This is a genomic window from Streptomyces sp. NPDC030296 (genome assembly GCF_055572815.1).
The window spans coordinates 318,014-433,356 of sequence record NZ_JBVICQ010000001.1; the positions used below are offsets into that span (position 1 = coordinate 318,014).

Here is a 115,343-nt window from a genome sequence, read left to right on the forward strand (position 1 = left end):
ACGCCCGCTGCACAGCCCGTCAGCTACCCGAGCGATGTCACCGACGTTCTCTCCGCGCTGGGGGAACTCGCCGACGAGCGAGCCGAGGCACCTGCTAGCGATGCCCTACCCGTCGCGGATGCAGATCTCACTTCAGCCGTCCTGTCGTGGATGATCGGGCGCCCCGACGGCGTCCAGGCCGACAGACCCGGTCACCAACGCGTCGGAATGCGCGACGTACGCGCGATCAGAGATGCAGCGGGCATGTTCATGCAGCTCGACTTCAAGTACGGCGGAGGCCACGGCCACAAGGCCTTGCGCCACTACTTCCGCCACGAAGTCCTGCCCCTGCTGGACGCCAGCTACAGCGAGAAGGTGGGCACCGCGTTGTTCGGTGCCGCCGCCGAGGTGTCCCAGTTGCTCGCGTGGACGGCGTACGACACCGGAAATCACCGACTCGCCCACCGTTATCTCACGTCCACACTGCGCCTGTCGCAGGTCATCGACGACCGCGTGTTCGGCGCCCGCATACTCGGCAACCTCAGCCACCAGGCCAACTACCTCGGCAACCACGCCCAAGCCATCCAGCTTGCCCGCGCAGCGGTCGAGGGCGCCAAGGGCCGGGCAACCCCACGAGCCATGGCGCTCAACTCAGCGATGGAGGCCCGCGCACTGTCGAACGCAGGCGACCCAGTCGCGGCCGGCCGCGCGATGAACGAAGCAGAGCGCTACTTCGAGCGTGCCGACGGAGCCGAGGACCCGCTATGGCTCGGATACTTCGACTCCGCCGAACTCATGGGAGAGATCTCCCACTGCTTCCGCGATCTCAAGATGCGCCGCGAGTCGGTCCAGGCCGCACAGCGCGCGGTCGACGACACCGACCCGAAGTACGCCCGCACCCTCGGGTTCTGCCGCATGGTGCTCGCCCAGAGCCACCTACTCAACGGAGAACTGGAAGCCGCCGTCACAACCGCCAGCCTGGCCGTGGACGGCGGAGACAGCATCCAGTCCTCACGCTTCCAGCGCTACGTCACCGACTTCCAGGCCGAGGTGAGCATCCACGCGGCGAACCCAGTCGTGGCCGCCTTCAACGACCAGGTGCAAGACGCACTCGCCCGCCTGGAAGACGACGACGAGTAGCGCCTACCAGGGCCGCCAGTCCCGAGGCGCATCGTCATTGCGCAGACCAGCGATGCGCCGGCGATACTCAGCCGCCGTCTTCTCATCCTCCTGCACGTTTTGCATGAGCCACGTCGTCATCCCGAACTCTTGCAAGCCGCGTAGCGTCTCGTAGCCGTGCCAGTCGTACAGGTCTCGCCCGTACGCAGCCACGAAGTCGGCGTACTGTGCGTCGGTCTGCCACCCAAGGCTGTGGTGCTCAACAGCCGTGACCATCAGATCCCACTCAGGGTGATCGAAGCAGAAGGCCTCGAAGTCGATCAGGATCACGTGCCCCTGGTCGTCCACCATAAGGTTCTGTACGTGAGCGTCCCCATGCACCGGGCCCTTGGTCGTCTCGAACCGCAGCCCGGCGTACTTGTCCCGCAGCTCCCGCCAACGCTTCCGGAGAAAGACCTTGTCGTCCGCCGGGATCACGGCCCGGTCCAACCGAAGCTCCTGCTTGTCGAAGGGGTCGAACGCGGGCAGCTCAAGCCCCTCGGGCACCGTCAAGGAGTGCAGATCCCGAAGGATGCCCCCCAGCTCCCCGTAGGTCGCCTTCCGATCACCCTCAACGATCAGATGCCAGAACGTCACGGGGTGACCGTCGATCACAAGCGGCTGCTCAAGATCCTCGACGATGCGCGCCGCGGGGAACCCCTCTTCCGCCAGCCACCGAGAAACGGCCACCTCTACACGCGCCTTGGGCAGCCACTCCCGCCCACGAGCCACACGCACAATCACTGGCGCTGACGCCAGCCGGAACAACGCGTTCTCCCCGAGCCTGATCAACTCCGCGTCTCTGTCATCGAGCCCCGCCGCCCGGCACGCGGCGATCATCACCCGCGAAGCCCCCGCTGACGTGAACCCCTCTTCCGATCGAGCAGCGTCAACCGCCATGCCCGTACCAGCTCCCCTAGTCGCGCGCGATCAACCAGCGCACGCAATCGGGTGACCAACCCGCGCACGCCGGACACGAGTCGACCGTACCCAGCCGCAGACGATCGAGGCACCGAGGCCTCCAGAAGCCGACCGTCTTGTCTGGCTGGGGGTAGCAGACGATCAGCCTGGCCGGTTGGAGAGTTGGTGACCGGCCTCAGGATCGCGGCTGGGGAACGGGTCAGCTTCTATGCCACGAGGTCAGCCTCGGTAAGAACATGCCCTTGCGGGAGAGTCATTGACGTCTCAATCGCAGTTTTGGCCGCCGAAACATCCGTCGTAAACACGACTACGGCGAGAGAATCAACCGCCCGCGACACGCAGACATACAGAAGGCGTCTCGTTCGCTCAAGGACAGATTCCTTACCAGCCGACAAGTTTCGCTTGTCGGTTTCCGAAAGGCCTCTAATCCCAAAAAGTTTCTCGTAAGAGTAAAGATTATACCTTCCCTCTTCGTCATCCAAAACCACTACCACCTTGGAGAATTCTGCACCCTTCGTGCCGTGCTGGGTAGAGTAGGGAGACTGCTGCCGAATATACTTAAAGTAGGACGGAAGTTCGCGCACATCACACGCCATGAACGAATCCAAGGCATCTGTGATCTTCGAACTCAACACGACTTCTGCATGATCACCTTCCGGTTCCAAGTATGCAGATAGGCGTGGATCTGGAGAAACAAGCCCCGCTGTCACAGCCAACCTGAGGGCAGTTCCCACAGATCCTGGGCCACCCTTTTCCACAGTCGCCCGCAGAAGTGTTACGGCCTCACGAGCAAGAACCAGACTCTTCTTGACGTCGTGATCCGGAATTTCCGACCTGAGCACCTCACCTCTCTCGCGGAGCACTGCGATAACGGACGAAGAATCTACATTGTCCGCCGCGCACACTGGCAGGATGACTTCTTCGAACGGGCGAAGGGGCCATGCCTCCCCCTCATCAAACGCCTCCTTTAAGCTCTTGGAATCGCTGTCATGAAATGCAGCATAAAGGTGCTCAAACCCCATACGCTTGGCAACCATCCGGTGGACGATCATTAGAATCTTCGCACCTTCACCCTGCTCGGGCGAGTCGTCAACCCAGCTACCACTATTGCTATGCCGCCCCAGCCAGACCCTCAACTGATCCAAGCGCTCACTTCGTCGGTCATCCGCAGGGAGGATGAAGAAAAAACACTCTCCCTCTGCCTGCTCGTTCGCCGGGCGACCAGGTACTTGTACCAATCCATCGGCTTCCGATCGCACTTGATTAATAACGCTCAGCACGTTTTTTGAGCTACGGAAATTTTGTGGTTTTTCGATTCGCTTCCAGTCGACCTCGACGGAAATGTCACCCGCACCGCGCTGATATATTTGCTGCATAGGATCGCCGAAGAATCCCAGGCAAACAGTTCCTTTGGCTGCCGCCCCAACATGCTTCAGTGCCGCGACCACGTTGGGAAATGTATCCTGGCTCTCATCGACGAATATATAGGGATGCTTGTTGGCAACGATTCGACCGAGCAGCCTGCTCTCAAGAATCAAGTCGGGAACCATGGTGACGATATCCTCGTGCCCAAGTTTCCCTTTCGCATAGTCACTTCCCGTGCCATAAGAATAATGCGTGACTTCTTTAAGCAAGTTAAGTTGAGTAGCGAACTTCTCAAGATCAGCAGCATCCTTCGCGATAGTCGTGTCTCGAGTGCGTTTCGAGTAGTTCGCCTGCTTTTGCTTGATCTCCTGAATTTCCTCTTCAATGTGGCGACGAACCCATTTGGAGATGTCCCTCTGAAAGGGTTTAATCAGGGACCACAGGAAGCTATGAATAGTAGAGACCGCGACAAGAGGGCTGTTACCGACGTCTGCGTGAATCTCTCTAGCTGCAACTTCGGTGTACGTGATGCAGGCGACCTGTTGAGTCCGAGCTCTCAGGTGGGCGCCATGTTTGGTAACCACGTGGTCTAGCGCTTTCACCAATGAAGTCGTTTTCCCCGAGCCGGCGCCGGCAACCACGACGAAGCAACTGCGTGGTTCTCTGTCTAAAAGATGACGCAGTTCGATATCGGCCGAAGTATCCGGCGCCGAAAGTCGTGAACCCACTACTCCGTCTCCATCTCTGGTGGAAGAATCGAGGGCGGGACCAGCAGGCGATCACTGAGCCAGGCCAAGCCATCGGTGATGTACTTCGGTGCCACCCAACTGGCGTCTCGCTCTGCGATGAGACCCAGGGCAAACCTCGTTTTTTCGAGATTACGAACTCTCTTAAAGATCGCCTCATGCAGCTCATGAAGGGTCAGCTGATCCGCCTTAGAAATATGCAGGCCAAGAGCTTTCCGCATTGGGTCCTGAGTCCAGCTCAGGTTCTCCAAAGCAAATGCCTCTTCTAGAGTTCTCCCAGCGATTTCATCTACAGATTCCCCCCACTGAGCAGGCCTACGGGTCTGATAAGCTACCCTGATGTTACCTTTCTCCCCATCACCGTTCTGCACGATCTTATCGCTGTCTGATAGACCGAGCAGGTCTTCAATCGAAGACTTTGAGAACCAAGCCTTGAGAGTTTCGTTGGACGTGATTGCTCCGGGGACGGTTGTCTTACAAGCTTGACCCCGGTCCGAGTCCTTCTGTTGAGGGCTCTTGTTTTCAGACGGTTCAATGCTGTCTAGATCAGTGATGGCCAGAGTCGTAATCTCCAGAAACTCAAGCAGTTCCCGAAACTTGTGAGCGAATGCTCCTCCTACTTCAAGGATGGTCAGGTGACAAGCCTTGAGCTGAGGGAATCGACGCTCAATGATGAGGGGCAGCAATAGGCGTTCAACATTCCCTTCCACCAGCACAGCACCATCGGCGAAAAAGAGGTCGCAATGCGTGAGCTTCAAGTATTGTTGAAGGAAATCGCGCGTCGCCTCCTCTTCTCCGTTATAGAAGACAGAAAGATTCTTAACCTCGCTACGGTGCAGTGCAGCGGTTCCCTTATCGCGACAGAAATAACGGATCGGCTGAAAGCTGCTTTCGTACAAGATGTGTGACGAATGCGTGGTGACAACCATCTGCGTGTGGAACCCTGGTTTTGCATCAGGTAGGAGTTCGAAAACCCGTCGAATGAATACCTGCTGGAGTTGAGCATGCAGGTGAGCTTCCGGCTCCTCAATCATGATGAGGTGCACAGGCGGGCGTTGGCCGTCTACATCTTCCCAGGCATGGTGGAAGTCGAGGATCTCAACGGCCATATAGATAAGGTTTTTGAATCCCAGGCCATTGTATTGATCTGGCAGCGCTTGCGTCGGTTCCCGGGTGCGTCCGCCGGTGGCAGAAGGAAGAACATAGTGAACACGAGCGCTGGTACTGAGCACATTCTGTACATTGAACGACGCTTTGACTACTAGGCCAGCATTTGATGCGCCTGGATAGCCTAGGTGTTCAATACTTTTCAGAATTGACCCGAAAGCTTGCGCGAAGTGCTCATTGAGCGCGGATTCGGAATTAGCGATCGCCGTGAGAGCTTCGAGGTCGGTCTCAAACTTCTGCAAGTTGCGCTGATAGTATCGGCTGAGCCTCCTGGACAAGTCCTCGGCTCGGCCATGTGATTCTGCATCCGTGAGATGCCGCTGGGCGTTGAGAAAATCGACCCTAATGAGTGCGCTAACCATTGCGCCAGCCCCGGAAGCATTCGTCCCTACGTAGAACGGCTCGTATCCGGGGTTAGGATTGAGCTCCTCGTCACACTCCCGTCTATCCAGTACGTAGTACTTAATCTCATATTCGGTCGTGAGGCGCTTACGTAGGTAGTCCGTTAGATCCAAGGGCCAAGGCTTATAGGTAGCATCCGCATTCTGCTGGGGCAGTTTCCTGTCCATGCGAGCTTGCTGGTAGTTGGCCACCAACGATGTCGGCGCTTGGGGCGCATAGACCATGCGTAACCCCACCGGTTCGCCGTTCCAATCGAGGCCCGGGAGAAGATCGAGCACACGATGTACGTTGTCATCATCGACCTCGAACCAGAGATCAAAGTAAATCTTAGGCAACTCCAGTTCTGCATTTCCAGTTGCAGGGTCGAAACTGTTGAACGCCTCCCAGCAGTCAGCCGTGAAATCGTAAATCTGGAACCTAACCTTGGGGTCCAGAAAGCGCTGGAAGACATGAGTTGCGGATGTCTTTCCGCTATTATTCGCCCCGACAAAGATTGTCGTCTTTTCATCGAGGTCCACTCGGACGTTCTTCAGGCGGCGGAAGTTCTGTACTCGAAATGACTTAATGTGCACTGGAACCCTCAACCTCTTCTTGATCTTGCAAATGTCTTCCTGCCGCGCACGCACACCAGCGGTGCACAGTGATGACTCCTGAAGCGGCTGGCACCCTCCCATCCCGGTTCGCTCAAGCGTTCGATAATCGGCCCTGCTGATGCAGCCGGATCTTGTCGCTTGTGTCCGTCCTCCCCCAAACGGAAGCCGTCAGGCTATCTGACCGACACCATAGGGACGGCTGATTCTTGAGTAAACCCTCCCGTCGCAGGCGCGGGCAGTTACTGAGGGGCCGCACGGGAACTCGCGGCTGCGGCAGAGTCTGAAAACTTCGCCCAAGAAGCAGTCGCCCCTGGCCCCTCGGCCACCCGTACGAACGCTTGGACCGGTGGCAGCTTCTTCCACTGCTACTCAGAGGGCAGTATGCGACTGCGAGCCGCCCGCCGCCAGCTGGCCCTCGATCTCGCCGCACCGCAGCACTGGCATGTGCGCGGCCCCCGCGCGTTGGCGACCTTCGGCCTATCGACGGCCTCAGCATGCTGGAGGTACACAACCGACGGGCTTCGACGGTCCGTCTCACGGGGACTCCGGAGCCTGCGAGAGTTCCTACGCCGGGTCTACTCAATCAACCTGCAGCTACGTCGCGTTCCTTGATTGCTGCCCCTCGCGGATCAGCCGGTCCGCTGCCTGCAACTTGTGCTTGACATCCGTGAGTTCCCCTCGAAGTCGAGCAGCTTCGGCTTCCGCGCGCGCCCTTCGGTCTTCTTCGTAGCGGGCCCAATCGAAGTTCAACATGGCCCGCCGGTCATTGAGTTCGCTTTCATCCTCGAAGAGGACTGCCTTATCCGAATCAATTTCAGCGAGTTGTTCACGCAGATCCTCCAATTGCCGGCCCAGCTCGCGGCGCAGCTGTTCGAGTTCCTCGATCTGCCGCTCCAGTTGTTCGTTGTGATTTCGCTCCTTTTCAAGTAGTTCTGCAAGGCGACTCAGCTCAGCCGTGACCCTGGACTGTTCGCCAAGGACTTGGCGAAATTCGTTGCGCACATGAGTCGCATGCTCTTCGAGATTAGAGAGGATCTCCCGCAGATCCGATTTCGCGGAGTCCAGCTCCTGGAGGGTCGCGTCACCCGACGGGGGCACGAAGTCAATTTGTACTGGTGCGGGCTTGTCAGGGGGACTGCCGTGCTGAACCTCGAGTGGCGTGGATTGCTTGGCCCGGTCATGCAGCTGCACCAAGCGTTTCCAGCGGTGGTCCCACTGCTGCAGGCGGCTGTCACCGAGCTCCACCAGGCACCCGTCCTGCTGGATCAGTAGGACGCGGACCAAGGCGAGTAGAAAGTCTCTGCTTGGCCAGCGCTTCCCGCTCATCACCTCGCTGACCCCGGAAGCCGACAGAGGTACGGAGAGTGAGTGCTTCTTTGAGAGCTTCTCGAAGTCGCGGTAGCGCATGCCGTTCACCAACTTGAGATCCTTCAGATCTCTTGCGAAGACCGCCCGTTCCCTCTGGTACTCGTTCTTCGGCGACTGCTCCGGTCCGCTGCTCCGAGTGATCACATGCCCCCCTGACGACGCGTGGCAATCATGGTAGGGCGACAGCAGCGGGGATGCGGCTAACATCGGCGAACAACGCCGTACAAACGCGTTGTTCGCCGGAACAGCCAGCTTGTTCTGCGGCGTACAGCCCGTGTCCCGTCTTCTGACGCGCATGTTCGCGTTCCTCGCGCATCCGCATGACGAGCTGCTGCACTTGTCGGCATGGATGAGAACAAGAACAACGAGCCCGCCCATGCACGAGGTCGACTGCTCGAACTCGCCGCGCTGTTCGCCCTGATCGGCCTGTCTCTGGTCGTGTACGCCATGGGCGGCCCCACTGCCCTCTCCGCGGTAGGCGGTACGGGGGTGGGCCTGTTCAGCACATGGCGATACCAGAACCGCCCGCCGGAAGGCTGAGTCGTCTTGACCGCCCCGGCAGAACGCGGCCCTGCGCCAATTCGTTGACGGATGCACCGCCATGCGGCACATGACCAGAACGGCGTTGACCAGCAGGCTCCCCGTTATGTTTTTCGCGGTCCTGCAAGAGGGCCGCTGGCCTCCGGGCCCGGCATGACTGTTGCCCCCTGTCGATGGGATGACCTGGGGGGTGGTGTCACCGGGTCCGAGGGGTGCCGTCGGAGACACTGATCAGAGGTCCGGCCACCGCCCGGCCGGGCGCAATGCCTGGCCGCTTGCGGGCGGCAGGTCTGCATAACGTGGATGTGTGAGAACGGCTCCCGACCTTGAGGCCGGCACGCATCGACACATGTGGGGGCACGGTGACCAGCATCCACGGGGTGGGCGTCTTCCTGGGCCTGGACGTCGGCAAGCAGACGCATCACGGTCACGGCCTGACCCCGGCCGGGAAGAAGGTGTTCGACAAGCAACTGCCGAACAGCGAAGCGAAGCTGCGGGCCAGATATCTTGATCAACAGCCCGGGGGCCTCGCTCGTTGCGATTTGAGGGCCGTCACCTGATCGGAGGCCAGCTCGAAGAAGCTCACTGGCCGGCATGTCTGCCTCCTCCGTAGCGGATATCGCCACGCTAGGAAGCCAGGGAGCCCCTCGCGAACGCAGTGCATCCAGTCAGGCGACAGTGGCCGAGCACGGCCCTCTCCCAGGCCATCGGGCCCTCAGACCCACTCCACCTCGGAATGCACAGCCAGCGAGCCTCCAGGAGGCGGCAAGGGCGTTATCGGCGTCTCCCGCACGGCTCCCTGCCGTTTGGACTGCGCGCCGAGCGCCCGGAGGACAGCAGCTGCCTCTTCCTCGCCGCCGTCCCCCAGCACCTCTACGATGCGCCGCAGCGCCTCACTCACCTCAGTGCCCGTGCCCGTGTCCGCTGGTCGCAGCGTCCTTCTTGACCGTAAGCGGAAGTAGCTTCTTCCCGGTCGGGCCCGTTTGTGGCCATGTGTCGAACTGCGGACACACACCGCAGTCGAAGCACGGCGTCCAGCGGCAGTCCTCGACCTCGGTCTCGTCGAGGGCGTCCTGCCAGTCCTCCCACAGCCAGTCCTTGTCGAGACCGGAGTCGAGGTGGTCCCAGGGCAGGACCTCCTCGTAGGTGCGCTCGCGGGTGGTGTACCAGTCGACGTCCACGCCGAAGTCGGCGAGGGCCTTGTCGGCGCAGCTCATCCAGCGGTCGTAGGAGAAGTGCTCGCGCCAGCCGTCGAAGCGGCCGCCGTCCTCGTAGACGGCACGGATGACGGCGCCGATACGGCGGTCGCCCCGCGAGAGCAGGCCCTCGACGATGCCCGGCTTGCCGTCGTGGTAGCGGAAGCCGATGGAGCGGCCGTACTTCTTGTCACCGCGGATCTTGTCGCGGAGCTTCTCCAGACGCGCGTCCGTCTCCTCGGCGGACAGCTGCGGCGCCCACTGGAAGGGGGTGTGGGGCTTGGGCACGAAGCCGCCGATCGAGACCGTGCAGCGGATGTCGTTCGACCGCGAGACCTCACGGCCCTTCGCGATCACGTTCATCGCCATGTCGGCGATCTGCAGGACGTCGTCGTCGGTCTCCGTCGGCAGGCCGCACATGAAGTACAGCTTCACCTGGCGCCAGCCGTTGCCGTAGGCCGTGGCGACGGTCCTGATCAGGTCCTCTTCCGAGACCATCTTGTTGATGACCTTGCGCATGCGCTCGGAGCCGCCCTCGGGCGCGAACGTCAGACCGGACCGGCGGCCGTTGCGCGTCAGCTCGTTCGCCAGGTCGACGTTGAAGGCGTCCACACGGGTCGAGGGGAGCGACAGACCGATCTTGTCCTCCTCGTACCGGTCCGCCAGACCCTTCGCGATGTCGCCGATCTCGCTGTGGTCCGCCGACGACAGGGACAGCAGACCGACCTCTTCGAAGCCCGTCGCCTTCAGGCCCTTCTCGACCATCTCGCCGATGCCCGTGATGGACCGCTCACGCACCGGGCGGGTGATCATGCCCGCCTGGCAGAAGCGGCAGCCGCGGGTGCAGCCGCGGAAGATCTCCACCGACATGCGCTCATGGACCGTCTCGGCCAGCGGCACGAGCGGCTGCTTCGGGTACGGCCACTCGTCCAGGTCCATGACCGTGTGCTTGGACACGCGCCACGGCACACCCGACCGGTTCGGCACCACGCGGGCGATACGGCCGTCGGGGAGGTACTCGACGTCGTAGAACGCCGGGATGTACACCGAGCCCGTCCTCGCGAGGCGGAACAGGACCTCCTCGCGGCCGCCGGGGCGGCCCTCCGCCTTCCAGGCGCGGATGATCTCGGTCATGTCGAGGACGGCCTGCTCGCCGTCGCCGATGATCGCGGCGTCGATGAAGTCCGCGATCGGCTCCGGGTTGAAGGCCGCGTGGCCGCCGGCCAGGACGATCGGGTCGTCGAGCGTGCGGTCCTTGGACTCCAGCGGGATACCGGCCAGGTCCAGGGCGGTCAGCATGTTCGTGTAGCCCAGCTCCGTGGAGAAGGACAGACCGAACACGTCGAACGCCTTCACCGGGCGGTGGCTGTCCACCGTGAACTGCGGCACCCCGTGGTCACGCATCAGCTGTTCGAGGTCGGGCCACACGCTGTAGGTGCGCTCGGCCATCACGCCCTCGCGCTCGTTGAGGACCTCGTAAAGGATCATGACGCCCTGGTTGGGCAGACCGACCTCGTACGCGTCCGGGTACATGAGCGCCCAGCGCACGTCGCAGGCGTCCCACTCCTTGACGGTGGAATTGAGCTCACCGCCCACGTACTGGATCGGCTTCTGCACATGCGGGAGCAGGGCCTCTAGCTGTGGGAAGACCGACTCGACAGACATCGCGGGGATTACCTTCGTGAGCTGACAGGGGTGACCATCTAGCGTAACGCCCCGGGAGCCACCCCTCGCACGCCGGCGTTCACCGCACCCGGCCCCCTCAGAAGGCGCTGTCGGCCTTGATCGTGCGCCACGCCTCCGGCAACGCCGCCTCCGCCAGCTCCGCCCTGCGCTCCTCCCTGCCGTACAGCACCCCGTACGTGAAGGAGCTCTCGCCCGCCTGGCCGGCCTGGAACGCCAGGTCCCGCAGGGCCTCGCGGGCCATCACGCTGTCCTGGTGGTCGCCGAGGAGCGACTGCAGGGCCTTCATGTCCCGCACGAGCTCTTTGGCGGGGGCGCCGAGCAGCCCGGTCGCCGCCTCGGCCGCGTACCGGGCGCGCTTGCCCTTCTTGCGGGCCTCGTGCATGGCGAGGTCCCGCTCGGCGCCGGCCGGCTGGGCCAGGGCCTCCTCCACCAGGTCCGACACCTTGCCGAAGGCCCGTGAGACCGCCTTGCCGATCACCTTCTCCGGATCGCCCCCGGCCCCCTTCAGCAGCGGCGGCTCGGCGATCACGGCGTCCAGGGTCCGCAGGAGCGCCAGATACCGCTCGCCGTCCAGCGCGGCGATCAGAGCGCGCCGGGACCCACTGCGCCCCGCCTCCACCCACGTCCGCACCCGGGTGCGGACCGAGCCGACGACCAGGCTCTCGGGCATCTGGGCGAGCGCCTCGGTCACCCGCTCGGCCAGCACCTCGTGGTCCCGGCCGACGCCCAGCTCCCCCGCCAGCCACTTCAGTTCCCCGCCGATGGGGTCGGTGACGGTCCGGTCCAGTACCTTCCCGTACGACTTGAAGGTGCTCCGCAGCCGGCGGGTGGCCACCCGCATGCTGTGCACGGAGTCGAAGAGGTCCCGGCGGACGGCCGGGTCGAGCTCGACGATGGCGTCCCGCTGGACGCGGATGTACGCGAGGACGTGCTCGGCGGCGCCGCCGGGCTTCCCCGCGCCACCCCCACCCTTCTTGCCCTTCTTGCCCTTCTTCCCTTGCTCGCCCTTCGTGACCTTGGCCTTGTTGGCCTTGTCGTTCTTGCTCCTGTCCTGCCCGGCCTTGCCCTTCTCGGCGGCAGCCGTCTCCCGCAGGGCCCTCGCCAGCTTCGACGGTGACGCGGACGGCCGTACGCCCGCCTTGCGCAGCTTCTTCTCGACCTTGTCGAGGAACGCCGGGTCGCCGTCGTCGGCGAGCTCCACCTCGATCTCGGACCACTGGGCGGTACGGCCGCCGCCGGTGAGCCGCTCGGCGTGCACCGCGTCCACGCTGACCTCGGCGAGGAGGGCGCCGTCCGCGTCGAGCAGGTCCCTGACGTCACGGGTGGACCGGAGACGGACCAGCGGCACCAGCTCCGCCTCCCGGACCCGGGAACGCACGAGCCCCGCGAGATCGCGGGGCAGTGTCTCGGACAGCGGGGCGCGGATCTCGTCCCGCACCCCCGAGGAGACGGGCAACTTCAGATGCCAGCCGGCGTCGTCTCCCCCGGTGCGGCGGCGCAGGGTGATCGAGGCGGCGGCGAGACGTTCGTCGGGGGTGTCGTAGTAGACGGCGTCCAGCTCCGCCACGCCCTTGTCGATGACCGACGCGACCCCGGCCACACCGGAGAGATCGGGCAGGCCGCTCTCGTCGGACTCGTACTTCCGCTCGATCTCGCGCTTCGTGTCCGCCATGAACCGAATCTAGTCGGACCCGCGGCAAAAGGGCAGCCCACGCGCACGCTGAAGGAGCACGTGGGCCGTCGTCCACAAGGGCCTTCGCGGCGTGCGCGGCTACGCCGACATCGGCCGCTCCACTCTGATCGACTGCAGCAGCCCCACCGCCACCCAGACCGCGAACATCGACGAACCGCCGTACGACACGAACGGCAGAGGCAGACCGGCGACCGGCATGATGCCGAGGGTCATCCCGATGTTCTCGAAGGCCTGGAAGGCGAACCACGCGATGATGCCGCCGGCGACGATCGTGCCGTACAGCTCGGTGGTCTCGCGGGCGATCCGGCAGGCACGCCACAGGACGACGCCCAGCAGCAGGATGATCAGCCCGGCTCCGACGAAGCCCAGCTCCTCCCCCGCCACCGTGAAGACGAAGTCGGTCTGCTGCTCCGGCACGAACTGCCCGGTGGTCTGCGACCCCTTGAACAGCCCGGTGCCGAGCAGTCCGCCGGAGCCGATGGCGATCCGAGCCTGGTTGGTGTTGTAGCCGACACCCGCCGGGTCCAGCTCGGGGTTGGCGAACGCCGCGAAACGGTTGATCTGGTACTCGTCGAGCACCCCGAGCTGCCAGACGGCGATCGCGCCGATCGCGCCCGCGCCGATGAGACCGAAGATCCACCGGTTGGAGGCGCCGGAGGTGAGCAGCACCCCCAGCACGATGACCACCATGACCATGACCGAGCCGAGGTCGGGCATGAGCATCACGATCAGTATCGGCACGGCGGCGAGCCCGAGGGCCTGGACGACCGTGCGATGGTCCGGGTGTGGTTTGTCGCCCGCGTCGACCCGCGCCGCCAGCAGCATCGCCATTCCCAGGATGATCGTGATCTTCACGAACTCGGAGGGCTGGAGCGAGAAGCCGCCGCCGATGACGATCCACGCGTGGGCGCCGTTGATGGTCGCGCCGAGCGGGGTCAGCACCAGCAGGATCAGCACGACCGAGATGCCGTAGAGGATCGGTACGGCCGTGCGCAGGGTGCGGTGGCCGAGCCAGACCGTGCCGATCATCAGGGCGAAGCCGATGCCGGTGTTGAGCAGGTGCCGGAGGAGGAAGTAGTACGGGTCGCCCTGGTTGAGCTCGGTGCGGTTGCGGGTCGCCGAGTAGACGAGGGCCGCGCCGATCAGGGAGAGCGCGATGGCCGAGAACAGTATCGGCCAGTCGAGCCGGCGGGCGAGCGAGTCACGGGCGAACAGCCGGGTCCAGCCGGAGCGTTCGGGCCCGTACCCGGAGACGGAGAAGCTGTTGCCGGTCATCGGGACCTCCTCCGTGTGAGCGCTCCGCCGGGGGCGCCGGCGCCCGTACGCCGTCGCGCCGCCCGGTTGCCGCCACCGCCTCGGGTGCTGGCGATCGCCGCCGGTTCGTCGGGCACCGCCGGCCGGGCGCCGGGTTCGGTGACGACGGCCGCCGTGAACGCCGCGGTGGCGACGGGCCCGGTCACCGGTGCGGTGACCGCGCCGTCCGTCCCGGGCGCGTAGGACACCGGCAGGGCGCCCGGCCCCGCGGCGAGGGTCTGGGCGTCCTCGGCGGCCTGCTCCTCCTTGGTCTTCTTCGGCGGGTACGTGTCCAGCTTCGGGGCGTCGATCGAACCGTCGGACTCGATCTTCGGCAGCTTCTTCTGCGGGGTGGGCAGCAGCGCCTTCCGCTTGTCGATCTTGCCGTCCTCGGAGACGCCGTAGAGCGCGTTGTACAGCTTGCGCACGGCGGGCGCCGAGGCGCCGGAGCCCGTACCACCCTGGGAGATCGTCATGACGATCGCGTAGTCCTTGGTGTACGTCGTGAACCACGAGGTCGTCTGCTTGCCGTAGACCTCGGCGGTACCGGTCTTGGCGTGCATCGGGATCTGGTCCTGCGGCCAGCCCTGGAAACGCCAGGCTGCCGTACCGCGGGTGGCGACTCCCTCGAGGGCTTGGTCTATCTCGTCGCGGGTCTGCTTCGTCATGGGGAGCTTGCCGTGCGACTTGGGCGCGATCTCCCGTACATGCTTGCCGTCGGCACTGATGACGGCCTTGCCGACGGTGGGGTCGTACAAGGTGCCGCCGTTGGAGATGGCGGCGTAGATGGTGGCCATCTGGATGGGGGTGACGAGGGTGTCGCCCTGGCCGATGGAGTAGTTGACGGAGTCACCGGCGCGCATGCGGTTGCCTTCGAGGCAGTTCTCGTACGCGATCTGCTCGGCGTACGTGCCGCCCTTCTTGCCGTACTTGCACCAGGCGTCCTTGTTGGCCTTCCAGTAGTCCTGCTTCCACTTGCGGTCCGGGATGCGGCCGGTGACCTCGTTGGGCAGGTCGATGCCGGTCTCGGCGCCGAGGCCGAACTGGTGGGCCGTCTTGTAGAACCAGTCCTTGGGGTTCTTCTTCGGCTTGGTGCCGCCGTCGCGCTTCCATTCCTCGTGGGAGAGGCGGTAGAAGACGGTGTCGCAGGAGACCTCCAGGGCGCGGCCGAGGCTGATCGCGCCGTATCCCTTGGACTCGAAGTTCTTGAAGACCTGGCCGCCGATGGAGTACGAACTGGAGCACTCGTAGGGGCCGTCGAAGGGGTAGCCCGCGTTCACCGCGGCGGCGGTCGGGACGACCTTGAAGACGGAGCCGGGGGCGGACTGGCCCTGGATCGCGCGGTTCAGCAGCGGGTAGTTGGACTTCTTGCCGGTGAGCTTGGCGTAGTCCTTGGCGGAGATGCCGCCGACCCAGGCGTTCGGGTCGTAGTCCGGGTTGGAGGCCATGGCGACGACGCGGCCGGTCTTGGCCTCCATGACGACGACGGCTCCGGAGTCGGCCTTGTAGTGGGTGCCGGTGTTCCGGTCCATCTGCTTGCGGGCCTCCTTCATCGCCTCGTTGAGTTCGTACTCGGCGATGCGCTGGACCCGGGCGTCGATGCTGGTGACGAGGTTGGCGCCGGGCCGCGCGGGGTCGGCCTCGGCCTCGCCGATGACGCGGCCGAGGTTGTCCACCTCGTAGCGGGTGACGCCGGCCTTGCCGCGCAGCTCCTTGTCGTACTGCCGTTCCAGGCCGGAGCGGCCGACCATGTCGGAGCGCAGATACGGCGAGTCGGTGTCCTGCGCCTTGGTGATCTCCTCGTCGGTGACCGGCGAGAGATAGCCGAGGACCTGCGCGGTGTTGGCGCCGCCGGGGCTGGCGTACCGCCGGACGGCCTGGGGTTCGGCGGTGATGCCGGGGAAGTCCTCGGAACGCTCGCGGATCTGGAGGGCCTGCTTGGCGGTGGCCTCGTCGGTGATGGGGATCGGCTGGTAGGGCGAGCCGTTCCAGCAGGGCTGGGGGGTCTTGGAGTCGCACAGCCGGACCTTGTCCATGACCTCCCGGGGCTTCATGCCCAGGACGCCGGCGAGCTTGGTGAGGACGCCCTTGCCGTCGTCGTCCATCTTCAGCAGGTCGGTGCGGGAGGCGGAGACGACGAGTCGGGTCTCGTTGTCCGCGATGGGCACTCCGCGCGCGTCCAGGATCGAGCCGCGCACGGCGGGCTGGACGACCTGCTGGACGTGGTTGCCGGAGGCCTCCTTGGCGTAGGCGTCGCCCTCGCGGATCTGGAGGTACCAGAGGCGGCCGCCGAGGGTGCCGAGGAGGGAGAAGACGAGGATCTGGATGATGACGAGCCGGATCTGGACCCGTGGCGTCCGCCCGGTCTCCGGGATGTTGGTCACTGTCTCCCCCTCTCAGTGCGTGGAACGGTGATGCCGGTACATGGAGTACACCGCTCGCCGGTGATCGGTTCCCGATGGGTGCGCGAGGCGGTGGTCGACCACCGCGGCGGCGGTTCGGCGAGCTTGCTGACGTCCCCTCACAGCCGCTTGACCCCCTTGATGCGGCCCGCGCGGGCCACCCGTGAGCGTGCCGCCCTCATGCGCAGGCCGCCGCGCTGGCCGCCGATGCGCAGGCCGGTGCCCGAGGAGAGCCAGCCGGCGGAGACGTCGGCGGCCTTGGCCGCGTTGTTGGTCTCGGCGAGCGGGTCGTTCTCGGCGCGCCGGGCGAGCGCCATGATGCCGGGGACGACGAACGGCGCGAGCAGCAGGTCGTAGAGCGCGGCGGTGAACAGCAGGCTGGGCAGGCCGACGTGGCGGGCGGCGTCGTCGCCGACGAGGGCGCCGACCCCGGCGTACAGCAGGGTGGCGCCGAGCGCGGCGACGACGACCACGACCATCGGCCCGGTGGCGGACTTCAGGCGGCCCGTCTCGGGCTTGGCGAGGCCCGCGAGGTAGCCGATGACGCAGAGGACGAGGGCGTACCGTCCGGCGGCGTGGTCGGCGGGCGGGGCGAGGTCGGACAGCAGTCCGGCGCCGAACCCGATGAGGGCGCCGCCGACGGGGCCGTACACCAGGGCGAGGCCGAGGACGGTGAGGAGCACCAGGTCGGGTACGGCGCCCGGCAGATGGAGTCTGGCGAGGACGCTCACCTGGATCACCAGGGCGACGATCACCAGGGTGGTGGAGAGCAGCATCCGGTTGAAACGCATGAAGGGGTCAGCTCCTACTGTCCTACGTCTACTGCTCTTGCTGCCCGTCGGCACCGTCGCCGGGTTCGTTCGCGCCCGGGGTGACGGTGACCGTCACGGTGGGCCGCGGGGTGGGCTTCGGTTTGTCGGGGAGCACCGTGTCGCGCGGGTCCTTGCGGGGCGGCTGGACGACGACGCCGACGATGTCGAGCTGGGTGAAGGCGACGTACGGCTTGACGTAGACGGTGCGGGTGAGGTCGCCGCCGGAGGGGTCGACGCGGGAGACGACGCCGACGGGGACGCCGGGCACGAACGGCTTGTCGGCCTGGGAGCCGAAGGTGACCAGGCGGTCGCCCGCCCTCACCTTGGCCTTGCCGTTGAGGAGTTCGACGCGCAGCGGGCGGTCGCCCTGGCCGGAGGCGAAGCCGAGTTCGTCGGTGGCCTCCATCCGGGTGCCGACGGTGAAGTCGGGGTCGTTGGCGAGGAGGACCGTCGCGGTGTTCGGGCCGACGGTGGTGACGCGGCCGACGAGTCCGTCGCCGTTGAGGACGGTCATGTCTCGGGTGATGCCGTCGTTGGTGCCGATGTCGATGGTGACGGTCCAGGAGAAGCCCTGGGCCGCTCCTATGGCGATGACCTCGGCGCCCTTGATGCCGTACTGGCCGTTGGCGGCGCTCTTCAGCATCTTGTCGAGCTGGCGCACCCTGCTGCGGTTGCGGTCGTCGCTGCCGAGCGACGCCTTCAGCTCCGCGTTCTCCTTCTCCAGGGCGGCGAGGCGGTCGTGGCGGGACCCGGACGCGCGGACCGCGCTTATGGCGTTGCCGATCGGGTCGACGGCGGTCGACACCCCGTCCTCGATCGGGCCGAAGACGGTGGCCGCGGCACGTCGGGCACCGTCGACCGGTGAGTCCTCCCCGCCGCGGATGTCCACCGTGATCAGCGCGAACGCTACGGCGATCAGCAGCACCAGGAGCAGCCGGCTCTCTCGTGTGTCCCTCACGTGCGGCGGCCGTGCCTTCCTCATAGGAATTCAACAGGAATTGGGGAATTCGGGTAGCCCCTGGGATTCCCTGGGACGGGAACCGGAGGGGCCCTTTGTGGAGCTTATGCCTCAATATCAACGATCCGCCGCACGAGAGGAGATCGTCTCGTACGGCGGAATCGAAGTGTTACGTCATCTGCGGGGCTGGGCGTCGAGCACCTGCTGCAACGCCTCGAACTCCTCGACGCACTTGCCGGAACCGAGCGCCACGCTGTCCAGCGGGTCCTCGGCGATATGGATCGGCATACCGGTCTCACGGCGCAGCCGCTCGTCCAGTCCGCGGAGCAGGGCGCCACCGCCGGTGAGGACGATGCCGCGGTCCATGATGTCGCCGGAGAGTTCCGGCGGGCATTTGTCGAGGGTCGTCTTCACGGCGTCCACGATGGCGTTGACGGGTTCTTCGATCGCCTTCCGCACTTCCGCGGCGGAGATGACGACGGTCTTGGGCAGCCCGGACACCAGGTCCCGGCCGCGGATTTCGGTGTGCTCGTCAGCGTCGAGGTCGTACGCCGAACCGATCGTGATCTTGATCTGTTCGGCTGTCCGCTCACCGAGGAGGAGGCTGTACTCCTTCTTGATGTGCTGGATGATCGCGTTGTCCAACTCGTCGCCCGCGACGCGGATGGACTGGGCGGTGACGATGCCGCCGAGGGAGATGACCGCGACCTCCGTGGTGCCGCCGCCGATGTCCACCACCATGTTGCCCGTGGCCTCGTGGACCGGCAGGCCGGAGCCGATGGCCGCGGCCATGGGCTCCTCGATGATGTGCACCTGACGCGCGCCGGCCTGGGAGGACGCCTCGATGACGGCGCGCCGCTCGACACCGGTGATGCCGGAGGGCACGCAGACGACGACCCGGGGCCGGGCGAGATAGCGCCGCTTGTGGATCTTCAGGATGAAGTAGCGGAGCATGCGCTCGGTGATCTCGAAGTCGGCGATCACACCGTCCTTCAGCGGACGTACGGCAACGATGTTGCCGGGCGTCCGGCCGATCATCTTCTTCGCTTCCGCGCCGACCGCGAGGATGCCACCGGTGTTGGTGTTGATCGCGACGACTGACGGCTCGTTCAGTACGATCCCGCGACCCCTGACGTACACCAGCGTGTTGGCGGTCCCGAGGTCGACAGCCATGTCACGGCCGATGAACGACATTGAGTTCCCCATCAGGATTCGTCTGGCCTTCCCTGGTAGAGCGCTGAGGGCTTTTGAGGGCGTTTCAGGGCTTTTCCGGGTCGGCGAAGTGGGTGCTGTGACGTGAAGGCTTACATCGTAGTCTCGCCCGCACGAACACTGCGCGAGGGTCTTCGCCATTGTGGGCACGCGATGCGCCGCCTCGCCTCTGGAGACGAGCCATCGGGGGTGCGCGTTCCCCCGATCGCCACGCATATGCCGTTGAACCGCCGGGTTTTCGGCGGTCCGGCGGTTCGGCAGGTCGGGCGGGGAGTGGGCCGTGTGGGTGGTGGCCGGATACCGCGGTGGGACAAGGACGGTGGGGGCGAGCGGACGTCACCGCCCCCGCCGCCGCGAAGAGTACTACGCCCGACCGGGGAAGAAGATCTTGACCTCGCGCTCGGCCGACTCTTCGGAGTCGGAGGCGTGAATGAGGTTCTCGCGGACGATCACGCCGTAGTCACCACGGATGGACCCGGGCGCCGCGGCGATCGGGTCGGTCGGACCGGCCAGCGCCCGCACGCCGTCGATGACGCGCTCGCCCTCGACGATCAGCGCCACGACCGGACCGGAGGACATGAACTCCACCAGCGGCTCGTAGAACGGCTTGCCCTTGTGCTCGCCGTAGTGCTGCTCCAGGGTCTCCTGGTCCAGTGTCCGCAGTTCCAGCGCGGTGATGCGCCAGCCGGCCTTCCGCTCGATTCGGCTGATGATCTCGCCGGTCAGGCCACGCCGGACGGCGTCGGGCTTGAGGAGGACGAGGGTGCGCTGGCTCACGGTGGTGACTCCTTCATTTCACAGGCGTGCGGAGCTCAGAGGCTACAGGGCGGGCCCGACCGGGCGTTACGCAGCGTCAGGAGGCTCCCGCGCCGGCGTCGGCGGAGGCGGCCTGGGCCGCGAACCGGGCCTTCGCCTCGTCGATCTTGCGGCCGTAGTGGACGGACGCCCACCACAGGGCCGCGAACACCGCGCCCAGGAAGAACATGGTCGGCACGAAGAAGCCGGACAGGATCAGCGCGATCTGCAGCGCCCAGCCCAGCTGGACTCCGCCGGGCCGGGTGACCAGCCCGCACAGCACGACGCACAGGAACATGGCGACACCGCTGACCGTCCAGACCGTCGACATGGCCAGGTCCGGGTCCTTCATGGCGACCAGCCCGGCGAAGCCGATCACGAAGAACTCCCCGATCAGGGTGGAAGCACACAGGGTACGCATGGATGAGATCAGCCCTTCCCCAGCAGCAGCCGGGCCTCGCCGACAGTGATGACGGAACCGGTGACGAGAACACCGGCGCCCGCGAACTCGCCCTCCTCCTCGGCGAGCGTGATCGCCGCCTCCAGGGCGTCCGGCAGCCGCGGCTCGACCTGCACGCGCTCGTCGCCGAAGACCTCCACCGCGACCGCCGCCAGCTCGTCGGCGTCCATCGCGCGGTGGCTGGAGTTCTGGGTGATCACGACCTCGGCGAAGATCGGTTCGAAGGCCTCCAGGACACCCCGTACGTTCTTGTCGTCGCTCGCGCCCACGACCCCGATGAGCCGGCTGAAGTCGAACGCCTCACCGACCGCCTCGGCCGTGGCCAGCGCGCCCGCCGGATTGTGCGCCGCGTCCAGCACGACCGTCGGGGACCGCCGTACGACCTCCAGCCGGCCCGGCGACGACACCGACGCGAACGCCTTGCGGACCGTCTCCGCGTCCAGCGGTTCCGGCCGCTGCGACCCGACGCCGAAGAACGCCTCGACGGCGGCCAGGGCGACCGCCGCGTTGTGCGCCTGGTACGGGCCGTGCAGCGGGAGGTACACCTCGGGGTACTCGCCGCCGAGGCCGCGCAGGGTGAGCATCTGCCCGCCGACGGCGACCTGCCGCGAGACGACCCCGAACTCCAGACCCTCACGGGCCACGGTCGCGTCGACCTCCACGGCCTTCTTCAGCATCACCTGCGCCGCGTCGACCGGCTGCTGCGCGAGGATCACGGTCGCGTCCTGCTTGATGATCCCGGACTTCTCCACGGCGATCTCGGCGGGCGTCGAGCCCAGCCGGTCCGTGTGGTCCAGGGCGATGGGGGTGATGACCGCGACGTCCCCGTCGATGACGTTGGTGGCGTCCCAGGAACCGCCCATCCCGACCTCGACGACGGCCACGTCGACCGGGGCGTCGGCGAAGGCGGCGTACGCCATGCCGGTGAGCACCTCGAAGAAGGAGAGCCGGTACTCCTGGGAGCCGTCCACCATCTCGACGTACGGCTTGATGTCCTGGTACGTCTCGACGAACCGCTCGGCGGAGATCGGGGCGCCGTCCAGGCTGATGCGCTCGGTGATCGACTGGACGTGCGGGGAGGTGTAGCGGCCGGTGCGCAGTTCGAAGGCGCCGAGCAGGGCCTCGACCATGCGGGCGGTGGAGGTCTTGCCGTTGGTGCCGGTGATGTGGATCGAGGGGTACGACCGCTGCGGCTCGCCGAGCACGTCCATCAGCGCGGCGATCCGCTGGACCGACGGCTCCAGCTTGGTCTCGCCCCAGCGGGTCGCGAGGTCGGCCTCGACCTCGCGCAGCGCCTTGTCGACCTCCGGGTCGGCCGGCCGGGACGGCACGTCGGACTGGGGGGCGCCGCCCTGCGCACGCAGGGTGCGGCTGCCGGCCTCGATCACCGCGAGGTCCGGGTCACGGTCCGTCTCGGCGGCGATGATCTCCTCGAAGGGGTCGATCGGGTCGGGCTGCTGGTCACTGCGTTCGCTCACGGGGCCAGTCTACGGAGGACCGACCGCCGGGTGCCCCATGGCTCGGGGGTACGCGTTGGAGGGCGCGTGCGGGTGGTGTTTGGTCGGCCGCGCAGATCCCCGCGCCCCTGTGTCCGGCGGTCACAAGTCACCTCGTTCGGCTGCGGGCAGTCGTGCCGCGAGGGCGGCACGGGTGGGCGCAGGCGGACGCCTCGTGAGCGCCGAGTGGCGCGGCCCGCCCCGGCAAGCGGAAACCCCCGGTGCCCAGGAGCACCGGGGGTCTTGGCTGCCTACCAGCGGCTACGCCTGCGGGAGACGGTCCAGCTGGGCGGTGATGCGTGCGATGTCCTCGTCCGCCTTGGCGAGGCGGCCGCGGATCTTGTCGACCACCTGGTCCGGGGCCTTCGCGAGGAACGCCTCGTTGCCCAGCTTGGCCGTGGCCTGGGCCTTCTCCTTCTCGGCGGCGGCGAGGTCCTTCGCCAGCCGCTTGCGCTCGGCGGCGACGTCGATCACACCGGAGAGGTCCAGCGCGACCTCGGCCCCGGCGACCGGCAGGGTCGCCGTCGCCGAGAAGCCCTCGCCCTCGGGCTGGAGGCGGAGCAGCTGGCGGATCGCCGCCTCGTGCGGGGCGAGCGCCGTGCCGTCGAGGGTGAGGCGGGCCGGGACGCGCTGGCCGGGCTGGAGACCCTGGTCGGCGCGGAAGCGGCGGACCTCGGTGACGACCTGCTGGACCAGCTCGATCTCGCGCTCGGCGGCGTCGTCGCGGAAACCGCCCGGAGTGTCGGCGCCCGGAACGGACACCGCCTTCGGCCAGTCGGCGACGACCAGGGACTCACCGCCGGTCAGCGTCGTCCACAGCGTGTCCGTGACGAACGGGACGATCGGGTGCAGCAGCTTCAGGGTGACGTCGAGGACCTCGCCCAGGACCCGCTTGCTGACCTCGGCCGGCTCGCCGCCCGCCTGGAAGGTGGTCTTGGACAGCTCCACGTACCAGTCGAAGACCTCGTCCCACGCGAAGTGGTAGAGCGCCTCGCTGAGCTTGGCGAACTGGAAGTCCTCGTAGTACGCGTCGACCTGCTCGATCGTCTCGTCGAGGCGGGTGAGGATCCAGCGGTCGGTCGCCGACAGCTTCGACGCGTCCGGCAGCGGGCCCTCGACCGTCGCGCCGTTCATCAGCGCGAAGCGCGTGGCGTTCCAGATCTTGTTGGCGAAGTTGCGCGACGCCTGGACCCAGTCCTCGCCGATCGGGACGTCGGTGCCCGGGTTGGCGCCGCGCGCGAGGGTGAAGCGGAGCGCGTCGGAGCCGTACTTGTCCATCCAGTCGAGCGGGTCGACGACGTTGCCGAAGGACTTCGACATCTTCTTGCCGCGCTCGTCGCGGACCAGGCCGGTCAGCGCGATGGTCTTGAAGGGGACCTCGCCGTCCATCGCGTAGAGGCCGAACATCATCATCCGGGCGACCCAGAAGAAGATGATGTCGTGGCCGGTGAGCAGGACGTCGGTGGAGTAGAACTTCCGCAGGTCCTCGGTCTGCTCGGGCCAGCCGAGCGTGGAGAACGGCCACAGGCCGGAGGAGAACCAGGTGTCGAGGACGTCGGTGTCCTGGGTCCAGCCCTCGCCGGTGGGCGGCTCCTCGTCGGGGCCGACGCAGACCGTCTCGCCGTTCGGGCCGTACCAGACCGGGATGCGGTGGCCCCACCAGAGCTGGCGGGAGATGCACCAGTCGAACATGTTGTCCACCCAGTCGAAGTAGCGCTTCGACATGTCCTCGGGGTGGATCCTGACCCGGCCGTCGCGGACCGCGTCGCCCGCGGCCTTGGCCAGGGGCGCGACCTTGACCCACCACTGCATCGACAGCCGCGGCTCGACGGTGGTCTTGCAGCGGGAGCAGTGGCCGACGGAGTGGACGTAGGGGCGCTTCTCGGCGACGATCCGGCCCTGCGAGCGCAGCGCGCCGACGACGGCGGAGCGGGCCTCGAAGCGGTCCTGGCCGAGGAACGGGCCGTGGACGGTGATGACGCCGTGCTCGTCCATGATCGTCATGGACGGCAGGTCGTGGCGCTGGCCGATCGCGAAGTCGTTCGGGTCGTGGGCCGGGGTGACCTTGACGGCGCCGGTGCCGAACTCCGGGTCGACGTGGGTGTCGGCCACGACCGGGATGGAGCGGTCGGTCAGCGGCAGCTTGATCAGCTTGCCGATGAGGTGCTTGTAGCGCTCGTCGTCCGGGTGGACGGCGACGGCGGTGTCACCGAGCATCGTCTCCGCGCGCGTGGTGGCGACGACCAGGCTGTCCTCGCCCTCGCCGTAGCGGATGGAGACCAGCTCGCCGGCGTCCTCCTGGTGCTCGACCTCGATGTCGGAGATGGCCGTCAGACAGCGCGGGCACCAGTTGATGATGCGCTCGGCGCGGTAGATCAGCTCGTCGTCGTAGAGCCGCTTGAAGATGGTCTGGACGGCCTTGGACAGGCCCTCGTCCATCGTGAACCGCTCACGGTCCCAGTCGACCCCGTCCCCGAGCCGGCGCATCTGGCCGAGGATCTTGCCGCCGTACTCCTCCTTCCACTGCCAGACGCGCTCGACGAACTCCTCGCGGCCCAAGTCGTGGCGGGACTTGCCCTCTTCGGCGAGCTGCTGCTCGACCTTGTTCTGCGTGGCGATCCCGGCGTGGTCCATGCCGGGGAGCCACAACGCCTCGTAGCCCTGCATGCGCTTGCGGCGGGTCAGAGCGTCCATGAGGGTGTGCTGGAAGGCGTGGCCGAGGTGCAGGCTGCCGGTGACGTTCGGCGGGGGGATGACGATGGTGTACGCGGGCTTGTCGCTCTTGGCGTCGGCCGCGAAGTACCCCTCCTCTACCCAGCGCTCGTACAGCGTCCCCTCTACCTCGGCCGGCGCGTACTGGGTCGGCAGATCGGTGGCGGGCGCTGGAGGCTGCTGCTGAGCGTTCTCGGTCACCCGGTCAGTTTAGGGGTGTCACGGGGTCGTCCCGAAACCGGATTCTTCCGTAACGGTGTGACCCCCGGTGCGTGGGACCCATCGCGTTTGCGCCAGGATGTCAGGAACACATAAGCATCTGGAGGGGAACCCAGAACATGAGTCACAACCAGCCGGGCCCGTACGGCGGGCAGCCCCAGCAGCCCGGGCCGTACGGTCAGCCGGGCCCCTACGGCCAGCAGCAGCCGCAGGCCGCCCCCCAGCCCGGCTACGGCTACCCGCAGCAGGCGCCCCCGCAGCAGCCGGGCTACGGGTACCCGCAGCAGGCCCCCCAGGGTGTTCCGCCCCAGACCCCGCCCTACGGCCAGCCGCAGGCCCCGTACGGCGGCCAGCCGGGTTACCCGACCGTGCCCCAGCCGCCGGTGGCTCCCGGCGGTGGCGGCAAGAAGGTCGGCATCATCCTGGGCGCGGTCGCCGTGGTCGCGGCGGTCGCGGTCGGCGCGTACTTCGTCTTCGGCGGAAGCGGCAGCGCGGACATCGCGGACGACGGCCCGCACAAGCTGACGACGCCGGCGACGGTGCTCAGTGAGTACAAGAAGAAGGAGAGCGGCGGCGGCGCGCTGTCCGACAGCGACGTCAAGGACGCCGAGAAGTGGGGTGTGAAGAACCCCAAGGACGTCAGCGCGTCGTACGTGGCCGGCAACGAGAACAACCCGATGGCGCAGAAGCAGCTGCACTTCAGCGGCGTCTACGGGGAGATCGAGGACCCGGAGGCGGTCGTCGACGCCATGCTGGACCACATGCAGTCCGAATCCGGGAAGGACGACGACGACGTCAAGGTCACCATGGTCGGTGACCCCAAGTCGTACGACTCCGCCGAGGGCGCCGTCCTCAAGTGCCAGGACGCAAAGATGGAGCCCATCGACGGCAACTCGAGCGGCGGGCCGAGCGAGATGAACCTCTCGTTCTGTGTGTGGGGCGACTACAGCACGGTCGGCATGGTGATGCCGATGGACCTCGCGAGCATCATGGCCGAGAAGGCCACGGACCAGTCCACCGCCGCGGACACCACCGCGAAGCTCCGCGACGAGGTACGCGTCAAGGCCTGACGGGTGTTCACGGAGGGGCGTTCCGCAAGCATGCGGGGCGCCCCTCCGCCGTCTTCTTCAGGCCCGAGTGCAAGCTTGCGTAGCGTGCCGAACCGTCACACCAACACCTCGGAGATCGGCTATGCAGGCAGGGCTGGGGCCAAAGATCAGATCCTTACCGCACGCCTCCGTCACAACCGGGCCAACTCTGTACCCCTTGCTCTTGAGGTACTCGACGCAATCGAACGCGTCAGCATGCGCCGTACCCGCCGTGACCACGGGCATGACCCCCGCCGCCGCGACCACGCTGAGCGCTGCCAGGAAACGCCTTGCCTTCAACGTCAGAATCCTTCCGTTCACGTTCTCGGGGTGGTCGGCCCCGAGGCGGACAGAAGATCACTTGAGGTGCTCATGGCGCCAGCGGATACATGGCGCCTGGCCGGATCCCGTCGCAGATCAACGCAAGAGGGCACCCAAGGCAATGCCTCGGGTGCCCTCTTCGTGCAAGTGAGCGGCGGTTACGCCGTCTTCTGCTCGCCCGATCCCCGGCCCCGCGCGTCCCTCGGGATGAGGGTCGGGTTGACGTTGGAGTGGACGACGTCGGCGGTGATGACCACGCGGGCCACGTCCTTGCGGGACGGGACCTCGTACATGACCGACATCAGGACCTCCTCCATGATGGCGCGCAGGCCGCGCGCGCCGGTCTGGCGGAGGATGGCCTGGTCGGCGATGGCCTCCAGGGCCTCGCGCTCGAAGTCCAGCTCCACGCCGTCGAGTTCGAAGAGGCGCTGGTACTGCTTCACCAGGGCGTTGCGGGGCTCCACCAGGATCTGGAGGAGGGCTTCCCGGTCCAGGTTGTGGACCGAGGTGATGACCGGGAGGCGGCCGATGAACTCGGGGATCATGCCGAACTTGACCAGGTCCTCGGGCATGACGTCCTCGAACTGGTCCTTGGACTCCAGCTCCCGCTTCGAGCGGATCGTCGCACCGAAGCCGATGCCCTTGGCACCCGCCCGCGACTCGATGATCTTCTCCAGGCCGGCGAACGCGCCGCCCACGATGAACAGGACGTTCGTCGTGTCGATCTGGATGAACTCCTGGTGGGGGTGCTTGCGGCCGCCCTGCGGCGGGACCGAGGCCGTGGTGCCCTCGAGGATCTTGAGCAGGGCCTGCTGCACACCCTCGCCGCTCACGTCCCGTGTGATCGACGGGTTTTCACTCTTCCGCGCGACCTTGTCGATCTCATCGATGTAGATGATCCCGGTCTCGGCCTTCTTGACGTCGTAGTCGGCCGCCTGGATGAGCTTCAGGAGGATGTTCTCGACGTCCTCGCCCACATAGCCGGCCTCCGTCAGCGCCGTCGCGTCCGCGATGGCGAACGGGACGTTCAGCATGCGGGCCAGCGTCTGGGCGAGCAGGGTCTTGCCGGAGCCGGTGGGGCCGAGCAGCAGGATGTTGGACTTGGCCAACTCGATCGCGTCGTCACGGCCTTGGCCGCCGCCGTTCTCTCCGGCCTGGACGCGCTTGTAGTGGTTGTACACCGCGACCGACAGGGCCTTCTTGGCGGCCTCCTGGCCGACCACGTACCCCTCGAGGAACTCGTAGATCTCACGCGGCTTCGGGAGTTCCTCCCAGCGGACCTCACTGGTCTCCGCGAGTTCTTCCTCGATGATCTCGTTGCAGAGGTCGATGCACTCGTCGCAGATGTACACACCGGGCCCTGCGATGAGCTTCTTGACCTGCTTCTGGCTCTTGCCGCAGAACGAGCACTTGAGCAGATCGCCGCCGTCACCGATGCGTGCCACGGTGTGCTTCCCCTTCGCCTGGGAGACGCCTGGACGATTGGAATCCAGCGGCTCCTGGTGCTGCCTTATGTCGACGGTACCTTGCCGGGCCCCCCGTTCGGGCCCCCCTTGGCACGGTTCGCTTTGACGTGCACCTTGTCGTGCACTGGGTCAAACGGTGCCAACCATGCCAAGGGGCGGCGAACAATACAGGCTTTCCGCCGTCAGCGGACGTCCGCGTTGTTCATCTTCCGCGTCGAGATGATCTGGTCGATCAGACCGTACGAGAGCGCGTCCTCCGCCGTGAGGATCTTGTCGCGCTCGATGTCCTCGCGGATCTTCTCGATCGGCGTGGTGGAGTGCTTGGCCAGCATCTCCTCCAGCTGCGCACGCATCCGGAGGATCTCGTTGGCGGCGATCTCCAGGTCGGAGACCTGACCGCGGCCGGTCTCGCTGTACGGCTGGTGGATCAGCACGCGCGCGTTCGGCAGCGCCATGCGCTTGCCGGGCGTACCGGCGGCCAGCAGGATCGCCGCGGCGGAGGCCGCCTGGCCCATGCAGACCGTCTGGATGTCCGGCTTCACGAACTGCATCGTGTCGTAGATCGCGGTGAGCGCCGTGAAGGAGCCGCCGGGGCTGTTGATGTAGACCGAGATGTCACGGTCGGGGTCCATCGACTCCAGGCACAGCAGCTGCGCCATCACGTCGTTGGCGGAGGCGTCGTCGATCTGTACGCCGAGGAAGATCACCCGCTCCTCGAAGAGCTTCGCGTAGGGGTCGTACTCGCGGATGCCCTGCGAGGTGCGCTCGACGAAGCGCGGGATCACATACCGGGACTCGGCCGTGGGGCCGGTGTACTGGGAGCTCGCACGGTCGTAGAGGCCGTGGCCGGGGAAGTCGTTCACTGTGGGTCTCCTGGGAGCCTGAGAGGGGCTGAGGCGGTCGGCTGGGGCTTTCGGGGGTGCGGGTCGGCTGCCGCCGGGCTGCGCGCCGTCGTACGTCCGTGACGGCCGTCGTACGGCCGCCGGGCGCCCCGTACGGCGCCCGGAGCCGGTCCTTCCGCCGCGGGCCCTCCTACGGGCTCCTGCGGCGTCCGGACGCGGCCGGGCTCGCGTACGGCGACGCGCGGCGCGGCGGGTGCCGTTACGCCTGCCCGGCCCCGGTGCCGCCGCCGCCCGGCATGCCGGCGGCCGTGGCGATGACGTCGTCGATGAGGCCGTACTCCTTGGCCTCGAAGGCGTCGAACCAGCGGTCGCGGTCCGAGTCGCGGGTGATCTGCTCGACCGACTGACCGGTGTGCTGCGACGTGAGCTCGGCCATGCGCTTCTTGGTGTGCAGCAGCCGCTCGGCGTGGATCTTGATGTCCGAGGCCGAGCCGGCGAGGCCGGCGGAGGGCTGGTGGATCAGGATCTCGGCGTTCGGCAGCGCGAAGCGCTTGCCGGGGGTGCCCGCGCTGAGGAGGAACTGACCCATCGAGGCCGCGAGGCCCATGGCGATGGTCACCACGTCGTTCTTGATGTACTGCATGGTGTCGTAGATCGCCATGCCGGCCGTGATCGAACCGCCCGGGCTGTTGATGTACAGGTAAATGTCCTTGTCCGGGTCGGCGGCAAGGAGCAGCAGCTGTGCGGTGATCTTGTTCGCGATGTCGTCGTCGACCGGCTGGCCGAGGAAGATGATCCGCTCGTTGAGCAGCCGGTTGTAGACATGGTCGCCGAGGCCACCGCCGATGGAAGGTTCGCCGGCGGCGGAGGGCATCAGATTCGTCACGTATCCACCTGCTCGTCTTACGACGGCGCCGGGCCGTCTCACGTTTCCCTGCGGGGGCCTCCGGCGGTTTCGCCGAGTGCTCCGGCCCCGTATTCATGGACCCTAACGCGGAGGCTCCGCCGGGGAATCCCGCAAAGGGAACTGTTCGCTGTCAGCGCATGCGCTCCGCTGCGGGAACAGGGGCGTCGTGTCACCCCCCCGGCCCCGCCCGGGGCAGCGCGTCACGCACTGCCCCGCCCAGGGGCGCGGGCGCGAAGAGGCCCCGGAGCTCGCGCTCCGGGGCCTCTTCGTGCGGATCAGAGGTGGTACGAGGCTCAGGCCTCGTTCTTCTCCTCGGCGGCGGCCCCGGGGGCCTCCTCGGCGGCCTCGGCGGCGGCCGGGGTCTCCTCGGCGGAGCCCTCCGTGGTCTCGTCCTCGTCCTCGTCGTCGAGGTCGACGAGCTCGCCGTTGGTGTCCTTGACCGTGGACGCCTCGACGACCAGGGCCAGGGCCTTGCCGCGGGCGACCTCGCCGACCAGGAGCTGGACCTGGTTGTTCTGGACGACGGCCTGGGCGAACTGGTCGGGGGACATGCCGGAGGAGGCCGCACGCCGCATGAGGTGCTCGGTGAGCTCCTCCTGGTTGACGTTCAGCTTCTCCTTGGCGACCAGCTCGTCGAGGACGAACTGGGTCTTGATGCCCTTGACGGCCGCTTCCTTGGTCTCGGCGTCGAACTCCTCGACCGTCTTGCCCTGGATCTCGAGGTACTTCTCGAGGTCGAGGCCCATCTGGCCGAGCTGGTGGTGCTCCAGGTTGTGCTTGCGGGTGTTGATCTCGTCCTCGAGCAGCTTCTCGGGGACGGGCACCTCGACGAGCTCCAGCAGCTTCTCCAGGACGCGCTCCTGGGCCTGCGTGGCCTGGTCGTACTGCTTCATGTTCTCCAGGCGCTTGCGGCTGTCCGCGCGCAGCTCCTCGAGGGTGTCGAACTCGGAGGCGAGCTGAGCGAACTCGTCGTCCAGCTCCGGCAGCTCACGGGCGGCGACCTGGGTGACCTTGACGGTGACCTCGGCCTCCTTGCCCGCCGCCGAGCCGCCCTTCAGCTCGGAGGTGAAGGTGGCCTCGGCGCCGGCCTCCAGGCCCTTCACGGCGTCGTCGATGCCGTCGAGCAGCTCGCCCGAGCCGATCGTGTAGGAGACGCCCTCGGCGACACCGTCCTCCAGGACCTCGCCGTCGACCTTGGCCTGCAGGTCGATCGTGACGACGTCGCCGTCCTCGGCGGCCCGCTCGACCGGGGAGGTCGAGGCGAAGCGCTCACGGAGCTGCTCGACCGCCTTGTCGATGTCCTCGTCGGTGACCTCGACGGCGTCGACCTCGACCTCGATGCCGGAGAAGTCCGGGATCTCGATGGTCGGGCGGACGTCGACCTCGGCGGTGAAGTTCAGCGTCTCGCCGTCCTTCAGCTCCGTGATGTCGACCTCGGGCTGGCCGAGGACGTTGAGCTCGGCCTCGTTGACCGCCTCGGTGTAGAGCTTCGGAAGCGCGTCGTTGACAGCCTCCTCCAGCACGGCGCCGCGACCGAACCGCTGGTCGATGATCCGGGCCGGGATCTTGCCCTTGCGGAAGCCCTTCACCGTGACCTGCTGGTTGATCTTCTTGTACGCCGCGTCGAGGCTGTCCTTGAGCTCCTCGAAGGGCACCTCGACAGTGAGCCGAACCCGAGTCGGGTTCAGGGTCTCCACGGCGCTCTTCACGGTTCGGTCTCCTTGTGGCTGACTTCTTGGGGTTCTGCTGGGCCCCCTGCCGGATCCGGCAGAGCCTCAGCGGATTCGCGGCCCTTGAGAGACGTGAGAGTGCAGACACACGGGCGCGCAGCTTGCATAGTAACCGCAGGCGGTACACGCCCCAAAAGGTGATCTTGAGACACCGGGTGCCCCGCGGGTCGTGCCCCGGCAGGCCCCGGCCGGTCGGCCCGGCGGGTCCCGGCTGGTGGTCGGGGTGGCGGGATTTGAACCCACGGCCTTCCGCTCCCAAAGCGGACGCGCTACCAAGCTGCGCCACACCCCGTCTGGTGCGACACGTAGGGTACATGTCCCGGGCCAGGGGAGCCGCCGTATTTGCCGAGTGCGCGGGCGCGTGCGCGGGCGGGCGGGCGGGGCGGCCGGAAGGGGTGTGCGGCGAGGGCGCCCGACCCGCTACGATGCCTTCAGTGCCGCGGTCTCCCGACCTGCGGCGCGACCTGTGCGGGCGTAGCTCAATGGTAGAGCCCTAGTCTTCCAAACTAGCTACGCGGGTTCGATTCCCGTCGCCCGCTCCACCGGCCTCCGGCCCGGTTCCGAGGGACTCCCTCGGAACCGGGCCGGAGGTCTTTTCGCGCGTCATGCGTGGCGCGGCGCCTTCGCGGCGCGTGTCGCGGCGCCTCCGCTAGAACTGGATCGAGTTGATCGTTTCCGCTATCGAGTTCAGGAAGCGTTGGATGTCGTCGGCCATGCCGGTGGAGGCGAGGAAGAAGCCGAAGAGGATGGCGACGACGGCCGGGCCGGCTTTGATCGTCCCGCCCCTCATCAGGACGATGAGGATGATCCCCAGCAACAGAACCACTGACAGCGAAATGGCCACACAGATCACACCCTCGGTCGGTCCGCACTCCCGGCCCGGGGCGCCGACCCCACGCGCACCCCGCCAGAACCATCGTGCCACCAACCTGGCCGTCCTATGCGGCAGGTGAGGCATCGTCGGCCACAGTGACGCGGATCCGCGGGCGCGCCCGCGACCGGCGAGAGGGCGCCGGGAGTGAATTCACGGTGATCGTTTCCGTGCACACACATCCCGTTCGCAGGTAATTCGAATTGTTGCTACAGACACATCAAGGGTCGTACGTAGAAGGGTAATTAACCGGACATTCCGCCGGAGTCGCCCGAGCATGTTATGCACCGTTTAGTCCGGATGTATACGGACAGAAGGGTTCCGCGGCATGCCGCTTCGGTGCACGGACGGTGACGCTCTGACTGGTGCTCACATCGCCGAATCCCGGGTACCCGGAGAGGACACGTACTCACCAATACGGGATTAACGTCGATGGTTTTACTGACTCGCACAGACAACGCTAGGGTGCCTCAGATGTTCACCGCTGCCTCGTCCCCCCCTTGCGCAGCGAGTGCTCGGACCGGCCCGCCTCGTTCACGGCGGGAGGGTCTGTGACGAACTCGCTGCGACCGCATGGCCACACCAGCGCGCCGCTCCCCCCGGCCCAGTCGTCGGCGGACGGAGTGCCGAGTCCGCGCTCGCTGAAGTCCTCGTCCCCCCACCCGGCCACGAGCGCCGCGTCCCCGGACACCAGACCGGCCAGACAACGCGACGCGTTCTTCGACAACGCCAAGTACCTGGCCATCGTGCTCGTCGCGATGGGGCACGCCTGGGAGCCGCTGACCGACCACAGTCGCGCCGCCGAGGCGCTGTACATGGTCGTCTACACCTTCCACATGCCGGCGTTCATCATCATCTCCGGCTATTTCTCCCGCAGTTTCGACATGCGTCCCGACCGGCTGCGGCGGCTGGTCACCGGCATAGCGGTGCCGTACGTGCTGTTCGAGATCGCGTACTCGGTCTTCAAGCGGTACGCCGACGACGACCCGTCGCACCCGATCAGCCTGCTGGACCCCTGGTACCTCACCTGGTTCCTGATCGCGCTGTTCGTCTGGCGGCTGACGACGCCGCTGTGGAAGGTCGTGCGCTGGCCGGTGCCGCTCGCGCTCGCCATCGCGGCGCTCGCCTCCGTGTCGCCGGACATCGGTGACGACCTCGACCTCCAGCGCGTCCTGCAGTTCCTGCCGTTCTTCGTGGTGGGTCTGTTCATGAAGCCGGCGCACTTCCAGTTCATGCGCCGCCGTGAGGTGCGGATCCTGTCCGTGCCGGTGCTGGCGAGCGCGCTGGCGATGGCGTACTGGCTGGGCCCTGACATGAACTCGGCCTGGTTCTACCACCGGGACAGCGCCCAGGAGCTGGGGGCGCCGTGGTGGGCCGGTGTCGTGATGACCTTCGCGCTGTTCGGCTGCTCCATGGTGCTGACCACGTGCTTCTTCGCCTGGGTCCCTCGGCGGAAGATGTGGTTCACCGTGCTCGGCGCGGGCACCCTGTACGGCTATCTGCTGCACGGGTTCCTCGCGAAGGGCTCGCGCTTCTGGGACTGGTACGACATCAACACGTGGATCTACCAGCCGCTCGGCGAGCTGTTCGTGACCTTCTTCGCGGCCGCCGTCATCACCGTGCTGTGCACGCCGCCGGTGCAGCGGATGTTCCGGTTCGCGATGGAGCCGAAGATGGAGTGGGCCTTCAAGCGGGACGCCACCGAGCTGGCCCGCGAGCGCGGGAAGGCCGGCACGAGGACCTGACTCTCAGCCGTCCTGCTCGTCCCTGACCTCCTCGGTCGCCGGTTCGTCCGGCAGGCCGAGGAGGTTTCTCATGCGGGCGTACTTGTGGGTCAGCCGGGCCCGGGTGAACTCGTCGAGGACGGCCAGGCGGGCGGGGTTCGCGTTGTGGGCGAGGTCGGACTGCTTGACGAGGACGGCGCCCGGGGTGGCGAGGATGCGCGCGGCGTACGCCTCCGGGGCCTCTCCGGGGCGCTTGGTGAGGGCCAGCACGATGTTCTTCGTACGGGCGGTCAGGGGGGCCTCGGCGAGCCAGTCCTCGGTGAGGGCCTCGTCCTCGATGGCGTCGTGCAGCCAGGCCGCGGCGATCTGGTCCTCGTCCCCGCCGCGGGCGGCCACACCGTGGGCGACCGCCTGGAGGTGCTCGGCGTAGGGGCGGCCCGCCTTGTCGGTCTGGGCGGCGTGGGCGCCGCGGGCGATGGCTTCGATGTCGGCGAGGGAGAGGGGCATGCGATGGGCTCCTGTGGTGTGTCGGGCGGGCGGGATCCCGGTGGCCGGTTCGCCCGGTCCCGGCGGCCGCTGATGGCTGGTACGGCCGGTCCCCGCGGCCCCTGGTGGCCGGTTCGCCCAGGTCCCCTCGGCCTCCGGTGGCCGATTCGCCCGGTCCCCGCGCCTCTCGGGGGGCGCCCTGTCACTTCGGGGCCGTGGGGCCCTCTCGGCAGATCAGGAGCAGGGCCCGGTCGTCGTTGACGTCCTTGGCGACGGCTTCGATGAGGTGCCAGGCGGCTCCGTGGAAGCCGCCGGGGACGTAGCGGTCGGCCTCGCCGGTGAGGCGGTCGATGCCCTCGACTATGTCGCGGTCGGCGGTCTCGACGAGGCCGTCGGTGAACAGCATGAGGACGTCGCCAGGGCGCAGCGAGCCCTTCACGGGGTCGAACTGGGCGCCGTCGTAGACGCCGAGGAGCGGGCCCTCGGCGGCCTTCTCCTCCCAGCGGCCGGTGCCGGCGCTGAGCTGGAGGCCGGGCGGGTGTCCCGCGGAGAAGAGTTCGTAGTCGCCGGAGTCGAGATCGAGGACGAGGTGGATGGAGGTCGCGAAGCCCTCGTCCCAGTCCTGGCGGAGGAGGTAGCCGTTCGCCGCCGGGAGGAACGCGTGCGGTGGGAGCGATCCCAGCAGGCCGCCGAAGGCACCGGAGAGGAGGAGGGCGCGGGAGCCGGCGTCCATGCCCTTGCCGGAGACGTCGGTGAGGACGACTTCGAGGGTGCGGCCGCCGTTGGTGCGGGCCGCGACGACGAAGTCACCGGAGAACGACTGGCCGCCGGCGGGGCGCAGCGCCATCTCGCGGTGCCAGCCGGCGGGCAGCTGCGGCAACTTGCTCTGCACCCGGATGCGTTCACGGAGGTCGAAGAGCATGGTGCCGCCGCGCCGCCAGGGGACGCCGACGCGGCTGCGGAACTGGGCGATGAGCAGGCCGAAGAAACCGCAGGCGGCGACCACGAGCACGATGCCGGGTGTCACTCTCGCCGGGCCCTCGGTGTAGGGGCCGAGCTTCACGGACTCGATGATCAGCGCGGTCGCGGCGGCGGCGTACAGGCCGAGCAGGCTGGCGGGACGCAGCAGCAGGCCGCCCGCGACGATGGGCAGGACGAGCGCGGCGGGCGAGAACCACACCGGGTCGACCATGGTGAGCATCGCGATGAGCGGGATCATCAGCAGCAGGCCGGCCAGGGCGACCCAGTCGGAGCCGTCGCCCCGGAAGTAGTCGACGGCGGATTTGCGCACGCCGGTGCGGACCCGGTGAACCAGCTTCTTCATCCGGGCCGTGAACGTATCGGCCGCCGCGCGCCGCTCTCGTCCTGCTGCCATTGTTCGGGACCTTATCCATCGGACCAGCCCCTGTGCACGGGAGGTCCTACTTGTCCCCCTTCCGAGGGCGGGTTCACGACGAATCTCACACAGATCTCACACGGGAGCCGTCCTGCGGCCCTCGCGCGGCACCTGTGAAGGATCCCACGCTGCCCCGTGCGGCATGGGGAAATTAACTCGCTCGTGACGAAGGGCGTTGCTACGCACGGCACATGACGACTGAGCTGCGGGTGTTGGCGAAGGACGACTGGAATGTCTGGTACGCGAACCTTCTGCGGGCCTTCGGGGGGATGCGGGCTCCGGCCGAGGAGCGCGACCTCGACGCGTCGCTCCTCGACCACGGCCGTGCGCCCGGCGCCTGGGACGGCGGCCAACGCGTGGGGACGGCCGGGGCGTTCGACTTCCGGGTCACGGTTCCCGGTGGCGCGGCCGTCGCCGCGGCGGGCGTGACGATGGTGGGTGTCGCCGCCACACATCGGCGGCGTGGAGTGCTGACCTCCATGATGCGGCGGCAGTTGGCGGACGTCCGCTCCTGGGGCGAGCCGCTGGCGTGCTGGTCGCGTCGGAGCCGGCGATCTACGGCCGGTTCGGGTACGGCGTCGCCACGCACCGGCTCGGTGTCAAGGTCGACAGTGGTGGCGGAGCGGGACGGGGACGAGGGGCTCGTCGGGTACGCGCGGTTCCGCGTCTCAAACCGGACTGGGGGCCGGGCGGGGCCGCGGGGGTCGTCCGGCTGAGCGCCCTGGAGGCGGTGGATCCGGCCGCCCACGCCGCGTTGTGGCGGTTCCTCTTCGACATCGATCTGACGTCGTCGGTCGTCGCGTACCGGCGGCCCGTGGACGAGCCGTGGCTGCACATGGTGTCGGACGTCCGGCGGTGCGGGCTACGGGTGCAGGACGATCTGCATGTACGGCTCGTGGATGTCGGGGCGGCGTTGGGGGCGCGGACCTATCAGGCGCCGGTGGACCTGGTGTTGGAGGTGGAGGACGCCTTCTGTCCCTGGAACGAGGGGCGTTGGCGGATCGTCGCAGACGCGCGGGGGGCGAGCTGCGAGCGGACCGAGCGGGCCGCCGATCTCGCCCTCCGTGCGGGAGTTGGCGTCGGCCTATCTGGGTGGGGTGAGCCTCGCGTCGCTGGGTGCGGCCGGGCGGGTGCGGGAGCTGCGGCCGGGGGCGCTCGCTGAGGCGTCCGTCGGGTTCTGCTCGTCGACCGTGGCGCCCTGGGTGCCGCACTCGTTCTGAGGCCGGGTGCCCTCCCGGGACGTCAGCGCTGCTGACAGGTGGGGCACCAGAAGAGGTTGCGGGCGGCGAGATCTGCGGTGCGGATCTCGCCACCACAGATGTGGCAGGGCAGGTGGGCCCTGCGGTACACGTACACCTCGCCGCCGTGGTCGTCGACGCGGGGCGGGCGGCCCATGGCTTCCGGGGTGTGGTCCGGGCGGACGGTGTCGATGCGGTTGTTGCGAACGCCCTCGCGCATGAGGGCGACGAGGTCGGCCCAGATCGCGTCCCACTCCGCCGCGCTGATGTCCCGGCCGGCACGGTACGGGTCGATGGCGTGCCGGAACAGGACCTCGGCGCGGTAGACGTTGCCGACGCCCGCGATGATCTTCTGGTCCATGAGGAGCGCGGCGATCGTCGTACGGCTGCGGGAGATCCGGGCGTACGCGAGGGCCGGGTCGGCGTCCGGGCGCAGCGGGTCCGGGCCGAGGCGGGCGTGGACGGCCTGCTTCTCGGCGTCCGTGATCAACGCGCAGGTCGTGGGGCCGCGGAGGTCCACGTACGACGTGTCGTTGCGCAGGCGGAGGCGGACGGTGTCGGTCGGCGGGGGCGCCGGCGTGGGGCCGAGGTCGACCTTGCCGAAGAGGCCGAGGTGGATGTGGACCCAGTCCTCCGCGTCGGGAGCGCCGAAGTGGAGGAAGAGGTGCTTGCCGTGGGCCTCGGCGGCGGTGAGGGGGGTGCCGTCGAGGAGGGCGGCGGCGTCGGCGAACTTGCCCTGGGGGCTGGTGACGTGGATGGCCGTGCCGTCGCCGAAGTGGGAGAGGTAGTCCTCGGCCAGGCGATGAATCGTGTGGCCTTCCGGCACGGGGCCCTCCGGGGGTTGGGCGGGGCGCCTAGGGGGTGGGGGCGCGGGGGGCGTATGGCGGGTGCGGGTGGGTGGGGGCTTGTCGCGCAGTTCCCCGCGCCCCTGAAGCATGGGCCTGCGGCCCGCCTTCATTCCGAAAAGCACGGGGCGTAGCCCCGGTCGCTTTTCAGGGGCGCGGGGAACTGCGCGAGGAACCACGAACCACCCGCACGCGCCGACGCGCCCGCAACCCCCGAGTTGTCAGGCGTCCTACGGCTGGGGGTGGTGCGCCGGGATCGGGGGGAGGTCGCCCGTCGTCTCGTACGCCGCGAGCATGTCGATGCGGCGGATGTGGCGCTCGTCACCGGAGAACGGCGTGTTGAGGAACGTCTCGACGAACTTGGTCGCGTCGTCCTGCGAGTGCATCCGCGCCCCGACGGCCACGACGTTCGCGTTGTTGTGCTCGCGGCCCAGCGCGGCCGTCTCGGTGCTCCACGCGAGCGCGGCCCGCACGCCGGCCACCTTGTTCGCGGCGATCTGCTCCCCGTTGCCGGATCCGCCGATGACGATGCCCAGGGAGCCGGGGTTGGCGGCCGTGCGCTCCGCCGCGCGGAGGCAGAACGGCGGGTAGTCGTCCTGGGCGTCGTAGATGTGGGGACCGCAGTCGACGACCTCGTGACCGGCGGCCTTCAGCCACTCGACGAGGTGGTTCTTGAGTTCGTATCCGGCGTGATCGGAGCCGAGGTAGACGCGCATGGTCCGAGTGTGACACGCCTGTTTCGTCGGGGCGCGATGGGGGCCCGACGCCCGAAAAGCGTGAGCCACACCACGGAACCTCAAGTAAACCTCAAGTAACGATCTGGATTCAAAGGTTCAGGATTCCTTTCACCTCCGATTCACTGGACCGATCTTTACGGAGGTTCACGCAAGACCCCCGCCGCCTCTCGTCTCCCGCTCCGACGAGAGTCACCGGGGAATGCGTGGGCAGACGCACGGAAGTCCCCACAACGGCGCAAAGGAAACTCCCCCCATGACCTCGCAGCCGACTCTGCCGACCGACACCGGCACACCAGGCTCCTCATCTCCCCCCTCCCCCGGCCTCCATGCCGGTCTCAAGAACCGCCATCTGTCGATGATCGCGATCGGAGGTGTGATCGGGGCGGGCCTCTTCGTCGGGTCGAGTTCCGGTATCGCGACCGCCGGTCCCGGCATCCTGCTGTCCTACGCCCTGGTCGGCACGATGGTCGTCCTGGTCATGCGGATGCTCGGTGAGATGTCCGCGGCGAACCCCACCTCCGGGTCGTTCTCCGCGCACGCCGACCGGGCGCTGGGCCGCTGGGCCGGGTTCTCGATCGGATGGCTGTACTGGTTCTTCTGGGTCGTCGTCCTCGCGGTGGAGGCGACCGCCGGCGCGGTGATCCTGGAGGGCTGGATCCCGGCCGTACCGCAGTGGGGCTGGGCCCTGATCGTGATGGTGGTGCTGACCGCCACCAACCTGGTCTCGGTGGCCTCGTACGGGGAGTTCGAGTTCTGGTTCGCCGGCATCAAGGTCGTCGCGATCGCCGCGTTCATCGTCGTGGGCGGGCTCGCCGTGTTCGGCGTGCTGCCGGGCGTGGAGGCCGAGAAGGCGGGCCTGGGGAACCTGACCGACCACGGCGGGTTCCTGCCGAACGGGCCCGGCGCCATCCTCATCGGCGTCCTGCTGGTCGTCTTCTCGTTCATGGGCAGTGAGATCGCCACGCTGGCCGCCGGCGAGACCGAGAACCCGCAGAAGGCCGTCACGAAGTCGACGAACAGCATCATCTGGCGTATCGGCGTCTTCTACCTGGGTTCGATCTTCGTCGTGGTCGCGCTGCTGCCGTGGAACGACCCCTCGATCAAGGAGAAGGGTTCCTACGTCGCCGCGCTGGACTCGCTGGGAATCGCCCACGCGGGTCAGATCATGAACTTCATCGTGTTGACGTCGGTGCTGTCCTGCCTCAACTCCGGCCTGTACACGGCCTCCCGGATGGCGTTCTCCCTGGGTGAGCGCGGGGACGCGCCGCGGTCGTTCGGACGGACCACGTCGCGGGGTGTGCCGATGACGGCGATCCTGGCGTCGGTGGTCTTCGGGTTCGTCGCGGTGATCTTCAACTACTTCTTCCCCGAGGGCGTGTTCCTGTTCCTCGTGAACTCCTCCGGCGCGGTCGCCCTGTTCGTGTGGCTGGTGATCTGTTTCTCCCAGCTGCGGATGCGCAGGATCATCGAGCGGGAGACCCCGGAGAAGCTCGTCGTGAAGATGTGGCTGTACCCGTATCTGACGTGGGCCACGATCGGGCTGATCCTCTTCGTCCTCGCCTACATGCTCACCGACACGGAGCACGGCAACCGGGAGATCCTGCTGCTCTCGCTGCTGGTCGCGGCCGTCGTCGTCGGTATCTCCCTGGTCAAGGAGAAGATCAAGGGGCAGAAGACGGGAGCGACGGCGGAGGTCACCGACAAGGTGGGCTGAGCGGCTCGTCATTGGTGGTTCGCGGTTCGCGGTTCGTCGGGAAGGGCTTCACAACGGGGTGAAGCTCTTCTCGACTTTTTTGTAGACGGGCAGGGCCCGGTCCTCGATGTCGGGGTGGTACCAGGTGGTGAGCTGGTAGGACTTGCCGCCGGTGTCGAAGCCCAGGGAGCGGACGTGCCAGGGGAGTTCCTGGGCGGTGACGGTGTACTCCCAGACCACGGCCGGCTTGCCGCGGAACTCGGTCTCCTCCAGACGGATCCTCTGGTAGCCGGGGCCCTTGCTGGTGCTCTCCTCCTTCTTCTCCCACTGGGCCAGCAGGTCGCCGCGGGCCAGGGACGCCTTGCCGACGATCTCCTGTCGCGCGTCCGGCGAGGTGTAGTGGACCTCCGCGCCGGCGTGCACCTCGCGGGAGAAGCCGTCGGGCGGGACCCAGGCGAAGACCCCGGCCTCGGTGCGGGCGCCGGGCGGGAGCGTCGGGGGGCGGGAAGTGCCGGCGACGGTGGGGGACGAACTCGACGGTGCCGAGGGGGACGCCTTCCTCCTGTCGTCGGACGACGCGCCCAGTGTCGGGACGAGTACGGCCGCGAGGACTCCGGCCACGGCCACCCCGGCGGCCGCGATCAGCACCGTACGGCGCCTGCTCCGGCGGGGCTCGGCGGGCCGCGCCGGGAGCGGGGGGCCGAGCAGGTCGCCCTGCGGTGTGGGGGCGGGCCGGGGCCGGGTGGGGAGTTCGGGTGTGTCCAGGGGTGGTGGGGCGGCGGAGGCTTCGGGCTCGGGGTCCGCGGCCAGAGGTGTCTCGGGGGCGTTCAGCACGGTTGGCGTCGGGGTGGGCTGCACGGGGGCGTTCAGCGCCGTCGGCGTCGGGGTGGGCTGCACGGGGGTCGGGTGCACGACGAGGGTGGGCTCGCGCGAGGGCTCCGCGGATGTCACCGGGGGCTCTGCGCCGGCCTCCGCCAGCGCCGCCTCCCGGCTGTCACCCCCCGGCTCCACCGCCTCGGCGTCCTCCCCTGCCCCTCCCGGGGGCTCCGGACCCACCGCGCCCACGGCCGACGGCTCCGGGGCGACCGCCCTCCCGACGGCGCGCTGGTCGGGGGCGTCCGTCTCGGCGACCGCCGGATCAGGGCCGTCCGTACGGGCGACCCGAGGATCAGGCGTCTCCCTCACGGCGGCCCTCGGATCGGCACCGTTTGGCCCGGCGGCCCGCGGATCGGCACCGTTTGGCCCGGCGGCCCCCGGATCGGCGCTCTCTGGGACCCCGCCCCGTGGGTCGGCGGTGATCGCTGCGGCGCCGCCCGGTTCCGGAGCAGCCCTCGGTGTGGTCGGTGGTTCCAGGGTGACCGTGGCTGCGGGTGGGGTTGGTGGGGGTGTCGCGATGGTGTGGAGGGCCGCTGTGAGTTCGGGGAGGCCTGGGCGTACCTCCGGGTCCTTCTCCAGGAGGGCGGCGAGGACGTCGTGCAGGTCGCCTGCCGTGGCGGGCAGTTCGGGCTCCTCGTAGAGGACCGCGTGCAGGGTGGCGAGCGTGGTGGCGCGGGAGAAGGGGGAGCGGCCGCCGAGGGCGGCGCAGAGGGTCGCGCCCAGGGACCACAGGTCGGACGGCGGGCCCTGGGGGCGGCCGGAGACCCGCTCGGGCGCCATGTAGTCGGGGGAGCCGACGAGCATGCCGGCCATCGTGAGCGCCTCCGCGTCCTGGATGGCGGCGATGCCGAAGTCGGTGAGGACGACGCGGCGTCCACCGGTCCGGCGGACGAGGACGTTCGCCGGTTTGATGTCACGGTGCAGAACGCCCTGCGCGTGCACCTGGCCGAGCGCGTCGACGAGTTCGAGGCCGATCCGGGCCGTCTCCCGTACGTCGAGGGGGCCTTCCTCGAAGAGGAGCCGTTCCAGGGAGCGGCCGTCGACCAGTTCCATGACGATCCACAGCCGCTCGCCCTCGTCGACGACGTCGTAGATGCGGACGACGTGGGGGTGGTCGATGCGGGCCGTGGCCCTTGCCTCCCTCAGGGTGCGCTCGCGCCGGGTGCGGGTGTCCTCCGGATCGAGGCCGTCGATCCGCATTTCCTTGACCGCGACCTGCCGGTCGAGTATTTCGTCGGCGGCCCGCCACACCCGCCCCATTCCGCCCTGGCCGATGCTTTCGACCAACGTATAACGGCCGGCCACCACAAGCCCCGGCACTCCGCCCCTCGTTGTTCCCGGCACCCCCATGCCCCCCTTCGACCGACACGTGCCCACTTCCGCAACAGCCGAACCAAAAAGTCGCGCATTGGTCACACTTCTCGCCGCTCCAGCATAGTGGCGAGAAATCTTGTGGTACCTCTTCAATGGCCGTGAATTCAGGCACGGCCAGGGGGACGCAAGGGGGATGGAACATGAGTTCTCGTCAGGGGAAGACCAGGACGGCCATCGCGGGATCGCTGCTCACCGCGTCGTTCTCGTCGGTGATGATCCTCGGCTTCACGGCCTCGGCGGATGACGAGGGGGGATTGAGCGATCACGGCGGAAAGGTCATGGACGCGGCGCCGGCAGGGGTGAAGCTGTCGACACTGCTGTCCAAAGAGATCAAGGTCGACAACACGTCGCAGGAAACGGAGATCTCCGGGGTCGTAAAGAACGAGGGAAGCAAGGCGAGCGGGAAAATCCGGCTGCTCGTGGTCGGTTTCGACGGCCTGACGGTCAAGAATGTCGAAGGCTGCACGGAAATCGCTGAGGGCGATCTCCCCGATGGGGCCAACAGTGGTTTCGCGTGTGCGATCGACGATCTGGCGGCCGGAAAGTCGAAGACTTTTGCGATCGACGCGACCTTCGACCTGAAGAAGAAGGGCGACATCTGTCTGCCGGTGCAGAACACCGACGGCTCGAAGACGTTCTGGCAGCAGGGTCCGGTGCCGTTCGGCACGACGAACCAGTCGCCCAACGAGCCGGCCACACCGCTCCTCCTCGGCACCGACAACAGCCCGGTCACACCGGGCGGCGGTGCCGGAGACGAGGGGAACGGAGGCGGCGGGAACGGAGGCGGCGGGGGCGGCGGGGGCGGCAAGGACGACAAGCCCGACGAGCTGCCGCAGACCGGCCCCGCCGACCGGGTCCTGCCGCTCGGCATGGTGGGTGCCGCACTCATCTCCGCCGGTGCGGCGGGCCTGTGGTGGAACAACCGGCGCGCCCGACAGGAGACGTGACACGCGGACGCGGAAGAGGCTCGCCTCTGTGCGGTCGGTGTGCGACCCGGCGAGCCTCTTCCGGGGTGGAGACGTCACCGTCCGAGTGACGCCGCCACCAGGGGCCTTGGCGTCACGGTCTCCGTGACACCGCCCCCATGGGAACTACGACGTCACTTGTCGAGCAGCTTCCACGCGGTCGGCAGCGCGCCCATCGCCAGCGCCGCCTTGAGCGCGTCGCCGATCAGGAACGGCGTGAGGCCGACCGCGACGGCGGAGGCGAGGGTGATGTCGGCGGTGGCGGCGAGGTAGGGGACACCGACGGCGTAGATGATGGCCTCGCCCACGAGCATCGTGCCGGCCATGCGCAGCACGGAGCGGTCGGCGCCCCTGCGGGCGAGGGCGCCCACGGCCGCGGAGGCCAGGATCATGCCGAGGATGTAGCCGAAGGAGACACCGACGCCGGAGGTGCCGTTCGCGAACCACGGCACGCCGAGGAGACCGGCGAGCGCGTACAGGGCGAGGGACGCGACACCGCGGCCGGCGCCGAGCGCGGTGCCCACGAGCAGCGCGGCGAAGGTCTGGCCGGTCACCGGGACCGGCGAGCCCGGCACGGGCACGGCGATCTGCGCGGCGAGCCCGGTGAGGGCGGCGCCACCGACCACCAGCGCGATGTCCCGTACACGGGAGGCGGGGAGCAGGTCGGCGAGGACCTGACCGGTGCGGGCGGGGGCGACGGCCGTACTCATGGGGACTCCGCGAGGGTAGAGGGGAAAGAAGGGTGTACGTGGCATCGAACACGGTGACGCTATCCCAGCGGTCATGAACAGGACACCGTCAGCCGTCGACAAAGGCGGGAACGACCGCATGGTGGGCTTTCGACAATGACCTTGGGTTACACCGGGCAGGCGTGACGCCGGTCACTGAGGTGGAGTGGCTTGTGCCACGTCGGCTTGGTCGGAGGGGTCTGTAGGGATTCACCAATCGGGTTGTGGGGATGGACGGCTGCCGTCTCGCCCGTCGGTCGCCGTCTGGGCAGAGGTGGGCCGCTTTGCTAGCTTCGGGCGCATGGTTGCCCAGGCCCGGTACTTCTCGTCGCGTCGCTACGTCGACCTGCGACGCGTGGGCACGGCCACCTGTCGCCGCCCCGGGTGAGGCGGCTCCGGCGCGCCTCGCCTCACGACGGCGCAGTGTCGGACCCGTACCCGAGGATGATCGCGATGCCCCGTACCGCGGCAGCACCCACTCTTTCCCCTTCCGTTCCCCGTCGCTCCCCTCTTCCGTCCCGTTCCTCTCCCGTGCCGCGGGTCGCCGACAGCGACCGGCGGCGGACCAGTGCCAGCGTCGTGCTGCGGTCCGTGCTGGAGCACGGGCCGGTGGCGCGCAGCACCATCGCGCGCGTGACGGGCCTGTCACCGGCCTCGGTGACCGACCACTGCGCCGGGCTGGCGCGGCTGGGGCTCATCCGGGAGGCCGAACCGCCCCGCCAGTCCAAGGGGTCGGGGCGCCCGCACGTACCGCTCGACCTGGACGACTCTCGGTTCGCGGTGGCCGGGGTGCATGTGGCGGTGCCCTACACCACGGTCGCGCTGCTGGATCTGCGCGGACGGGTCCTGGTGCGGCGGGAGATGAAGCACGACGGCACCGCCGATCCGGCGGTGGTGCTGGCACGCGCCGCCGACGGGATCGCCGCGCTGTCGGCGGCTCTGGCGGGGCGCCGGCTCCTCGGGGTCGGGTTCGCGGCCGGTGGCTGGGTGGACCGGGAGACCGGGACGGTGGTGGAGCATCCACTGCTCGGCTGGCGCGAGGTGCCGGTGCGGGAGGTGCTCGGCGCCCGCACCGGGCTGCCGGTCCATGTCGACGGGCACGCGCGGGCCTTGGTCGGCGCGGAGCGGCTCTTCGGGCGGGCCCGGGGCACTCGGAGCGTGCTGCATCTGTTCGTCGGCAACGTGGTGGACGCGGCCTTCGCGACCAACGACGAGGTGCACCACGGGCCACGCTCCCAGTCCGGGGCGATCGCCCATCTGCCGCTGCCCGGCGGGACGGAGCCCTGCGACTGCGGGCGGACCGGCTGCCTCCAGGCCGAGCTGAGCGAGCGGACGCTGTGCCGGCGGGCACGGGAGGCCGGCGTCATCGCCGGGGTGAACCCGACGCATGTGGTGGACGCGGCGGCGGGCGGCGACCCGGTGGCCGTACGGCTGCTGGTGGAGCGGGCGCGGACGGTGGGGCGGGCCGTGGGGCTGCTGCTCGACGTGCTGAACCTGGAGACCGTCGTCGTCACCGAGGTCGGGGTCATCGCCCGCGAGGACTGCCTCGCCGCGCTGCGGGGCGCCGTGGCGCACGACCGGGCGGCGGACGTCCGGCCGACGAGCTTCCCGGACGCCGTGCTGGCCACGGCGGGCGGTGCGGTCGCCCTGGACGTGCTCTATCGCGATCCGCTGGCCGCCGCGCCCCGGTGAATTAATTCAGAAACTCCGAATGTTGACAGCCCCGACGCAAGACCGGGAACATCATGTTCATGCTTCTCACGACCTGTCGCACCCTCTGTTGCTGACACGTTGACGCGCCCCGGGCGCGTTCTTCCTCCTGCGTGGACGCCCGCTTCTCCGGCCTTCTCCCGCAGTGATTTCTCCTTTTCCGGCGTCCGTTCGCCGTGATTTCCGTGCGCGTTCCCGCCTCGCGCCGCCTCCCGCTTTTCCTGTGAACCCCAGGGGGTCCTCCCATGCCTTCGTCCGCCCCGTCCGGTCTCGACCGGCGTCTCTTCCTCACCTCCCTCCTCGGCGTCGGCGCCGCCGCCGTCGGGCTGAGCGGCTGCGCCGACAGCAGTGCGGCAACCGCCGAGACGGCCGCGGACGCGCCGCTGGCTACCAAGGTCCCCCGGGGCACCAGCCTGAAGATCGCCTCGTTCCAGAACCAGCAGCAATTGCAGCTGAAGCTCGCGGGATTGGGCGAACTGCCTTTCAAGGTGAGCAGCTGGGCGAACATCGGGGCCGGTCCCGATGTCATCAACGCCTTCCGCGCCGGTTCCCTGGAAGTCGCCAACAATGCGGGAATCCCGCCGATCCAGGCGCATTACCAGGGTTATGACGCGAAGATCGTCGCGATCAACATCACCCGTAAGCCGAACTATCTGTTCGCCACCAAGCCCGGCAGCGACATCACCTCGGTCAAGCAATTCAAGGGCAAGAAGCTCGCCTTCTCGCAGGGACAGGCACAGGGCGTCGTCCTGCTGCGGGCGCTGAAGCAGGCGGGGATCGCCTACGACGACGTGGAGCTCGTCCCGCTGACCAGCAACCAGTTCCTGACGGCCCTCCAGTCCGGCCAGGTGGACATCGCGCCGCTCGGCAACCAGCAGGCGCCCGCCTATCTCCAGCAGTACGGGGCGAAGGGCGCCCGCACCATCACCACCGACGTGGTGGACCTGCTCAACCTGCTGTGGGCGCCGACGTCCGTACTGGCCGACTCGGCGAAGGCCGCGGCGGTGGCCGCCTACATCCCGTACTGGGCGAAGGGCGCGGTCTGGCAGTACGAGCACCCGGACATCTGGAACGAGGAGTTCTACGTCAAGACGCAGAACCTGACCGCCGCCCAGGCGAAGTCGATCAGTGATCTCGCCAACAAGCCGCTGTTCCAGCCCAGTTGGGACGAGGCCATCAAGTGGGAGCAGGAGACGGCGGATCTGCTCGCCGAGGGCGGCTTCGTGAAGAAGTTCGACGTCGGCACGCTGTTCGACCGCCGCTTCGAAGCCATCGCGGCGAAGGCCGTGCCCGCGGAGTACCGGAGGTGACGGCCATGACCACGAGCACCACGAGTACGGCGAGTACGGCGAGTACGGCGAGTACGGCCATTACGGCGGAGACCGCGAAGGCCCAGTCCGACCGGACCCCGCCCGACCGGACCCCGCCCGACCACACCCCGCCCGGCCCGACCCCGTCCGCCACAGCCACCGCGTCCGACGCGGTCACCCCGTCCGGCAGGGCCACCCCGTCCGGCACGGCCACCGCGGCCGGTACGCCGGTGGCCGTCGAGGCGGCGGGCCAGGTCCGCAGGCGGCGACGGCTCTCCCCCGGGCGGCGGCTGCCCGCCTCCCGGCTCGTCGGCCCGCTGCTCTTCCTCGCCCTGTGGGCCGCCGCCTCCGCCGCGGGGCAGTTGGACCCCGCGGCGGTGCCGGCCCCGTGGACCGTGCTGGAGACCGGTGTCCGTCTGTGGACGGACGGGACCCTGCCGACCGACATCCTGACGTCGCTGCGCCGCGCCGGGGCCGGGTTCGCGATCGGGCTGACCACCGGGATCGCGCTCGCCCTGGCCTCGGGGCTCAGCCGGGCCGGTGAGGCGCTGATCGACGGGACGGTGCAGCTGAACCGGGCGATCCCGACCCTCGGTCTGATCCCGCTGTTCATCCTCTGGCTGGGCATCGGTGAGACGTTCAAGATCGCGATCATCGCCATCGTCGTCTACATACCGATCTACCTGAACACCCATGCCGCGCTGGCCGGCATCGACACCCGATTCGTCGAACTCGCCGAGGTGCAGGGCCTGTCACGGTTCCGGTTCATCCGCGAGATCGTCATCCCCGGCGCGCTGCCCGGCTTCTTCGTCGGACTGCGGCTCGGGGTGACCGGCTCCTGGCTGGGCCTGGTCGTGCTGGAGCAGATCAACGCCACCAACGGACTCGGCTATCTGATGTTCCAGGCCCAGAACTACGGCCAGAGCGACGTCATCCTCGTCGGGCTGGTCGTCTACGGGATCTTCGGCCTGGTCTCCGACAGCGCGGTCCGGCTCATCGAACGGAGGGTGCTGTCATGGCGACGCACACTGAGCAGCTGACCGTCGCGGGGGCGGCGACGACCACGGGCGCGGCGGCGACCGCCACGGCCGAGCGGACCGCCGTACGGCTGCGGGGACTGACCCGGTCGTTCGAGGGGCGCGCGGTCCTCGACGGCATCGACCTCGACATCCCCGCCGGGCAGTTCGTGGCCCTGCTCGGGCACAGCGGCTCCGGCAAGAGCACCCTGCTGCGGGCGGTCGCGGGTCTCGACCACGAGGTCGTGGGCAGCGGCGAAATGACCGCGCCGCAGCGGGTGTCGGTGGTGTTCCAGGACTCCCGGCTGCTGCCCTGGCGGCGGGTGCTGGACAACGTGCTGCTGGGCACCGAGGGCGAGGAGAAGGCGCGGGCCGCGCTCGCCGAGGTGGGCCTGAAGGGGCGGGAGCGCGCCTGGCCCAACGAGCTGTCCGGCGGTGAGGCCCAACGTGCCGCGCTCGCCCGCTCCCTCGTCCGGGAGCCGGAACTGCTGCTGGCCGACGAGCCGTTCGGCGCGCTGGACGCGCTGACCCGGATCAGGATGCACGCGCTGCTGCGGGAGCTGTGGGAGCGCCACCGCCCCTCCGTGCTGCTCGTCACCCACGACGTCGACGAGGCGATCGTGCTCGCCGACCGGGTGCTGGTGCTGGAGCACGGCCGGATCGGCCTCGACCTGACCATCGACCGCCCGCACCCCCGGTCGTACCGCGATCCGCTGCTCGGCGAGTACCGGGAGCGGCTGCTGGCCGCGCTCGGGGTGACCGAGGACCCGGAAGGCGCCGTGGCGGCCCCCGGGCGGGCACCGAGCCCAGCAGTGACCGCAGCGGACCACCAGTGACCTCGAAGGACCACCGATGACCACCAGACAGCTTCATCTGAACGCGTTCCTGATGAACACCGGCCACCACGAGGCGTCATGGCGGCTGCCCGAGAGCGACCCGTACGCGCATGTCGAGCTGGACCACTACGTCGGGCTCGCGAGGACCGCCGAGCGCGGCACCTTCGACTCGCTGTTCCTCGCCGACGGCCCCCAGCTGTGGGGGAACCTGGCGCAGCGTCCCGCCGGGGCGCTGGAACCGCTCACCCTGCTGACGGCCCTGGCGACGGCGACCGAGCACATCGGTCTGATCGCCACCGCCTCGACCTCCTACAACTCCCCCTACAACCTGGCCCGCAAGTTCGCCTCCCTCGACATCATCAGCCGGGGCCGGGCGGGCTGGAACATCGTCACCACCGCCGGCGCCGAGGCGGCCCGCAACTTCGGCCTGGACGCCGAGCCCGCCCACGCCGAGCGGTACGCGCGGGCCGCCGAGTTCCTCGACGTGGCGCTGAAGCTGTGGGACAGCTGGGAGGACGACGCGATCGTCGCCGACAAGGCGTCCGGTGTCTGGGGCGACGACGCGAAGATCCATCCGCCCCGGCACCGGGGGACGTACTTCAGCGTCGAGGGCGCCCTCAACGTGCCGCGCACGCCGCAGGGCTACCCGCTGCTCGTGCAGGCCGGGTCCAGCGAGGACGGCAAGGCGTTCGCGGCCCGGTACGCGGAGGCGGTGTTCACCGCCCAGCAGACCATCGAGGACGCGCAGGCCTTCTACACCGACCTCAAGGCCCGTACCGTCGCGGCCGGCCGCGACCCCGACCACATCAAGGTGCTGCCCGGCATCGTCCCGGTGCTCGGCTCCACCGAGGCCGAGGCGCTGGCGAACGAGCAGGTGCTGGAGGACCACATCGTGTACACGCACGGGGTGGGCCGCCTGGAGGCTCTGCTCCAGCTGGCGCCCGGCACGCTGGAGCTGGATTCCCTCCTGCCGGACGACCTGCCGCCGGAGAGCGCCATCGAGGGCGCCAAGAGCCGCTACACGCTCGTCGTCGAACTGGCCCGGCGCGAGCGGCTCACCGTACGGCAGCTGATCGGGCGGCTCGGCGGCGGGCGCGGCCATCTGACCTTCGCCGGGACGCCCGAGCAGGTCGCCGACGAGATCGAGACCTGGTTCACGCGGGGCGCCGCCGACGGCTTCAACATCATGCCCGCGGTCCTGCCGTCCGGCCTGGACGCCTTCGTCGACCACGTCGTCCCGATCCTGCGCGCCCGCGGGCTGCTCCGCAGCGAGTACGGGCCGCGCCAGACCCTGCGGGAGCGCTACGGCCTCCCCCGCCCCGTCAACCAGTACGCCCTCCCCGCCCGGGAACTCCCCGCCCGGGAACTCCCCGCCCGGGAAACCGCCCTCGTCTGAAAGGACCCTCACATGTCCGACCTCCAGATCCGCAAGATCACCGGGAACATCGGCGCCAAGGTGGCCGGCGTGGACATCGCCCGCCCCCTCGACGACGAGACCGTCGCCGAGCTCCGGGAGGCCCTCAACGTCCACAAGGCCCTGGTGTTCGACGTGGTGAACCTCGACGACGCGAGCCAGCAGGCCTTCGTCCGGCACTTCGGCGACATCACCACCGCCCACCCGACCGTGCCGTCCGTCGACGGCACCCCGAACGTCCTGCCCGTCGACAGCGAACGGGGCCGCGCCGCCAACCACTGGCACACCGACGTCACGTTCGTCCTCAACCCGCCCCAGGCGACCTCCCTGCGCAGCATCACGATCCCGCCGTACGGCGGGGAGACGCTGATCGCCAACGCGGCGGCCGCCTACCGCGACCTGCCCGAGCCGCTGCGCGCCCTGGCCGACACCCTGTGGGCGGAGCACACCAACGACTACGACTACGCGGTGCCCGAGGAGGCCCTCGACGAGCAGCAGGCCGCCGCCCGCGCCCAGTTCACGTCCATCAAGTACCGCACGGTCCACCCGGTGGTGCGCGTCCACCCGCTGACCGGGGAACGGGGGCTGTTCACCGGCGGGTTCGCGCAGCGGATCGTCGGTCTGTCGACGGGCGAGTCCCGCAAGCTCCTCGACCTGTTCCAGTCGTACGTCACCCGGCCGGAGAACGTGCTGCGCCACCGCTGGTCGGAGAACCAGCTCGTCATCTTCGACAACCGCATCACCCAGCACTACGCCATCGACAACTACGACGGTCTGCCGCGCCGTCTGCACCGGGTGACCGTCGCCGGTGACGTGCCGGTGGGCATCGAGGGCAAGGAGAGCTACTCCGTCGAGGGCGACGCGGCGCACTACACCCCGGTGGCGGTTCCCGTGGCCACCTAGTCACCCTGCGTGCCGGACGCGTCCGGATAGCGGACAGCCCCTTCGTGCGTGCGAAGGGGCTGTCCAGACTGTGGACGTTTTTGCCCTCTCACGCATTGGACGAGCCGCGCCCATGCCCAGCAGCACCGTCAAGGCTCCACCGGAGCAGAACGCCGCCCTCTCCCACGGCCTCAAGCAGCGCCACCTGTCGATGATCGCCCTCGGCGGGGTGATCGGCGCGGGACTCTTCGTCGGCTCCGGGGCGGGCATCGCCGCCGCCGGCCCGTCGATCGTCCTCGCGTACACCCTCTCCGGGCTCCTCGTGATGCTGGTGATGCGGATGCTCGGCGAGATGTCCGCCGCGTATCCCTCGTCGGGCTCCTTCTCTGCGCACGCGGAACGCGCGGTCGGCCCGTGGGCGGGCTTCACCGCCGGCTGGTCGTTCTGGGTGCTGCTGTGCACCGCCGTGGGTCTGGAGGGCATCGGCGCCGCGAAGATCGTGACCGGGTGGGTGCCCGGGACGCCCGAGTGGGCGTGGGTCGCGCTGTTCATGCTGGTGTTCCTCGGCACCAACCTGGCGGCCGTGAAGAACTTCGGCGAGTTCGAGTTCTGGTTCGCCGCGCTGAAGGTCGGCGCGATCACCCTGTTCCTGGTGCTCGGCGTCCTGGCCGTGGCGGGCGTCCTGCCCGGCGGCGACTCGCCCGGCCTCTCCAACCTCACCGGCGAGGGCGGCCTGCTGCCCCACGGCACGGACGGCCTCGTCGTCGGCCTGCTCGCCTCGATCTTCGCGTACGGCGGTCTGGAGACCGTGACCATCGCGGCGGCCGAGTCGGAGAACCCCGTGAAGGGCGTCGCGACCGCCGTGCGGACGGCGATGTGGCGCATCGCCGTCTTCTACATCGGCTCCATGGCCGTCATCGTCACGCTGGTCCCGTGGGACTCGAAGGCGGTCGTCGAGAAGGGCCCGTACGTCGCCGCCCTCGACCACATCGGCATCCCCGGCGCCGGCCAGCTGATGAACGTGGTGGTGTTCGTGGCACTGCTGAGCGCGATGAACGCCAACATCTACGGCTCCTCGCGCATCGCGTACTCCCTGGTGGAGCGCGGGCAGGGCCCGAGGTTCCTCGGCCGGGTCTCGGGCGGGGTCCCCCGGATCGCGGTGCTGGCGTCCAGCGTCTTCGGTTTCCTCTGCGTCGTGCTCAGCTACTGGCGGCCCGACGACGTCTTCGCATGGCTGCTGAACATGATCGGCGCGGTGATCCTCGTCGTGTGGATCCTCATCGCCGTCTCGCAGTTGCTGCTGCGCCGCCGCATCGAACGCGAGGCCCCCGAGCGCCTCGTCGTCCGCATGTGGGCCTTCCCCTGGCTGACCTGGGTGGCGCTGGCCGGGATGGCGGCGGTGTTCGTCCTCATGGCACGCGAGCCGGCGACCCGGACGCAGCTGTACTGGTCGGGCGGGATGACGGCGGTGCTGGCGGCCGTGGGATACGGATGGCAGCGGGCACGGGAGAGGCGCTGATCAGCTCGCCGCGTCGGCCCGCCACCGGGTGAGCCACTCGCGGTTCTCGACGACGAAGGGGTGCTCGGGGCCGAGCACCCCTTCGCGGCGCTCGATGAGTTCCTCCAGCATGCCGATGGCCTCGGCGGTCCTGCCCAGGCCGTGGGCGGCCACGGCGGTCATGGAGAGCGCCGACAGCGCGTGCGGGTGGTCCCGGCCCTGGAGCCGGATCCGGTCGGCAAGCACCTGGGGGGCCAGCTCCCAGGCCGACTCGTACCGCTCCAACTGGCACAGCCCCCAGGCGTAGTTGTGCCGGGCCATCAGCCAGGTGGGGTGGTCCGGCGGCAGCAGGCGTGCGCAGTCGCGGAGGAGAGCGCGTCCCTCCTCCTCGTACTCCGGCGCCTCCACGAGCCCCGGCAGCAGTTCGACCACGTCCGCCCACACGGCGAGGGCCTCCAGTGAGTCCTCTCCCCGCAGGCGCCGGTACCCCTCGCGCGCGTGCCGACCCGCTTCCTCGGCCTCGGCGCGCCGGTCCAGCAGGAACAGGGGCGCGACCAGGGCCTCATGGCTGCGCAGGGTGTCCATGTGGTCGGGTCCGAGTACGCGTTCGCGGAGGCCGAGCACCCGGCGGTGCAGTACCTCGGCCTCGGCGAAGCGGCCCCTCCGGAACAGCGCCCTGGCCTGGAGCTCCCTGGCGTCGAGGGTGATCGGGTGTTCCGTGCCCAGGAGCGCCGACGCGCGGTCGGCGACGGGCGGCGCGAGGGCGTGGGCGGCGGTGAAGTCACCGGCCTCGTACACCTGACGCACCACCCGCACCGCCGCCGACGCGGTGCGCTCGCCCGGCTCGGCCGCGAACAGCGCCGAGGCGTGCGGTGACAGCAGCGCGAGCCGGCTCCTCGCCTCCGGTGACACTGCCCCCGGTTCGGGCAGCGCCGCCTCCAGCAGGCGGGCCCCCAGTTCGGCGAGGAGCGGTCGCTGCCTCGCCGGCACCCCCGCCGCCACGCTGTCCAACAGCACGCCGTGGGCCTGGACGCACCGGGCGCCGTCCGTCTCGACCAGTTCGGCGAGGGAGTGGTCGAGCAGGCCCCGCAGCGCCGGCTCCAACCGCTCCGCGGCCGGGGCGGGTTCGAGGCCGTCGACCGGCATCCCGCCGCGGGCAAGGGGCAGCAGCAGCGTCAGCGGCACCGGGTCCGCCGCGAGGAACGACAACAGGCGCAGCAGGGTCGTCGACTCGGGCAGTCCGCGGGAGGCGAGGGTGTCCAGGGACAACTGCCAGGTACGGCCGACCAGCTGGCGGGACTGGCCGGTGCCGTGTGCGGTGGCGCCCCGGTCGACGATCGCGGTCGACTCCTCGCCGAGCTTGCGGTCGTACTCGTCCATGGACCACGACTCCAGCAGTTGGTGGGCCAGATGGGAACCGGCGAGGGTGAGGGCGAGCGGCAGGCGGCCCAGCCGCTCGGCGACCTTGCGGGCGGAGGCGAGGTCACCGGCGTCCGGCGCGAGGTCGCACAGGACCCGTGCCGCGTCGTCCAGAGGCAGCACGCCCAGGGCGTGCCGGGTCACCCGCGGTCCGCGCCACAGCGGGCTGGTGGCGTGGCGGGTGGTGACGAGGACCGTGCCCCGCTCGCTGGCGCGCAACCAGGCGCCGTCCTCCAGGACGGTGGGGTCGTCGGCGTTGTCGAGGACGAGGAGCCAGGGGTCGGCCGAGTGGTCGAGGTGGTGCCAGACGAGGTCGGCGGCGGCGCGCTGGCCGGCGGCAGCGGCGGCGAGTTCGCCGGTGCCGGCGCCCCGGTCGCCGGCGACGGCCAGCATCCCGGCACGCAGGGACATCCGCTCGGAGGCGTTGACCCAGAAGCCGACGCGCCGGTGGGTGCGGACGGCCTCGGTGAAGATCCAGTACGCCAGCGCGGTCTTGCCGCAGCCACCCATGCCGTGCACGACGTGGATCCCGCCGCCGGGTCCGGTGACGGCCGCCGTCAGCGCCTCCCGCGGCTGCTCCCGGTCACGCAGGACGCCGGGAGGGCGGCCGACGAGGGGGACGCGGACGGAGTCGGGGGCGGCCGGGAGGGCGGCGGACTGCGGGCCGCCCGCGAAGAGGGGGCCGTCCGCTCCGGCGCCGTAGTGGTGGTGGTGCTCCTGGATGTACTGGTCGCCGCTGGTCTGGAAGACGCGGCCCTGCCCGGACGCACGGGCCCCGAGCTCGCTCATCGGTCGGGGCGTTCGGTGATGTGCTGGTCGCGGCCGGCCTGGTAGACCCGGCCGTTGCCGGAGGCCTCGGCGCGCAGCCGGATGGCGGTGGTGGGCCGTTCCTCGGGGAGCGCGGGGCTCAGCTCGGCGAGGACGCGGCGCAGTTCGTCGGCGACGTCGGGACGGGCGACCAGCAGCCGGCGGACCCGCGCCTGCCACTCGGCGGTCAGTTCGGCCTCGGTCTCGGTGTCGCCGGAGCGCTGGGCGAGGAGGAGGTCCTCACGGGTGGCCTCCAGTTCGCCGCCGACGGCCTCCGCGCGGTCGGGCTGGAAGCGCCGCCACAGGGCGACCACGCCCTCGCGTGCCGACTCCCAGGTCTGGGTGGCCATCAGCGCCACCATCGTCGTACCGGCCGTCCGTGCCAGATCGGCGATCTCGGGTCCCACGGGCCTCCCCCAATCCCCCGTCCCACGAGGACCGATAGTAGGTCGGTCCCGCCCGCGCCCACACTCCCCTTTTCGCCCCGTCGGCACTCGCCCGCGCCTCGCTCCTGCTGTTTCCGGGGGTCCCTTCGGCGCAGCCTCTTCCCTTACGGGCGGTTTCGGCGGGATTCTTGGGGGATGCCGACCTCGCGACGACTGACCTGCCAGACCTGCCGCTCGGAGGAGCCGCACGAGCCACTGAACGCCAAGGAGCGCGACTGGCTGCAGAGACAGCTCGGCAACCCGGTCTCGGACAACTACTACAAGTGCGTCAACGACCGCCCCGACGGCAAGGTCTGTCTCAACCTCCGCACCCATGGCCACGAGAAACACTTCAGGCTCACCAAGCGCCTGCCCGACGAACTGGAGTGACCCGGCGGCGGGGTGCTTTGTCAGACCCCGCTGACAGGCTTCGCCCCATGGACGTGAACGAGTTCTGGAGCATCGTCGACGAGGCGCGCCGCACGGCCGCGGCCCCCGAGGAGCCGGACGGTGCCCGGGCCGTCGCCGAGCGGGCCGCCGCGCTGCTCGCGGCCCGGCCGGCCGCCGAGATCGTGGCCGCCCAGCAGATCCTGTGGGACCTGCTGGGCACGTCGTACCGGGCTCCCTTGTGGGCCGCGGCGTACACGATCAACGGAGGCTGCTCGGACGACGGCTTCGACTACTTCCGGGGCTGGCTCGTGCTCCAGGGCCGCGAGGTCTTCGAGCGGGCCGTCGCCGACCCCGACTCCCTCGCCGGGTCGCCCGTGATCCGGCGGGCGTCCGAGGACTGGGCCGAGGTCGAGTGCGAGAGCACCCTCGGTATCGCCTGGGACGCCCACCGCGCGGCCACCGGGGAGGATCTGCCCCCGGACTGCTTCCGCATCCGCTACCCGGCGCTGGACCCGTCGTGGGACTTCGACTTCGACGACTGGGCGGAGACGGAGCGCCGGCTGCCACGCCTGGCCGCCCTGTACGCGAGGCACCGGTCGACGTGAACACCGGCCGGTCCGGGCGCGGTGAACGGCGTGCGGCGCCGGGCGCGGTGGACGCCCGGCGCCCGGGGCGCGTCAGACCAGGTTGCTGAAGTCGGGGCCCTTGGTGCGGGTGCGCTTGATCTCGTAGAAGCCGGGGACCGAGGCGACGAGGAGGGTGCCGTCCCACAGCTTGGCGGCCTCCTCGCCCTGCGGGGCGGGGGTGACGACCGGGCCGAAGAACGCGATCTGCTCGCCGTCGGCGCCGGGGACCGCGATGACGGGCGTGCCGACGTCCTGGCCGACCTTGTCGATGCCCTCCTTGTGGGAGGCGCGCAGCTGCGGCTCGTACGGGGTGGAGTCCCAGTGGTCCATCAGGGAGTCGGGCAGCCCGACCTCCTTCAGCGCCGCGGCGACGACCTCCCTGCCCGCGCCCTCGCCCTGGTTGTGGGCGCGCGTGCCGATCGCCGTGTAGAGGTCGCCGAGCACATCGGCGCCGTGCTCCTCCTGGGCGGCTATGACCACACGGACCGGGCCCCAGGCCTTCGTCTCCAGCAGCTCGCGGTACTCCTCGGGGAGTTCGTCCAGTTTGTTCTCGTTGAGGACGGCGAGGCTCATCAGATGCCAGCGGACCTCGATGTCACGGACCTTCTCCACCTCCAGGACCCACCGCGAGGTCATCCACGCCCAGGGGCACAGCGGGTCGAACCAGAAGTCGACGGGGGTCTTGCCGGAGGTCTGCTCGGACATGCTTCTCCTCGGAAAGAGCAGGGGTGCGTGGTCGGTTTACAGCGCAACAACCCGCAACACCGGCGACCACCCACGTCATTCCCGACAGCCCGCGTCATTCCCGACTGCCCGGCGTCAGGAGCGCATGGCAGGATCGGCCCTGTCCGCATGCTGAACACCACCCCCGAGGGAGTGCCGCCCGTGCCCGGTGAGAATCTGTCCCGCGACGAGGCCCAGGAGCGGGCCGCGCTGCTGTCCGTCGAGGGCTACGAGGTCTCCCTCGACCTGCGGTCCGCCGTCGGCGACCGGGGCGACGAGCCGCGGACCTTCCGCTCGGTGACGACCATCCGCTTCCGGTGCGCCGACCCGGGCGCCACCAGCTTCGCCGATCTGATCGCGCCGAGTGTGACGTCGGTCTCCCTCAACGGCAAGGATCTCGACCCGCGCGCGGTCTTCGACGGCTCCCGGATCGTGCTGGAGGACCTGGCCGCCGAGAACGAGCTGGTGGTCGACGCCCAGTGCGCCTACTCCCGCACCGGCGAGGGCATGCACCGCTTCGTCGACCCGGAGGACGGCGAGGTCTACCTCTACACGCAGTACGAGCCCGCCGACTCCCGCCGGGTCTTCGCGAACTTCGAGCAGCCGGACCTCAAGGCCCCGTTCCGCTTCGAGGTGCGGGCGCCCGAGGACTGGGTGGTGTGGAGCAACGGCGCCGGCGAGCGGACCGACGGGGTGTGGCGCTTCGCGGAGACCAAGCCGATCTCGACGTACATCACCGCCGTGGTCGCCGGCCCGTACCACTACGTCACCGACTCCTACGAGCGGATCCTCGGCGACGGTACGCGCCTGGAGATCCCCCTCGGCGCGATGTGCCGCAAGGGGCTCGCCCCCTACTTCGACGCCGACGACGTCTTCGAGATCACCAAGCAGGGGCTGGACTTCTTCCACGACCACTTCGACTACCCGTACCCGTTCGGGAAGTACGACCAGGCGTTCGTCCCGGAGTACAACCTCGGGGCGATGGAGAACCCGGGGCTCGTCACCTTCCGCGAGGAGTTCATCTTCCGCGGCAAGGTCACCCGGGCGTCGTACGAGCGGCGGGCCAACGTCATCCTGCACGAGATGGCGCACATGTGGTTCGGCGACCTCGTGACCATGGTGTGGTGGGACGACCTGTGGCTGAAGGAGTCCTTCGCGGACTTCATGGGCTCCTTCTCCATGGTCGAGGCCACCCGCTTCACCAACGGCTGGGTCACCTTCGCCAACAACCGCAAGTCCTGGGCGTACCGCGCCGACCAGCTGCCCTCCACCCACCCCGTCACGGCCGACATCCGTGACCTGGAGGACGCCAAGCTCAACTTCGACGGCATCACCTACGCCAAGGGCGCGTCCGTCCTGAAGCAGCTGGTGGCGTACGTGGGGCGTGAGGCGTTCCTGGAGGGCGCCCGCCGGTACTTCAAGCGCAACGCCTACGGCAACACGCGCCTCGGCGACCTGCTGTCGGTCCTGGAGGAGACCAGCGGCCGGGACATGCCGGCCTGGTCGCGGGCCTGGCTGGAGACGGCCGGGGTGAACTCCCTCACCCCGCAGGTGCTGCTCGACGCCGAGGGCCGGATCGACGAGCTGGCGGTGGTGCAGGAGGCCGCCGAGTCCCACCCCGAGCTGCGGCCGCACCGGGTGGCGATCGGCCTGTACCGGCGCGGCGACGACGGCGCGCTGGAGCGGTACGCGCGCGCCGAGGCGGACGTCGTCGGGGCGCGGACGGTCGTGGCCGAGCTGGCCGGGGCCGAGGCGCCGGAGCTGGTGCTGGTCAACGACGACGACCTCACGTACTGCAAGATCCGCTTCGACGCCGGGTCGCTGGACACGCTGCGGGCCGCGCTCGGCGACATCTCCGACCCGCTGGCGCGCGCCCTGTGCTGGTCGGCGCTGTGGAACCTCACCCGGGACGCGCTGCTCCCGGCGCGGGACTTCGTCGACCTGGTGCTGCGGTTCGCGGGCCGGGAGTCCGACATCGGCGTGCTGCAGATGCTGCACGCCTGGGCGAACTCGGCGCTCACCTTCTACGCGGCGCCCGAGTGGCGGGAGACCGGCGGCCAGCTGCTGGCGGAGGGCGCCCTGCGGGAGCTGCGGGCCGCCGAGCCGGGGAGCCAGCACCAGCTGACGTGGGCGCGGTTCTTCGCGGCGGTGGCGTCGAGCGAGGCCGACCTCGGGGTGCTCCAGGGGATGCTCGCCGGGACCGAGAAGGTCGACGGGCTGGAGGTCGACCAGGAGCTGCGGTGGGCGTTCCTGGAGCCGCTGGCGACGTACGGGGTGGCCGGTGAGGGCATCCTCGCGGCGGAGCTGGCCCGCGACGACACGGCGTCCGGCAAGCGGCACCAGGTGCGGTGCCTGGCGTCCCGGCCGTCGGCCGCGGTGAAGGCGCAGGCGTGGGCGTCCGTGGTGGAGTCGGACGTGCTGTCGAACGCGCTGGTGGAGGCGACCATCGCCGGGTTCGCACGGCCGTCCCAGCGGGAGTTGGCGGCACCGTACGCCGAGCGGTACTTCGAGGTGATCGAGCGGGTGTGGGCCGAGCGGTCCATCCAGATCGGGATGGACGTGGTGCGGGGGCTGTTCCCGTCGTTGCAGGACTCCCCGGCGACCCTGGAGGCGACGGACGCCTGGCTCGCCGCCCACGAGGGGGCCGCGCCCGCACTGCGCCGCCTGGTGGTGGAGGCCCGCGACGACCTGGCGCGGGCGCTGCGGGCGCAGGCATGCGACGCGGGGGCCGAGGGGTAGCCCTCCCCCGTGTCGCGCACCCGGCGCCTGCCGCCGGCCGGGTCGGGTGCGCGACTGCCCCGCGGCTGAGAAGTCGCGACATCGAGCTGAACCGCGTCAATTCACCTTGCCTGGTTCCGCGTTACGAAGTTCGGGTAGTCGGAGCCGTAACCTTTTCCGATCACGGGGTCGACCAGCGACTATCGGCAGTCGAACGCACGTACTTTAGTGCGGTCTTGTCCGGATTTGTCGACGGGTTTGTAACAGGGGTTCGGAGCCACTCCCGGCGCGGGAACCTCCGGGGCATGAACCACAACACCCCGCTCTTCTCCCGCCCCCTGAGCCGGCTCGCGAACGTGCACCGCCGCGTACTGACGGCCGCGCAGCTGCGCGCGCAGGGTGTCACCCCGGCCGAGACGAACGAGCAGTGCCGGCAGGGTGGTCCCTGGCAGCAGCTCCTCCCCGGCGTCTACCTGCTGCACCCCGGCCCGCCCACCTCCGAGGAGCGGCTGCACGCCGTCCTGTCGTACGCTGCCCGCACCCCGTTCCGTGAGCCGGCCGCCGGGGTACCCGCGCAGCCGAACGGCGACGAGCCCCGCGCGACCCCCCACTACGCGGACGCCGTGATCACGGGCCTCGCGGCCCTGACGCTGCACGGTTTCTCGTCCGCTCCCCCCTTGCTGTCCCTGGACACCATCGACGTCCTGGTGCCGCGCCTGCGCCGGCTGCGCACCGTCGGCTGCGCCCGCGTCATCCGTACCGCGTCCCTGCCGACCCCGTCGCACGTGACCGGGTTGCCCGTCGCCCCCGTGCCGCGCGCCCTGGCCGACGCGGTCGCGGAGCTGGTCGACGTGGACTCCGTACGCCGGCTGCTGACCGAGGCGGTCCGCGGCGGGCACACCGAGCCGACGGCGGTGATGCGGGAGTTGACGCAGGCGCGGCTGCTGAACCGTCCTCATGTCGCGGACGCGGTGGACTCACTGCTCGCCGAGGGGCGGGCGATCGCGGAGGACCAGCTGTACCGCATGGTCCGTGAGTTCGCCCTGCCCGACCCGGTCTGGAACGTGGACCTGCGGCTCCCCGGCGGCCCGCACCTCGGCGGCCTCGACGCGTACTGGCCGGAGCAGGCCGTCGCGGTGGAGCTGGACACCCGAACCCCCGGGCAGCAGGACGACGCGCTCTGGTCCGAGTACGCGCGCAAGCGGGAGACTCTGGAACGGCTCGGCGTCACCGTCGTCCACCTGACTCCCAGGAAGCTGCGTGAGTCCGTGGAGCAGCAGGCGGCGGTCGTCCGCACCGCGCTGATGGCGTCGTCCGACCGCGATCCGGCCGCGTATGTGGTGGTGCTTCCCCGGTAATTCCGGGAACCCGCCCTCACCCGGGCGGAGCGCAGGAGGGGAGGGGAAGGGCCGCCGCACCTCACGGCGGCCCTTCCCCATGACGTACTCAGACGGCTACTTGCCGCAGAACTCCGCCTCCACGATCGCCCCGCTGTCCCCCGTCCAGTCGCTGTTGAAGTTGAAGGTGAGGGAGTGGCGGCCGTCCTCGGTGGTGACGGACTCCGAGACGGAGCCGTGGATGCCGCCGCCGTGGCCCCACACCCGCACGCCGCAGGAGAGTTTCTGTTCGGTGAGGCCGAGGCCGTAGCCGCCGAGGTTCTCGACGGGGATGGTCGTCTTCATCGCGTCGAGCTGCTTCCTCGGCAGGAGCCGGCCCCGCATCAGCGCCGCGTAGAAGCGGTTGAGGTCCTCGGCGCTGGAGACGATTTCGCCCGCGGCGCCCGCCACGGAGGGGTTCATCCTGGTGACGTCGTACGTCTTTCCGTCCGCGGTCTCGGCGAGCTTGGAGTAGGCGCGGCTGTGTGGTCCCGGCAGGCCGGGGGAGGTGCCGGGGAGTTTCGTGCCGCGCAGGCCGAGGGGTTCGATGATGCGGGCGCGGACCTCGTCGGCGTACGGGTTGCCCGTGACCTTCTCGATCACCAGGCCGGCGAGCAGGTAGTTGGTGTTGGAGTAGTTCCAGCGGGTGCCGGGGGCGAAGTCGGGCTTGTGCTTCATCGCGATGCCGACCAGTTGTTCCGGCGTGTGGGTGCGGTAGCGGTTCTTCAGGAACCCGTCGGCGAGGAAGACCTCCCGGCCGAGTTGCTCGTCGGCGGTGTAGTTGAAGATCCCGCTGGTGTGGTTGAGGAGCTGGCGGACCGTCACCCGACGGCCGTCGTGGCCGTTGCCGCGCACCAGGCCGGGCAGCCACCGGTCGACCTTGTCGTCCAGCGACAGCCGGCCCTCGGCCTCCAGCTGGAGCAGGACCGTGGCCACGAAGGTCTTCGTGATGCTGCCGGCCCGGAAGCGGTCGTGGGCGGTGCGCGGCGCGCCGGTCCTCAGGTCGCCCTTGCCCGCCGTCGCCTTCCACACGCCCCGGGCGTCCTTCGCCTGGAGGGCTATGCCCACGACGCCGTCCCTCACGTTGGCGTCCATCGCCTCGCGGGTCGTGCCGTGGGCGTCTCTCGGGGCGGCGGGCGCGGCCGCCGCCGCCGGGGCGGCGAGCGCCACCGCCGCGACCACCGCGGTCGCCGCCACCAGTCCCGTACGTACTGACATCGTTCCCCCTGTGTCCATGATGATCGTCCGGTCACGGAGGGGGACCCCGGCGGTGCGGGCCGGGTTGACAGGGGTACGGGCGTTGAGCGATTTTCAGCCCTTTCGGAGCACCAGCTCCACGTTGCGGTCACCGGGGGTTCCGGTGAGGGTGTCCCGGCGGCCGGGCGCGTTGAACGACAGCTCGCGGTACAGGGCCGCCAGGCCGGTCTGGCTGAGGTCCGTGAAGCGGGTGGCGTGCGGGGCGGCCGACTCGATGAGGGTCGTGAACACGGAGATCGTGCCGTCCTTGTTGTCCACCAGCTCGATCACCCGTGCGAGCTGCGGGAAGTCGATGTGGGACGCGGTCGAGATCTCCCAGAACGAGCCGCCGCCGGCGTACTTGTGCGGGGTGACGCGGTTGCGATGGCTGTGGCCGTTCACCCAGGCGAGGACGTTGCGGTGGCGGCCCAGCAGGGCCAGCACCTCGTCGCCGCCGTGCCGGGCCTCGCCCGGACGGGACGGGTCCTTGCGGAGGTTGCGCATGGTCGTGCTGGTGTGGTGGCTGAAGACCACGGCGTACGTGCCGTTCTTGGCGGCGTCCTTCAACGTCCGCTCCAGCCACTTCAGTTGTGCCGTGCCCAGCGAGCCCTCGTAGTGGCCGCCGGGGTCGGTGGAGTCGAGGCTGATGCCGATGACGTCGTCGGCGATCCGGAAGACGTAGTACTGGGTGCGGGCGTCGAGGTTGGCCTGCGAGTAGCCGTGGCCGACCGGGCCGGGGCCGGTGTGGGCCGGGTCGAGGTGCGCCTTCAGGTACTCCAGGGGCGTGAAGGGCGCCCGGCCCTCGTCCGGGGTGACCGAACGCATCTTCTTCGCCTGGGACTTGAGGACGGCCTTCCAGTCGGCCCCACGGGGGTCACCGCCGCTCTTGACGTTGTCCCAGAGGGCCTTGCCGACCTGCTCGTCCAGGGTCATCAGCTTCTTGCCGCCGACCGCGAAGTCCGCGAAGAAGGAGTCGCCGGGGGCGTAGCAGCCGCCGGGGAGGGAGTCGTGGTTGCCGACGGTGGAGTACCAGGGGACGTTCAGGCCGGGGCTGTTGACCTGGCGGATCGCGGCCGCGAGGAAGCCGTCCAGGTGGGGGAAGCCGAGCTTCTTGTCGGCGTCGCGGAGCGTGGAGTCCGGCTGCCAGTAGAGCTTGAGTCCACTGTTCTGGACGCCCTCGTAGCCGCGCGGGTCACCGGAGTTGGGGGTGACGCGGCCACCGCTCATCACCTTCAGGAACCAGTCCAGTTCCGTCTTGGAGTTGTTGTCGGTGTTGTCGCCGGTCGTCATCACGAAGTGCAGCGGCGAGCCGGTGACGGGGGCGCCGCGCAGCGAGTTGACCCGCTCGACGAGCGAGACCGCCCCCGCCACGGACAGCGCCTCCTGCGGCCGCCAGGCGCTCGCGGTCTGGGCGCGCAGGTACTCGTAGCGCAGCGGGTGCTGCACGTCGACGACATGCAGATCGGTGAACTGCACGAACGACGCGAGAGCCGTACGGCGCTTCTCCCGGCCGGACTTGGGGGTCGCGAGGTCGGAGCGCACGACCCGCTTCCAGGCGGGGCCGTCACCGAGCCGGCGGTAGCCGGAGGCGTTGCGCGGCGCCGCGACCGAGGCGAGGGTGGTGCCCCGGGTGTACGGCGCGAGCGGGGCGGCCGGGGCCTCCCGGTTGGAGAGGTTCGCCAGGGGGACCTCGGTGGTGGTCCCGGTGGCGGCGGCGTGGGCGTCCGTCTCCGGCCGCAGGGCGAGCCCGATGCCCGCCGAGAGGCCGACCGCGCCGGTGGCGGCGAGGAAGGCACGGCGGTCAGGGTTGGTGGCGGCGGCAGCGACTGAGCGTATGCGCGACATGGCGCGGTCTCCCCGAGTGCGAACGCGTCGGCAGTGGTCGCGGGGCCGCTCCGCGTTGGGGGCCGGAGTGGGGTTCCCGCTCGTACTGAATGCTTGGCAGCCGGGGTGACCTGGACGTTAACGAGGTGGCAACGGGTGGCGCCGATCACCGTACGTGGATCTTCGCGGGCGCCGGGTGTTCGCCGGGGGTTGCCGAAGGTAGGGGCAACCGAGGGGAGTTGGTCACTCCTCGTTCATGTGACGGGGTAGGGCAGGTATTCGCCGCACGGCTCGGGTGGTTGGGTGCCTTGCGGTGCGTCGCGGCTTGTCGCGCGGTTGCCCGCGCACCTAGAAGGCGACCGGCGGTTCCAGGTGGCCGTTGGGCGGGCGTCGGCGCCACAGGGTCAGGCCCACGTCCACCAGGCCGACCCGCTCCAGGTGGGGGAGCTCCTCCAAGGGGTGCCACGCGGCCATGTCCGTCGAGCCGTTGGTCTCGTGGCGCAGTGTGCCGCCCGTCACGCGGGCCTCGTAGACGAGGCGGAGGCTGTGGAAGGCGGCGCGGGAGCCCAGGCGCCGGGAGCGGTCCTCGGTGACGGAGTCGACGCCGAGGAGGGCGGTCGGCTCGACGGTGTAGCCGGTTTCCTCGTCGGCCTCGCGGACGACGGTGTCGTAGGGATCCTCACCGTGGTCCATGCCGCCGCCGGGAAGGGTCCAGCGCTTGGTGCCGTCCCGGGCGACCCAGCGGGCCAGCAGCACCTGTCCGTCCCGTACGCACACGGCGTAGGCCGCCACCCGCAAGTCCTCGCGCATGAGGAGACGTTACTCAACGGATGCGGGGAAGGGGCGGGTGCTCCCCACGTGGCACCCGCCCCCTGGCGACGGGGGGGCGGTCGGCGCGACGGCCCGTCCCCCCGTTGGACGGGCCGCCGCACATCAGTGCGTCGCGCCCTTCGATCTTCAGCCCGGGTCCCTTCCGAACACCAGGGGCGCAGGGTGGCCGCAACGCGCCATGGCACTGTCGTGCCTGCCCTGTAGCCTTCGCCACAAGACCCCAGATCCAGCGCGAAATCGGCACGGATCGAACTAGGATTCCCCTCCGGGGCATGAGGGGGTGGGGAGGCGAAAGGGCCGACTGTGCTGGACGAATTCCTGGAAGCGGACACCGAGGCCGTCAGCGTCTACCGGAGTCTGCTCACCAACCCGTCCTGGACCCTCCACGACGTCGGGCGGCACACGGGCCTCACCGAGGACGAGGTACGGGCGGCCGTGGACCGGCTCTCCGATCTCTCCCTGCTGAGCCCCGTCACGGACACGACGTACCTGCCGATGAACCCCGAGACGATCCTGGGGCCGGTACTGCGCCGCCGCGAGGCCCAACTCGACGCCGAGCGGGCCCATCTGTCACGGCACCAGGCGGTGGTCGCCGAATTCACCAAGGAGTACGCGGCGTTGGGGCTGCGGCACACCGGGGGCGCCGAGCACCTGGTCGGTGTGAACGCGGTCCGCACCCGGCTGGAGCAGCTGTCACGGGACGCGGTGCAGGAGGTCTGCACCTTCACACCGGGCGGCGCCGTCAGCGCGGCCGGCCTGGAGTCGGCCCGCCCCCTGGACCAGGAGTCCTTCGACCGGGGCGTGCGGATGCGCTCCGTCTACCTCGACAGCGTCCGCAACGACCAGCCCACCTCCGACTACGCGACCTGGCTCACCTCCATGGGCGGACAGGTGCGTACCGTGCCCGCCCTTCCGATGCGGATGATCATCTGCGACCGTGAGGTCGCGGTCGTGCCGGTGAACGCCGAGGACAGCCGCCAGGGCGCGCTCGTCGTCCGCTACCAGGGCGTCGTACAGGCTCTCGCCGAGCTGTTCGAGCTGGTCTGGGCGCAGGGCGTGCCGCTGGGCGCGGAGGCACCGGCCGCGGTGGGCGACGGGGCGAGCGAACGCGACCGGGTCCTGCTGAAGCTGCTGTCCGAGGGGATGACCGACCAGGGGATCGCCCGCAAGCTGGGGCTGTCCGTGCGTACGATCAGACGGCTGATGTCGGACCTGATGAAGCGGCTGGACGCGCAGAGCCGGTTCGAGGCGGGCGCGGAGGCCGTACGGCGGGGCTGGCTGTAGCGTCTGCCGTACGGCGGGCCTGGCTGTAGCGTCTGCCGTCCGGCGGGCTGGTTGTGGCGTCGCCGCCGAGACTCCTCCGCCGGGATCCCTCCGCCGGGAACTAATCGCGGGCGCGGTGGCCCTGTCCGGCCATGGCCGCAAGCGGCCATCGTGAGCACCTGCGTTTCGGACGGTGATCAACCATGATCGGTCGTGGCCCTTCACAGGGCCCTCACCTGTAACCCCTCACGAAAGAGGAACGGTTGTGCATTCCTCGACGCGCTCCCGGCGCATCGGCGTCCTCGCCCTCTTCGGTCTGGGTTCCGCGGCGGCGGCCCTCGTCCTCGGCACGGCCGTCGACGCCCCCGCGGGCACGCGGCTGGCCGCGGACGACGCCGTGACGGAGGTCGTCGTGCCCGCCAAGCCGGACAAGGGCGGCGGCGTGCAGCCCGGTGTGGTCGTCCCCGGCCACAAGGAGACCTGGACCTGGGACGACAAGGAGTGACCTGATCGCCGGTCACCCACGTCGCACCCCAGGCTCAAAAGCACCCCGGGATCGGACGACCCGATCCGGGGTGCCCGGCGGAGCCGCCGCCGCTCAGGCCCGCCGGAACACGGCCCGCCGGTTTCCCCGGCGGGCCGTATGCGTGTGCGGACACATCAGCCTTGCGGTGCCCCGGAGGTCGGCCTGGGGTGGCGGCCGGCCCCGGGGGCTCCCCTCACCTACACCTCTCGCCCTCCGCCTCCCGCGCCGCGGTCTCGATCCAGGCCCGCCGGCCGGCGATGTCGGACGGGTCGGAGGTCCACAGATCGGGTTCGGCGCCGTCGCGCGGGAGGCCGACGAGAGCGCGGTCGCCCTTCTTCACCCGGGGGCGGATGTCCTGGTCCAGCGGGAAGACGATCTCCTTCTCACCCTTGTCCGGCTTGTAGTAGCGGTCCACGTCGAGGGTGACGCGGTCCCGCTCGGTGCCGGGGACGGGTTCGACGGAGACGACGGTGCCCTCGACGACCAGGCGGGCGCAGGCGATGTCGTAGCTGTCGGGACTGACCTTTCCGTCGGCGTTCCCGCCGCCCACACTGCCCTTCGAGCCGTCGTGCGAGTCGCTGCTGTCCCGCTGCTTGCTGGCGGCGCTGCCGGCGTCGTCCGCCGAACCCCCAACGCCCGACTGGACGACGACGGCGCCGAGGCCCACGACGACGGAGGCGGCCGCGGCGGCGGCGAGCGTGCCGAAGGCGACGGACAGGGCCCGGCGGCGCCCGCGGGGGCGGCCCGGCCGCGTCGGCAGGGGCCTCACCGGCGCGACGGGGGCCGTCTCGGGCGCGGGCCGGCGCCCGGTGACCGTCTCGGCCCCGGCCGCGTCCCCCGGCCGCGCGGCCACGGCTCGCCCCGGCGGTGCGCCGGCTTCCGCCTCCGATTCGCCCGCACCGGCGTCGGCCCCGGCCAGGGCGTCACCGATCAGCCCCAGCTGCTCCCGCAGCAGCAGCACATCGGCGGCCGCCGCCCGCCGCGCGGCCATGAACTCGCCGTCGGCCAGCGCCTCCTCCGGCAGCGGCTCGTCGAGGAGCGCGGCCATCAAGGCGTCCATGCCGCCGTACTCGGCACCCTCGAACACGGCTTCCTCGAAATCGGCGCTCCTGGCTGGAGGCGGCCCGGCCGAGCCGCCCTCGACCGAGCCACCCTCGATCGTGGAAGCGGCCTCGATCGCGGAAGCCGCCTCGATCGTGGAAGCCGCCTCGAACGTGGAAGCCGCCTCGAACGTGGAAGCCGCCTCGAACGTGGAAGCCGCCTCGAACACGATGTCGTCGGGTTCGGTGTCGTGCCGGTTGTTGTCCCGGGCGGCCATGTCACACCACCTCGTCCTCGTGCAGGCGGGCGCGCAGGGCGCGGACCGCTGAGTGGAGCCTGCTCTTGACCGTGCCCTCGGGGATACCGAGCTCGCCCGCGATGTCCCGGACCGGCAGGTCGGCGTAGAAGCGCAGGACGACGACCTGGCGCTGGGCGTCGGGCAGCTCGTCCAGGCCGCGGGTGACGGCGAGCGAGAGCACACTGGAGTCCTCGCCGGAGGGGTGCTCCAGCTGGCGCAGCGAGGCCAGGCGCTCCCCGAGGCGCTCCTGGCGGCGCTTGGCGCGGTGCCAGTCCATCGCCAGGTTGGAGGCGACCACCGCCGCCCACGCGGACACGTCCCGCGGTGCCTCCTGGCCGCTCGCGGCCCGCTCCAGCAGCCGCAGCCGTACCTGCTGCACCCCGTCCGGCAGGTCCGACTGCGGGACTCCGCCGAGCGCGAGCACCGCGCGCACCCGCCGCTCCTGGGCCGCGTCCAGCGGATCCACCCCCGTGTCGCCCGCTGCCGCCGGCCCCGGCGGGGCGGCCGGCGGTTCACCCCCGCCGCCCGCGCCCCCCATGGCCGACGGGCCGCCGGGCACCCGCAGCGGATCGTCCACCTCCTGGACGCGGCGCGCCTTTCTGCGCAGCACAGCCACCCCTCCCCTCCCGCGTTTCCCCTACGACGCCGGGCCGGGCCGAAACGTTCGGGCCCGTCCATGACTTTCCGGCCGCCCCGCAGAGGCGTACGTCACACCTTCGCGTGCACCCGGTACCGGCGGGCAGGGGGGAGGCAGCACAGCTTGCGGCGCCGAGCCCCCACGGGGCGAATATCTCCAGCTCAGGCGGGGTGGCGGTCAAAGAACCGGGCGTGGTGTCGCCGCCCCCCGCGTCCCGTTCCCCGAGCGCCGGGGGCAAAGAATTGGACAGGCGGACCGGGGCTCACCGCATGATGGAAACGCCTCGGTCATGCGGCAGACACAGACAAGCCACGTAAAAGGAGTCACCGTGAGGGTCGGAATCGTCGGAGCCACCGGTCAGGTCGGCACGGTCATGCGCAGGATCCTCAAGGAGCGGAACTTCCCGACGGACGAGCTGCGTCTGTTCGCCTCCGCCCGCTCGGCCGGTTCGGTCATCGACGGGGTGACCGTCGAGGACGCGGCGACCGCCGACTACTCCGGTCTCGACATCGTGCTCTTCTCCGCCGGTGGCGCGACCTCCCGCGCGCTGGCCGAGAAGGTGGCCTCCCAGGGCGCGGTCGTGATCGACAACTCCTCCGCGTGGCGCCGCGACCCCGAGGTGCCCCTGGTGGTCTCCGAGGTGAACCCGCACGCGATCGCCGACCGCCCCAAGGGCATCATCGCCAACCCGAACTGCACGACGATGGCCGCGATGCCGGTCCTGCGTCCGCTGCACGAGGAGGCGGGCCTGGAGGCGCTGGTCGTCGCCACCTACCAGGCGGTGTCCGGCTCCGGTCTCGCGGGCGTCGCCGAGCTGCACGGCCAGGTCCAGAAGGTCGTCGCCGACGCGGACAAGCTGACCCACGACGGCGCGGCGGTCGACTTCCCCGAGCCCGGCGTCTACAAGCGGCCCATCGCCTTCAACGTGCTCCCGCTCGCGGGTTCGATCGTCGACGACGGTCTGCACGAGACGGACGAGGAGCAGAAGCTCCGCCACGAGTCCCGCAAGATCCTGGAGATCCCCGGCCTCAAGGTCTCCGGCACCTGTGTCCGCGTCCCCGTGTTCTCCGGGCACTCCCTCCAGGTCAACGCCCGCTTCGCGCGCCCGATCTCCGTGGAGCGCGCGACCGAGCTGCTCGCCGGCGCGCCGGGTGTCGCCCTCTCCGACATCCCGACCCCCCTCCAGGCCGCCGGCCAGGACCCGTCCTACGTGGGCCGCATCCGCGCCGACGAGACCGTGGACCACGGCCTCGCCCTGTTCGTCTCCAACGACAACCTGCGCAAGGGCGCCGCGCTGAACGCCGTCCAGATCGCCGAGCTGGTGGCGGCGGAGCTGAAGGGCTGACGCCGGCACGCGTACGGCCCCTCCGACGCCGGGCGGGCCGTGTCCCGCCGTACGACGGGGCGGTCACTCCACCGGGAGTGACCGCCCCGTCGGCGTTCCGGACCGGGGGCGCGCGAGGTGGGGCGTCTTGCCCTCGGGAGTCGTCCGCGCCGCGCCGGGCAACCGGCGGTCCGCGGACGTGGTGGTGCCGGTGAAAATGGTCGTCGCCCAACCCTCCGCGCCGTGGAAGGATGACCGAACCGACACATAACGAGGAGATGACCGCGTGCCTGGCACAAACCTGACCCGCGAAGAGGCTCAGCAGCGGGCGGAGCTGCTCAGCGTTGACTCGTACGAGATCGAACTCGACCTCACCGGCGCGCAGGAGGGCGGCACCTACCGGTCCGTGACCACGGTGCGCTTCGACGCCGCCCGGGGCGGCACGGAGACCTTCATCGACCTGGTGGCCCCGACGGTCCACGAAGTGACCCTGAACGGCGACGCTCTCGACCCGGCCGAGGTCTTCGCGGACTCCCGGATCACGCTGCCCGGCCTGCTGGAGGGCAGCAACATCCTGCGGGTCGCGGCGGACTGCGCCTACACCAACACGGGTGAGGGTCTGCACCGGTTCGTCGACCCGGTCGACGACCAGGCGTACCTGTACACCCAGTTCGAGGTCCCGGACGCCCGCCGGGTGTTCGCGAGCTTCGAGCAGCCGGACCTGAAGGCCACTTTCCAGTTCACCGTGAAGGCGCCGACCGGCTGGACCGTCATCTCCAACTCGCCGACGCCGGAGCCCAAGGACGACGTCTGGGTCTTCGAGCCGACGCCCCGTATCTCCACGTACATCACGGCGCTGATCGTCGGCCCGTACCACTCGGTGCACAGCGTGTACGAGAAGGACGGGCAGAGCGTGCCGCTGGGCATCTACTGCCGCCCGTCGCTGGCCGAGTACCTCGACTCCGACCATATCTTCGACGTGACCCGGCAGGGCTTCGAGTGGTTCCAGGAGAAGTTCGACTACGCGTACCCGTTCCAGAAGTACGACCAGCTGTTTGTACCGGAGTTCAACGCGGGCGCGATGGAGAACGCGGGCGCGGTGACCATCCGCGACCAGTACGTGTTCCGCTCGAAGGTGACGGACGCGGCCTACGAGATGCGCGCCGAGACCATCCTGCACGAGTTGGCCCACATGTGGTTCGGCGACCTCGTGACGATGGAGTGGTGGAACGACCTGTGGCTGAACGAGTCGTTCGCCACGTACACGTCGATCGCCTGCCAGGCGGCTCACCCCGAGTCGCGCTGGCCGCACGCCTGGACGTCCTTCGCCAACTCCATGAAGACGTGGGCGTACCGGCAGGACCAGCTGCCGTCGACGCACCCGATCATGGCGGAGATCCGCGACCTGGACGACGTCCTCGTCAACTTCGACGGCATCACGTACGCCAAGGGCGCGTCCGTGCTGAAGCAGCTCGTCTCGTACGTCGGCGAGGACGAGTTCTTCCGGGGCGTGCAGGCCTACTTCAAACGCCACGCGTACGGCAACACGCGCCTGTCGGACCTCCTGGGCGCCCTGGAGGAGACCTCCGGCCGTGACCTGAAGACCTGGTCGAAGCAGTGGCTGGAGACCGCGGGCATCAACGTCCTCCGCCCGGAGATCGAGACCGACGAGCACGGTGTCATCACCTCCTTCGCGATCCGCCAGGAGGCGCCCGCGCTGCCCGCCGGCGCGAAGGGCGAGCCGACGCTGCGCCCGCACCGCATCGCGGTCGGCCTGTACGAGCGCGACGAGGACAGCGGCAAGCTGGTCCGCGACGAGCGCGTCGAGCTGGACGTGGACGGCGAGCTGACGGCCGTGCCGCAGCTGGTGGGCAAGCGCCGCCCGGCGGTCGTCCTCCTCAACGACGACGACCTGTCGTACGCCAAGGTGCGTCTGGACGAGCAGTCCCTGGCCTTCGTCACCGAGCACCTCGGCGACTTCGCGTCCTCCCTCCCCCGCGCCCTGTGCTGGGCCTCGGCCTGGGACATGACCCGCGACGCCGAGCTCGCCGCCCGCGACTACCTGTCCCTGGTGCTGTCCGGCATCGGCAAGGAGTCGGACATCGGTGTCGTCCAGTCGCTGCACCGCCAGGTGAAGCTGGCGATCGACCTGTACGCGGACCCGGCCGGCCGTGAGGCGCTGCTGACCCGCTGGACGGACGCGACCCTGGCCCACCTGCGGGCCGCGGAGCCGTCCTCCGACCACCAGCTCGCCTGGGCCCGCGCGTTCGCCGCGACCGCACGCACCCCCGAGCAGCTGGACCTGCTGGAGGCGCTGCTGGAGGGGACGCAGACGATCGAGGGGCTGGCCGTCGACACCGAGCTGCGCTGGTCGTTCGTCCAGCGGCTCGCGGCGGTGGGCCGCTACGACGAGGCGGAGATCGCCGGCGAGTACGAGCGCGACAGGACGGCGGCCGGGGAGCGTCACGCCACCACGGCCCGCGCCTCCCGCCCGACCCCGGAGGCCAAGGCCGATGCCTGGTCCCAGGTCATCGAGTCGGACAAGCTTCCGAACGCCCTCCAGGAGGCGGTCATCGGTGGCTTCGTCCAGACGGACCAGCGCGAGCTGCTCGCCGCGTACACGGACAAGTACTTCGAGGTCGTGAAGGACATCTGGGAGTCCCGTTCCCACGAGATCGCCCAGCAGGTCGCCATCGGCCTCTACCCGACGGTCCAGGTCTCCGAGGAGACGCTCCGCAAGACGGACGCCTGGCTCGCCTCGGCCGAGCCCAACGCGGCCCTGCGCCGTCTGGTCTCCGAGTCCCGTTCGGGTGTCGAGCGGGCCCTGAAGGCCCAGGCCGCGGACGCGGCGGCGGCCTCGGCGGAGTAGTCCGGCGCGGGACGCGCTCCCCGGCCGCGCGACGAGCGGCCGGTCGTACGAGAACAGGGGCGCCCGGTGGTCTCCACCGGGCGCCCCTGTCGTGCGCCGGTCCCGCTCAGGCCGTTCGGGTGGTGTCCCGGACCAGCGGGGCCGGGCGGTCGCCGGGCTCGGCGGGCTTCTGCGGTCGCCGGGCGCCGCGCGGCTGGAGCTGGCCGAACACGGTCGCGGCGAACGCGATGGCCATCCCGAGGAGCTGGAGGGGTGTGAGGGCCTGGCCGAGAGCGGCCCAGCCGATGACGGCGGCGGTCAGCGGGGAGAGGGGGCCGAGGAAGGTGACCTGGGTGGCGGAGAGGCGGCCGATGCCGCGGAACCAGAGCCAGTAGGAGACGGCGGTGTTGGCGAGGGCGAGGTAGAGGTAGCCGCCGATGGCGCGGCCGTCCAGCGCGGGCGGCGTGCCCTCCACGAGGAGGGCGATCGGCGCGATGAGCAGGCCGCCGGCGGTCAGCTGCCAGCCGGTGAGCGCGAGCGGGCCCACGCCCTCGGGGCGGCCCCACCGCTTGGTGAGGACCACGCCGGTCGACATGGAGGCGGTCGAGCCGAGCGCCGCGAGCACACCGATCGTGTCGAGCGCCCCGGCCGCCCTCAGCACGACCAGGCTGACGCCGAGCGCCGCGGCGATCCCGGTGAGCAGCGTCCGTACGGTCGGCCGCTCGCCCAGCAGCAGGGCCGCGAGCCCCGCGACGAACAGCGGCCCCACCGAACCGACGACGGCCGCCATCCCGCCGGGCAGGCGGTACGCGGAGAGGAACAGCAGCGGGAAGAACGCGCCGATGTTCAGGGCGCCCAGCACCGCCGCCTTCCCCCACCAGGCGCCGCGCGGCAGTGTCCGGGAGAGCGCCAGGAGCAGCAGCCCGGCGGGGAGCGCCCGCATCAGCCCGGTGAACAGGGGCCGGTCGGCCGGCAGGAACTCGGTGGTGACGGCGTAGGTCGTGCCCCAGGAGATGGGCGCGAGGGCGGTCAGGGCTATGAGGGGGAGGCGGTTCGCGGTCATGGGACGCGCCCTTCGCGCTCGGCGGGGTGGGGACGGTGGGGGTGACGCGACGGCGGTGGACGGCCACCACCCGTTTTATCTTGCTTGCCATTAGCTTAGCGCTAAGCAACTTTCCGTCAAGCCGCTTTCTTGCGACCGACCGACGCAGGCCTCGATACTCGATCCATGACAGTGCGCCCCGAGTCCCAGACATCCCCGCGCGACCCCGTCGACGCGATCATCGAGCAGTGGGCGGCCGTCCGCCCCGACCTCGACACCACCGCGATGGAGGTCTTCGGGCGCGTCTACCGGTTGTCCCGCACGCTCGGCGACCGCATGGAGAAGGCGTACGCGCGGTTCGGGATCTCGCGCGGCGAGTTCGACGTGCTCGCAACCCTGCGCCGGTCCGGCGAGCCGTACACCCTCTCGCCCCGTCAGCTCTCGGGGACCCTCATGCTCACCACCGGCGGGATGACCGGCCGCCTCGACAAGCTCGAACGGGCGGGTCTGCTGCGCCGTTCACCCGACCCGCACGACCGCCGCGCCCTGCAGGTCACCCTCACGGAGGAGGGCCTGCGGGTGGTCGACGAGGCGGTGTCCGCGGGGCTCGCCGTCCAGACGGAGGCGCTCGCCCACCTGGACGAGGAACAGGCCGGCCAACTGGCCGACCTCCTGCGCACACTCGTGGTGGGCACGGGCTCGTGACGCGCTGGGCCCCGGCGGGAACGGCCGGGAACACGCCGAGGGCACCCTCGGCGCACGGGTGTGCGGAGGGTGCCCTCGGCGGAGCGTCGTCAGTGGGGGCTAGGCCTTCGCCTTGGCCTTGGGCTCGCGGTCGGTCGACCGGTCAAGGACCATCACCAGGCCGGCGATCAGCGCGAACAGCGCGATCGGCGCCACGACGAAGAGGCCGAGCGTCTCGATCACACTGAGGCCCGGACCCGGGTCGTCTCCGTCGTCGGGCGTCAGCGCGAGCGCGGGGGACGACATGAGCAACATCATCAGCGTCGTACCGGCGGCCAGGGCGCCGGCGCGCAGGGCGTTCTTCTTGTCCACGGGGCCAACGTATCTAACGCGGCGGAGGAGTGCGCGGGCGGGGGTGGGGTGGGGCGCGTCGGCGGGTGCGGGTGGGCGGGGGCTGGTCGCGCAGTTCCCCGCGCGGGGAAGTGCGCGAGAAACCACAACGGACCCGCGCCCGCCCAGACCACACGTACCCCCGAGCTACCGGGCGCCCCCACCCTCTCCCCGCAACACCTCCACCAGCGCCCGCAGCCGGGGGGACGCCGCCAGGTCCTCCAGGGTCACCGGCCGGCCCGCCGCGTCAGCGATCGGCAGGCGCCAGTTCGGATACTGGTCCCACGTGCCGGGCAGGTTCTGCGGCCGGCGGTCCCCCACCGCGTCGGGGAGCCAGAGGCCGATCATCCGGGCCGGGGTCCGCAGCAGGAACCGGTGGACGGCCTGGATCTCGGCCTCCTCGGAGACCACCGACAGACCCCCGCTCGCCCCGTTCAGCAGGCCCAGTCTCCGCAGGACCGCCAGCCACTCGCTCGCGTCGGCGGCGGCCTCGGCCCGCTCCTCGGCCAGGGGCCGGGTCAGCAGGCCGAGCCGGTGGCGGAGGTCGACGTGGTCCCCGGTGAGCCGGGACGCGGTCGGCGGGAGGTCGTGCGTGGTGGCCGTGGCCAGGCAGTTCGCCCGCCACCGCTCGGGCGGCAGCGGACGTCCGCCGCCCTCCCAGTCCCGCTCGAACCACAGCACGGACGTGCCCAGCACGCCCCGCTCGTCGAGCGCCTCCCGTACGCCCGGCTCGACGGTGCCGAGGTCCTCGCCGATCACCAGCGCCCCGGCGCGGGCCGCCTCCAGGACGAGGATCGCGAGCATGGCGTCGGCGTCGTAGCGGACGTACGTGCCCTCCGTCGGCGGCCTGCCCTGCGGGACCCACCACAGGCGGAACAGACCCATGACGTGGTCGATGCGCAGGGCGCCCGCGTGGCGCAGGAGGGCGCGCAGGAGGCGGCGGTAGGGGGCGTAGCCGGACTCCGCGAGACGATCGGGGCGCCAGGGCGGCAGACCCCAGTCCTGGCCGCGGGAGTTGAACGCGTCGGGGGGCGCGCCGATGGACATGCCGGCCGCGACGTACCGCTGCTGGGCCCAGGCGTCGGCCCCGCCGGGATGGACGCCGACGGCGAGGTCGTGCACGAGGCCGATGGGCATGCCGGCATCGCGCGCCGAGCGCTGGGCGGTGCCGAGCTGGGCGTCGGTGAGCCAGGCGAGCCGGGTGTGGAAGTCGACGCGGTCCATCAGCTCGGCGCGGGCCCGGGCGGTCTCGGCGGAGCGCGGGTCGCGCAGGCCCGCGGGCCACCGGTGCCAGTCGGAGCCGTACACCTCCGCGAGGGCGCACCACGTGGCGTGGTCCTCCAGTGCCTCGCCCTCCTCGGCGAGGAAGTCCCAGTAGGCGGCCAGTCGGCCGGGGCCGAGCGGGACGGCGCGCACCCGTTCCAGGGCCTGCCGTTTGAGTTCCCACACGGCGTCGCGGTCGATCAGCTCGCCCTTGTCGAGCACGGACTCGCGCAGCCGTGCGGCGCGTTCCGGGAGGGTGCGCAGGACGTCGCCGTCGTCGTCGGCGAGGGCGTAGGGGTACTCGGGGATGTCCTCGACGCGCAGATGGACCGGGTCGGGGTAGCGGCGCGAGGAGGGGCGGTACGGGGAGGGGTCGGTGGGGGCGCCGGGTACGGCCGCGTGCAGCGGGTTGACCTGGACGAATCCGGCGCCGAGGGCGCGGCCGGCCCAGGCGGTCAGCTCCGCGAGGTCGCCGAGGTCGCCCATGCCCCAGCTGCGCCGGGAGAGCAGGGAGTAGAGCTGGACCAGGAGGCCGTGGGTGCGGCCGGGCGGGGCGGGGAGGCGGGGCGGGGCGACGACGAGGTGGGCGTCGGCGGTGCGGCCGTCCGGGGTGGTGGCGCCGAGGGTGTGCACCCCGGCCGGCAGGTCCTGGACGGCGGTGCGCAGGCCGTCCCGGTCGGTGTCGAGGGTCTCGCCCTGCTCGGTCCGCACGCGCAGCCGGGTGCCGTCCGGGAGGGCGGTCAGGGCGGCCGGTGGCTCGCCGCCGGCCCAGTGCACCAGCGTCGGCGGCAGCAGGCGGGCGGCCAGCCGCTCCTCGCGTGCCGCGAGGGCCGCGTCGACGGCCTGGGGTGTGCCGGCGTCCACATCGAGCGCCGCGAGGGCGGCGACGACCGCGCCGTCCGTGGCGGCGACCGTGCGGTCCGGTGAGGGGCGGTAGGAGGTGGCGACCCCGTAGGAGGCGGCGAGCCGCGCCAGCGGGGTCGTCCCCGACGGCTCCGCGAGGGCGTCGGACGCTGGTGGTTCTCCCGGGTCGGCCGGGCGTGGTGGCATCTAGACCCCCGATGCGGCGCCGCTGGACGTTGGTTCGCTGGTGAGGGGTGCCGCGTCCGCGAGGGGCGGCTCGCTGGTGAGGGGTGCCGCGTCCGGGAGCGGCGGCTCGCTGGTCAGCGGCGCCTCGGCGCAGGGGCCCTCCGCGCTGAACACGCAGACATGGGGTTCGACGAGCCGGTGAGGCTCGCCGAACACGCGTTTGGATCGGGTCTGGGTCGGAAGATGTACCGGTGCGGCCACGGGGGCCTCCTTGTCGTCGTACGACGGTGGATGTGCGGGTCCGGGGTACTCCAGCCCTACCCCGTGGACGCCGTCGCAGACGTGGCGGGGCGGACATCGTGGCCCGGGTCACGCCGGATTGACTGGACGGCGGATTCCCGCGACCCACTATGCACTCAGTACATGTACTCAGTGCATACTGATCTCCATGAGCACCCGTCACATCCTGTTGGGGCTGCTCGCCAGGGGGCCGAGCCATGGCTACGACCTCAAGCGACGGCACGACGAACGCTTCCCGCAGGCCCGCCCGCTGGCCTACGGCCAGGTCTACACGACCCTCCAGCGGCTGGTCCGCGACGGACTCGCCGAGGTCGACACCACCGAGGCGGACAGCGGCCCGGAGCGGACCGTGTACCGCTCGACGGAGGAGGGGGCGCGCGAGCTGGCCGAGTGGGCCGGCGGGATCGCGCCGCCCGCGCCGTTCGTGACGAACGAGATCTTCGCCAAGCTCGTCGTGTCGATCCTCGCCGACGGCGACCCGGCCGCCTACCTCCGGGCGCAGCGCACCGCCCACATGGACCGGATGCGGGAGCTGACGGCCCTGAAGACCGCGCCGGGTGCCGACCTGTCGACCGTGCTCTCGGCGGACTACGCCCTCAACCACCTCGACGCCGACCTCCGCTGGATGAACACCACGGCGGCCCGGCTGACCCATCTGACCGCGGAGGTCGACCCAGCATGACCGAGAACCACCCGGCCGCCGTGCCGCTCCTGGCGGCCCGCGGCCTCGTCAAGGCGCACGGCAGGACGCGGGCGCTGCGGGGCGCCTCACTGGAGCTGCGGGAGGGCGAGATCCTCGCCGTCACCGGGGCCAGCGGCAGCGGCAAGTCCACGTTGCTGCACTGCCTGGCCGGTATAGCGCGGCCGGACGAGGGATCGGTGACGTACACCGGCGAGCGGCTGGACCAGCTGCCTGAGAAGCGGCTCAGCGAGCTGCGCCGGACCGACTTCGGGGTCGTCTTCCAGTTCGGGCAGCTGATCCCGGAGCTGACCGCCGTCGACAACGTGGCGCTGCCGCTGCTGCTGGCCGGTACCGGCCGCGGCGAGGCGCGGGCGCGGGCCGGTGAGTGGCTGGAGCGGTTCGGTGTCCGCGGCCAGGAGGAGCAGCGGCCCGGCGAGCTGAGCGGGGGCCAGGCCCAGCGGGTGTCGCTGGCGCGGGCCCTGGTGACGGGGCCGAGGGTGGTGTTCGCGGACGAGCCGACCGGGGCGCTGGACTCGCTGGCGAGCGAGCAGGTGATGGCGGCGCTGGTGCACACGGCCCGGGAGTCCGGTACGTCGGTGCTGCTGATCACGCATGACGCGCAGACCGCGGCGTACGCGGACCGCGAGGTCACGCTGGAGGACGGCGTCGTGGTCTCCGGGGCCGAGGCGCCGCTGGGGGTGTCGCGTTGAAGTCCCTCGCGAACGACGTCCGCCTCGCCTACCTGCTGACGCGGGGCTCGGACCGCCGGGAGTGGTGGCGGGTCACGCTGACCGCCCTGGGCGCCGCGCTGGCGACGGGTTTCGGGCTGGCGGCGACCGTGCTGGCCTCGCTCCAGGGCCGCTACCGGCTTCCGGTGGGCGACGGCCTGCTGGACAACCCCGGCGAGCGTTCCGGGGTGATCCTCACCCTGCTGCTCCTGCTGGTGCCGGTACTGGGCTTCCTCGGCCAGTGCGCCCGTGTGGGCGCCGTGCACCGTGACCGGCGGCTGGCCGGGCTGCGGCTGGCCGGGGCGCCGGTGGGGCAGGTGCGCCGGATCGCGGCGCTGGAGACCGGGATCGCGTGCCTGATCGGCTCGCTGGTCGTCACCGTCTTCTTCGTGCTGTTCCTGCTGCGTGAGTGGCACAGCCCGTCCGCTCTCGCCTGGGCGGGGATCGCCCTGGTGTCGCTGGGGGTGCCCGCCCTGGGGGCGCTGGTGAGCGCGCTGGCGCTGCGCCGTGTGGTGGCCTCGCCGCTGGGCTGGGTCCGGCGGGTGGGGCCGAGCACGGGCCGCGGCCCGCAGTGGGTGTTCCTCGGGGCGATGGCGCTGCTGGTGCTCGTGGCGCTCGCCGCCGTCGCCGCCACGAACATGAACATGCCCGACCACACGTTCAGCCCCGCGCCGCTCACGGTGTGCGGGGCACTGCTCGCGGTGGGCGCGGGCGCCGTGCTGTTCTCGGGCGGCGTCTCGAGGCTCACCGGCAGGCTGCTCTCCGGCCGCACGGGAGACCCGGCGGCCCTGATCGCCGCCGAGCGGCTCCGCCAGGACCCGTGGGCGGCGGCCCGCACCCACGCGGCCGTCCTGATGGGGACCGTGGCCGGCAGCGGGTTCCTCGGGGTGCGGGCGGTACTGGTGGCGACGATGGCCGAGCCCGTCCACCTGGCGCGGCCGGACGGCTTCTACCTCGCCGGCCTGAACCTCACCGCCGCCGCGATCCTCGTCGGCTTCGTCATCACCCTCTTCGCGCTGGCCGTCGGCACCGCCGAGTCGCTCGCCACCCGACGCCGGGGACTCGCCGCGCAGGTCGCGGCAGGGGTGCCGTACGAGGTGCTGCGGCGCGCGCTGCTCCTGGAGACGGCGCTGCCGCTGCTGCCGTCGTTGCTGGTGGCCGGGGCCGGCGGCACGGGCATCGCCTTCACCTACGCCATGGTCCTGGGCGGCGGCTCGGTCCTGCCGTTCGAGGCGCTGCTGGTCCCCGTGGTGGTGTTCGGCGCCTGTGTGCTGGCGGCGGCCACGTCGCTGCCGCTGCTGCGCCGGTCGGTGCGGCCGGCCGAGCTGCGGTACGCGTAGCGCAGGGCGTTCCGGGGGTACGGAGGTACTCCCGGGTCGCGGAACGACCGTGGGGGCGCCCGGAGAGATCCGAGCGCCCCCACGGTCGTGTGCGAGCGGGCGCGTGCCGCGCGGCGGCGGCGCACCGCGCGCCCTACTTCGTCGGCACGCCCGACGGCGTGATCGGCGTGGCCCGCTCCGACTGCGGGGAAGTCGAGTTGGCGTACACCGACGGGGGCGAGACGGCGGCCGCGGGATCGTCGGCCGGGCCGTCGGGCTGCGCGGGTATGCCGCCGACGATGCGGATGTCGGCGGCGTCGAAGGCCTTCTTGATGCGCCAGCGCAGCTCGCGCTCGATGGTGAGGGCCTTGCCGGGCATGGTCTTGGCGGAGACGCGGACGACCATCGACTCCAGCAGGACGTCGTCCAGGCCCAGCACCTCGATCGGGCCCCACAGCAGCTCGTTCCAGGGCTCTTCCTTGCTCATGGTCTCGCCGACCTCCATGAGCGTGCGGCGGACCCTGTCGAGGTCCTCGTCGGCACGGACGGTGACGTCGACCCCGGCGGTGGCCCAGCCCTGGGAGAGGTTGCCGATGCGCTTGACCTCGCCGTTGCGGACGTACCAGATCTCGCCCTGGTCGCCGCGGAGCTTGGTGACGCGCAGGCCGACCTCGATGACCTCGCCGGAGGCGACGCCCGCGTCGACGGTGTCACCGACGCCGTACTGGTCCTCCAGGATCATGAAGACTCCGGAGAGGAAGTCCGTGACCAGGTTCCGGGCGCCGAAACCGATCGCGACGCCCGCGACACCGGCGGAGGCCAGCAGCGGGGCGAGGTTGATCTCGAACGTGGCGAGGACCATCAGGGCGGCCGTGCCCAGGATCAGGAAGGACGCCACGGAGCGCAGGACCGAGCCGATGGCCTGGGAGCGCTGGCGGCGGCGCTCGACGTTGACCAGCAGCCCGCCGAGGGTGGAGCCCTCGGTGGCCGGCACGGAGCGGTTCATCCGGTCGATGAGCTTGGTGATCGCCCGTCGGACCACCACTCTCAGCACCGCCGCGATCAGCACGATCAGCAGCACGCGCAGACCGATGGCCAGCCATGTGGACCAGTTCTCCTCCACCCAGCTGGCGGCGTTGGTCGCGCTCTCCTGAGCGTCCTCCAGGGTGGGCACCGCGGGTGTCGTCGGCGTCTCCGAGGGCGACGGCGACGGCGACGCGGCGGCCAGTAGGAGGGGCAGGGACGAAACGGGCGACACGGCGGGTACCTCCAGGTGCGTTATCCGCCCCCCGGTACGGCGGTCAAGATCGATCAGGTCACGGAAAGGTCACCGGAGGGGCAGACCCACCACACTAACGGGGCATTGTGTGGAGGTCGTAGCGATGTTCGAGGGAGACAGGGCGCTCACCAGGGAGTGAAGGGCGCACGCAGCGGGGGATGAATCAAGGTGTGGTCGAAAACACTCCCAGCCCGTTACCGGGACATGGTGGCGCTTCCACCAGGCCTGAGGGGAGACTGACTACGGATCGTCCACGGCGCGAGCCACGCGCCGCCGGCGTACAAGGAGGCATCCGTGCCGCATGTCCTGGTCCTCAACGCGTCGTACGAGCCGCTCGGCGTCGTACCGCTCCGCCGCGCGCTCGTCCTCGTCCTGGAGAACAAGGCCGTCTCCCTGGAGGAATCCGGCGCCTTCATGCACAGCGCGACCGTCACAGTCCCCGCACCCAGCGTGGTCCGGCTCAAGCGATTCGTCCGGGTTCCCTATCGGGGGCCCGTTCCTCTGACCCGTCGGGCGCTGTTCGCGCGTGACGGGGGCCGGTGCATGTACTGCGGTGGCGTCGCAACCAGCGTCGACCACGTCATCCCGCGCAGCCGCGGGGGCAAGCACGTCTGGGACAACGTCGTCGCGTCCTGCCGTCGTTGCAATCACGTCAAGGCCGACCGTCATCTCGTCGAGATCGGCTGGCGGCTGCGCCACAAACCCGCTCCGCCCACCGGTCTGGCCTGGCGCATCATCGGGACCGGCCATAGGGACCCGCGCTGGCTGCCCTACCTCCAGCCGTACGGCGCGGACGACGCTCTGGCCCGGATCGACGGCATCTCCGCCTGACGGTCCGGGCCTTCGCATCGCCGGACGCCCCCGCCGGACAGCCGGCCGAGGGGCGTCCGGCACATGGCCGCCCGGACGCCTCATCCGGAACACTCACTCCCACCTGACCAGGCGTTTTGGCGCCGTTTTCACAGCTGCCCCGTATTCCCCGCACATCGGTGATCGTTTAGTGTCACCCCAACAGCGGGCCCTTGTTCTGGAGCGCAATGCCCGGGGGCCCGTTTCGAATGTGGGGAATTCATGCGAAAGCTCGCCATAGGTGCCGTCGTCGCCGGCTCCCTGGCTCTCACCGGCCTCGCCGCGCCCTCCGCGCTGGCGGACTCGCCGAACCTGAGCTTCGGCGCCGTCACGGTGAACAACGGCAAGCCCATCGTGGTCGGTGCCGAGGACGCGGTGACCGTCCCGGTCACCTACAGCGTCACCCGCCCGTCGGATTTCGTCATCGACTACGAGACGGACTTCCTCGGCATCGCCCTGTACCGGGGCCGGCTCGCGAGCCCCGCGAACGGCCTGGACGGCTCCACGAAGCGGCCCGCCTGCACCACCACGGCGGCGACGGACACCACGGTGACGCAGTCCTGCACGACGAAGATCACCGTCGACCCGCGCGAGAACCTGATGGGCGCCGCGGACGCCACCACCTGGAACGTCGCCGCCGTCTACGGCCACATGACCGTCGACGAGGACGACTCCGACGACCACATCAGCTTCGAGAACGGCTTCGACATCTGGGGCAACCTCGGCACCGCCACGCTCAAGCGCGCCGCGAAGCTCACCGTGAACGCAGCCCCGGAACCGGTCGTCAAGGGCAGGACCCTGACCGTCAAGGGCGCGCTGACCCGCGCGAACTGGGAGACCCGCGGCTACACCGGCTACAAGGACCAGAAGGTGACGCTCCAGTTCAAGGCGGCCGGCACCACGTCCTACACCGACGTGAAGACGGTGACCTCCGGCACCGGCGGCGCCCTGTCCACCACGGTGAAGGCCTCCAAGGACGGCTCGTACCGCTACGCGTTCGCGGGTACGTCGACGACCGCGGCCAAGACGTCCTCCGGCGACTTCGTCGACGTCAGGTGACGCCTCACGTCAGGTAACGCCCCTCCCGCACCGCGGGCCCCGCCCCCAGGTAACGACTCCGTTGCCCGGGGGCTTTTTCGTCCGACCCGTATTGACTCCCCCCTGGTCTAGTCCTATCTTCCTGACATCCGATAGGAAACCTTCCTAATAGTTCGGCGGTGACGCTCCCCATGGCTGGAACCCCTCGCGTACTGCGCGCCATGAACGACCGCGCCGCGCTCGACCTGCTGCTGGAGCACGGGCCGCTGTCGCGGACCCGGATAGGGAAGCTGACCGGGCTGTCGAAGCCGACCGCCTCGCAGCTCCTCGCCCGGCTGGAGGCCGCCGGGCTCGTCATCGCCACCGGCACCGGCACCGACGGTCCCGGCGACAGCGGCTCCGGCGCGGGCCGGCCCGGACCCAACGCCCAGCTGTACGGGGTCAACCCGACCGCCGCGTACGCCGCCGGCCTCGACGTCACCCCCGAGCGCGTTCTCGCCGCCGTCGCCGACATCACCGGCCGCACGGTCGGCGAGCACGCCGTCCCCACCCCCGGACGGCGCCCCGCCGAGCCCGTCGCACGCCAGGTCGCCGCCGCGCTCGACGGGGCGGTCAAGGCCGCCGGGCTCGTACGGTCCGACGTCCGCCGGCTGGTCATCGGCACGCCCGGCGCTTTCGACCCCACCACGGGCCGGCTGCGCTACGCCTCGCACCTGCCCGGCTGGCACTCCGCCGCGCTGCTCGACGACATCGCCGCCGCGCTGCCGATGCCGGTCGAATACGAGAACGACGTGAACCTCGTCGCCCTCGCCGAACAGCGGCTGGGCGCGGCCAAGGGCCACGACGACTTCGTCCTGCTGTGGAACGAGGGCGGCATCGGCGCCGCGGTCGTCCTCGGCGGGCGGCTGCACCGGGGCTTCACCGGGGGCGCCGGGGAGGTCGGCTTCCTGCCCGTCCCCGGTGTGCCGCTGGTCCGTCATGTCACCAAGGCGAACAGCGGGGGCTTCCAGGAGCTCGCCGGTTCGCAGGTCATCCCCCGGCTCGCCCGGGAGCTGGGCATCACCCCGGTACCGGACGGGCCTTACGCGGAGGTCGCGGCGGAGCTGGTGGGGCGGGCCGCCGATGTGAACTCCGGTCCGCACCGGCGCCTCCTGGCGACGTACGCCACGAGCGTCGCGACCGGGCTGGCCTCGCTGGTGTCCGTCCTCGATCCCGAGCTGATCGTGCTGAGCGGCTCGGCGCTCACCTCGGGCGGTGAGCCGTTGCGGGCCCTCGTCCAGGCCGAGCTGGGAGAACTCGCCGCGTCCCGGCCCCGGCTCGTCCTCGGTGACGTGCTCGAAGGCCCCGTGCTGCGGGGCGCGTTGGAGAGCGCGCTCGCCACCACGCGCGACGAGGTCTTCGACACGTTGACGCTCCGCTGATTCCGCCGGCCCCGAGCCCGCCCGACAGCCGCGGGCGGGCTCCGAGGCCGCCGGACAACCGCCGGCCTACTGCGAGGCCGCTCGACAACTGATGGCTCCTCGCCGCCGGTTCGCGCCCACGCGGCGGAGCCGCGCCCCCCTTTCACCCTTCCCCTCGCCCACTCCTTCCTCAGGAGGCCCCTCCATGTCCGGAATACACAAGAACGCGGCGATCGCTCTCGCCGCCACCGCCTCCCTCGCCCTGCTCGCCACCGCGTGCACCGGGCAGTCCTCGGCCGGTGCGAACGACGACCCCGACGCCAGGACGACCATCACCTTCTGGCACGGCTGGAGCGCGCCCGCCGAGGTCGAGGCGATCCAGGAGAACGTGGACCGGTTCGAGAAGGCGCACCCGAACATCACCGTGAAGGTCGTCGGGAACATCAACGACGACAAGCTCAACCAGGCGCTGCGGGCGGGCGGTTCGAAGGGGCCCGACGTGGTGTCGTCGTTCACCACGTCCAACGTCGGCAAGTTCTGTTCGTCCGGCGCGTTCCTCGACCTGAAGCCGTTCATCGAGAAGTCGAAGCTCGACCTCGACAAGATCATCCCGAAGCCGATGCTGGACTACACGCAGTTCGAGGGCACCCGCTGCGCCCTGCCGCTGCTCGGTGACGCGTACGGCCTGTACTACAACAAGGACGCGTTCGAGAAGGCGGGCATCAAGTCCCCGCCGAAGACGTGGTCGGAGTTCGCGAAGGACGCGAAGAAGCTGACGAAGCCCAAGGGCGACGGCTACGCCCAACTCGGCTTCATGCCGAACTACCACGGCTACGAGACGGTCGTGGACCACTACATGTCCCAGTGGGACCACGCGTACTTCGACGCGGACGGCAGGTCGAACATCGCCAAGGACCCGGCGTTCGCGGAGATGTTCAGGTTCCAGAAGGGCCTCGTGGACTCCCTCGGCGGCTTCCAGAAGCTGGAGAGGTACCGGAACACCTTCGGCGACGAGTGGGGCGCCAAGCACCCCTTCCAGACCGGTCAGGTGGCCATGCAGCTGGACGGCGAGTGGCGGCTCGGGATGGCCGAGGCGGCCGGTGTGGACTTCGAGATCGGCACCGCGCCCCTGCCCGTCGCGGACGACGAGGTCGACGAGTACGGCAAGGGCTTCCTCTCCGGCACGATCATCGGCATCGCCCCGCAGAGCCGGAAGCAGAACGCGGCCTGGGAGCTGGTGAAGTACCTGACGACGGACACCGAGGCCGTGGTCTCCTTCGCCAACGCCATCCACAACGTGCCGTCCACCTTCGCGGCGCTGAAGTCGCCCGAGCTGAAGGCGGACCCCGGCTTCAAGACGTTCCTGGACATCGCCCAGCACCCGGACTCCAACACGCCCCCGGCGTCCGTCAACGGCTCGACGTACCAGACGACGCTCCAGGACTTCGGCTACCAGTACGAGTCCGGCAAGGTGAAGAACCTCCAGGAGGGGCTGCAGAAGACCGCGAAGCAGATCGACACCGACATCGAGCAGGCGAAGTAGCCTCCGATGGCCACGCACACTCTCCGCGCGAAGCGCCGCAGGTCGGCGCTTCGGACGGTGGCCTTCCTGGCACCGTGGCTGATCGGGTTCGGCGTCTTCTTCGCCTATCCGCTGGTGTCCACCGTGTACTTCTCGTTCATGAAGTACGACGGCTTCGGGACGCCCGTCTTCCGCGGCACGGGCAACTGGGCCTACGTCTTCCAGGACTACCCGCTGTTCTGGCCGGCCCTGCGCAACACCCTCTGGCTGGTGCTGGTGATGGTGACGTGCCGGGTGGTGTTCGGCCTCGGCGTCGGCCTCCTCATCACGAAGATCAAGACCGGTACGGGTGTCTTCCGGACCCTGTTCTATCTGCCGTACCTCGCCCCGCCGGTCGCCGCGACGCTGGCCTTCGTCTTTCTGCTCAACCCGGGCACCGGGCCGGTCAACTCCCTCCTCGACGGCCTCGGGCTGCCGACCCCGGGCTGGTTCACCGACCCCGCCTGGTCCAAGCCGGCGCTCACCGCGCTCGCGCTGTGGGGGGTCGGCGACCTCATGGTCATCTTCATGGCCGCCCTGCTCGACGTGCCGAGGGAGCAGTACGAGGCCGCCGAACTGGACGGGACCTCGGCGTGGCAGCGGTTCCGGTACGTGACGCTGCCGAACATCTCGCCGATCGTGATGTTCGCCGTGGTCACGGGCGTCATCCAGACCATGCAGTACTACACGCAGCCGCTGGTGGCCGGGAAGGTGGCCTCCGGGATCATCGGCGGCTCGGGGCAGCAGTTCGAGCCGGGGTACCCGGACAAGTCGACGCTGACCCTGCCCCAGCTCGTCTACAACCTCGGTTTCCAGCGCTTCGACTACGGCGCCGCCTGCGTGGTCGCGCTCGTGCTGTTCGCGCTGTCCATGGCGTTCACCGCGCTGCTGATGCGGCGCAGGGGCGGACTGATCGGAGCGGCCGACTGATGTCCCAGGTACTCGACAAGCCCGTCCCCGTGGACGCCTCCACGGCACGCTCCGGCGGCTCCGGGAGCGAACGGGCGGCCCGCCGCCGGGCGGTCCTGGAGTGGATCGCCGTGCACGCGTTCGGCGTCGCCACCGCCCTCTTCTTCACCCTGCCCTTCGTGTTCGTCGTCCTGACCTCGCTGATGAGCGACCAGCAGGCCCTCACCCGCGATCTCGTCCCGGACACCTGGGAGTGGGGCAACTACCGGCAGGTCCTCGACACACCCGGCTTTCTGACCTGGTGGCGCAACACCCTGCTCTACGCGGGCCTCGGCACGGTCCTCACCGTCGTGTCGTCCGTCCCCGTGGCGTACGCGCTCGCCAAGTTCCGCTTCCGGGGCCGGAACCTGGCACTGATGCTGGTCATCTCGATGATGATGCTGCCGCCGCAGGTGGTCGTCATCCCGATGTACCTGTTCTGGGCCAAGCAGCTGGACCTGTCGGGCTCGCTCTGGCCGCTGATCGTCCCCATGGCGTTCGGCGACGCGTTCTCGATCTTCCTGCTGCGGCAGTTCCTGACGACGATCCCGAACGAGTACCTCGACGCGGCCCGGGTGGACGGCTGCGGCGAGCTGCGGACCCTGCTGCGGGTGGTCCTGCCCATGGCCAAGCCGGGCATCGCGGCCGTGGCCCTCTTCCAGTTCTTCTACGCCTGGAACGACTACTTCGGCCCGCAGATCTACGCCTCCGAGAACCCGGCCGCCTGGACCCTGTCCTACGGCCTGGAGTCCTTCAAGGGCGCGCACCACACCGACTGGAACCTGACCATGGCCGCGACCGTCCTGGTCATGGCCCCCGTGATCCTCGTCTTCTTCTTCGCCCAGAAGGCGTTCGTCGAGGGCGTCACCCTGACCGGAGTGAAGGGTTGATACGCATATGAAGCTCACCGTGGTCGGCGGAGGGTCGACCTACACACCCGAACTCGTGGACGGGTTCGCCCGGCTCCGCGACACCCTGCCGATCGAGGAGCTGGTGCTCGTCGACCCGGCCGAGGAGCGCCTGGAACTGGTGGGCGGCCTCGCCCGCCGCATCTTCGCCCGCCAGGGCCACGACGGCCGGATCGTGACCACCGCCGACCTGGACCGGGGGGCCGAGGGCGCCGACGCCGTGCTGCTCCAGCTGCGGGTCGGCGGGCAGGCCGCCCGGGAACAGGACGAGACCTGGCCGCTGGAGTGCGGCTGCGTCGGCCAGGAGACCACCGGCGCGGGCGGCCTGGCCAAGGCGCTGCGCACGGTCCCGGTCGTCCTGGACATCGCCGAACGGGTCCGCCAGGCCAACCCCGACGCCTGGATCATCGACTTCACCAACCCCGTGGGCATCGTGACCCGCGCGCTGCTGCGCGCCGGGCACCGGGCGGTCGGACTGTGCAATGTGGCCATCGGGCTCCAGCGGAAGTTCGCCGGGCACCTGGGCGTCTCCCCTGCCGACGTCCACCTGGACCATGTGGGCCTCAACCACCTGACCTGGGAGACCGGTGTACGGCTCGGCGGGCCCTCCGGCGAGGACGTCCTGCCGAAGCTGCTGACCGGCCACGGCGACACCATCGCCGCCGACCTGCGCCTCCCCCGCCCCCTCCTCGACCGCCTCGGCGTCGTCCCCTCCTACTACCTGCGCTATTACTACGCCCACGACGAGGTCGTGCGGGAACTCCGCACGAAGCCGTCGCGGGCCGCCGAGGTCGCCGCCATGGAGCGCCGGTTGCTGGACATGTACGCCGACCCGGCGCTCGACGAGAAGCCGGCGCTGCTCGCCAAGCGCGGCGGCGCGTACTACTCGGAGGCCGCGGTGGACCTGGCGGCGGGCCTGCTGGGCGGCAGCGGCAGCCCGTACCAGGTGGTGAACACGTACAACGCCGGGACGCTGCCCTTCCTCCCGGACGACGCGGTGATCGAGGTCCAGGCGGCCGTGGGGCCGAACGGTGTCACGCCGCTGCCCGTCCCGACCGTGGACCCGCTGTTCGCCGGTCTGATGGCGAACGTGACCGCGTACGAGGACCTGGCGCTCGACGCGGCCCTGCGCGGCGGCCGCGACCGCGTTTTCCGCGCCCTGCTGGCCCACCCGCTGATCGGCCAGTACGCCTATGCCGACACCCTCACCGACCAGCTGATCGCACACAACCGGGAGCACCTCACGTGGGCATGACCGACGGAGGAACGGGGGGCGGCGCGAGCCCCGTCGGCGGTGCCGCTGTCGCCCGGGGACGGGGGCGGGGGCGGGAGCGGGCCGCGGTGCTCGCCGTCGACGCCGGGAACAGCAAGACCGATGTCGCGGTGATCGGGGCCGACGGTGAGGTACTGGGGGCGGCTCGCGGGGGCGGGTTCCAGCCGCCGACCGAGGGGGTGACCGCGGCCGTGGACGCCCTCGCGGAGGTGGTGCGGGAGGCGTTCGCCGGGGCCGGGGTCACGACGGTCGACCATGTGTCGGCCTGTCTCGCCAACGCGGACTTCCCCGTCGAGGAGGAGCGCTTGGCGGCCGCGCTGCACACGCGCGCGTGGGGCGCGTCCGTGGAGGTCCGCAACGACACGTTCGCGATCCTGCGGGCCGGCGTGGCCGAACCACGCGGCGTGGCCGTGGTGTGCGGCGCCGGCATCAACTGCGTCGGCATGCGCCCCGACGGCCGCACCGCCCGCTTCCCCGCCCTCGGCCGCATCTCCGGTGACTGGGGCGGCGGTTGGGGCCTCGCCGAGGAGGCGATGTGGCACGCGGCCCGCGCGGAGGACGGCCGGGGCGGCCCGACCGCGCTGGCCCGCACCCTGCCGGCGCACTTCGGCCTGGACTCCGTGCACGCCCTGATCGAGGCCCTCCACCTGGGGCGGATCCCGCAGCACCGCCGTCATGAACTGACGCCGGTCCTCTTCGCCACGGCGACGGCCGGCGACCCGGTCGCCGGTTCCCTGGTCGACCGGCTGGCCGAGGAGGTGGTGTCGATGGCCACGGTGGCGCTGACCCGGCTGGACCTGCTGAGCGAGGAGACCCCCGTCCTCCTCGGCGGCGGCGTCCTCGCCGCCCGCCATCCCCGCCTCGACAGCCGCGTCCGGGACCTGCTCTCCGCCTCCGCGCCCAAGGCGGTCCCCCACGTGGTCACGGCCGCCCCCGTGCTGGGCGCCGCGCTGCTGGGCCTGGACCGGCTGGGCGCGGCCGAAGAGGTGCACGCGCGCGTGCGGGCCCGTTTCGAAGCCCCTTGAGTCACTCCCGCACCCCCTCCTCGAACACGTGCGACGTGCGAGGGAACCGAACCCACCCGGCAGGCGTATTCATGGGCAGGGGGTGGTGCGGGAAGCCTTCCGTCACGCAGGATTTCGCCCCGCGCAGCATCCAAGACACGATCGGGGAACAAGATCGAGTCAAGGCCTGTGCGGATGTCAGTCCCGGCGGCGATACTTGCGGCCGTGCACCTCTGCCCGTGTACCGGGCGGACGTGACGGACGGATGACCAGGGGGAGGTCAGGTGACATACACGCCGAAGGGCAGCGCGCCACCGCCGGCACCGCCCGCGGGCCCGGGCGCGAGCCCCTCTGTGCCGCCCCAGGCCACGCCCGCCTCCAGGTCCCCCCTGCCGTCCCCCGCCCCGGACGGCGACCCGCCCCGCCGCACCGCGTTCGCCGAGGGGCTCGACCAACTGCGCGCCGCCGCGACGACCGAGCCCGGCCGGCTGCGCATCATCGGTGCCGTGCTCGCCCTGCTCGTCGTCGCCTTCGGCTCGGTGACCGCCTGGCAGATGAACGACCGAGCGACGGCCGGCGACGACGTCCTGACGAGCAGCCAGCCCCTCAGCTCCGCCGCGGCCGGTGTCTACAGCTCCCTCGCCGACGCCAACACGGCGGCCTCCAGCGGCTTCCTCGCGGGCGGTCAGGAGACACCGGAGTCCCGCACGAGATACGAGCGCGAGATCGGTGAGGCCGCCGACGGCCTGGCCACCGCCGCCGCTGCCTCGGAACCCGGCTCCCAGTCCTGGAAGCGCGTCGCCGAACTCAACGCCCTGCTGCCGAAGTACAAGGGCCTGATCGAGCGGGCCCGCGCCAACAACCGGCTGGGCTACCCGCTGGGCGGCGCGTATCTGCGGTACGCCAACAGCATCATGCAGGACCAGATGCTGCCGAAGGCCCAGAAGATCTACGACAACGAGAACCGGCGGCTGCGCGACGACTACTCCGACGCGACGTCCTACCCGTGGGCCGCGATCGCCCTCGGTGTCGTCGCCCTCGGCGCCCTCGTCTGGGCGCAGCGCCGCAACTACCTGCACACCAACCGGGTGTTGAACCACGGCCTGGTCGCGGCGACGGCCGCCTCCACGGTCGTCCTGCTGTGGCTGGTCGCCGGCCACACCCTCGCCCGCTCCGGTCTGAACGACTCCTACGACCACGGCGTCCGGTCCCTGACCGTGCTGAACGACGCCCGTATCGCCTCCCTGAAGGCCCGTGGCAACGAGAACCTGACGCTGATCAGCCGGGGCGCGGAGACCCTGGAGATCAAGAAGGACGTCTCCGTCGACAAGTTCGACCACCGGTTCGGCCAGGACATGAAGGCGCTCGCCTCGCAGCTGGCCACCGCCGGGAAGCTCGCCGACGACGACAAGGGCGCACAGCCCGTGAAGGCCGCCCTCGCCAACATGGAGGTGTGGCAGGACCGGCACCGCAGCGCCCGTACGGCCGACGAGGAGGGCAAGTACCAGTGCGCCCTCGACCAGGTGATCGGCGGCAGGGCGACATCGGACTGCCGGGCGGGCGACAAGCCGACGGGCGAGTGCTTCGACAAGGTCGACGAGAACCTGAACACGGCGCTCGGGCATGAGAAGAGGGAGTTCGAGCAGGCTGCCAGGGGAGGTCTGGACGCGATGACCGGGCTGCCCGTCGGCGCCGCCGTGCTGGCCGTGCTCGCCGCGGCGGGCGCGGTGCTGGGCATCGGGCGCAGGCTCTCGGAGTACCGATGAGGCCGGCGGGAGGCGACACGGTGGAAGGAGGGGCGATGGAAGCGGTACGACGCCTGCGGGCAGGCCTCAGGGGCTGGGGCGGCGTGGGCGCGATGGCGGTCGTCTGCGCCCTGACCGTGATCTTCGCCCTGGTGCTGCCGCTCAGCGGGACTCGCGGCGGCGGCCCGGCCGGCACCAGCGGCCAAGGCGTCGCCCACGGCGAACAGGCCCGGGCGGACGACGACTGCACGATCAAGAACGACCCGCAGAACCGCAGCCTGAGGCCCTCGTCGAACGAGTCCGGTACCACGATCAAGAAGATCAAGGACAACGGCTTCATCACCGTCGGCGTCGACCAGAACAGCTACCGCTGGGGCTACCGCGACCCCAACAACACCGACGGCAAGGCGGAGTTGGAGGGCTTCGACATCGACATCGCGCGCCGCATCGCCGAGGAGATCCTCGACGACCCGACGAAGGTGCGCTTCCGTGCGATCCCCACCAACCAGCGCGTCAAGGCGATCCAGGACGGACAGGTCGACATGGTGGTCCGCACCATGACGATCAGCTGCAAGCGGATGGACGAGGTCGCCTTCTCCCAGCCGTACTTCAAGACCGGCCAGCAGGTCCTGGCCCCCAAGGCCTCGACCATCAAGGGCTACGACAAGACGCTGGCGGGCAAGAAGATCTGCTCGGCCAGCGGTTCCACCGCCCGGGACACCCTGGAGGCCGACCAGAAGTCGGGCAAGCTCGTCGCCTCCGCCGACATCACCTCCGTCAATCCGCCCAACCAACTCGACTGCCTGGTGCGGCTCCAGCTCGGCGAGGTCGACGCGGTGGTCACCGACGGGGCGCTCGCCGCGAGCCAGGCGGCGCAGGACCCCACGGTCAAGCTGGTGGGCGCGCCGTTCACCACCGAGTACTACGGCGTGGCGATGAATCGCGATGCGGAAGATCTGGTACGCCGGGTCAACCAGGTCCTTGAGGACTACCTCAAGGACGGCTGGCAGAAGTCGTACGACGACTGGCTGTCCGCGACCCTCGGGAACGACTCCGCCGGGTCCCGACCGCCGACCGACCAGAAGTACCGGGACTGACAAGGCAAGTTGACCGACACCGACAGAGCGAGAGGTGATCGATGGGCGTCGCGGGATCCACCGGGCCGGTGATGGACCGGGACGAGGTGGACCGTGCGCTGGCGCGGCTCGGCGCGGAGCACGAGGCCATCGAGACCTCCCTGCTCGCCCTGCAGGACCACGCGGGCCGCAGACTGCTGGAAGGCGCCGAGCTGACCGGTGTCACCAAGGAGCGCTGGGAGTCCACGGAGGCGTCGATCACCCTGCTGTGGGCCTACTTCGACGCCTACTCGGACGCGCTGCGCAGCGCCCGTGAGATCCGTTCGCGCCGCCGCTGGTCCAGCCGTGAGGACCTGGTGGAGCTGACCGAACTGCTGCGGGGCGAAGCCGTGACCGTCGCGGGCTCCGCCACGGCCATGGCGAACGCGCCGACGCTCCAGGGCGCCGGCCGGCTCAGCGAGCAGTTCTCCCTGTCCACGCTGGTGGACCGGATGAACGACCTGTACGCGGCGTCGCTGGACATGGTCGTCGCCGCCGACGCGGTGTGGTCCGCACTGCCCGCCCGGATCGATTTACTGGCCGCCGAGCTCCAGCGCACCCGCCAGCTCGCGCACTCCGTGGGCGTACGCCCCGGGGAGCACCCGGCGGGCGACGACCTGGAGCGGATCACCCGCACCCTGACCAGGCTCCGTGAGGAGGTCATCTCCGACCCGCTCGCCTACTGGGTGCCCGCACCGGGCAGTTCGGCCCCCGGCGGTGGCCGCCCCGACATCTCGACGTACGACCGTGAGGCGCGTGCCCTGGACGACGTGCGGCGGGAGATCGAGGCCGTGCTGACGGTCCGCCAGGACGCGGAGGCCCGGCTGGTGAAGCTGCGGGACGTCCTGAGCCGCGCGGACCGTACGCTCGCCGAGGCGCGCAGCGCCCGCGGTGAGGTGCTGGCGAAGATCGCCGCGACCGAGGTGCCGGTGGTGAGCGGTCCGCCGACCGTGCTCCAGGAGCAGTTGGCGCTGGCGGCCGAGTACCGCAGACACGGGCAGTGGCACCGGCTGTCCCCGCTCCTGGAGTCCCTGGAGCAGAAGGCGGACGACGAACTGCTGCGGGCCCGCGAGTCGTTGACCGCGGTGACCGCGCCGCTGGCGGTCCGCGCCGAACTGCGCGGCCGGCTCGACGCGTACAAGGCGAAGGTCGCCCGGCACGGCCTGGCGGAGGACTCGCTGCTGGTGGAGCGGTACGACGTGGCGCGCCGCATGCTGTGGAGCGCGCCCTGCGATCTGCGCGTCGCCGAGCAGGCGGTACTGCGCTATCAGCACGCGGTGGCGGAGCTGCTGGGCACGCCCGTGCCCGGCCGGCAGGAGCCGCAGGACCGTGGAGGGGAGCAATCGTGAGTCAGCCGGACGGAGAGGGCCAGCAGCAGTCGTGCCAGCGGCCCGGTTGCTCGGGGTCGTACGAGGACGTGGGCGGCGGTGAGCTGTACTGCGACACCTGCGGTCTGGCACCGGTCGTCTCGGCCGGCGGCATGGTGTCGTCCCCGCCGACCGGCATCACCGGGGGGCGGGGCTCGCGCGGCTCGGGTTCCAGTTCGCGGTCCTCGCGGTCGTCCGCGCGCTCCTCGCAGTCGCGGCGGTCGGTCTCCGGCCGCCTCTCGCGTGCCCTGTCGGGCACGTCGACGGGCCGCTCGGTGTCGGTGCGCAGCTCCGGGAAGACCGCGAGTTCCTCGGGGCGGGCCCGGCTCGGCGTCGGTCTCGTGCAGGTGCCGGAGGTGCCGCGCCCGGACCCCCGCTCGATGGTCCTGGAGACCGCCGAGGTGCCCGAGCGCAAGCGGTTCTGCTCGCGCTCGGACTGCGGGGCGCCGGTGGGGCGGGCGCGCGGTGACCGGCCGGGGCGCACGGAGGGCTTCTGCACCAAGTGCGGCCACCCGTACTCGTTCGTGCCGAAGCTGCACGCCGGTGACATCGTGCGCGGCCAGTACGAGGTCGTGGGGTGTCTCGCGCACGGCGGTCTGGGCTGGATCTATCTGGCCATAGACCGGGCGGTGTCGGACCGCTGGGTCGTGCTGAAGGGCCTCCTCGACACCGGGGACCAGGACGCGATGGCCGCCGCGATCTCCGAGCGCCGCTTCCTCGCCGAGATCGAGCACTCCAACATCGTCCGCATCTACAACTTCGTCGAACACCTCGACCAGCGCACGGGTTCGCTGGACGGGTACATCGTGATGGAGTACGTCGGCGGGAAGTCGCTGAAGGAGATCGCCAACGGCCGCCGCACCCCGGACGGCCGCCGCGATCCCCTGCCGGTCGAGCAGGCCTGCGCGTACGGCATCGAGGCGCTGGAGGCCCTCGGGCACCTCCACAGCCGCAACCTGCTGTACTGCGACTTCAAGGTCGACAACGCGATCCAGACCGAGGACCAGCTGAAGCTGATCGACATGGGCGCGGTGCGCAGGATGGACGACGACGAGTCGGCCATCTACGGCACGGTCGGCTACCAGGCGCCGGAGGTCGCCGACGTCGGCCCGTCCGTCGCGTCCGACCTGTACACGGTCGCCCGGACGCTCGCGGTGCTGACCTTCGACTTCCAGGGCTACACGAACGTCTTCGTGGACTCCCTGCCCGACCCGGACAACATCGAGGTCTTCCGCCGGTACGAGTCCTTCTACCGGCTTCTGGTGCGGGCCACCGACCCCGACCCGGCCCGCCGGTTCGCCTCCGCGCAGGAGATGTCGGAGCAGCTCACGGGTGTGCTCCGGGAGGTCGTGTCCCTCCAGACGGGCCGCGCCCGCCCGGCGCTGTCGACGCTCTTCGGCCCCGAGGTGAAGGTCACGGACACGGAGTTGTTCGCGGAGCTGGACGGGGACGTCTCCCGCCTCGGCACCCGCCCGGTGCCGTCGGGGAGGGGCCCCTGGACGCGCAGGACGCCCGCCGGGAACGGAGGCTCGGCCTCCGGTTCCGGCGGATCGGGCCCTGGCGTCGGAGGGTCGGGCCCTGGCGTCGGAGGGTCGGTCCCGGGCGTCGGAGGGTCGGGTCCCGGTGCGTCCGCGCTGCTCACCGGCGGTGCGGATCCCTCCGCCCCCGTACGGCTCACCAAGCCCCTGGACGCCCCCGCCGCGGCGCTCGCGCTGCCCGTGCCGCGCGTGGACCCGGGGGACCCGAACGCCGGGTTCCTGGCCGGTCTCATCGCCTCCGCGCCCACCGAGCTGATCACGGCGCTGCACGCGGCGCCCACCGGCTCCCTGGAACTGCGGCTGCGCGAGCTGCGGGCCCGCCTGGAGATGGGCGAGTTCACCATCGCCCTGGCCACGCTGGACGCCCTGGAGCGGGACCACCCGGACGACTGGCGGGTGGTCTGGTACCGGGGCGTGGCCGCGCTCGCCACCGGCGACCACGAGAACGCCGCGCTGTCCTTCGACGCGATCTACGACGCCTTCCCGGGCGAGCCGGCCCCCAAGCTGGCCCTGGGTCTGTGCGCCGAGGTCCTCGGGCAGCTCGACAACGCCGCCGAGTACTACCGGCTGGTGTGGACGACCGACCCCAGCTTCGTCAGCGCCGCGTTCGGGCTCGCCCGGGTGCGGCTGACCGCCGGGGACCGGCAGAACGCGGTGCTCGTGCTGGAGTCCGTGCCGGAGGCGTCCATCCACTACACCGCCGCCCGGGTCGCCGCCGTCCGGGCGCGGTTGAGACACCGTACGGAGACGACGCTCGCGTCCGGGGCCGCCCCGGACGCGCCGTTCCTGGACGACCTGACCGCCGCCGCGGGTCAGGTCGAGGCGCTCGGCGGGTACGGTCTGGACGCGGTGCGCCGCGAGCAGTTGTCCACAGAGGTCCTCGGCAGCGCCCTGGACTGGGTACTCTCCGGTAGCCAGGGGGCCGTGGCCCCGGCCGGCGGCGAACGGATGCTGCTCGGCAGCGCCTTGGACGAGCGTGGCCTCCGCTTCGGACTGGAGCGGGCGTACCGCACGCTGGCCCGGCTCGCGCAAGGCGGCGAGGAGAGGATCGACCTGGTGGAACGTGCCAACCGTTACCGCCCCCGGACGTGGGTGTAGTTCATGTCGCAGATGCCCCAGCCGACCGCGCTGACGAAGTGCCCGATCTGCGAGTGGCCCCTCGCCTCGGACGACCGCTTCTGCGGTGCGTGCGGCCATGACCTCTCGGCGGTGTCCGCACCGCCGGAGGACCACCCGACCCTGACGATGAACGGGACGGCCGGTGATACGCCGGACGAGGCCGCGTCCGTGGCCTGGCCCGTCGCCTCCGAACCGAGCGCGGACACGCCCCCACCGGTGGTCCGCCCCACCGACATCCCCGGCACCGACTCCGGCGGCGGCGAACTGTCCGGCCCCGGCCGCGGCGTGCGGTTCGACCGGCCCAGCGAGCCCGACGAGTACCCGCTGGCCGCGCCGCAGCCGCCGGACCCGCGCACCGGCGACCTCGCGACCCCGCCGGCCGGTACGAAGCTGTGCGTGGCCTGCCGCGCGGGCCAGGTCGACCGGGACGGCTACTGCGAGAACTGTGGTCATGCCCAGCCACGTGAACGTGACCACATGGAGCAGGAGTTGGGCGCGGTCGCCGCGGTCAGCGACCGGGGGTTGCGCCACCACCGCAACGAGGACGCGTTCGCCGTCTCCTCGACCGCGCTGCCCGACGGCTCGCCCGCGGTCGTCGCGATCGTCTGCGACGGCGTGTCCTCCGCGACCCGCCCCGACGACGCCTCGCTCGCCGCGGCCCGCGCCGCGAACGAGACGCTGCTGGAGTCCCTGCCCCGCGGCACCCACCCGCAGCAGGCCATGCACGACGCGATCGTCGCCGCGTCCAACGCGGTGAACGCCCTCGCCGGGGAACCGGAGACGGCCCAGGAGCACGCCCCGCACCAGAACGCGCCGGCGTGCACCATCGTCGGCTCCGTCGTCACCCCGACCCTGCTCGTCGTCGGCTGGGTCGGCGACAGCCGCGCCTACTGGGTGCCGGTGGACCGCGGCGCCCCTTCGGCCCGGCTCACCGAGGACGACTCGTGGGCCGCGCAGATGGTGGCCGCGGGACTGATGAACGAGGCCGAGGCGTACGCCGACGAGCGCGCCCACGCGATCACCGGCTGGCTCGGCGCGGACGCGTACGAACTGGAGCCGCACACCGCTTCCTTCAAGCCGGACCGGCCGGGTGTAGTGGTGGTGTGCACCGACGGACTGTGGAACTACGCGGAGGCCGCCGAGGAGATGGCCGAGGCCGTCCCCCTCGACGCGGCCCAGCGACCGCTGCACTGCGCACAGGTCCTCGTCGGCCGGGCCCTGGACGGTGGTGGCCACGACAACGTAACAGTGGCCGTCCTGCCGTTCCCGGCCCCGCCCCAGGGGGCAGGATCGGCCTGAGGACGCTCGCGGGCGGGGACTCGCGGGCGCCTCGGCGGCCGGACGGGAACGGCCGACGGACCGGAGGGGACCGGTCCGGGCAGAGGCACGCACAGTCATCACCCCACGTGCTGTGGGGCCGCTAGGGGGATCAGAGTAGGCATGGCCAATTTCTCGAAGTCGAACGTGCCGCAGTTCTCGGTGGACGTGTACCAGAACGAGTACCTGCCGGAGGGCGGCCGCGAGGTCAACGCGATCGTGACCGTGAGCGCGACGGGCGGCGGCACCGTGGGCAGCGCGGTCACGGCGCCGCACCTGTACTCGCCCGGCCAGGGTCCGTCCGCCGCCGTGGCGATCATGGTCGACTGCTCGGGGTCGATGGACTACCCGCCGACCAAGATGCGCAACGCACGCGACGCCACGGCAGCCGCGATCGACACCCTGCGCGACGGGGTCCACTTCGCGGTGATCGACGGCACCCATGTGGCCCGCGAGGTCTACCCCGGCGGCGGTCGGCTCGCCGTCGCCGACCCGGCCACCCGGGACCAGGCCAAGCAGGCCCTGCGCAGGCTCAGCGCGGGCGGCGGCACCGCGATCGGCACCTGGCTGAGGCTCGCCGACCGGCTGCTCGCCTCCGCCGACGTCGAGATACGCCACGGCATCCTGCTCACCGACGGCCGCAACGAGCACGAGTCGCCCGAGGACCTGCGGGCCGCGCTGGACGCCTGTGCCGGACGGTTCACCTGTGACGCGCGTGGAGTGGGCACCGACTGGGAGGTCAAGGAGGTCACCGCGATCGCCTCCGCCCTCCTCGGCACCGCCGACATCGTCGCCGACCCGGCCGCCCTGTCCGCCGACTTCACCCAGATCATGGAGGCGACCATGGGCAAGGAGGTCGCGGACGTCGCCCTCCGGCTGTGGACACCGGTCGGGACCCAGATCAAGTTCGTCAAGCAAGTCGCCCCCACCGTCGTCGACCTCACGGACCGTCGCACGGAGGCGGGCCCGCGCGCCGGCGACTACCCGACCGGCTCCTGGGGGGACGAGTCCCGCGACTACCACGTGTGCGTCGAGGTCCCTCCCGCGTCCCTCGGCCAGGAGATGCTCGCCGCCCGTGTGTCCCTGGTCATCCCGCAGTCCGACGGCAGCGCGCAGAACCTCGGCGCCCAGGGTCTGGTGAAGGCCGTGTGGACCGACGACATGGCCGCGTCCACCTCGATCAACCCCCAGGTCGCCCACTACACGGGTCAGGCCGAACTGGCACAAGTCATCCAACAGGGACTGGATGCCCGCAAAACGGGGGATATCGACGGAGCAACGGCCAAGTTGGGGCGGGCCGTCCAGCTGGCGAGTGCGTCGGGGAACGCGGATACTGCGAAACTGCTTGCGAAGGTGGTGGACGTGGTCGACGCGGCGGCAGGTACTGTGCGACTGAAGGCGAAGGTCACGGAGGCCGACGAGATGACCCTCGAGACCCGGTCCACAAAGACTGTTCGTGTAAAGAAGTAGAACGAGCGGCAGCAACAGCAGCAGCCGAGAAGTACCGGAAAGACCCAGTAGTACCGCTACGAGAGAGCCTGGCTCCCCCACCGGGGATCCGGACACGCTCGGCCATACCGGCCCGTCGCGGCCACAGGACCCGGCCCGAGTGCCGGAAAGGAGAGGGGGAAGCGCCGACATGCCGACCTGCCCGAACGGACACCAGTCGGGTTCCGACGACTGGTGCGAGGTCTGCGGTCACCGTATGGCCGGTGCCGTACCCCCGCCGCCGCCACCGCCGCCCCCGGGCGCCGGTTATGGATACCCGCCGCCCGGCTCCCCTCCGCCGCCTCCGGGCGCGGGAGGTCCCGGGGGTCCCGGCGGACGCCCGCCGCACCTCGCCGCCGAGCCGGAGCTCTGCCCGCAGTGCCGCACGCCCCGTGAGGGCGGCGCGCCCTTCTGCGAGGAGTGCCGGTGGAACTTCCTGACCAACACGGCGACCACGTACACCCCGGCCGCGCCGCGCCCCTCGACGCCCTCCCCCGGCCCCGGCGGACCGGGCCCCGGCGGTCCCGGTGGCCCCGGCCAGGGACCGGGCGGGAACCCGGCGCTCCGCTTCCAGCAGCCGCCCCCGCCCTCCTACGGCGGCGGTGACGCGTACGACTACCAGAGCTCGCGCCCCTCGCAGATGAACCGCCCCGCCGAGCCCATCCCTCCGGGCCCCCCGTATGGCTCCGACCCGGGCCAGGGAGGGCCTGGCGGACCGGGCGGCCCTGGTGGACCGGGTGGTGGCCCCGGCGGACCTGGGGGCCATGGCGGTCCCGGTGGTCCCGGGCGGCCGGGTGGTCCCTCCGGGTTCGGTGGTGGGCCTTCGGGTCAGCCCGGACAGTCCGGCCCCTCCGGATACGATGGCGGGCCCTCGGGCCGGCCCGGACAGTCCGGCCCCTCCGCGTTCGGCGGCGACCCCTCGCGTCCCGGCCCGTCGGGCTTCGGCGGTGACCCCTCACGGCCGGTTCCCCCGCCGCCCGGGCCGACGCCGGGTGGACCCGGTGGGCCGGGTGGACCCGGCCTGAGCAGCCCCGGTGGTCCCGGTCCGTCGGGCCCCGGCGGCTTCGGTGGTCCCGGCGGAGGCCCCGGTGGCCGTGGTCCCGGCGGTCCCGGCCCTGGTGGTCCGGGTCCCGGTGGCGGCCCCGGTGCGGGTGGGGCACCCCAGGCGTTCCAGCAGGCGGGTCCCCCGGCTCCCCCTGTCTTCCCGCAGGAGACCGGGCGCTCGCAGCCGGGCGGTCCCGGCGGTCCGGGGCGTCCCGGTGGACATCCGCAGTCGGGTGGTCCCTCCTTCGGGGGCGACGACGACTGGGTGATCTCCCCGCCCTCCTCGGGCGGCCCCGGCGGCTCCCGCGGCCCGGGCAGTCCCGGCGGTCCCGGCGGCGCGGGAGCGCGTCCCGGCGGCTACGGCTACCCGCAGCCCGATGTCACCCAGGCCCCGCCCGGTCCCTCGTACCAGCAGGGACCGGTGACCTGGAGCGCGACCATCGGTCCGGACCGTGAGTACTTCATGGCGATGATGCAGCGCTCGGGCCCCGAGGCCGCAGGGTTGAACCTGCCCGCGTACTCCCCCGAGCAGCAGCGCACCCTCACCGGCAACCAGATCACCATCGGCCGCCGCCGGCACTCCACCGGTGACACCCCCGACATCGATCTGTCCGTGCCGCCGGAGGACCCGGGTGTCTCGCACCAGCACGCCGTGCTGGTGCAGCAGCCGGACGGCACCTGGGCGGTCGTCGACCAGAACTCCACCAACGGAACCACGGTCAACGGCTCCGAGGAGCCCATCCAGCCCTTCGTGCCGGTCCCCCTCCAGGACGGGGACCGGGTCCACGTGGGCGCGTGGACGACGATCACCATCCGCCGGGGCTGACCCGCGAGGACGTGACGATCGGGGTCGGCCGACCGGTTCGGCCGGCCCCGCTTCGCTGCCGGGCAACCGCCGGCGGTGTTCCGGCGCTCACGGCAGGGGCCAGGCGTACGGCCCCTCCGGGTCGTCCAGCCAGGCCCAGGCCCGGTCGCCGCTGATGGTGATCCCGTAGCGCTCACGCGACGGCATGCCCTCGCGCTGCCACAGCGCGAGCGCCTCGTGCGGGTCGAGGCTGCCCGCCGTCAGGGTCAGCAGGAACCGGAAGAGATCGTGATCCCGGGCCTGTCGCGGCAGCCCGCCCAGATGCGGGTGCGTCCCTTCCGGCTCGCCGCCGCCCCCGCGCAACGGCACGAAGAACGCCGCCGTGTGCAGGAACCGCCCCTCCGCGTGCTCGTCGTCCATGACGCGCAACGCCACCAGCCCCGTGGCCATAGGTGTCAGGACGCGTCCGCCGGGGACGCACTGGGCGAGCCAGGCGCGCGGGATCGAGTGGAGCGTGCAGGTCGCGATGATCCGGTCGTACGGGGCCCGTTCGGGGACACCGCGCGCCCCGTCCCCGGTGACGACGGTCGGGTGGTACCCGGCCGCCCGCAGATGGGTGCGCGCGGCCTCCGTGATGTCGGCGTCCAGGTCGACGGTGGTGACCAGGTCGTCGCCCAGCCGGTGCGCGAGCAGAGCGGCGTTGTAGCCGGTCCCCGCGCCGATCTCCAGGACCCGGTGGCCGTCCTCCACCTCCAACTCGGCCAGCATCTTCGCCATCAGGGAGGGCTGGCTGCTGGAGGAGATCAACTCGCCGTCCCGGACCCGCGTGGCCAGCGGAGCGTCCGCGTACGCGCCCCGCACCCATCGCTCCCGCCGCCTCGGGTCGCGCTCCTCGCCCCACAGCCGCTCGAAGCCGCCCACGACCCCGACGTAGTAGTACGGGACGAAGAGGTGCCGCGGGACCGTCTCGAACGCCTCCCGCCAGATGGGGTCGGCGTCCCAGGCCCCGCTGCGCTCGATCTCGCGCACCAGCGCCGACCGCGCCTGCGCGGCGAGACGTTCCAGGTCGTGGTCCACAGCGTGCGTGCCCATGTCTCCACTCTGCTGCCGGACGCCTCCGGAGGCGAGTGTCGCGGCACACAGGTCCGGAATCCGCCGTTCCCCACCCCCGCACATCACCCGGAAGGCGCCGCCGGGCCGGGCACGATGCCGTCGGCCCCCCGGATTTCTCCATGGTCCTAAGCCTTGAGTCCTCCGTCCCCCCGTCTGAGACCATGGGACACGTGAAAGAGATTCGGCGCGGCACGCTGCAGGAGCAGACCTTCTACGAACAGGTCGGTGGCGAGGAGACCTTCCGGCGCCTCGTGCGCCGCTTCTACGAGGGGGTCGCCGAGGACCCGATCCTGCGGCCCATGTATCCCGAGGAGGACCTGGGTCCGGCGGAGGAGCGCCTCGTGCTGTTCCTGATCCAGTACTGGGGCGGCCCGACCACCTACAGCGACAACCGTGGCCACCCCCGCCTGCGGATGAGGCACGCGCCGTTCACCGTCGACCGGGCCGCGCACGACGCCTGGCTGAAGCACATGCGTGACGCCGTCGACGAACTGGACCTCTCCGAGGAACACGCGCACACCCTGTGGAACTACCTGACGTACGCGGCGGCCTCGATGGTGAACACGCCCGACTGAGCCGCTGAGCCGCTGAGCGGGAGGTTCAGCGGACGCTGACGTCCAGCGCGCCGAGTCCCGCGCGCCGTACGGCGATCGACCCGTACGGCGTGCGCAGGCGCAGCCACGCGCCCGACGAGAAGAGCGCAGGCTCCACTTCCTCCACCGTGCGGCCTCGCGCGGGCCGCAGGAAGCCCAGCGACTGGGCCGCGTGCGCGGCCCGCACGGGCAGGGCGGTGTCCCCGATCGGCCGGGACCAGATCTCCCTCCCGATCCGGTCCAGTTCGGCCCTGGTGCGCGCCTCCGGCGCCAGCTCCCCCGTGCGGGAGCGGAACTCGGCGACGGCCTCGGCGACGCTCGCCCGTACCGCGTCCTGGGCGGGCAGCCCCGCCTCTCGGCGCCAGCCGCCGCGCGGGGGCAGCACCCCGGCCCACGGCGGGCCGGTGACGGCGGCGGGCACGACCGCGGTGGCCGCCGACTCGTCGATCGACTCCAGCAGTTCACCGGCCGACACGGTCACGTCGAGCGTGACCTCCAGCCCGTCCTCGTACGGCTTCGCCAGCCGTACCGCCCGGATGGCCAGCACCTCGAAGGAGGGGGGCCGGCCGAAGACGGCGAGCGCGGTGCCGGCGGCCTGGAGACGCACCGCCGCACCCCGGTCGTAATGGAGCAGCCGGGAGAGGAAGGCAGCGAGGTCCGCCGCCTCCCCCTCGTCGGCCAGGTGGAGCACCGTCATGCGGCGACGGCCCCCTCCTTCTCGTCGTCCTGGTACTCCGCCAGGAACTCGCGTTCCTCCGCCGTGAGCCGACGGGGGCGCTGGGCCTGGAAGTCGAACGGCACGATCACCGTGGAGGCCGTGACATAGACCTGCTCGGGGTCCTTGACCTCGTAGGTGATCGTGAAGGACGCCGCTTTTATATCCGTGACCCACAGCTCGATGTCCACCGGCTTGTGCCGGTGGACGAGCTGCCGCCGGTAGTCGATCTCATGGCGTGCCACCACGGACCCCTGCTTGAAGTCCTTCTCCGGGCGGAACAGGAAGTCGATACGTGCCTCCTCCAGGTAGCGGAGGAAGACCACGTTGTTGACGTGGCCGTACGCGTCCATGTCCGCCCAGCGCAGTGGGCAGCGGTAGATGTGCCGCAAGATCAGCCCCGGGTCAGCTTCTTGTAGGTGGCACGGTGCGGACGGGCGGCGTCCGGGCCGAGCCGCTCGATCTTGTTCTTCTCGTACGACTCGAAGTTGCCCTCGAACCAGAACCACTTGGAGTCGCCCTCGTAGGCGAGGATGTGCGTCGCCACACGGTCCAGGAACCAGCGGTCGTGGGAGACGACCACGGCGCAGCCGGGGAACTCCAGGAGCGCGTTCTCCAGGGACGACAGGGTCTCGACGTCGAGGTCGTTGGTCGGCTCGTCGAGGAGCAGCAGGTTGCCGCCCTGCTTCAGGGTGAGCGCCAGGTTCAGACGGTTGCGCTCACCGCCGGAGAGGATGCCGGCCGGCTTCTGCTGGTCCGGTCCCTTGAAGCCGAACGCGGAGACGTACGCGCGGGACGGCATCTCGACCTGGCCGACGTTGATGTAGTCCAGCTCGTCGGAGACGACGGCCCACAGCGTCTTCTTGGGGTCGATGTTCTCGCGGGTCTGGTCGACGTAGGAGATCTTGACCGTCTCGCCGACCTTGATCGAACCGGAGTCCGGCGTCTCCAGGCCCTGGATCATCTTGAACAGGGTGGTCTTGCCGGCGCCGTTCGGGCCGATGACGCCCACGATGCCGTTGCGCGGCAGCGTGAAGGACAGGTCGTCGATGAGGACCTTCTCACCGAAGGCCTTGCTGAGGTTGTTGACCTCGACGACCACGTTGCCCAGCCGGGGGCCCGGCGGGATCTGGATCTCCTCGAAGTCCAGCTTCCGCATCTTGTCGGCCTCGGCGGCCATCTCCTCGTAGCGGGCCAGACGCGCCTTGGACTTGGCCTGCCGCCCCTTGGCGTTGGAGCGGACCCACTCCAGCTCCTCCTTGAGGCGCTTGGCGCGCTTGGCGTCCTTCTGGCCCTCGACCTTGAGACGGGACTGCTTGGTCTCCAGGTACGTCGAGTAGTTGCCCTCGTAGCCGATGGCGCGGCCGCGGTCGAGCTCCAGGATCCAGCCGGCCACGTTGTCCAGGAAGTACCGGTCGTGGGTGATGGCCACGACGGTGCCCTTGTACTGGGCGAGGTGCTGCTCCAGCCAGTTCACCGACTCGGCGTCGAGGTGGTTGGTGGGCTCGTCGAGGAGCAGCAGGTCGGGGGCCTCCAGCAGCAGCTTGCAGAGGGCGACGCGGCGCCTCTCACCACCGGAGAGCTTGGTGACGGCCCAGTCGCCGGGAGGGCAGCCGAGGGCGTCCATGGCCTGCTCCAGCTGGGCGTCCAGGTCCCAGGCCTCGGCGTGGTCGAGCTCCTCCTGGAGCTTGCCCATCTCCTCGAGGAGCGCGTCCGAGTAGTCGGTGGCCATCAGCTCGGCGATCTCGTTGAACCGGTCGAGCTTGCCCTTGATCTCGGCGACGCCCTCCTGGACGTTCTCCAGGACCGTCTTCGCCTCGTTCAGCGGCGGCTCCTGGAGGAGGATGCCGACGGTGTAGCCGGGGGAGAGGAACGCGTCGCCGTTCGACGGCTGCTCCAGGCCGGCCATGATCTTGAGGACGGTGGACTTACCGGCACCGTTCGGACCGACCACACCGATCTTCGCGCCGGGCAGGAAGCTCAGCGATACGTCGTCAAGGATCACCTTGTCGCCGTGCGCCTTGCGCGTCTTGCGCATGGTGTAAATGAACTCAGCCAAGAGAAACCGTCCGGCAACTTGAAATCTGGCAGTGGGCAGTACCACCCATCTTGCCGCACGGCCAGCCCTCGACGGAAACCGGATGGTGAGGCCCCGCAAGAGCGGACGGTGAGGCCCCGAAAGAGCGGTGCGGCCCCGGCGCCTGAGGGGCGTACCGGGGCCGAGTCGCTCGCGGAAGTCACCGCGCGGTCACTCGCTGTTGAGTTGCCAAGGAACTCTGCTCGTCGGCTACTGCTTCTGCTGCTCCCGCTTGCGCAGGACGATCATCACGGCGCCGCCGATCACGACCAGGGCGATGGCGACGCCCCCGATCACCGGGGTCGCGCCGGAGCTGCCGGTCTCGGCGAGATCACCGGCGGAGTCGGTGACGGCGCCGCCGACCGTCGCCGGACTGGGCTCGCTCAGCGTCTGCACGGACTCGCCGGCCGCGTCCGCCTCGGTCTCCGTCCGGCAGTCGAGGACACCGCGGAACTGCTTCGCGAGGCCGTTCGCTCCCTTGATCGTGAAGTCGTAGGCCTGGTCCTCCTGGAGCGGGATGGTCACCGTCCGGGTCTCGCCCGCCTCGATGGCGTAGTCGATCCCCATCAGCTCGAAGGCGAAGGGCTCGTCCCCGGGGTTGGCCACGGTGAGGTCGAGGCCGCCCTCGGCGCAGTTCTTCTCGGCGGACAGTGCGGGTATCGCCCCGGCGGTGGCCCACGTCGCAGTGGCCGTGGCGGAGACCGTGGACGCGCTGGAGCCCGCGAGGATCTGGGTCTGGCTACGGGTCTCGGAGGCGAAGGCGCGGCCGACCGGCACGGTGGTGGAGGCCTCGACGGCCAGCTCCGCCGAGCCGTCCTCGCTGTCCTCGGGCACCTCGAAGTACAGCTCGCTGCCGTCACGCGCCGAGGTCACGGTCTCGCCGTCCGCATCGACCACCTTCACGCCGGCCGCGGTGGCGTCCGACGGCGGGGTCACCGTGACGCCGTCGGCGTTGGTGCGCACCTTGACCGGCCCGAGGCGTTCGCCCGCCCGCCCGGAGACCGCCGGCGGGTCGAGGGTCAGCGAGGCCGCCGGCTCCGACAGGTTCCGGGCGCTCTTCTCCAGGTAGTCGGCGAGCTTCTCGGCCTCCGGGTCGAGGGCCGTCACGTCGGCCCCGTCGGAGTACCGCCAGATCGCGACCTGGGTACCGGCCGCCGCGTCCTGCTCGGTGAGCCCCTTGGCGCCCGCCTTGCCGGCGAGGGCGGCGAGGTCGTTCACCTGCGGGTACGAGTTCTGCAGGATCCAGTTGATCTTGCCGGCGTTCTTGTTGTGCCCCAGGGAGGTCCCGCTCCAGGGGGTCTCCTGGTACGTGGCGTCCTTCTGCGTGGGGTTCTGGAGGTCGACGCAGTAGGTCTGCAGGGTGCCGCCGCCGTCGACGAACATCTCGAACAGACCGGCGGGCAGCTGCTGCTCCTCACCGTCAGCGCGGAGCACGGCCGTCCCGTACGTCTTCAGGCCGCCTATGGTGGCCGTCGCTCCGCCCGGGCTCTGCACCGTCTCCTCGTCGGCGGCGGCCGTGCCCGCGGTGACGATCGCACCCGTGACGACGAGGCCGGTCGCGAGCGACACGGCGGCCAGACGGGCCGCACCTCTTCTGCACGCGGACCACCCGGACGACACGGTGAACGGCGCCGAGAACGAAGAAACCACAGAATTTCCCTTCGAGCAGGACCCGTTGACGTGGGGGGTTGTGGTCCCACCAGCAGAATCAGAAGCCCCGTGAGCTATGCCCGGCATCCTAGGGACGCGGCGCTCCGCTCTTCCCAGTCGTATGGTCGGACAACCGATCCGAATCGGAATCGTTATCGCCCGCACGGGTCACGGGCAGGGCTTATCGACAAATCGACGGCATTTACGTCCGGAGTGTTCGTCACGCACCCGCTGATAAGCCGCACTTCGAACCGGCTGACGCTCAGCAACGGCGCCGTGAACCGGACTCACGCACCCTGAGGAGGCGTCACTCCACCCTGATGTCACGCCGCCGCGCTCTGATGTCACGTCACTCCAACTGTCTGCGGGTGCAGTTCCGCCTCCGCCTCTGTGTCGAGGCGCCGACCGGGGGCCGGTGTCTCCCAGTTCGGCTCCGGCTGGGGCGGGGCCTGTGTCGCCGTCTCTCCCCGGGGTGTCCGCCGGAACGCGGAGGTGCCCCGCGACAGGTCGTGGCCGATGGCGACCGCGTCCACGTCCGCCGAGACCCAGCTCTGGCCGTCCCGTTGCTCGGTGCGCACCTTCAACCGCCCCTGCACCACGACCGGGTCGCCCAGCGACACGGACGAGGCCACGTTCGCCGCGAGGGTGCGCCGCGCCCACACCGTGAAGAAGTTGGTGTGGCCGTCGGTCCACTCGCTTTTCTCCCGGTCCCAGTACCGCGAGGTCACCGCCAGCCGGAACCGGGCCGAGGAGCCCGTCGACAACTCGCGGCAGACCGGCTGGGTCGCCACGTTCCCCACCACGCACACCATCGTCTCGTTCATCTCGCGAACCCTCCCTCACGCCGGCGCCGACGCCGGCCGGACACGCGTACGGGCCCGTCCCGTACGACCGCTGTCTGTCACGGTGACCGCGCCGTCCCCGCCCCGCCGCTCCGTGCGAGGGGGCCGTGGCGCTGCGATCGATCGCCGCGAATCCAGACTGCCGTCGCGGGGGCGAGCCCGCTGAGCGCTGTGTGCTACCCGCGAGTTGTGGAGAACTCCGCCACCCAAGCGAGTGAAAGGGCTCGACCCACGGGGTGGACCAGGCATATGACCCGACCGGGTGAACGAGGCAGAGGTCGGCGAGGGCTCACCCCACTTGGGCACTCACCCCACCCGTGCACTCACCCCACCGGTGCCGCCCCCAGCACCCGTCCGTACTGCTCCCGCACCTCCCGGTAGCGCAGCAACTCGGCGGCCACCGGGTCCAGCACCCGTGCCCGGCCGCACCCGGCCGCCGCCTCCCAGAGCCGCCGCTCGGCTTCGAGGCCGTAGCGCCGGGCCGGCCCCCGTGCCGCCAGCCTGCACCCCCACTCCACGACCGGACCTCCGACGATGCCGATCACCATCAGCAGCACCGGCACCCCCAGGTTGGGGGACATGACACCGATGATCTGCCCCAACAGCCACACCCCGCCCAGGACCTGAAGCACGGTCATGGATGCCTGGGCCAGCACCGCGGCGGGCCACCAGCCCGGTCGCGGGGGCCGTCCGGTGGGCGCCCCGACCCGTGCCGCCAGCTCGTCCAACGCCTCGGGCAGCCCCAGCGCCCCGCGCGCCGCCGCCTCACGCACCGCCTGCGCCCACGGCGCGGGCAGCCCCGCCGAGGCACGGTCGGACAGGACCCGTACGGCCTGCTCGACGCGCTGCCGCGCGGTGGGCTCCTCGTCCACGGGCATCCTCAGGGAGTGACGTCCGGTCGGGAGGTCGCTCCGCCCCTGGTACCAGCGCCACAGCCGGAGCCAGGGCGTGCCGCACGCGCGGTTGGCGTTGCGCAGCCAGGCCCGTTCGGCGGCCTCACCCGCAGCGGTGGCGCCCACCGCGTCGGCGAGCCGCGCGGCGAACTCGTTCCGCGCCCGCTCACTGAGCCCCGTGCGCCGCCCGGTCGCGTACACCGGCCACAGCCGCGCGGCGGCCGCGTCCAGATCGGCTTGGACCCGACGGCCCGGTGCTCCGCGCTCGGCCACGAACTGCCCCAGCGTCTCCCGCAGTTCCGCCACCCCGTCGCCGGTGAGCGCGGACAGGGCGAGCACGGCGGCGCCCGGTTCGCCGTGCTCCCCTAGCGCGATCCCGTCCTCGTCGAGCAGCCGCCGCAGATCGTCGAGCACCTGGTGCGCGGCCTCACCGGGCAGCCGGTCCACCTGGTTGAGCACCACGAACATGACCTCGGCGTGGCCCGCGAGAGGCCGCAGATACCGCTCGTGGAGCACCGCGTCGGCGTACTTCTCCGGGTCCACGACCCAGATGACCGCGTCGACGAGCCCGAGGATCCGGTCCACCTGCTGCCGGTGCTGCACCGCCGCCGAGTCGTGGTCGGGCAGGTCCACCAGGACGAGACCGGCCAACTGGGCCTCCGCCTCCGCGCTCTGCAACGGCCGCCGCCGCAGCCGTCCCGGAATGCCGAGCCGGTCGATCAGGGTGGCGGCGCCGTCGCTCCAGCTGCACGCGATGGGCGCCGCCGTGGTGGGCCTGCGGACGCCCGTCTCCGAGATCGCCACGCCGGCGAGCGCGTTGAACAGCGTCGACTTACCGCTGCCGGTGGCGCCCGCGATGGCGACGACCGTGTGCTGCCCCGAGAGCTTGCGTCGCGCCGCCGCCTCGTCCAGCACCCGCCCCGCCTCGGCGAGCGTCCTGCTGTCCAGCCGTGTCCGTGACAGCCCGACCAGCTCCCGCAACGCGTCCAGCCGCGCCCGCAGGGCGGAGTCGTACGCCAACGGGCTGACCGACTGCGAACCGGCGGGCCTCGTCTCCACCACCGACACCGGTGCGGCCTCCTCGGAGCCGCTCGTCTCTGACACCCGCCGCGCGATGAGCCCGTCGTCCCAGGACTCCTCGGCCTCCCCGCGACCAGCGGACTCCGCACCACGAGCGATTTCCGAACGGCCGGGGTCGCTACGGCCGACGCGGTCCGTACGGGCCGGATCGGTACGCCCGGTATCGGTACGGCCGAGGCGCCCCGTACGACCAGTGCGATCGGTACGGCTGACGCGATCGTTGCGGCCGACGCGGTCCGTACGGGCCGCCGACTGGGCGGAGGCGATGCGCCGCGAGCCGGCCCTGTCGGGCCCGTCGTCACACTTCTCGCGCGCGTCGTCACCCTTCCAGCGCGCGTCGTCGCCGTTCACGCGCGCGTGGGCACCCTTTTCGCGCCCTTCCCGGCTAGTCGTGCCCTCCGGGGGATGTTTGTCCTCCTCCTGGCTTCGCCTGCTCTCCCAGCTCCAGCGGTCTTCCCGAGCCACCCGACTCCACCAGCTGCCGCGCCGCTCCCGCTTGGCGGGCTGCTCCGGAGCCTGACCGTCCTGTTCGTTCTGATCCTTCTGTTCCTTCTGTTCCTTCTGTTCCGGATCCTTCTGTGCCCTCTGACCTTCGTGGCCGTCCAGGTTCTTCGGGCTCTCCGAACCCTCCGAGTCGTCCTCGGCATCACCGTCCTCGCCAGTGCCGTCTGCCGCGTCAACAGCTTGAGCCTCAGGCGCCCCTTCAACATCACTGAGCTCATGAGCCCCATCAGACTCCACAGCCGCTCGAGACTCAGCAGCCTCCAACTCGGCCGCCTCACCAAGCACACCAGGCTCCCGCGAGCCTTCGCTGGCTGAACCCACCGAGCCAGGGAGGCCACTCTGGTCACTCTGGCCACTCTTCAGATCGTCGGCCTTGTCGGGGACGCCGTCCCCGGTGTGGTCCGCGTGGTCAGTGACGGCGGTCACGGCGGTCACCTCTCCTTCTGCAGTACGGACAGCGCGGCGATGAGTTCGGCCTGCGGCTCGGGGTGGACATCGAGGGCGTCGAGCGGAGCGAGGCGGCGATCGCGCTCGGTGTCGAGCGCCCGTTCGAGGTACTCGGTGAGCAGCCGCCCGCCCCGGTCCCGCAGCCGGAGCGCGCCGTGCGCCCCGATCCGCTCGGCGAGCCCCTCACCGGCCGCCCTGGCGCGGCGGCCGCCCAACAGGGCCGTGGCGACGAGGGCGGCGACGGCCTCGGGGTCGGGCGCGAGGCCCCGGTCGAGGTCGCGCACCTCCTCCTCGGCGTACTCCTCCAGGACGCGCCGCCAACGCCGTACGGTCATCCCGATGCGGTGCTCGGTGTTCCCGGAGGTCGACAGACGGTCCATCAACCCGGCGGCGACGGCGGCCGGTTCGCGCCGCCACGCCTCGCGGATGCGCTCGTCGGCGGCGGTGACTGCGCACATCAGCAGCGTGCCGAGGCTCTCCACGAGCGCGTCGAGCAGTTCACCGGCGGTGCAGTCGAGCGGATAGCTGCGCCACCGCTTCAGGGCGTCGCCCGCGAGTACGGCCCCTGCCTGCAGCCGCCCCTTCACGCGCGCGTGCTCGCCGTCGTACGCCATGTCCACGGCCGAGGTGAGCCGGAGCGCGGCGGAGTACTGCTGGGCGGCGGCGCTGGCCAGCTCGGGCATCCGGGTCCGCAGCGAGTCGAGTACGCCGTGGGCGGTGCGGGCCATGGCCTGCTGCCGCGCGGCCGGGTCGTTCGCCTGCTGGGTGAGCCAGGTCAGCAGCGGCGCGACGGCGGTGGCCGGCAGCAGCCCGCCGCCCCAGGCGGACTCGGGGAGCTCAGGCACGGTGAACCGGGGCACGTCGCCGAGCCCCGCCTTGGTCAGCAGGGCCGCGTACTGGCGGGAGACCTCGGACACGACCTGGTGGGGAACCCGGTCGAGCACGGTGATGAGGGTGGCCCGGTGCTCCTTGGCGGTGCGCAGCAGATGCCACGGCACGGCGTCGGCGTACCGCGCGGCCGTGGTCACCATCACCCAGATGTCCGCGGCGCAGATGAGTTCCGCGGCGAGCACACGGTTCTCGGCCACCAGGGAGTCGATGTCCGGGGCGTCGAGCAGGGCGAGACCGCGCGGGAGGCTCTCCGCGGTCTCGATGCGCAGGACGCGCTCGCCGTCCCGGTCCGGGGGAAATGAGTCGTCACCCAGGGTCTGGCCCAGTTCCTGCTGGGGCAGCCACGCGCGCGTGAGGCTGGGCAGGACGCGCATGCCGCTGAACCAGTGGTGGTCCTCGGGATGACACACCAGGACGGGCGTCCGGGTGGTCGGCCGCAGGACGCCTGCCTGGCTGACCTTCCGTCCGACCAGGGAGTTGACGAGGGTGGACTTACCGGCCCCGGTCGAGCCTCCGACAACGGCGAGCAATGGCGCTTCGGGTTGCCGCAAGCGGGGCACCAAGTAGTCGTCGAGTTGCGCGAGCAGTTCGTCGCGGTTGGCACGCGCGCGCGAGGCCCCTGCCAGGGGCAGCGGAAAGCGCGCGGCGGCGACACGGTCGCGCAAGGTGGAGAGCGCGTCGAGCAGCTGAGGCCGTACGTCCAAGGTCACCACATGCGAAGAATGCCCAATTTTGTGGACTTTCTGAAGCATATAAGTACGTCTGCGCGCCGACAGAACACACGGGATGGAGGGGACGAGAGGGGCGCAGGCATAACGAGTGCACAACACCCGAGGCCGGAGGCGCCAAAAGAGGTGCACGATTCGTACCTGCCTGCGATTATCAGGACCGCTTCACCGAACCTCCACATTGAGCCACGGAGGCGAAGCAACAGGGGCAAGGACTCGGGAGCTCTATCCTTGTCCCCGGCAACGTCACGGATCAGCCCACACCCGGGCACCACGACAGAGGCCACCACACCCGGCCCCCGTAGCTCAGTGGATAGAGCAGGCGCCTTCTAAGCGCTTGGCCGCAGGTTCGAGTCCTGCCGGGGGCGCCCACACCCCGCCCTCCTCCGGGAGGGCTTTTTTGCTGGTCAGACGCCATATCGGGACCCGGCAGAAAGCGGAGCCCCCTCGGTGGCCGAGGGGGGTATTCCGGGGCTGTACGGCTGTCAACGGGATTCTGCGGGGCGCCGTGTCGAATACGTGTCGAAGCTCTGGGCGCCGATCAGGACGACTTCCGGCGAGCCCCCGGGGGAATCAACGCACTGATCTTCGACAGGATCCGGCAGGTCTCCAGCGGCTTCGAGCCGCCGTTTCAGGTCAGGCAGCTGCCCGTCGACGCACCGGGCGTACGTGGCCAGCAGCACGGGCACGCTGTTGCCGGCCCACCCGGCGACCTGAGCGGGCGGCATTCCGTCGTTGAGCCACTTGGTGAGGCGTGTGTGGCGATTGTCGTAGACCCGCCTGCCGGTCGGCGAGTCGAAGACGTGCGGTGGCAGCACGGCTTGCCGAGCACCGCGCCAGGCGCGACGGATCACGGATCCCGCGAGGACGCCACCGTTCTCACCCTGGAAGAGGAGATCACCGGGCTTCATCTGCTCGTCCTCGATGTGCTGCCGCAGAATGCGGGTCAGCGCGGGGTGCCCCGGCACCGTGCGTGTCTAGCCGGGCAGCCTCACATCGGCCACGCGCATGGCCACGGCCTCTTCCGGACGCAACCCGCAGTAGTACTGAACCGTTCCGGGTTCGGAAGGGACTCCGCTACTCGGTCCGAAGTCGCTTTCGGTGGCTGGTCCTGATGTGCCGCCCTCCGGTGGCAGG

91 protein-coding genes, 3 tRNA genes and 2 pseudogenes (1 of these 96 cut by a window edge) are annotated in these 115,343 nt (G+C 70.3%); 47 read left to right on the forward strand and 49 right to left on the reverse strand.

Annotated elements, in window-relative coordinates; genetic code table 11:
• On the forward strand, positions 1–1,119 hold the 3' portion of the coding sequence (locus tag ACZ4Z3_RS01330) for a sporulation protein (protein WP_468499099.1). Its footprint begins 258 nt before the window's first position; only the last 1,119 of its 1,377 coding nucleotides appear in the window; its start codon lies off the left edge, out of view; it ends in the stop codon at positions 1,117–1,119.
• A 3-nt stretch (positions 1,120–1,122) separates the two neighbouring features.
• Here the strand turns inward: ACZ4Z3_RS01330 and ACZ4Z3_RS01335 are convergent, their stop codons facing one another.
• The 4 genes from ACZ4Z3_RS01335 to ACZ4Z3_RS01350 all read right to left on the reverse strand — a co-directional run bounded on the left by ACZ4Z3_RS01335 (position 1,123) and on the right by ACZ4Z3_RS01350 (position 7,996).
• The gene (locus tag ACZ4Z3_RS01335) at positions 1,123–2,037 is read right to left on the reverse strand and encodes a phosphotransferase enzyme family protein (RefSeq protein ID WP_468499100.1); all 915 of its coding nucleotides are present in this window, start codon (positions 2,035–2,037) and stop codon (positions 1,123–1,125) included.
• Positions 2,038–2,264: 227 nt separating this feature from the next.
• Positions 2,265–4,151 carry a UvrD-helicase domain-containing protein gene (locus ACZ4Z3_RS01340; RefSeq protein WP_468499101.1) on the reverse strand — a complete coding sequence of 629 codons (1,887 nt, stop codon included), beginning with the start codon at positions 4,149–4,151 and terminating at the stop codon, positions 2,265–2,267.
• Positions 4,151–6,412, reverse strand: coding sequence for an ATP-dependent endonuclease (locus ACZ4Z3_RS01345; protein WP_468499102.1), 2,262 nt, complete (start codon positions 6,410–6,412; stop codon positions 4,151–4,153). The genes ACZ4Z3_RS01340 and ACZ4Z3_RS01345 overlap by 1 nt, the downstream gene beginning before the upstream one ends.
• 513 nt (positions 6,413–6,925) lie before the next feature.
• Complete coding sequence (locus ACZ4Z3_RS01350; RefSeq protein WP_468499103.1) at positions 6,926–7,996, reverse strand: hypothetical protein; 1,071 nt, start codon at positions 7,994–7,996, stop codon at positions 6,926–6,928.
• 48 nt (positions 7,997–8,044) lie between these two features.
• On the opposite strand from ACZ4Z3_RS01350, the gene ACZ4Z3_RS01355 reads away from it, so the two are divergent.
• Positions 8,045–8,239 carry a hypothetical protein gene (locus ACZ4Z3_RS01355; RefSeq protein ID WP_468499104.1) on the forward strand — a complete coding sequence of 65 codons (195 nt, stop codon included), beginning with the start codon at positions 8,045–8,047 and terminating at the stop codon, positions 8,237–8,239.
• A gap of 362 nt (positions 8,240–8,601) precedes the next feature.
• Positions 8,602–8,739, forward strand: a pseudogene (locus ACZ4Z3_RS01360) (IS110 family transposase); the annotation flags it as partial.
• 402 nt (positions 8,740–9,141) lie between these two features.
• Here the strand turns inward: ACZ4Z3_RS01360 and ACZ4Z3_RS01365 are convergent.
• The 11 genes from ACZ4Z3_RS01365 to ACZ4Z3_RS01415 form a co-directional block, all read right to left on the reverse strand.
• Entirely contained in the window at positions 9,142–11,100 is a 1,959-nt protein-coding gene (locus tag ACZ4Z3_RS01365) for a TIGR03960 family B12-binding radical SAM protein (protein WP_468499105.1), read from the reverse strand.
• A 97-nt stretch (positions 11,101–11,197) separates the two neighbouring features.
• Positions 11,198–12,793: a CYTH and CHAD domain-containing protein gene (locus ACZ4Z3_RS01370; protein ID WP_468499106.1), complete on the reverse strand. Its 1,596-nt coding sequence runs from the start codon at positions 12,791–12,793 to the stop codon at positions 11,198–11,200.
• 99 nt (positions 12,794–12,892) lie between these two features.
• Positions 12,893–14,089: a rod shape-determining protein RodA gene (gene rodA / locus ACZ4Z3_RS01375; RefSeq protein WP_468499107.1), complete on the reverse strand. Its 1,197-nt coding sequence runs from the start codon at positions 14,087–14,089 to the stop codon at positions 12,893–12,895.
• A complete protein-coding gene (gene mrdA, locus ACZ4Z3_RS01380) occupies positions 14,086–16,491 on the reverse strand; it encodes a penicillin-binding protein 2 (RefSeq protein WP_468499108.1) in 2,406 nt (801 codons plus the stop codon). The genes rodA and mrdA overlap by 4 nt, the downstream gene beginning before the upstream one ends.
• A 137-nt stretch (positions 16,492–16,628) precedes the next feature.
• Complete coding sequence (gene mreD, locus ACZ4Z3_RS01385; RefSeq protein WP_468499109.1) at positions 16,629–17,300, reverse strand: rod shape-determining protein MreD; 672 nt, start codon at positions 17,298–17,300, stop codon at positions 16,629–16,631.
• Between the two features lie 28 nt (positions 17,301–17,328).
• Entirely contained in the window at positions 17,329–18,279 is a 951-nt protein-coding gene (gene mreC / locus ACZ4Z3_RS01390; RefSeq protein ID WP_468499110.1) for a rod shape-determining protein MreC, read from the reverse strand.
• A gap of 174 nt (positions 18,280–18,453) precedes the next feature.
• On the reverse strand, positions 18,454–19,473 hold the full coding sequence (locus ACZ4Z3_RS01395) for a rod shape-determining protein (RefSeq protein WP_004931372.1): 1,020 nt from the start codon (positions 19,471–19,473) through the stop codon (positions 18,454–18,456).
• A gap of 381 nt (positions 19,474–19,854) precedes the next feature.
• Positions 19,855–20,268 (reverse strand): nucleoside-diphosphate kinase, encoded by a 414-nt coding sequence (gene ndk, locus ACZ4Z3_RS01400; RefSeq protein WP_468499111.1) that lies wholly within the window; start codon positions 20,266–20,268, stop codon positions 19,855–19,857.
• A gap of 76 nt (positions 20,269–20,344) precedes the next feature.
• Complete coding sequence (locus ACZ4Z3_RS01405) at positions 20,345–20,707, reverse strand: DUF4233 domain-containing protein (protein WP_468499112.1); 363 nt, start codon at positions 20,705–20,707, stop codon at positions 20,345–20,347.
• A gap of 8 nt (positions 20,708–20,715) precedes the next feature.
• Positions 20,716–22,224, reverse strand: a complete 1,509-nt coding sequence (folC, locus tag ACZ4Z3_RS01410) for a bifunctional tetrahydrofolate synthase/dihydrofolate synthase (protein WP_468499113.1) — start codon at positions 22,222–22,224, stop codon at positions 20,716–20,718.
• Positions 22,225–22,503: 279 nt separating this feature from the next.
• Entirely contained in the window at positions 22,504–25,155 is a 2,652-nt protein-coding gene (locus ACZ4Z3_RS01415) for a valine--tRNA ligase (protein WP_468499114.1), read from the reverse strand.
• A 137-nt stretch (positions 25,156–25,292) separates the two neighbouring features.
• On the opposite strand from ACZ4Z3_RS01415, the gene ACZ4Z3_RS01420 reads away from it, so the two are divergent.
• A complete protein-coding gene (locus ACZ4Z3_RS01420) occupies positions 25,293–26,243 on the forward strand; it encodes a hypothetical protein (protein WP_468499115.1) in 951 nt (316 codons plus the stop codon).
• A 497-nt stretch (positions 26,244–26,740) separates the two neighbouring features.
• Here ACZ4Z3_RS01420 and clpX read toward each other — a convergent pair whose 3' ends face one another.
• From clpX to ACZ4Z3_RS01445, 5 genes are all read right to left on the reverse strand, one after another.
• Complete coding sequence (clpX, locus tag ACZ4Z3_RS01425) at positions 26,741–28,027, reverse strand: ATP-dependent Clp protease ATP-binding subunit ClpX (protein ID WP_107464051.1); 1,287 nt, start codon at positions 28,025–28,027, stop codon at positions 26,741–26,743.
• Positions 28,028–28,230: 203 nt separating this feature from the next.
• Entirely contained in the window at positions 28,231–28,911 is a 681-nt protein-coding gene (locus ACZ4Z3_RS01430) for an ATP-dependent Clp protease proteolytic subunit (RefSeq protein WP_468499116.1), read from the reverse strand.
• Positions 28,912–29,149: 238 nt separating this feature from the next.
• Positions 29,150–29,764 carry an ATP-dependent Clp protease proteolytic subunit gene (locus tag ACZ4Z3_RS01435; RefSeq protein ID WP_055519442.1) on the reverse strand — a complete coding sequence of 205 codons (615 nt, stop codon included), beginning with the start codon at positions 29,762–29,764 and terminating at the stop codon, positions 29,150–29,152.
• A gap of 326 nt (positions 29,765–30,090) precedes the next feature.
• Complete coding sequence (gene tig / locus ACZ4Z3_RS01440) at positions 30,091–31,506, reverse strand: trigger factor (protein WP_468499117.1); 1,416 nt, start codon at positions 31,504–31,506, stop codon at positions 30,091–30,093.
• A 236-nt stretch (positions 31,507–31,742) separates the two neighbouring features.
• Positions 31,743–31,819, reverse strand: a tRNA-Pro gene (locus ACZ4Z3_RS01445).
• A 176-nt stretch (positions 31,820–31,995) separates the two neighbouring features.
• Between ACZ4Z3_RS01445 and ACZ4Z3_RS01450 the strand changes: the two genes are divergently transcribed.
• Positions 31,996–32,069: transfer RNA gene (locus ACZ4Z3_RS01450), tRNA-Gly, on the forward strand.
• 107 nt (positions 32,070–32,176) lie between these two features.
• Here ACZ4Z3_RS01450 and ACZ4Z3_RS01455 read toward each other — a convergent pair.
• Complete coding sequence (locus ACZ4Z3_RS01455) at positions 32,177–32,371, reverse strand: hypothetical protein (protein ID WP_055517972.1); 195 nt, start codon at positions 32,369–32,371, stop codon at positions 32,177–32,179.
• A gap of 578 nt (positions 32,372–32,949) precedes the next feature.
• Between ACZ4Z3_RS01455 and ACZ4Z3_RS01460 the strand changes: the two genes are divergently transcribed.
• Complete coding sequence (locus ACZ4Z3_RS01460) at positions 32,950–34,143, forward strand: acyltransferase family protein (protein ID WP_468499118.1); 1,194 nt, start codon at positions 32,950–32,952, stop codon at positions 34,141–34,143.
• Between the two features lie 3 nt (positions 34,144–34,146).
• Here the strand turns inward: ACZ4Z3_RS01460 and ACZ4Z3_RS01465 are convergent, their stop codons facing one another.
• Positions 34,147–34,629 (reverse strand): HD domain-containing protein, encoded by a 483-nt coding sequence (locus ACZ4Z3_RS01465; RefSeq protein WP_468499119.1) that lies wholly within the window; start codon positions 34,627–34,629, stop codon positions 34,147–34,149.
• Positions 34,630–34,810: 181 nt separating this feature from the next.
• Positions 34,811–35,983 carry a PP2C family protein-serine/threonine phosphatase gene (locus ACZ4Z3_RS01470; protein WP_468499120.1) on the reverse strand — a complete coding sequence of 391 codons (1,173 nt, stop codon included), beginning with the start codon at positions 35,981–35,983 and terminating at the stop codon, positions 34,811–34,813.
• A 212-nt stretch (positions 35,984–36,195) separates the two neighbouring features.
• Here ACZ4Z3_RS01470 and ACZ4Z3_RS01475 point away from each other — a divergent pair, with 212 nt between their 5' ends.
• The 3 genes and pseudogenes from ACZ4Z3_RS01475 to ACZ4Z3_RS01485 all read left to right on the forward strand — a co-directional run bounded on the left by ACZ4Z3_RS01475 (position 36,196) and on the right by ACZ4Z3_RS01485 (position 37,224).
• Positions 36,196–36,720: a GNAT family N-acetyltransferase gene (locus ACZ4Z3_RS01475; RefSeq protein ID WP_468499121.1), complete on the forward strand. Its 525-nt coding sequence runs from the start codon at positions 36,196–36,198 to the stop codon at positions 36,718–36,720.
• Between the two features lie 14 nt (positions 36,721–36,734).
• Positions 36,735–36,983, forward strand: a pseudogene (locus tag ACZ4Z3_RS01480) (GNAT family N-acetyltransferase); the annotation flags it as partial.
• Complete coding sequence (locus ACZ4Z3_RS01485) at positions 36,904–37,224, forward strand: sterol carrier protein domain-containing protein (RefSeq protein ID WP_468499514.1); 321 nt, start codon at positions 36,904–36,906, stop codon at positions 37,222–37,224. The pseudogene ACZ4Z3_RS01480 and the gene ACZ4Z3_RS01485, both read left to right, overlap by 80 nt.
• Before the next feature lie 22 nt (positions 37,225–37,246).
• Here the strand turns inward: ACZ4Z3_RS01485 and ACZ4Z3_RS01490 are convergent, their stop codons facing one another.
• Together ACZ4Z3_RS01490 and ACZ4Z3_RS01495 are read right to left on the reverse strand one after the other, a co-directional pair.
• A complete protein-coding gene (locus tag ACZ4Z3_RS01490) occupies positions 37,247–38,068 on the reverse strand; it encodes an Fpg/Nei family DNA glycosylase (protein WP_468499122.1) in 822 nt (273 codons plus the stop codon).
• Positions 38,069–38,317: 249 nt separating this feature from the next.
• A complete protein-coding gene (locus ACZ4Z3_RS01495; protein WP_468499123.1) occupies positions 38,318–38,803 on the reverse strand; it encodes a ribose-5-phosphate isomerase in 486 nt (161 codons plus the stop codon).
• 274 nt (positions 38,804–39,077) lie between these two features.
• On the opposite strand from ACZ4Z3_RS01495, the gene ACZ4Z3_RS01500 reads away from it, so the two are divergent.
• Positions 39,078–40,538 carry an amino acid permease gene (locus ACZ4Z3_RS01500; RefSeq protein ID WP_468499124.1) on the forward strand — a complete coding sequence of 487 codons (1,461 nt, stop codon included), beginning with the start codon at positions 39,078–39,080 and terminating at the stop codon, positions 40,536–40,538.
• Between the two features lie 48 nt (positions 40,539–40,586).
• Here ACZ4Z3_RS01500 and ACZ4Z3_RS01505 read toward each other — a convergent pair whose 3' ends face one another.
• Positions 40,587–42,653, reverse strand: a complete 2,067-nt coding sequence (locus tag ACZ4Z3_RS01505) for a serine/threonine-protein kinase (RefSeq protein ID WP_468499515.1) — start codon at positions 42,651–42,653, stop codon at positions 40,587–40,589.
• Positions 42,654–42,907: 254 nt separating this feature from the next.
• On the opposite strand from ACZ4Z3_RS01505, the gene ACZ4Z3_RS01510 reads away from it, so the two are divergent.
• Positions 42,908–43,714, forward strand: a complete 807-nt coding sequence (locus ACZ4Z3_RS01510; RefSeq protein ID WP_468499516.1) for a cell wall protein — start codon at positions 42,908–42,910, stop codon at positions 43,712–43,714.
• A 152-nt stretch (positions 43,715–43,866) separates the two neighbouring features.
• On the opposite strand, the gene ACZ4Z3_RS01515 is transcribed toward ACZ4Z3_RS01510, so the two are convergent.
• Complete coding sequence (locus ACZ4Z3_RS01515) at positions 43,867–44,442, reverse strand: biotin transporter BioY (RefSeq protein ID WP_055715689.1); 576 nt, start codon at positions 44,440–44,442, stop codon at positions 43,867–43,869.
• Between the two features lie 471 nt (positions 44,443–44,913).
• On the opposite strand from ACZ4Z3_RS01515, the gene ACZ4Z3_RS01520 reads away from it, so the two are divergent.
• From ACZ4Z3_RS01520 to ACZ4Z3_RS01550, 7 genes are all read left to right on the forward strand, one after another.
• On the forward strand, positions 44,914–46,152 hold the full coding sequence (locus tag ACZ4Z3_RS01520; protein ID WP_468499125.1) for an ROK family protein: 1,239 nt from the start codon (positions 44,914–44,916) through the stop codon (positions 46,150–46,152).
• Positions 46,153–46,415: 263 nt separating this feature from the next.
• Positions 46,416–47,480 (forward strand): ABC transporter substrate-binding protein, encoded by a 1,065-nt coding sequence (locus ACZ4Z3_RS01525; RefSeq protein ID WP_468499126.1) that lies wholly within the window; start codon positions 46,416–46,418, stop codon positions 47,478–47,480.
• Between the two features lie 5 nt (positions 47,481–47,485).
• A complete protein-coding gene (locus tag ACZ4Z3_RS01530; protein ID WP_468499127.1) occupies positions 47,486–48,520 on the forward strand; it encodes an ABC transporter permease in 1,035 nt (344 codons plus the stop codon).
• On the forward strand, positions 48,496–49,332 hold the full coding sequence (locus tag ACZ4Z3_RS01535) for an ABC transporter ATP-binding protein (RefSeq protein WP_468499128.1): 837 nt from the start codon (positions 48,496–48,498) through the stop codon (positions 49,330–49,332). The genes ACZ4Z3_RS01530 and ACZ4Z3_RS01535 overlap by 25 nt, the downstream gene beginning before the upstream one ends.
• Positions 49,333–49,348: 16 nt before the next feature.
• Positions 49,349–50,728: an LLM class flavin-dependent oxidoreductase gene (locus ACZ4Z3_RS01540; RefSeq protein WP_468499129.1), complete on the forward strand. Its 1,380-nt coding sequence runs from the start codon at positions 49,349–49,351 to the stop codon at positions 50,726–50,728.
• 12 nt (positions 50,729–50,740) lie between these two features.
• Positions 50,741–51,649: a TauD/TfdA dioxygenase family protein gene (locus ACZ4Z3_RS01545; protein ID WP_468499130.1), complete on the forward strand. Its 909-nt coding sequence runs from the start codon at positions 50,741–50,743 to the stop codon at positions 51,647–51,649.
• A gap of 112 nt (positions 51,650–51,761) precedes the next feature.
• On the forward strand, positions 51,762–53,147 hold the full coding sequence (locus ACZ4Z3_RS01550) for an amino acid permease (RefSeq protein ID WP_468499131.1): 1,386 nt from the start codon (positions 51,762–51,764) through the stop codon (positions 53,145–53,147).
• Here ACZ4Z3_RS01550 and ACZ4Z3_RS01555 read toward each other — a convergent pair whose 3' ends face one another.
• Together ACZ4Z3_RS01555 and ACZ4Z3_RS01560 are read right to left on the reverse strand one after the other, a co-directional pair.
• Positions 53,148–55,334: a tetratricopeptide repeat protein gene (locus ACZ4Z3_RS01555; RefSeq protein WP_468499132.1), complete on the reverse strand. Its 2,187-nt coding sequence runs from the start codon at positions 55,332–55,334 to the stop codon at positions 53,148–53,150.
• Positions 55,331–55,759, reverse strand: coding sequence for a hypothetical protein (locus ACZ4Z3_RS01560; protein ID WP_468499133.1), 429 nt, complete (start codon positions 55,757–55,759; stop codon positions 55,331–55,333). Before ACZ4Z3_RS01560 ends, ACZ4Z3_RS01555 begins: the two co-directional genes overlap by 4 nt.
• Before the next feature lie 174 nt (positions 55,760–55,933).
• Between ACZ4Z3_RS01560 and ACZ4Z3_RS01565 the strand changes: the two genes are divergently transcribed.
• The gene (locus tag ACZ4Z3_RS01565) at positions 55,934–56,167 is read left to right on the forward strand and encodes a hypothetical protein (protein ID WP_099964542.1); all 234 of its coding nucleotides are present in this window, start codon (positions 55,934–55,936) and stop codon (positions 56,165–56,167) included.
• A 47-nt stretch (positions 56,168–56,214) separates the two neighbouring features.
• Complete coding sequence (locus ACZ4Z3_RS01570; protein ID WP_468499134.1) at positions 56,215–56,772, forward strand: DUF4240 domain-containing protein; 558 nt, start codon at positions 56,215–56,217, stop codon at positions 56,770–56,772.
• Between the two features lie 72 nt (positions 56,773–56,844).
• On the opposite strand, the gene ACZ4Z3_RS01575 is transcribed toward ACZ4Z3_RS01570, so the two are convergent.
• On the reverse strand, positions 56,845–57,498 hold the full coding sequence (locus ACZ4Z3_RS01575) for a mycothiol-dependent nitroreductase Rv2466c family protein (protein ID WP_468499135.1): 654 nt from the start codon (positions 57,496–57,498) through the stop codon (positions 56,845–56,847).
• A gap of 180 nt (positions 57,499–57,678) precedes the next feature.
• Between ACZ4Z3_RS01575 and pepN (ACZ4Z3_RS01580) the strand changes: the two genes are divergently transcribed.
• Positions 57,679–60,255: an aminopeptidase N gene (gene pepN, locus ACZ4Z3_RS01580; protein WP_468499517.1), complete on the forward strand. Its 2,577-nt coding sequence runs from the start codon at positions 57,679–57,681 to the stop codon at positions 60,253–60,255.
• A gap of 284 nt (positions 60,256–60,539) precedes the next feature.
• Positions 60,540–61,592 carry a hypothetical protein gene (locus ACZ4Z3_RS01585; protein ID WP_468499136.1) on the forward strand — a complete coding sequence of 351 codons (1,053 nt, stop codon included), beginning with the start codon at positions 60,540–60,542 and terminating at the stop codon, positions 61,590–61,592.
• A gap of 96 nt (positions 61,593–61,688) precedes the next feature.
• Here the strand turns inward: ACZ4Z3_RS01585 and ACZ4Z3_RS01590 are convergent, their stop codons facing one another.
• From ACZ4Z3_RS01590 to ACZ4Z3_RS01600, 3 genes are all read right to left on the reverse strand, one after another.
• The gene (locus ACZ4Z3_RS01590; protein WP_468499137.1) at positions 61,689–62,828 is read right to left on the reverse strand and encodes a serine hydrolase domain-containing protein; all 1,140 of its coding nucleotides are present in this window, start codon (positions 62,826–62,828) and stop codon (positions 61,689–61,691) included.
• Positions 62,829–62,921: 93 nt separating this feature from the next.
• Entirely contained in the window at positions 62,922–64,691 is a 1,770-nt protein-coding gene (locus tag ACZ4Z3_RS01595) for a TIGR03767 family metallophosphoesterase (protein ID WP_468499138.1), read from the reverse strand.
• A 327-nt stretch (positions 64,692–65,018) separates the two neighbouring features.
• Positions 65,019–65,480, reverse strand: a complete 462-nt coding sequence (locus ACZ4Z3_RS01600) for an NUDIX hydrolase (protein ID WP_468499139.1) — start codon at positions 65,478–65,480, stop codon at positions 65,019–65,021.
• A 324-nt stretch (positions 65,481–65,804) separates the two neighbouring features.
• Between ACZ4Z3_RS01600 and ACZ4Z3_RS01605 the strand changes: the two genes are divergently transcribed.
• Positions 65,805–66,785, forward strand: a complete 981-nt coding sequence (locus tag ACZ4Z3_RS01605; RefSeq protein ID WP_099964548.1) for a LuxR C-terminal-related transcriptional regulator — start codon at positions 65,805–65,807, stop codon at positions 66,783–66,785.
• A gap of 244 nt (positions 66,786–67,029) precedes the next feature.
• Positions 67,030–67,269, forward strand: a complete 240-nt coding sequence (locus ACZ4Z3_RS01610; RefSeq protein ID WP_468499140.1) for a hypothetical protein — start codon at positions 67,030–67,032, stop codon at positions 67,267–67,269.
• Between the two features lie 214 nt (positions 67,270–67,483).
• Here ACZ4Z3_RS01610 and ACZ4Z3_RS01615 read toward each other — a convergent pair whose 3' ends face one another.
• Together ACZ4Z3_RS01615 and ACZ4Z3_RS01620 are read right to left on the reverse strand one after the other, a co-directional pair.
• Entirely contained in the window at positions 67,484–68,608 is a 1,125-nt protein-coding gene (locus tag ACZ4Z3_RS01615; protein WP_468499141.1) for a hypothetical protein, read from the reverse strand.
• A gap of 1 nt (position 68,609) precedes the next feature.
• Positions 68,610–69,239: an RNA polymerase sigma factor gene (locus ACZ4Z3_RS01620; protein ID WP_468499142.1), complete on the reverse strand. Its 630-nt coding sequence runs from the start codon at positions 69,237–69,239 to the stop codon at positions 68,610–68,612.
• Positions 69,240–69,594: 355 nt separating this feature from the next.
• Here ACZ4Z3_RS01620 and ACZ4Z3_RS01625 point away from each other — a divergent pair, with 355 nt between their 5' ends.
• Positions 69,595–70,611, forward strand: coding sequence for an aspartate-semialdehyde dehydrogenase (locus ACZ4Z3_RS01625; RefSeq protein WP_468499143.1), 1,017 nt, complete (start codon positions 69,595–69,597; stop codon positions 70,609–70,611).
• Between the two features lie 265 nt (positions 70,612–70,876).
• Complete coding sequence (pepN, locus tag ACZ4Z3_RS01630; protein WP_468499144.1) at positions 70,877–73,459, forward strand: aminopeptidase N; 2,583 nt, start codon at positions 70,877–70,879, stop codon at positions 73,457–73,459.
• A 106-nt stretch (positions 73,460–73,565) separates the two neighbouring features.
• Here pepN (ACZ4Z3_RS01630) and ACZ4Z3_RS01635 read toward each other — a convergent pair whose 3' ends face one another.
• Positions 73,566–74,501, reverse strand: coding sequence for an EamA family transporter (locus ACZ4Z3_RS01635; RefSeq protein WP_468499145.1), 936 nt, complete (start codon positions 74,499–74,501; stop codon positions 73,566–73,568).
• A 165-nt stretch (positions 74,502–74,666) separates the two neighbouring features.
• Between ACZ4Z3_RS01635 and ACZ4Z3_RS01640 the strand changes: the two genes are divergently transcribed.
• Positions 74,667–75,185 carry a MarR family winged helix-turn-helix transcriptional regulator gene (locus ACZ4Z3_RS01640; RefSeq protein ID WP_468499146.1) on the forward strand — a complete coding sequence of 173 codons (519 nt, stop codon included), beginning with the start codon at positions 74,667–74,669 and terminating at the stop codon, positions 75,183–75,185.
• 99 nt (positions 75,186–75,284) lie between these two features.
• On the opposite strand, the gene ACZ4Z3_RS01645 is transcribed toward ACZ4Z3_RS01640, so the two are convergent.
• The 3 genes from ACZ4Z3_RS01645 to ACZ4Z3_RS01655 all read right to left on the reverse strand — a co-directional run bounded on the left by ACZ4Z3_RS01645 (position 75,285) and on the right by ACZ4Z3_RS01655 (position 78,107).
• A complete protein-coding gene (locus tag ACZ4Z3_RS01645) occupies positions 75,285–75,536 on the reverse strand; it encodes a hypothetical protein (protein WP_468499147.1) in 252 nt (83 codons plus the stop codon).
• A gap of 165 nt (positions 75,537–75,701) precedes the next feature.
• Positions 75,702–77,867: a 4-alpha-glucanotransferase gene (malQ, locus tag ACZ4Z3_RS01650; RefSeq protein ID WP_468499148.1), complete on the reverse strand. Its 2,166-nt coding sequence runs from the start codon at positions 77,865–77,867 to the stop codon at positions 75,702–75,704.
• Positions 77,868–78,107 carry a hypothetical protein gene (locus ACZ4Z3_RS01655; RefSeq protein WP_468499149.1) on the reverse strand — a complete coding sequence of 80 codons (240 nt, stop codon included), beginning with the start codon at positions 78,105–78,107 and terminating at the stop codon, positions 77,868–77,870. It abuts the gene before it with no gap.
• A 187-nt stretch (positions 78,108–78,294) separates the two neighbouring features.
• On the opposite strand from ACZ4Z3_RS01655, the gene ACZ4Z3_RS01660 reads away from it, so the two are divergent.
• From ACZ4Z3_RS01660 to ACZ4Z3_RS01670, 3 genes are read left to right on the forward strand one after another with little or no spacing between them, the layout of a single operon-like run.
• Positions 78,295–78,828, forward strand: coding sequence for a PadR family transcriptional regulator (locus tag ACZ4Z3_RS01660; RefSeq protein WP_468499150.1), 534 nt, complete (start codon positions 78,295–78,297; stop codon positions 78,826–78,828).
• Positions 78,825–79,538, forward strand: coding sequence for an ABC transporter ATP-binding protein (locus ACZ4Z3_RS01665; RefSeq protein ID WP_468499151.1), 714 nt, complete (start codon positions 78,825–78,827; stop codon positions 79,536–79,538). Before ACZ4Z3_RS01660 ends, ACZ4Z3_RS01665 begins: the two co-directional genes overlap by 4 nt.
• Positions 79,535–80,896 (forward strand): ABC transporter permease, encoded by a 1,362-nt coding sequence (locus ACZ4Z3_RS01670; protein ID WP_468499152.1) that lies wholly within the window; start codon positions 79,535–79,537, stop codon positions 80,894–80,896. Before ACZ4Z3_RS01665 ends, ACZ4Z3_RS01670 begins: the two co-directional genes overlap by 4 nt.
• A 133-nt stretch (positions 80,897–81,029) precedes the next feature.
• On the opposite strand, the gene ACZ4Z3_RS01675 is transcribed toward ACZ4Z3_RS01670, so the two are convergent.
• Positions 81,030–82,133 (reverse strand): mechanosensitive ion channel family protein, encoded by a 1,104-nt coding sequence (locus ACZ4Z3_RS01675; RefSeq protein ID WP_468499153.1) that lies wholly within the window; start codon positions 82,131–82,133, stop codon positions 81,030–81,032.
• Between the two features lie 315 nt (positions 82,134–82,448).
• On the opposite strand from ACZ4Z3_RS01675, the gene ACZ4Z3_RS01680 reads away from it, so the two are divergent.
• The 15 genes from ACZ4Z3_RS01680 (at position 82,449) to ACZ4Z3_RS01750 (ending at position 102,694) form a co-directional block, all read left to right on the forward strand.
• A complete protein-coding gene (locus ACZ4Z3_RS01680; RefSeq protein WP_055538384.1) occupies positions 82,449–82,985 on the forward strand; it encodes an HNH endonuclease in 537 nt (178 codons plus the stop codon).
• A 240-nt stretch (positions 82,986–83,225) separates the two neighbouring features.
• Positions 83,226–84,062 (forward strand): hypothetical protein, encoded by an 837-nt coding sequence (locus ACZ4Z3_RS01685; RefSeq protein WP_468499154.1) that lies wholly within the window; start codon positions 83,226–83,228, stop codon positions 84,060–84,062.
• 170 nt (positions 84,063–84,232) lie between these two features.
• Positions 84,233–85,462: an ROK family transcriptional regulator gene (locus ACZ4Z3_RS01690; RefSeq protein ID WP_468499155.1), complete on the forward strand. Its 1,230-nt coding sequence runs from the start codon at positions 84,233–84,235 to the stop codon at positions 85,460–85,462.
• 184 nt (positions 85,463–85,646) lie between these two features.
• Complete coding sequence (locus ACZ4Z3_RS01695) at positions 85,647–86,984, forward strand: ABC transporter substrate-binding protein (protein WP_468499156.1); 1,338 nt, start codon at positions 85,647–85,649, stop codon at positions 86,982–86,984.
• 6 nt (positions 86,985–86,990) lie between these two features.
• A complete protein-coding gene (locus tag ACZ4Z3_RS01700) occupies positions 86,991–87,932 on the forward strand; it encodes a carbohydrate ABC transporter permease (protein ID WP_468499157.1) in 942 nt (313 codons plus the stop codon).
• Positions 87,932–88,840: a carbohydrate ABC transporter permease gene (locus ACZ4Z3_RS01705; RefSeq protein WP_468499158.1), complete on the forward strand. Its 909-nt coding sequence runs from the start codon at positions 87,932–87,934 to the stop codon at positions 88,838–88,840. Before ACZ4Z3_RS01700 ends, ACZ4Z3_RS01705 begins: the two co-directional genes overlap by 1 nt.
• Positions 88,841–88,847: 7 nt before the next feature.
• Complete coding sequence (locus ACZ4Z3_RS01710) at positions 88,848–90,113, forward strand: 6-phospho-beta-glucosidase (RefSeq protein WP_468499159.1); 1,266 nt, start codon at positions 88,848–88,850, stop codon at positions 90,111–90,113.
• 86 nt (positions 90,114–90,199) lie between these two features.
• Positions 90,200–91,156 carry an N-acetylglucosamine kinase gene (locus tag ACZ4Z3_RS01715; RefSeq protein WP_468499518.1) on the forward strand — a complete coding sequence of 319 codons (957 nt, stop codon included), beginning with the start codon at positions 90,200–90,202 and terminating at the stop codon, positions 91,154–91,156.
• Between the two features lie 263 nt (positions 91,157–91,419).
• Positions 91,420–92,901, forward strand: a complete 1,482-nt coding sequence (locus ACZ4Z3_RS01720; RefSeq protein ID WP_468499160.1) for a hypothetical protein — start codon at positions 91,420–91,422, stop codon at positions 92,899–92,901.
• A 35-nt stretch (positions 92,902–92,936) separates the two neighbouring features.
• Positions 92,937–93,977 carry a glutamate ABC transporter substrate-binding protein gene (locus ACZ4Z3_RS01725; RefSeq protein WP_468499161.1) on the forward strand — a complete coding sequence of 347 codons (1,041 nt, stop codon included), beginning with the start codon at positions 92,937–92,939 and terminating at the stop codon, positions 93,975–93,977.
• Between the two features lie 41 nt (positions 93,978–94,018).
• Positions 94,019–95,344: a hypothetical protein gene (locus ACZ4Z3_RS01730; RefSeq protein ID WP_468499162.1), complete on the forward strand. Its 1,326-nt coding sequence runs from the start codon at positions 94,019–94,021 to the stop codon at positions 95,342–95,344.
• Positions 95,338–97,998: a serine/threonine-protein kinase gene (locus ACZ4Z3_RS01735; RefSeq protein ID WP_468499519.1), complete on the forward strand. Its 2,661-nt coding sequence runs from the start codon at positions 95,338–95,340 to the stop codon at positions 97,996–97,998. The genes ACZ4Z3_RS01730 and ACZ4Z3_RS01735 overlap by 7 nt, the downstream gene beginning before the upstream one ends.
• Positions 97,999–98,001: 3 nt before the next feature.
• Entirely contained in the window at positions 98,002–99,318 is a 1,317-nt protein-coding gene (locus ACZ4Z3_RS01740; RefSeq protein WP_468499163.1) for a PP2C family serine/threonine-protein phosphatase, read from the forward strand.
• Positions 99,319–99,459: 141 nt separating this feature from the next.
• A complete protein-coding gene (locus tag ACZ4Z3_RS01745) occupies positions 99,460–100,806 on the forward strand; it encodes a vWA domain-containing protein (protein ID WP_468499164.1) in 1,347 nt (448 codons plus the stop codon).
• A 169-nt stretch (positions 100,807–100,975) separates the two neighbouring features.
• Positions 100,976–102,694 (forward strand): FHA domain-containing protein, encoded by a 1,719-nt coding sequence (locus tag ACZ4Z3_RS01750; protein WP_468499165.1) that lies wholly within the window; start codon positions 100,976–100,978, stop codon positions 102,692–102,694.
• Positions 102,695–102,781: 87 nt separating this feature from the next.
• On the opposite strand, the gene ACZ4Z3_RS01755 is transcribed toward ACZ4Z3_RS01750, so the two are convergent.
• Positions 102,782–103,765 (reverse strand): methyltransferase domain-containing protein, encoded by a 984-nt coding sequence (locus tag ACZ4Z3_RS01755; RefSeq protein WP_468499166.1) that lies wholly within the window; start codon positions 103,763–103,765, stop codon positions 102,782–102,784.
• 182 nt (positions 103,766–103,947) lie between these two features.
• Between ACZ4Z3_RS01755 and ACZ4Z3_RS01760 the strand changes: the two genes are divergently transcribed.
• Positions 103,948–104,361, forward strand: a complete 414-nt coding sequence (locus tag ACZ4Z3_RS01760; protein ID WP_099964576.1) for a globin — start codon at positions 103,948–103,950, stop codon at positions 104,359–104,361.
• Positions 104,362–104,386: 25 nt separating this feature from the next.
• On the opposite strand, the gene ACZ4Z3_RS01765 is transcribed toward ACZ4Z3_RS01760, so the two are convergent.
• The 7 genes from ACZ4Z3_RS01765 to ACZ4Z3_RS01795 all read right to left on the reverse strand — a co-directional run bounded on the left by ACZ4Z3_RS01765 (position 104,387) and on the right by ACZ4Z3_RS01795 (position 114,191).
• Positions 104,387–105,076 carry a DUF8185 domain-containing protein gene (locus ACZ4Z3_RS01765; protein ID WP_468499167.1) on the reverse strand — a complete coding sequence of 230 codons (690 nt, stop codon included), beginning with the start codon at positions 105,074–105,076 and terminating at the stop codon, positions 104,387–104,389.
• Positions 105,073–105,486 carry an acyl-CoA thioesterase gene (locus tag ACZ4Z3_RS01770; protein WP_468499168.1) on the reverse strand — a complete coding sequence of 138 codons (414 nt, stop codon included), beginning with the start codon at positions 105,484–105,486 and terminating at the stop codon, positions 105,073–105,075. The genes ACZ4Z3_RS01765 and ACZ4Z3_RS01770 overlap by 4 nt, the downstream gene beginning before the upstream one ends.
• A 2-nt stretch (positions 105,487–105,488) precedes the next feature.
• Complete coding sequence (ettA, locus tag ACZ4Z3_RS01775) at positions 105,489–107,153, reverse strand: energy-dependent translational throttle protein EttA (protein WP_468499169.1); 1,665 nt, start codon at positions 107,151–107,153, stop codon at positions 105,489–105,491.
• 228 nt (positions 107,154–107,381) lie between these two features.
• Complete coding sequence (locus tag ACZ4Z3_RS01780) at positions 107,382–108,821, reverse strand: Cys-Gln thioester bond-forming surface protein (protein WP_468499170.1); 1,440 nt, start codon at positions 108,819–108,821, stop codon at positions 107,382–107,384.
• A gap of 344 nt (positions 108,822–109,165) precedes the next feature.
• Positions 109,166–109,645 (reverse strand): single-stranded DNA-binding protein, encoded by a 480-nt coding sequence (locus tag ACZ4Z3_RS01785; RefSeq protein ID WP_468499171.1) that lies wholly within the window; start codon positions 109,643–109,645, stop codon positions 109,166–109,168.
• 341 nt (positions 109,646–109,986) lie between these two features.
• The gene (locus ACZ4Z3_RS01790) at positions 109,987–112,101 is read right to left on the reverse strand and encodes a YfjP family GTPase (RefSeq protein WP_468499172.1); all 2,115 of its coding nucleotides are present in this window, start codon (positions 112,099–112,101) and stop codon (positions 109,987–109,989) included.
• 470 nt (positions 112,102–112,571) lie between these two features.
• Positions 112,572–114,191: a dynamin family protein gene (locus tag ACZ4Z3_RS01795; protein ID WP_468499173.1), complete on the reverse strand. Its 1,620-nt coding sequence runs from the start codon at positions 114,189–114,191 to the stop codon at positions 112,572–112,574.
• Positions 114,192–114,501: 310 nt separating this feature from the next.
• Between ACZ4Z3_RS01795 and ACZ4Z3_RS01800 the strand changes: the two genes are divergently transcribed.
• A tRNA-Arg gene (locus ACZ4Z3_RS01800) sits at positions 114,502–114,574 on the forward strand.
• A gap of 117 nt (positions 114,575–114,691) precedes the next feature.
• Here ACZ4Z3_RS01800 and ACZ4Z3_RS01805 read toward each other — a convergent pair.
• The gene (locus ACZ4Z3_RS01805; RefSeq protein ID WP_468499174.1) at positions 114,692–115,174 is read right to left on the reverse strand and encodes a hypothetical protein; all 483 of its coding nucleotides are present in this window, start codon (positions 115,172–115,174) and stop codon (positions 114,692–114,694) included.
• Positions 115,175–115,343: the final 169 nt, after the last annotated feature.

What these genes read in the sequence shown, in the direction of transcription:
- ACZ4Z3_RS01485 (WP_468499514.1), top strand. Translation starts at nt 36,904, where the DNA reads ATGTCGGGGCGGCGTTGGGGGCGCGGACCTATCAGGCGCCGGTGGACC.
- ACZ4Z3_RS01710 (WP_468499159.1), top strand. Translation starts at nt 88,848, where the DNA reads ATGAAGCTCACCGTGGTCGGCGGAGGGTCGACCTACACACCCGAACTC.
- ACZ4Z3_RS01365 (WP_468499105.1), bottom strand. Translation starts at nt 11,100, where the DNA reads ATGTCTGTCGAGTCGGTCTTCCCACAGCTAGAGGCCCTGCTCCCGCAT.
- ACZ4Z3_RS01475 (WP_468499121.1), top strand. Translation starts at nt 36,196, where the DNA reads ATGACGACTGAGCTGCGGGTGTTGGCGAAGGACGACTGGAATGTCTGG.
- ACZ4Z3_RS01725 (WP_468499161.1), top strand. Translation starts at nt 92,937, where the DNA reads ATGGAAGCGGTACGACGCCTGCGGGCAGGCCTCAGGGGCTGGGGCGGC.
- ACZ4Z3_RS01505 (WP_468499515.1), bottom strand. Translation starts at nt 42,653, where the DNA reads ATGGGGCGGGTGTGGCGGGCCGCCGACGAAATACTCGACCGGCAGGTC.
- ACZ4Z3_RS01665 (WP_468499151.1), top strand. Translation starts at nt 78,825, where the DNA reads ATGACCGAGAACCACCCGGCCGCCGTGCCGCTCCTGGCGGCCCGCGGC.
- ACZ4Z3_RS01635 (WP_468499145.1), bottom strand. Translation starts at nt 74,501, where the DNA reads ATGACCGCGAACCGCCTCCCCCTCATAGCCCTGACCGCCCTCGCGCCC.
- ACZ4Z3_RS01435 (WP_055519442.1), bottom strand. Translation starts at nt 29,764, where the DNA reads ATGCCCTCCGCCGCCGGCGAACCTTCCATCGGCGGTGGCCTCGGCGAC.
- ACZ4Z3_RS01695 (WP_468499156.1), top strand. Translation starts at nt 85,647, where the DNA reads ATGTCCGGAATACACAAGAACGCGGCGATCGCTCTCGCCGCCACCGCC.
- ACZ4Z3_RS01370 (WP_468499106.1), bottom strand. Translation starts at nt 12,793, where the DNA reads ATGGCGGACACGAAGCGCGAGATCGAGCGGAAGTACGAGTCCGACGAG.
- ACZ4Z3_RS01585 (WP_468499136.1), top strand. Translation starts at nt 60,540, where the DNA reads ATGAACCACAACACCCCGCTCTTCTCCCGCCCCCTGAGCCGGCTCGCG.
- ACZ4Z3_RS01745 (WP_468499164.1), top strand. Translation starts at nt 99,460, where the DNA reads ATGGCCAATTTCTCGAAGTCGAACGTGCCGCAGTTCTCGGTGGACGTG.
- ACZ4Z3_RS01750 (WP_468499165.1), top strand. Translation starts at nt 100,976, where the DNA reads ATGCCGACCTGCCCGAACGGACACCAGTCGGGTTCCGACGACTGGTGC.
- ACZ4Z3_RS01530 (WP_468499127.1), top strand. Translation starts at nt 47,486, where the DNA reads ATGACCACGAGCACCACGAGTACGGCGAGTACGGCGAGTACGGCGAGT.
- ACZ4Z3_RS01600 (WP_468499139.1), bottom strand. Translation starts at nt 65,480, where the DNA reads ATGCGCGAGGACTTGCGGGTGGCGGCCTACGCCGTGTGCGTACGGGAC.
- ACZ4Z3_RS01575 (WP_468499135.1), bottom strand. Translation starts at nt 57,498, where the DNA reads ATGTCCGAGCAGACCTCCGGCAAGACCCCCGTCGACTTCTGGTTCGAC.
- rodA (WP_468499107.1), bottom strand. Translation starts at nt 14,089, where the DNA reads ATGACCGGCAACAGCTTCTCCGTCTCCGGGTACGGGCCCGAACGCTCC.
- ACZ4Z3_RS01515 (WP_055715689.1), bottom strand. Translation starts at nt 44,442, where the DNA reads ATGAGTACGGCCGTCGCCCCCGCCCGCACCGGTCAGGTCCTCGCCGAC.
- ACZ4Z3_RS01640 (WP_468499146.1), top strand. Translation starts at nt 74,667, where the DNA reads ATGACAGTGCGCCCCGAGTCCCAGACATCCCCGCGCGACCCCGTCGAC.
- ACZ4Z3_RS01345 (WP_468499102.1), bottom strand. Translation starts at nt 6,412, where the DNA reads ATGGGAGGGTGCCAGCCGCTTCAGGAGTCATCACTGTGCACCGCTGGT.
- ACZ4Z3_RS01420 (WP_468499115.1), top strand. Translation starts at nt 25,293, where the DNA reads ATGAGTCACAACCAGCCGGGCCCGTACGGCGGGCAGCCCCAGCAGCCC.
- ACZ4Z3_RS01705 (WP_468499158.1), top strand. Translation starts at nt 87,932, where the DNA reads ATGTCCCAGGTACTCGACAAGCCCGTCCCCGTGGACGCCTCCACGGCA.
- ACZ4Z3_RS01760 (WP_099964576.1), top strand. Translation starts at nt 103,948, where the DNA reads ATGGGACACGTGAAAGAGATTCGGCGCGGCACGCTGCAGGAGCAGACC.
- ACZ4Z3_RS01335 (WP_468499100.1), bottom strand. Translation starts at nt 2,037, where the DNA reads ATGGCGGTTGACGCTGCTCGATCGGAAGAGGGGTTCACGTCAGCGGGG.
- ACZ4Z3_RS01470 (WP_468499120.1), bottom strand. Translation starts at nt 35,983, where the DNA reads ATGGCAGCAGGACGAGAGCGGCGCGCGGCGGCCGATACGTTCACGGCC.
- ACZ4Z3_RS01685 (WP_468499154.1), top strand. Translation starts at nt 83,226, where the DNA reads ATGCGAAAGCTCGCCATAGGTGCCGTCGTCGCCGGCTCCCTGGCTCTC.
- ACZ4Z3_RS01565 (WP_099964542.1), top strand. Translation starts at nt 55,934, where the DNA reads ATGCCGACCTCGCGACGACTGACCTGCCAGACCTGCCGCTCGGAGGAG.
- ACZ4Z3_RS01500 (WP_468499124.1), top strand. Translation starts at nt 39,078, where the DNA reads ATGACCTCGCAGCCGACTCTGCCGACCGACACCGGCACACCAGGCTCC.
- ACZ4Z3_RS01740 (WP_468499163.1), top strand. Translation starts at nt 98,002, where the DNA reads ATGTCGCAGATGCCCCAGCCGACCGCGCTGACGAAGTGCCCGATCTGC.
- ACZ4Z3_RS01615 (WP_468499141.1), bottom strand. Translation starts at nt 68,608, where the DNA reads ATGGCCGCCCGGGACAACAACCGGCACGACACCGAACCCGACGACATC.
- mreD (WP_468499109.1), bottom strand. Translation starts at nt 17,300, where the DNA reads ATGCGTTTCAACCGGATGCTGCTCTCCACCACCCTGGTGATCGTCGCC.
- ACZ4Z3_RS01690 (WP_468499155.1), top strand. Translation starts at nt 84,233, where the DNA reads ATGGCTGGAACCCCTCGCGTACTGCGCGCCATGAACGACCGCGCCGCG.
- ACZ4Z3_RS01550 (WP_468499131.1), top strand. Translation starts at nt 51,762, where the DNA reads ATGCCCAGCAGCACCGTCAAGGCTCCACCGGAGCAGAACGCCGCCCTC.
- ACZ4Z3_RS01555 (WP_468499132.1), bottom strand. Translation starts at nt 55,334, where the DNA reads ATGAGCGAGCTCGGGGCCCGTGCGTCCGGGCAGGGCCGCGTCTTCCAG.
- ACZ4Z3_RS01465 (WP_468499119.1), bottom strand. Translation starts at nt 34,629, where the DNA reads ATGCCCCTCTCCCTCGCCGACATCGAAGCCATCGCCCGCGGCGCCCAC.
- ACZ4Z3_RS01510 (WP_468499516.1), top strand. Translation starts at nt 42,908, where the DNA reads ATGAGTTCTCGTCAGGGGAAGACCAGGACGGCCATCGCGGGATCGCTG.
- malQ (WP_468499148.1), bottom strand. Translation starts at nt 77,867, where the DNA reads ATGCCACCACGCCCGGCCGACCCGGGAGAACCACCAGCGTCCGACGCC.
- ACZ4Z3_RS01405 (WP_468499112.1), bottom strand. Translation starts at nt 20,707, where the DNA reads ATGCGTACCCTGTGTGCTTCCACCCTGATCGGGGAGTTCTTCGTGATC.
- ACZ4Z3_RS01765 (WP_468499167.1), bottom strand. Translation starts at nt 105,076, where the DNA reads ATGACGGTGCTCCACCTGGCCGACGAGGGGGAGGCGGCGGACCTCGCT.
- ACZ4Z3_RS01355 (WP_468499104.1), top strand. Translation starts at nt 8,045, where the DNA reads ATGGATGAGAACAAGAACAACGAGCCCGCCCATGCACGAGGTCGACTG.
- ACZ4Z3_RS01520 (WP_468499125.1), top strand. Translation starts at nt 44,914, where the DNA reads ATGCCCCGTACCGCGGCAGCACCCACTCTTTCCCCTTCCGTTCCCCGT.
- ACZ4Z3_RS01785 (WP_468499171.1), bottom strand. Translation starts at nt 109,645, where the DNA reads ATGAACGAGACGATGGTGTGCGTGGTGGGGAACGTGGCGACCCAGCCG.
- ACZ4Z3_RS01570 (WP_468499134.1), top strand. Translation starts at nt 56,215, where the DNA reads ATGGACGTGAACGAGTTCTGGAGCATCGTCGACGAGGCGCGCCGCACG.
- ACZ4Z3_RS01395 (WP_004931372.1), bottom strand. Translation starts at nt 19,473, where the DNA reads ATGTCGTTCATCGGCCGTGACATGGCTGTCGACCTCGGGACCGCCAAC.
- ACZ4Z3_RS01540 (WP_468499129.1), top strand. Translation starts at nt 49,349, where the DNA reads ATGACCACCAGACAGCTTCATCTGAACGCGTTCCTGATGAACACCGGC.
- ACZ4Z3_RS01700 (WP_468499157.1), top strand. Translation starts at nt 86,991, where the DNA reads ATGGCCACGCACACTCTCCGCGCGAAGCGCCGCAGGTCGGCGCTTCGG.
- ACZ4Z3_RS01730 (WP_468499162.1), top strand. Translation starts at nt 94,019, where the DNA reads ATGGGCGTCGCGGGATCCACCGGGCCGGTGATGGACCGGGACGAGGTG.
- ACZ4Z3_RS01535 (WP_468499128.1), top strand. Translation starts at nt 48,496, where the DNA reads ATGGCGACGCACACTGAGCAGCTGACCGTCGCGGGGGCGGCGACGACC.
- ACZ4Z3_RS01350 (WP_468499103.1), bottom strand. Translation starts at nt 7,996, where the DNA reads ATGCGCGTCAGAAGACGGGACACGGGCTGTACGCCGCAGAACAAGCTG.
- ACZ4Z3_RS01595 (WP_468499138.1), bottom strand. Translation starts at nt 64,691, where the DNA reads ATGTCGCGCATACGCTCAGTCGCTGCCGCCGCCACCAACCCTGACCGC.
- ACZ4Z3_RS01525 (WP_468499126.1), top strand. Translation starts at nt 46,416, where the DNA reads ATGCCTTCGTCCGCCCCGTCCGGTCTCGACCGGCGTCTCTTCCTCACC.
- ACZ4Z3_RS01660 (WP_468499150.1), top strand. Translation starts at nt 78,295, where the DNA reads ATGAGCACCCGTCACATCCTGTTGGGGCTGCTCGCCAGGGGGCCGAGC.
- ACZ4Z3_RS01590 (WP_468499137.1), bottom strand. Translation starts at nt 62,828, where the DNA reads ATGTCAGTACGTACGGGACTGGTGGCGGCGACCGCGGTGGTCGCGGCG.
- ACZ4Z3_RS01495 (WP_468499123.1), bottom strand. Translation starts at nt 38,803, where the DNA reads ATGCGCGTCTACCTCGGCTCCGATCACGCCGGATACGAACTCAAGAAC.
- ACZ4Z3_RS01755 (WP_468499166.1), bottom strand. Translation starts at nt 103,765, where the DNA reads ATGGGCACGCACGCTGTGGACCACGACCTGGAACGTCTCGCCGCGCAG.
- ACZ4Z3_RS01545 (WP_468499130.1), top strand. Translation starts at nt 50,741, where the DNA reads ATGTCCGACCTCCAGATCCGCAAGATCACCGGGAACATCGGCGCCAAG.